Below are 115,343 nucleotides of genomic sequence, written 5' to 3'. Positions count from 1 at the left end.
CGGACGGATCATATTCGGAGCGATCGATCCGGCTTTAATGCCCTTCTCGCGGAGCTGGTCGACGACGTCCTTGATGATCTCGGAGGCCGAATTCATCAGGAACACCGCGACTTCCGCGTCCTCCATCCGATACAGCTCGAGAATCGGATAGTCGCGGCCCGTCAGCTCGGCGTACTCCTGCCGGATGCGGTCATACACGCCTTCGGCGTTGTACATGGCAACACTCTGCTGATAGCAGTTGTTAATGTAGTCCGGTTCATTCATATAAGGACCGACCGTAATCGGATTGTTGCGATCCAACGTATCCGGGAAGCCTGTCGGCTGCTCGCCGATAAAGGCGTGTACATCTTCGCGATTCGCGAAGGTTTGGACTCTGCGCTTCTGATGGGACGTGAAATAACCGTCCGAGGCGACCAGTACCGGCAAGCGCACAGCCGGATCTTCCGCCAGTTTAAGTGCGATAATATTCATATCATAGACGGATTGCGGGTCGCGGCACATCACGATGGGCCACCCCGTATTCAGAGCATAATAAAGATCCGAATGGTCTCCATGAATATTGAGGGGTCCGGAGACCGAGCGGCAAACGAGGTTCATGACCATCGGGAACCGGGAACCGGATTGTACCGGCATTTGCTCCAGCATGTACAAGTAACCGTTCGCGCTGGTAGCGTTAAACACACGGCCGCCAGCTGTTGATGCGCCATAACAGATCCCTGCGGAACCATGCTCCCCATCGGCAGGGATGAGCACGATATCATGCTGTCCGTTAGACTTCATTAAATCCAGGAACTGGGCGACTTCCGTAGACGGTGATATCGGGAAATACCCCATAATATGATAATTAATTTGATGTGCGGCATAAGCTGCCATTTCGTTGCCTGACTCATAGACGATGCGCTGCTCGACCTTGGCCTGCCCTAATTCCTTCTTGATATCAATAGACATAACGCGTAGTTCCACCCTTCTCCCATAAATACTCTCTAAGAGTTTACAGCCAGATTGAAGCGATGTGGCATACGGTGTGCATCGGCATATCCGTCTGCTTCCCGCTCGCTAGAGAGCGCTTCAGTCGGACAAGCCTGTACACATTTCAGACAGCCTTTACAGTATTGATAATCAATGCCCTGCAGGAACATTTGCGGACGCCCTTTCTTGTCGGGAAGCTCATCCCAGACGAAGCAGAAATCCGGACAAACGTTATCGCAGGAAGCGCAGTGAATACATTTATCTTCATGGAAATGGGGCATCATCCCCGCACGTGAAATACTCAGGTCTTTGAGAATACTGTTGCCGGGATTGGCAATGACGCCGCCGATCGTCTGGGTTTCATAGCCAAGTACAGGCGTATCGAATCGGACGAAGTCCGGCATCGTCTCCCCTTCGGGCAGCGAATAGGACTGGAACTTGACTTCATTGAACCCGCGATCGAACGTCCGAATGGCGGGTGCTACGGCTTGCGGATACTTCTTCTCCAACGATTTGCGAATAACGCCTCTCATCACTTCCGGGTCGAGGAAATCGCACAGCCGGAACAGTGCTCCGAGCATCGCCATATTGACGCGGTTCTTCTCCTCCAGAGCGATGCCAATCGCGTCGATTACCGCGATCGTGCCGCCCTTGAGCTTCATCTTTTCCTTGAGTTCATCTGGTGTTTTCGTCGAGTTTACTAATACAGTACTATCTTCATAGATGCCACTGATAACGTTTACAGTTTTGGAGAGCGATTCATGAAAAACACCAACAACGTGCGGTCTTTCTACGGGCGTCGTATCCCGTATCTTCGTATCCATATCGCAAAACCGGATGTGCGCTTTCACTGCCGACCCTTTCTTTTCTGAACCGTACGAAGAAAAACTGACTCCGTTCAGGCCCACCCCAACGACTCCCGCTTCCGCCAGCATTTTGCCGGCCAGATTCGCACCGAGCCCGCCGATGGACTCCAGTCGTATCTCGAAAAAACCGAGATCGTTCAATTTAGGCAAAGTTACCATGCAAGGTCTCCTTTCAAAAATGAACCGCATAAAGAATGAATAGTATGAATAGTAAATCTACTTTCATTGTAACAAGAAATCTCTGGTAAGCAACCTTTTTTTAGCCTAGGCGCACTCACAGTAAATAATCGATGATAAGGCCGCATTGTCCAAGATAATAGCTGGACGTCGTTTCAGACTCTTCTGCGCCTTCCTGTTCCTCCTTGCCGGCAAATTCACATTCCTCGCAAACGTTCAAATAATCATCATCAATCGGATTAAAGACAACACCGCAAACTTGTGAGCACGCCCGCATCCTCATCTCTCCTCGTTTTCAAATCCAATGAATTTGTAAACGCTTGCACGACTCGTATTTTCTATTATACAGCGCTGTATAGCGATAACACCATAAGTCTTTATCAAATCTTTAGCAAATCTTTAGCATACAAAACGTGTCATCTCTCTTGATAAGGTCAAATCCTGTGAGATAATGTAGAAACAAACAAGATACTGTCGGACAAGCGGAAAGGACGGCACTGATTTGCTCCATTCGATCATTTCCCACGAACTGCATGGACTTTTCTACTTCATGAGCGCTACCCTCATCCATATGGTTTTAACCCCTATATTCGTTTATAAAGAGAAGCAGCGGCATATTCTTTTCGGATGTTTACTTCTCATTTTTATTTCATTGTATTGGCAATATGCGGAGATCGATCCACTTATTTATTCGCTTCACTTGCTGCCCCTCTGTCTAGTTACCGTCATTTTGTATGCAGGGCTTGTGCCCGCCGTACTAACCGGGGCGATTCTAAATCTGGGATGCGGTCTGGTCCTTGATTATTATTGGCAGCCGGCCCTGCTTAGCAGTGCATTTCTAGTAATCGGCAGTTATTTCATAAGAAACCAATTGAAACGTATGAATTTGGTCCGCAAACTCGCATTCAGCATAAGCATGATGGTTGTATACCATCTCTTGTATGCACTGCTTTCGCCGGCCGGCTTTGCGTCCTTCTTCACTTTGTATGCTCTGTATACCATCATGTTTACTTTTATTTCACTCTGGGGCATCATATATTTACTTTACCGAGTGAAGCAGTATGAATTTCACCGGCAGCAGCTCGTCGCTCTGGAGAAAGACCGCATGATCGGCCAGCTAGCCGCCACCATCTCGCACGAAATTCGCAATCCGCTAACTTCGATCCGCGGTTTCCTGCAGCTGCTGGAACGCAAAGAGCTTTCGATGTACGATCATAAGCGTTATGTCGAATTGGCCATGTCCGGCGTAGATCAAGCGAACACCATCATCAACGATTATTTGAACTATGCCAAGCCTTCCTCCGGCTTACAGGAACAATTAGATGTCAGAGAGGAGCTTGAAGCGATGCTTCGCTTCATTACTCCTTTTGCAACGGACCATGGAGTCGTCATCGAGACGACGCACGAGTCCGAAGGTCCGCTCTATATTTTGGGCGAATCCAAGAAGCTGCGGCAGTGCTTAATGAATTTGGTGAAGAATGGCATCGAATCCATGCCGGACGGCGGTACGATCACGCTGCGCACCTGCCGGATGCCTGATGCTGTCCAAATAAGCATCACCGATACGGGGGTCGGCATGACGCCAGCGCAGCTGAACTCCCTCGGGGTTCCGTTCTACACAACCAAAGAGCAAGGCACAGGCTTGGGCCTGTTAGTCGTCATGAGTATCATCAAAATGATGAACGGCACGATCACTTTCAACAGTGCCATTAATCAAGGCACGCAATGCTCCATCCATTTCCATCAGAAATAGAACCCAAGTCCCTCCATTAACAGGAGTGATGATCTGTGTTATTCTGTTAAGACAAGCGCGAACAACATGACTCGTGAAGGAGGGCTTTTGCTATGAATTCGGATTTCATTCAGATCAAATCGCTGGAAGGCGACTTGAAAATGTCTCATAAGAAGAAGGACTATGGACTTACGGTTACGACCAAAGAGCTTATTCTTCATAAACCGCACGTTAACTACTATTTCAAGCTTGACGATATCATCAGTATTATCCCCTACGATAATTCGAGGTTCAAAGCCATCACATTTGTCAACTCCAGATCGAAGGGCCAAGAATCCACCCATTTATCACCGGGCTCCGAGCACTTTCGCATCTATGTGCAAAAGGCAACCGTGCACAACCGAAGCGGCTTGTTCGAGCTTGGACCGACCGATGTAATTATCCCCATTTATCCGAGTATGCTCAAAGCGATCTCCGATTGCCTGGCGCGATCCGGATTAACGATCCTATAGAAATAAAAAAGCAAAGATCGAGAAGTTATTTTCCTCGCCTTTGCTTTTTCTATTTTACCTTAAGTTATGTAAGCTGATGATGTTCCTTCACATAAGCAAGCAGCCGCGCACAGCTTTCTTCCACCATTTCATAAACTTCCTGAAAGTTTCCCGTATAGTACGGATCCGGCACGTTCTTGAGCTTGCGGTCTGGGGCGAAATCAAGCAGCTTGTGTATGGACGCCCGCGACTCGCCGGTCCGCTCAGCAGGAGCGAATCCGGCCAAATTGTTCACGTTGCTCTCATCCATTGCAATGATATATGTAAATTCAATGAAATCGTCAGCTCTTACCTGTCTGGCCTGCATTCCTTTGTAATCAATCCGGTATTGATCCAAAATTTTCCTCGTTCCTTCATGCGGAGGATGACCGATATGCCAATCGCCGGTCCCTGCGGAATCAATCATGATCTGCTCCGCTAATCCCGCTTGCTTGACCTGATGGCGAAATACCGCTTCTGCCATAGGGGATCGACAAATGTTACCTAAACAGACGAATAATACCTTAATCATACTTCACCAAATATGAGCTTTTTCTCACGCATTGTCAGCGATCTGGCCGGAATGTCAAGTACGATCTTGCCCTCCGATAAGCCCCAGATTCGCGTCGCGAACCGTTCTGCCAATTCAACCTTGTGCAGAGAGGCAATAACGCTCATGTTCCTGTCTTTGCATAATGATTTCAAATCTTGAAGAATATATTCCGTCGATTTCGGATCCAAGCCCGACACAGGCTCGTCGGCCACTAGCACTTTGGGACCGAGAATCAACGCTTTGGCGATCGCCACGCGCTGCTGCTCCCCGCCGCTGAGCTGGCCTACTTTCTTGTCGCCTTTATCGAGCAAGCCTACTTTCTCTAGATAATCCATGGAGTCTACGTGCTCATCTCTGGAGGTCATGCCTGTAAGTACCCGTATCGGCGTTTGGAATACACGGCCCATCATCACATTCTTGACAGCGCTTTTATTTCGATTCAGCGAAGGCTTCTCTTCCAGGTAAGCGAAATCTTTGCCTAACTTGAAACGCTCCCATGGCCCTGGCTTCGTAATATCGTTGGAGTTATAGATCAGCTGCCCGCTTGTCCACTTCTCCTGGTGAGAAATACAGCGCAGCAGCGTCGTTTTCCCGCTTCCGCTGCCTCCGATAACGGCGATGAACTCGCCTTCATCCACTTGAAAGCTGATTTGGGACAGCACCTGATTGTCTGGCGGATATACTTTGCTCAAATTACGTACAGTAAGCATGACAACCTCTCCTTCGTGTTTTTTGGAAAAATCGCCGCTCAAATCAAGCGGAGCCTGAGTCGAGGGCGATTCTCAAATTCCTGCAGGAAGTCATCTTAATCACATTTGGAAGGTGCTTCTGCCGTTCCCGCTTCCACGTTGATCTTATCGGAAATCGTGTCACGAATAACCGACATCACCAGCTGCAGCAAGTAGTTGATGTCATCTTGCGTTTGTTTGAACTCGTTCACGATCGGAATGCCATCAAGTTCGTCTTGCAGAACTTCGATTTCATTCTCAATCTTTTGCACCATTTTCTCGTTCTGGAACGTCTGGAAAGCGACGATTTCCTTCTGTTTTTTCTTAATGGCGTTAATTAATGTTTGAATTTCCGGGTTGTTCGAAATTTGCTTCTCTGCTTTTTGGTAAAATTGCACTTCATTCGAAGTTGTGAGCAGATTGGCTAATTCTTTGGCTTTCGCCAAAATATCCTCGCGAACGATCATTTCCGTGTTCGTATACTCCGGAACTTTGAAAGCATGAGGTTGGTTATCGTTATGTTGATGATCACAGTGAGACACTCGTACACACTCCTATCTATTATGGCAACGAATTAAATGGACATTTGCATAGGCTTCGATACGATTTCGCCTTTCAAGATCCAGGTTTGCGCATGCGTGACTTGCACGTCAACCATTTGGCCGATAAGCTCTTTGGGACCGGTGAAGTGAATTAATTTATTCGTCCGCGTGCGGCCAGCCAATACATCGGCATTGTTCTTGCTCTCGCCTTCGACCAGCACTTCCACCGTCTGGCCAAGCAGCTTGTCGTTGCTCGCTTTGCTGTGAGCGTTCACCAGCTCATTCAAGCGGTACAGACGCTGCTTCTTGACTTCCATCGGAACGTTGTCTTCCATTGCGGCTGCCGGCGTGCCCTCACGCGGTGAATAAATAAACGTGAACGCGAAATCGAACCCGACTTCCTCATAGAGCGACATCGTTTCCTCGAACTGCTCGTCCGTCTCGCCGGGGAAGCCAACGATAATATCCGTCGTCAGCACGACGTCCGGCATCGTCGCTTTAATTTTGTGCGCCAGCTGCAGATAATGATCACGGGAATATTTGCGGCTCATCCGTTTGAGCACTTCCGTGTTGCCCGACTGAACCGGCAGATGGATATGCTCAACCAAGTTACCCCCTTTGCCCAACACTTCGATCAAATCGTCATCGAAATCACGCGGGTGCGAAGTCGTAAAGCGAACGCGCGGCACATCGATCTTGCGGATATCATCCATCAGATTGGCGAAGGAGTAGGTGATATCTTCGAAGTCTTTGCCATAGGCATTGACATTCTGTCCGAGCAGCGTGATTTCCTGAAACCCTTGACGAGCCAGGTCACGTACTTCTGCCAGCACGTCCTGCGGTCTGCGGCTTCTCTCTTTACCGCGTGTATAAGGAACGATGCAATAGGTGCAGAACTTGTCACAACCGAACATTATATTCACCCAAGCGCGGATACCCTCCCGCTTCTTAGGCAAATTCTCTACGATATCGCCTTCTTTGGACCAAACCTCGACGACCATTTCCTTGTTATAGAAGGCATCCTTCAACAGAGCAGGCAGACGATGAATGTTGTGCGTACCGAAAATCAAATCTACGAAAGCATGCTTCTGCATGATTCGGTTCACAACAGCTTCCTCCTGCGACATACAACCGCAGACACCCAGCACCAGACCCGGCTTCTGCGCCTTCAGCGCCTTCAGATGGCCAAGCTCGCCGAACACTTTGTCCTCAGCATTCTCGCGGATCGCGCAGGTATTCAGCAGAATAACGTCTGCCAGATACTTGTCCTCCGTAGACTGATAGCCCATTTGTTCCAGTAAGCCTCTCATCACTTCTGTATCATGCTCGTTCATCTGGCATCCGTAAGTGCGAATCAAATAATATTTATCCTTGCCGAACCCCTGCATCTCCTCAGGGATAGTAAAGTCGTAATGGACGGCTATTTCTTCTTTTCCGCGCTTCTTAGCATCTGTCAGTGAAGGAGGCTGAAAATATTGGGAATAATCCTTGTCGGATTTCACTTGGTTAGCCACTTTCGTTCCTCCTAAGCGTTATGCGTTGGTAAAACTTACGTCATTCATCAATAATTACGCAACTTTTATTATAACATCACAAGCCTATTTAGTACAAAAGGAAATTGGCATAAGTGTGAAAAAGCCCTGTCGGATCAATCGATAATCTCAGCGAGATCTCCTGTTTTCACTCCTGCAGCATTCCCCTCATCGGTGTCAATGTGCATATCCAGCGCGAACTGATCGGACACTCGGGCAATGACGTTTTCGAATATCAATGGCCGCTCCCCGTTCACTTTGACACGAAGCAGCTGCTTGTCTTGAATGCCCCACTTCTCCGCATCGCTCGTATGGAAATGAATATGTCTCGCTGCGACAATGACGCCTTGGCTCAGCTCCACTTCACCGGCTGGGCCTACAACGCGAAGTCCGGGTGTTCCTTCGATCTTGCCTGATTCGCGAACTGGAGGATGCACACCGAGCGAGAATGCATCGGTTCGAGATATTTCAATCTGAGATGCCGGGCGCACTGGACCCAGAATTCTTACTTTTTCCATTCTGCCTTTTGGTCCTACGATGGCAACCGTTTCTTGGGCTGCGTATTGACCTGGCTGTGACAGGTCTTTAAAATGCGTCAGCTCATGGCCTGCTCCGAATAAAGCTTCCACATGCTCTTGAGTCAAATGTATATGTCGGGCTGAAACGCCTACGGGTACGGTTTTCATTGATCATCATCCTTTTATGTATAGTTATCGTTGTATAGATGTCAGTATTGCCGCTCGGCAAAAAGGGCATACGGAGTATCTCCATATGCCCTTAAGGTGGAACGTTTATTTAAATTCAGTGAGCATTTTGTTGAAATCCGCTTCTGAAAGTTGAAGATTTTGTTTCGAAAGTCCTTCTTTCGCGAAGTTCGGAATAGAATCTTCATAGCTCTTCTTATCTTTGTTTTGGTAAATGATACCAGTCAGCATGGAATTGGTTTCCATGATTTTGGTCATTGCCATTACGCGGTTCGTGTAATCATAGTCAGGAATTTCATCCAAGTCTACGATGTTTTCTTTGAACCAGTCATACGTGTTCACTTTGTTGAACGTTACGCAAGGGCTGAATACGTTGATCAAGGAGAACCCTTTGTGGTTCAGACCCGCTTCGATCACTGCTGTCAGCTGTTTCAAGTTGCTGGAGAAGGATTGAGCTACGAACGTTGCACCCGCAGCCATCGCTACTTCTAGCGGAGAAATCGCGGACTCGATAGTACCTTGAGGCGTTGATTTCGTTTTGAAGCCTTCCGCACTTCGCGGGGAAGCTTGACCTTTCGTCAAACCGTAAATTTGGTTATCCATAACGATGTAAGTAACGTCGATGTTGCGGCGAATCGCATGCACCGTGTGACCCATACCGATCGCGAAGCCGTCACCGTCACCGCCGGAAGCGATAACTGTCAGATCGCGGTTAGCCATTTTCACGCCTTGAGCGATCGGCAGCGATCTGCCGTGAATACCATGGAAGCCGTACGCATTGATGTAACCGGAGATACGGCCGGAACAACCGATACCGGATACGATAGCCAAACCTTCAGGTTCCAAACCAACGTTAGCTGCTGCACGCTGAATAGCTGCTTGTACGGAGAAGTCTCCGCATCCTGGGCACCAGTTTGGCTTTACATTGTTACGAAAATCTTTTAATGTTGCCATGCTAAAGTCAACTCCTTACATTTTTGTTCGATCTCTGCTGGAAGGAACGGATTACCGTTATATTTCAGAACGTTCTTAATTTTATCTGCATGACCGACATGCAGTTTAATTTGATCGGCTAGTTGACCTGTCGCATTGTTCTCAACAACGATTACTGTCTTAGCTTTCTCAATATACGGTCTCAGCTGCTCGGCCGGGAACGGATGAATCAAACGTACAGTCGCGTGATTCGTTTTGATGCCTTCTTTCTCAACGCGGCGTCTAGCTTCATCGATAGTACCGCCGGTGGATCCCATACCGATAATCAAGAGGTCTGGGTTCTCATGCGGAGCGTCTACTTTGATCGCGTCTGTCACTTGAATGTGTTTCAGCTTCTCAAGACGTTTATCCATCATTTTTTGACGGTTTTCTGTGCTCTCGGAAGGACGGCCTGTTTGGTCGTGCTCAACCCCTGTTACGTGGTGAAGCCCATGCTTCACGCCTGGGACTACGCGAGGAGAAATACCGTTCGCTGTGAACTCATAACGTTTGAACAATTGGTTGTCTGTCAGCTCAGGAGCTTCTGTCACCAGGTTGCCGCGGTCGATAACGATGCGGTTGTAATCCAGCATTTCTGCGGACTGTTTACCCAGGGAAAGCTGAAGATCTGTCATAAGAATAACCGGGCATTGGTATTTCTCAGCCAAGTTGAAAGCTTCGATTGTATCGTAGAAGCATTCCTCGATTGTGCTTGGAGACAATACGATTTTCGGGATTTCACCGTGCGTACCGTACACCATCGCGTTCAAGTCGGATTGCTCTTGTTTCGTTGGAAGACCTGTACTTGGACCGCCACGCTGCGTATCGACGATAACAACCGGAGTTTCCGTCATACCTGCAAGACCGATCGCTTCCATCATCAAGGAAAGACCAGGACCTGCTGAAGCCGTCAGTGCACGCGCACCTGCGTAGTTAGCGCCGATTGCCATTGTGCATGCTGCGATTTCGTCCTCGGTCTGAATGACCGTGCCGCCGAATTTAGGAAGCGCTTTGATCAGATATTCCATCACCTCGGAAGCCGGTGTGATCGGATATGCTGGCATGAAACGGCAGCCTGCCGCTACTGCGCCAAGAGCGATCGCATCGTTACCGATCATGAACAATTTCTGTTTGCCGTCAGCCGGCTCAAGTTGGAAGTCAGCGATCGGGCCGCCTGCCAATTCAAGAACGGATTCAGCACCTTTACGCACTGCTTCGACGTTCTTCTCAACAACAGCTGCACCTTTACGTCCGAACTCTTCTTCTACAGCTTTATTAAACACATCAAGAGGCAAACCGAGCAGCGCCCAAGATGCACCTGATGCGGCCATGTTCTTAAATAGGGATGTACCAAGTTCTTCTGCGATCGCTGTGATCGGTACAGGGAACAAGCGAGCTTTAATTCCTTCAGGTAATACCGGATTGAATTTGGCATCTGCGACGATTACGCCGTTCTCACGAAGCTCATGAGCGTTGAAATCGATACTTTCTTGGTCAAATGCGACCAGGATGTCCAAATCGTCTGAAATTGCGCGAATCGGTTTGGTGCTGATGCGAATCTTGTTATTTGTATGTCCCCCCTTAATCCGTGAAGAGAAATGACGGTACCCATACAAATAGTAACCGAGACGGTTCAATGCAGTAGAGAAGATACGGTCTGTACTTTCGACCCCTTCCCCCTGTTGACCTCCGATTTTCCAAGATAACTGACTAATCACCGTACGTCCACTCCTTTTGATTGTAGCTGCTCGAAGACATTGAATTAGCTAAATTCCTAGTAAATAAAGATGATGCAATAAAAAATTTCTTTCACTTGTCAACCAAATTCTATGCCTTTATGAAGCAAATTGCAAGGGGTTCAAACAAATCTAAAAGATAGAGTTTTTAGATCGAACCCATATCAATTTTAGATCGATCTTCAGTTTTCATTTCGGAAGATTCGCCAGCATGAAATTCCGCCAATTTCCATACAAAAAAGCTTCGACTTGCGCCTCTCTATAGTTTTTGCATAAAGCCTCGACTAAGTTTCCGTATTGTCCCGTGTGCCTTAATCCCTTGATCCATTGTTCAATGCCGTCAAAGTCCGATCCGAAGCCAATATGCCCTTCTCCTCCTAATGAACAGACGTGATCGATGTGTTTGAGCATGGCTGTTACGGGAACCGTCATGTTCACACTATCCACAAAATAGGGTACAAACGTCAGCCCGATTCGTCCCTGACATTGTATGATAGCTTTAATTTGTTCGTCTGATAAATTTCTTGGATGAGGACATATTTTCTGGGCGTTCGAGTGTGAAGCGATAAACGGCTTGTTGTAAGCCTCGATCATTTCCCAAAACGCCGCGGGCGACAAATGTGATACATCTGCTATTATACCCATAGTTTCTAATTCTCTTAACATGAGCTTCCCTTTTCTTGTGAACCCGCCTTTACGCGGCTCCATAACACCGTCCGCAGCCCAATTGGCATAGTTCCACGTCAATCCGATGCTCCTTACCCCTAGATGATAGAGGATACGCAGATGCGTCATATTGCCGGCGATTGCATCCAACCCCTCAAGAGTAAGGATTGCCCCCGTCAGCCCGCTTGCTTCGACTTCGTGCCAGTCCTTCACATTCTGAATAAACCGCATCCCGGGATGACGGACGACCTGCCGATGGAAAATATCAACCATTTGCAAAATATGATCGAACGTAGGATGCTGAATGGTATCCGATAAATAGATGGCAAAGCATTGGACCTTCACACCGCCCTGCCGCAGCCTGGGGTAGCTGACGTCCAGCTCTTGTTCTTCCTTGGCAAAATCAAGTTTGGGATTCGCATACAGCTTCGTCAACGCATCGCAATGAGTATCCACAATTCTCATGTCTTCAGCCTCCTCGTCAATTGAGTTGCAAGACAAAATAAAAAACCTGTCTACAAGGTAAACAGGCTGTGTGCATTATGTATGGGAATGTCGTTACCTAGGCTCTACGATAAGTTTGATGGCCGTCCGATCTTCCCCGTCAATCACGATATCTGTGAAGGCTGGTACACAAATTAAGTCAACTCCGCTAGGCGCCACAAATCCTCTTGCGATAGCTACTGCTTTAATGGCTTGGTTGAGGGCGCCTGCACCGATCGCTTGGAGCTCTGCAGCTCCGCGCTCTCGCAAAACGCCTGCCAATGCACCGGCAACGGAGTTTGGATTGGATTTTGCTGAAACTTTTAATACATCCATGAATAGTACCTCCTCGGGAATGATGGATAGTTCCATTACCCATCATATTCCGGAGCATGCCCAAACATGACATTCCAATCAAAATGAATTGTTGCAATATTCTGAAAGTTGATCAATCCATGAATACTTGATCTTCATCGTAACGGATAAGCTGAATATCTTTGGCTAGTCCCGTTTGGTCGTTAAGATCAATGACCACTGCATGGAAATGCCACTTGCCTTCATCCGTCACGAAACGCACAGGAAGCTGCGTCTTGAACTTCTGCAGTACCGCACTGCGCTCGACGCCGAGAATGCCGTCCCGCGGGCCTACCATGCCGACATCCGTCACGTAAGCGGTCCCTTGCGGTAGAACACGATTGTCATTCGTCTGCACATGCGTATGCGTTCCTACGACAGCCGATACCCGCCCGTCCAAATGCCAGCCCATCGCAATTTTCTCCGACGTTGCCTCGGCATGAAAGTCGACGAATACGAACTTGTGCTTCTTCTTCTGAGCATCCAGAATTTCATCCGCTTTGCGGAAAGGACAATCAATCGGCGGCAGGAACGTCCGGCCCTGCAGATTGATAATAAGCAGTTCCTGGTCTTTGACCTTAATGACCGTATGTCCCCTGCCTGGCGTTCCCGGCGGAAAGTTAGCCGGACGCACCATCTTCTCGTCCTTGTCGATGAAATCGAATATCTCCTTCTGATCCCATGTATGATTGCCCATTGTCAAGGCCTGAATGCCCATCTCATAGATTTCCTTAGCGATAGCCGAGGTAATCCCTTTCCCTGCCGCCGCGTTCTCTCCATTGGCAATAAAAACAGCGTGCGGATAGGCTTGTTTCAATCGCGGCATGACGTTTTTCAATGCTTTACGCCCTACAGATCCGACAATATCACCGATAAATACAATTTTCATAACAGTTGTAACTCCTTTATGTCATTTCAGCAGCACTCATATGGACCGCCTGAAAATAAGGAAAAGTGGCTGTATCAGCCACTTTTCGCATAGTCTACTCTATTTCGCGTATTCAACAGCTCGTGTTTCACGAATGACCGTAACCTTAATATGTCCCGGATAATCGAGTTCACCCTCGATTTTTTTGGTAATATCACGGGCTAAGCGGAACGCTTCGGTGTCATCCACTTTCTCCGGTTGAACCATGACGCGTACTTCGCGGCCTGCTTGAATGGCGTAAGATTTCTCAACACCTTCAAAGGATTCCGATATTTCTTCGAGCTTCTCCAAACGCTTAATATAAGTCTCGAGTGTTTCTCTGCGTGCTCCAGGTCTGGCAGCCGATAAGGCGTCCGCCGCTCCGACCAACATCGCAATCACCGAAGTTGCTTCAACATCGCCATGGTGCGAAGCAATACTGTTAATTACGATTGGATGCTCCTTGTATTTCTTACCAATCTCTACGCCGATTTCTACGTGAGATCCTTCTACCTCGTGGTCAAGCGCCTTACCGATATCATGAAGAAGCCCGGCACGTTTCGCCAAAGTTACGTCTACCCCGAGCTCTCCAGCCATCAGACCAGCCAGATAAGCTACTTCCATGGAATGTTTCAGCACGTTCTGACCATAGCTTGTTCTAAATTTCAGTCGACCCAAAATCTTGATCAAGTCAGGATGCAGCCCGTGAACACCAACCTCGAACGTCGCTTGCTCGCCGTATTCGCGGATCCGTTCGTCCACTTCCTTACGGGACTTCTCCACCATCTCTTCGATGCGTGCAGGATGAATCCGTCCATCCGCAACAAGCTTCTCCAAAGATGTGCGTGCAATTTCACGTCGGATTGGATCAAATCCAGATAAAATAACTGCCTCTGGCGTATCGTCAATAATAAGGTCGATCCCCGTCAAAGTTTCCAATGCGCGGATATTCCGTCCCTCACGACCGATGATGCGGCCTTTCATTTCTTCATTTGGCAATGAAACAACGGAAACGGTCGTCTCCGCAACATGATCTGCGGCACAACGTTGAATGGCGAGCGTGATGATTTCACGAGCTTTCTTATCGCCATCTTCTTTGGCCTGCGTTTCGATTTCCTTAATAAGCTGTGCAGTTTCGTGACGCACTTCCTGCTCCACATTGGTAAGAATGATGCTCTTCGCTTCTTCCATGGTAAGTCCGGAAATTCGCTCTAGCTCCGAAACCTGGCTCTTATAAAGCTGATCAATTTGATTTTGCGTATCCTCGATCCGCTTCTCTTTGTTGGCAACTTGCTCTTCTTTACGCTCGAGAGATTCTAATTTTTTATCCAGCGATTCCTCTTTTTGCAACAATCGTCTTTCTTGTCGTTGAATTTCATTCCGACGTTCACGAATGTCTTTTTCAGCTTCGGACCTAAGCTTGTGCACTTCGTCCTTCGCTTCCAGAACCGTTTCTTTTTTCAGTGCATCTGCTTCTTTCTTAGCAGCTTCTCTAATCTGCTCAGCGGCTTCTTCAGCACTGGAAATTTTCGCTTCTGCAAGAGATTTACGGATAAAATAACCAATCCCTAAGCATGCAGCTCCAACAATGAGAATGATCGCGATCCAGATGAAAGTCATCATCTTGTTCACCTCCTCGTTGGTTTCTCCAAGGTGTTAGCCTGGGATTCCGTTCGGTTTTTTGATCCGATTTTTAATTGTTAAACTTTCATTACATACCCAAATGGCTCTTAAAGGAATGCGCACCGCGCCTTAGAGGCACTATAGTGCTAATAATCCATAATCAACAGCGTAAAAATTGGCGGTTTTTACAGCTGTCCCCTCAAAATCAATGAAATTAGTATGATTTTGAATACATTATGAAAATATACACTGTTATTTTATCTTTTGTCGAAGAAGCTTGTCAAGCGATTGTCCTCGGATGAACTTGGCAGTCGCTCCATACCGCCTCAAATAGTTAATGCCATTAACTAATTCTGCCACATGTTTAATGGCATTAACTATTAAAAGTAGTCGTCGGAAATTTCAAATTCCTCCTCGCCTGCATCGCTGCTAATTTGGCTAAGCACCTTGTTGACAACGGAACCCGTATAACCTCTTCGCATGAGGAACGCCGCTGTTTTCCTGCGTTTATCGAATGGCTCTCCTGACGTCGTCTTCCACTTCGTCTGGGCCAGCTTCAACGCTCCCGCCAACTCATCCTCGGGGTTAATATGCTCCAATGCATGCTTCACCAAGTCCTTGTGAATGCCCTTCTGTTCCAACTCCTGCCGAACCAGATTGCGGCCTTTCTTCTGAGAGATGACCCGGCTCTCCGTCCACATCTTCGCGAATTCTTCATCGTTGAGATATTTTTGCTGATCTAACTTGTGGAGCACCCATTCCACAATCGGCAGTTCGTATCCGCTCTCTTTGAGTTTGCGCTTCAACTCGCTGGACGAATGCGGTCTCCGGCCGATCACCCGAATTGCTTTCATATAAGCATTATTGCGCTCCTCGTCCTCAATAATCTTTTCAATCTCTTGGAGATTGACATTCTCCCCTTTCGCCAAGCGATGTTTGATCAAAATATCTTCATGCACCGAAAACGCATACTCTTCATTCAGAAATATATTATAACGATGCTTGCCCCGCTTTTGCTTCTCAACCTTGGTAATGATAGTCGGCTGCTGCTCTTCCCGCTCCACGTTCTTTCAGCTCCTTAATGAACGAAAGCACCCTAACCCAAGGTTAAAGGTGCTTCCCCTAATATGATATATGCGAGCTTTATTCGAAAGCCGCTTCTAACTCATCGTCTTCCTCGTCAACGTTCGGCCCGACCGCAATAATTAAATTGCTGTTCTCACGAATTTTCTGTTCAATAGTTCCAGCGATGGCCTGATTCTCTTTCAAGAATTGCTTCGCGTTCTCACGGCCTTGTCCGAGACGCTCCCCTTCATAGGAGTACCACGCACCGCTCTTATTTACGATATCCATCTCAGTCGCAATATCGATAATACTGCCTTCACGCGAAATCCCTTCGCCGTACATAATGTCGACTTCCGCTTGTTTAAACGGAGGTGCCACTTTATTCTTAACGACTTTAATTCTTGTCCGGTTACCAACCATGTCATTGCCTTGTTTGATGGTTTCTACGCGACGCACATCCAGTCGGACCGAGGAGTAGAACTTCAATGCGCGGCCACCTGGCGTTGTCTCTGGATTCCCGAACATCACGCCGACTTTCTCACGCAATTGGTTAATGAAAATCGCAATAACTTTGGATTTGTTAATAGCACCGGAAAGCTTACGAAGAGCTTGGGACATCAAACGAGCTTGTAAACCTACGTGAGAATCCCCCATCTCGCCTTCGATCTCGGCTTTCGGCACAAGTGCCGCAACGGAGTCGATAACGATGATATCTACTGCACCGCTTCGTACTAGCGCTTCTGCGATTTCTAAAGCTTGCTCCCCCGTATCCGGCTGGGAAAGCAAAAGCTCATCTATGTTAATGCCGAGCTTACTTGCATAAGAAGGATCCAAGGCGTGCTCCGCGTCGATGAATGCTGCTTGTCCGCCAACCTTTTGTACTTCTGCAATGGCATGTAAGGCTACTGTTGTCTTACCTGAAGATTCAGGGCCGTATACTTCAATAATTCTGCCTCTCGGGAATCCACCTATTCCAAGCGCAATATCAAGTGCTAGCGCACCACTTGAGATCGTTTCAACTTGCATATGTGTTGACTCTCCAAGCTTCATGATGGAGCCTTTTCCGAACTGTTTCTCAATTTGTCGTAATGCATTATCAAGTGCGGCGCGACGATCTGTCAAAACACTCACTTCCTTCTATCATTATAGGTATATGATAACTTGTTTTTGGGTGTTTGCCAAGTACTTTTTCGAACATACATTCGACTTTTTCGCGAACAAACAAAAAACCGTAACAAAGTTATCGCTTTGCTACGGTTCTTCCGTCAACACTCTTTCAATTATAGGCTAGTTCTTGCTTTCTTTCAAGCGTTTCCAGAGTTGATAGAGTGCGCTTTTGGCGGCTCTGTGCTTGATAGACTCGCGGTTTCCGGAAAGCTGCAGCGTGAATACTTGCGTTTCCCTATTCTTCTGAGCGAATCCCACGTAAACAAGCCCTACCGGCTTGCCTTCCGAAGGATCGGGTCCAGCCACTCCCGTTACAGAAAGGCCATAATCGCTTCCCGTCACCGTCAGCAGATGTTCGGCGAGCAGCTCCGCCGTCTCTTGGCTGACCGCGCCGGGCGCCCCTTCGCCTTCCAACACTTCCATCGGAACGCCGAGCAGCTTATGCTTCAGCGCGTTGGAGTATACGATGATTCCGCCAAGGAACGATCGGGAGCTCCCGGGTATCGAAGTAAGCATATCGCTTAGCAAGCCGCCTGTGCAGCTTTCGGCGACGGCCAGCGTCATCTGCTGCTCGCCAAGGAGTTGTAGCACGATCGCTTCGATCGGGACGTCTTCATCGGCATAAATATGCTGGCCTAGACGGCTGCGAATTTCCTGCTCGGTCGCGAACAGCTTCCGCTCCCCTTCATCCGCGGTATGAGCCCGCGTCGTTAAGCGGATCGTGACCTCTCCTTCCTTGGCATACGGTGCGATGGTAGGATCCGTCTGGGCATGAATTAAGTCTATTAATTCATGCTCCAAATTCGATTCGCCGATCCCGGCGAATTTCAGCATTTTGGAATACAGCGGAACTTCCTCACTCATTACCCCGCGAAGCCAAGGTACCGCATATTTCGTGAACATCGGTTTCATTTCTTTGGGCGGTCCGGGAAGAAGAATGAAATGCGTCCCTTCGAACGTGAAGGCATTCCCGACGGCCAGCCCCGTCTCGTTATACAGCGGGTCGCTGCCTTCGATCATCAGTGCCTGGCGTCTGTTGCTTTCGACCATATGGATGCCGCGGCTCTGGAACATTTCCGCGATGGCCTTCATCGACGGCTCGTGGATAAGCAGCTGGCGGCCTGCGTACGCCGCTAGGACATCCTTCGTCAGGTCGTCCTGCGTCGGCCCAAGCCCTCCCGTACAGATGACCACATCCGCCCTTGAGGCGGCTAATTTGAAGCTTTCCAGCAGTCTTTGCTCGTTGTCTCCGACAACGGTCTGGAAATACATGTCTACACCGATCGCTGCGCATTCCCTGGACAGGAATTGGGCGTTCGTATTCACGATTTGCCCCAACAAGAGCTCTGTTCCAATTGCGATGATTTCTGCTTTCATCCAAGCCGCCTCCTGAATAGAAAAAAACCAATAGGTCGCCCTATTGTGTCTTTTCTGAAAAGTCTATGACATGTTTGTTTTTGACAAAATACTCAATGCCTGAGTAAACCGTTATGATGGCCGCTGCCCAACTGGCTATGACATCAAAGGGAATATGCAAAAACGTAAACGGAAAATTATTGATAAGTAGCGCAATGATGGCAGTAATCTGAGCCGCCGTCTTCGCTTTCCCCCACTTGCTGGCCGCCATCACTGTCCCTTCCAGAAGCGCGATTTGGCGTAGTCCTGTTACTGCCCATTCCCTGCTGATGATGACAATGACGATCCAAGCATCCACTTTATCCATTTCCACGAGCGATACGAGCACAGCCGTAACAAGCAGCTTATCCGCCAAAGGGTCAAGCAGCTTGCCCAAGTTGGTGACAAGATTGCGTTTGCGGGCGATGTAACCGTCCAAGCTGTCCGTGCTCGCTGCAATAATGAAAATTAAAGCAGCAATAATTTGATTATACGTAATGCTAAACTCCTCTATCCGTATATGAGGAAATTTGACCTTAATCAAGAGAAAAAACATGATGATCGGTACTAGTAATATCCTCGCCACGGTGATGCGGTTGGCCAGGTTCATGCAATAACCTCCCCGGATAAGTCAAACTCATAAGAGTGGGTAATGCGAACTTTGGCGAGTTCACCGATTTTCAGCTGATGGCCGTTGGATACGAATACTTCTCCGTCGATCTCCGGAGCATCGAATTGCGAGCGGCCAACATACACGTCGCTTCTGCCGTCATACTTCTCGATCAACACGTCGATCTCTTGACCGATGCGGCGACCTCCGCGGAGATTCGAAATTTGGCGTTGAATTTCCATAATCGTGTTCGCACGATATTCCTTCACATCGTCCGGAACTTGATCAGGCAAGCGCGCCGCTGGCGTATCATCCTCTTTGGAATAGGTGAACACACCGAGACGGTCAAATTGCACTTCACGCACAAACTCTTTCAAATTCTCAAAGTCTTGCTCCGTTTCTCCCGGGAAACCGACGATGAGCGACGTACGCAGAGCAACATCCGGAATCGCTTCGCGAATCTTACGCACCAATTCACGCGTATCCTTCTGGCGGCCAGGACGGCGCATCCGCTTCAGAATCGAATCCTCGCTGTGCTGCAGCGGCATATCGATATATTTGCAAACCTTAGGGTTAGTAGCCATGACTTCGATTAATTCATCGCTGAAGAAGCCAGGATAGGCATAATGCAGACGTACCCATTCGATGCCTTCCACTTCGCTCACTTTATTCAACAAAGTAGGCAGCATGAAACGATCATACAGATCCGTACCGTAATTCGTAGAATCTTGTGCGATCAAGCTAACTTCTTTGACGCCTTGGGAGGCCAGGTTAGCGACCTCGGCAACGATCGACTCCATGCTTCTGCTTTTGAAGCTTCCGCGCATAATCGGGATGGAGCAGAAGGTGCAGGCGTTGTCACAGCCTTCGGCGATCTTCACATAGGCTGTATAGCGCGGCGTAGTAACGAGTCTAGGCAGGTCCGCATCATAATTAAAGACCGGATTCCCAACGAGGAAAGGTCTTTTGCCCCGAAGCGCCTCGTCTACGATCTCGTTGATTTTATCAAAATCCCCCGTTCCCACAATACCGTCAATCTCCGGCATTTCGTCTAGCAGCTGCTTCTTATAGCGCTGTGTCAAACACCCCGATACGATAAGCGCTTTAAGATTCGCTGTTTCTTTCAATTCGGCCATATCCAAAATTGTATTCACGGATTCTTCTTTCGCTGCATCGATGAACCCGCAAGTGTTCACGATAATAACCGTAGCTTCTTCCTTGTTCTCAACAAGCTGGAAGCCTCGTCCATGTATAAGCCCTGCCATAATCTCGGAGTCGACCATATTCTTTTCGCATCCGAGGGTTACCACCTTAACCTTTTCTGTCATGTGAAAAACAACCTCCAATAGTCCTAAAAACACTCTTTACAAGTATAATACAAGCCATATAGGGTGTCAAAATTAAAAGCCCCCTAAATCTAGGGGGTTTCTCATCAATGAACCTCTTATGTATGACTATTTCAGGTTAACGAATTGCAGATCGAGAGGGATATCGGCTTTGCGCAGCAGTGCGATAACGGCTTGCAAATCGTCCCGGCTCTTTCCTGTGACACGGATTTGATCGCCTTGTACCTGTGTTTTCACTTTCAGCTTGGAATCCCGGATGAGGGTATTGATCTTCTTCGAATTTTCCTGATCAACGCCTTGTTTCATGCTGATTTTCTGTCTGACGGTCGATCCGGCAGCTGGTTCAACCTTGCTGTAGTCGAGATTTTTGATTGAAATTCCGCGTTTGGTCATTTTGGCATGCAAAATATCGAGCACATTCTGAAGCTTAAATTCGTCATCGGACGTTACGACCAACTGATCTTTCTCCAGCTTGATGGAACTCTTACTGCCTTTAAAATCAAAGCGGGTCTGAATTTCTTTCTCCGCCTGCTGAATGGCATTGTTCAATTCTTGCATATCCACCTTGGATACGATATCAAACGAGCTTTCTGAACTCATCGAGTCAAACACCCTTTCCATGAAATTACACTAGCATTATAGCAAGAAGTGTAGTAAAAAGAAACATCCCGAACCGTCGGCTCAGGATGCTCATGAGGAAATATTTCAATTACCCGGGAAAGCGCAGGAATTGCCAAAAAGCTAGCTTTTCTGCAGGTTCAGCTGTACCCGCTTCGGGTTAGGCGTATCGCCGACAGGCACGACGGTGCCGTTCACTGTCAGCTCCAGCGCGCTGGCCGCCCCAACATTCAAGTATGCGGAAGTTGTCAGATCGAACGAATCCGTGTCACCGGCTTTGTACAGCTTTTGTCTAAGCATTTCCTTGCCGCCGCCTTCATTTAGCGAATCGACTCGAATCCAGCATGAGCCGTTGATTTTCAATTGAATATTCAAGTTTGCCGATCCGGTAATCGTATAGTTGTCTACACCCTTCTCGTTACTGCTGAACTTCACTTGAACAGCCGGAGGGGTTGGTGTAGGCGTTGGTGTCGGTGTTGGCGCCGTGGACGAAAGAGGCACCACTTTACCGTCACTGGACGCATTCGTAGTCGTATTCGGAGCCGTGCCTGCTCCTGGATTCGTCGAATCCGTGATTCTCGGAGATTGCGTTTGTGAAGGCTTCTCCTCTGCCGGCGTTCCCTTATAATTCTTATATGTATAGTAATACACGATACCGAAAATGAGCAAAATGAAGCATATAAACATCACGCTGGACGCCCAGCGGCTCATCTTCTCCGTATTCCGAACACTCGTTCGATTCTTGCGAATCGTCTCTACAACCGGCTTCTCCACCACTGGCGAAGGATTCGTCGATTGGTACATATTCAGCACTTCCGTTGGATCCAGTCCTACCGCTTCCGCATAGCTTTTGATAAAAGCTCGTACATAAAAGCTGCCGGGAAGCACCTTGTAGTTCCCTTCCTCGATCGCTTCCAAATACCGCTTGCGAATCTTCGTCACTTCCTGCAGATCGTCAAGCGAAATCTTTCTTTCCAGTCGTGCCTTTCGTAAAATGTATCCAAGATCAGACATCATGGTCACCTCCCCGCGGGAATCTTATTTATTTAATGACGTTACAAATCTTAAAAAGGTTCGGATGTATACGTAAAAGAATCGTAATTAATTTCTTCATCCGGACTGTTGCGAAGCTCGATAATATAATCAAAGTGATTATATGTGTATTCGGATTCGCGAATAAATATATCGGGATGCTCAATCACCTTCGTGGACGGCATCGCCATAATTTCCTGCAGCAGACCATGATGCTTCTCATTCGAGCGAATCGTCGATACGATACCGTCGATAATATACACGTTGTTCGTGGTCATCTCGTCCTCGGATAGCTGGCTACGAACCGTTTGTCTCAATAACGTGGACGAGACGAACGTCCAGCGTTTGTTCGCGCATACGGAGCCTGCGATGATCGATTCGGTTTTACCGACACGCGGCATGCCGCGAAGACCTACCACTTGATTGCCTTCTCTTTTGAAAATCTCGCCGAGGAAGTCAACCAGCAGCCCCAGTTCATCGCGCGTGAAGCGGAACGTTTTACGGTCATCGGAATCGCGCTCGATATACCGTCCATGGCGAACCGCCAAAATATCAACAAGTTTAGGCGGTCTGAGAGCAGTAATAGTAATATTATCTACTTTTTTTAACATTTTACCCATTAAGTCAATTTTTTCTTCATCGTTGGTCTGAAGCAGCATCCCGCGGGTGCGGTCTTCAACCCCGTTAATGGTCACAATATTAATGTCGAGCATCCCCATCAAGGATGCGATGTCCCCTAACAAACCCGGACGGTTCTTGTGAATTTTGTACTCCATGTACCACTCTTTAACGTCCAATTCTTCCACCTCATCGCAATCTGTAACAAACGAATCGTTACTTAATTCATACATATTAAATTTCTACAAATTTCGTCATTTTCCTGCTCTTGCACATGAAAATTAATTCATTTTCAAGGTCGTCAATTCTTGAGCATTATAACTTAAAGAACCTTTTTGCCAGGAATGGTTGACCATTACCGCCAAACGGTTCTCCAGAATCTGGTCCCAATTCAAATCTGCCGACAGCGCGTTGGAAACATCGATTACCGAGACGCCCAATGTTTTCGCTCTTTGCAGCTGCGCTTCCGTTGCAGGCGAATAGAAAATGATCCAGCTGGCGGAATGCTGTCTAGTCTGGAACGATAACTGCTGGAACCATTGCTCATTGTTATCGAGGAGAACGATATGGTCGGACTCCTCGGATGGCGCCCATTCCGACGGGATCGGACGGTCGCTGCGCGTCACCCATTCGACGGTCACATTTTGCGCTAACAAATCTTGAATCCATTTGGTTTTCAAGCCCTCAATCTGCCCTGCGTCAATTTGCAGGAATGCCGCTTGATCGATGGCACCATTAGCGGTTCCAGCCGGGTCAAGCTTGCTTTGTACTAGTGTCCATTTACCCGTAGTGAGCCCTTGCTGAATCACGGCATTGGCGGAAGGAAATAAATCGTTGCCAATGACATAAATGTAATCGTAAGAACTCGCTTTCAATTTGGCAAGCACAGCGTCATCAATCGCATTCAAATCTTTGAACCAATCATAGGCGATGAAATTGACGTTTCTCCATCTCTGAAGGGCATTCCCGACGGATTGCTTCGCCGTATCCGACAAGCTGGCGCTTGAAAGCATCAAGACAGACAATTTCTTATCCATTAACTCCTGCTTAATGACAGGAATTCCCCGACTACCACAACCTGTTATAAAAATCGATAAGAGCAAAACAAGAAGCAAAGAACGTTTGATTACCATGACTTCGATTCCTTTCTACCTTAGAAAGCGTGCAAAAGCCTCCGAAAGAAGGAGGCTTTCACATAGTACCCTATTGAATTGTAAAACGGTTATTACCCTTTGTCTACTAATTTTACCATGAGGCGGGCGATTGTGCGTTTTTCTTGCTCATCCCCTGCGTCCCATAGCTCTTTGAGCAAACGTTCTTGCTCATTCTCCGGATCCACTTTAGTTGCTAGAAATTCACCGATTTGAAAAGCGAGCTTCGAGATGATTTCATCGCTCATCCCAGCTTGTCCAGCTTGGCTGACACGCTCTGCCAGGAATTCTTTCCACTTATCAAATACCTTAAGTACTGTAGCCATTGTAAGAAGCCTCCTTTGAGTTATGAGAGATGGTCATTACATAAGTAATATTCGCTTCTCAGCTCAAAAATATGCGCGGAGTTCTTACAATCGTCCTAAGTCAGCCAACCGCCGTTGGGACTAATAATCTGACCCGTTATGTATCCTGATTCCGGAAGAGCCAAGAAATAGACGAGCGAAGCAACTTCATGCGGCATGGCGAAGCGGCCGACCGGAATTTCGCTGGCAATCGCATCACGCTCTTCCGTCTCGAAGCCGGACATCATTTCAGTTTCGACCGCTCCCGGTGCAACGGCGTTCACCGTCACTCCCGAGGGGGCCAACTCCTTAGCCAGCGCTTTGGTGAAAGCATTCAGGCCGCCCTTGGCTGTGGAGTAAACGACTTCGCAGGAAGCGCCCGAGATGCCCCATATGGAAGAAACATTAATGATACGTCCGTACTTTTGGGAGATCATAGCCTTCATGAACGTTTGCGAACAGAGGAAAGCTCCCTTAAGATTCACGTTCATCACCGCATCCCACTCTTCCTCGCTAACATCGGAGAGCAAACCATAATGGGCAATACCGGCGTTATTCACAACGATATCGGGGATCATATCCTTCTGCTCTAGCTTCTCTTTCATCGCCATAATCTGTTCACGCGACTTCACATCAGCTGATACCGTCAATACTTTGGCGCCATGCTTCATACAAGCTCTCGCCACTTCATTCGCCGCCTCGTGGGAGTCGCGGTAGTGGATGACGACTTGCATGCCTACCGCGGCAAACCGCTCGGCAATGGCTGCTCCAATGCCGCGGCTTGCTCCCGTGATGAGGACGGTTTGTTCGTTAAACGGCTTCGTGAAGGTCACGACTTCTCACGGCTTTGGACAATAGATACCGCAAGCTTACTCCAATCGAAATGCTCCCGGAACCGGCGATTCACATCATCTAGGGTAATTTGCTCATAGACCGGTAATATATCGAACAGATCGATTCCTTTGAACCGGTATTTCGTAAACTCGTTCGCAATGGATTCCGGTGAATTCATCATTCGCAGGAAATTGCCGATTTTCTTCTTCCGGCTGCGCTCAAACGTCACTTCGTCCAGCCCCGTACTCTTCCGCTTCTCCACTTCCTCCCGGATGCGGGCGACCAGCTGATCGGGATGCTTCGTATCGCCGCCGAGAATGGAGAAGGCGTACCCATCGCTGCAGTTATACTCATGTCCGAAGTTATCCGTAATTAGTTGTTCATCATATAACGATTGATAAATATCCGAGCTTGAGCTGAATAGAACGTCCAGCATCACTTTCGTCGTCAATTCGCGGACCAGCAGCTCCTTGCCTTGTACGGAAGGCGCCGCCTCCTTTAAACCGATTAAACATTTGGGCATCGAAACCGGCAGCATCGTCACTCTGCGAGCCTCGTTCACTTCTGCCGGCTCTTCCGGGAAGAAGCGCTTGATTTCGCCCTGCGGCGGGAATGTTTTGGCCGCTTGGTTATCCCTGACAAGCTTAATGACTTCTTCCGGATCTACGCCTCCCACGACGAACAGGCTCATATTGCTCGGATGGTAAAACGTGTTATAGCACTCATACAAAGTTTCTTTGGTTATCTCGGAAATCGAGGCTACCGTTCCGGCGATATCGATATGAATAGGATGCTTGGCGTATAAGGATTCGATCAATCCGTAATAGCTGCGCCAGTCGGCATTGTCCTCATACATCTTGATCTCCTGACCGATAATGCCCTTCTCTTTCTCGACGTTCTCGTCGGTAAAGTATGGGTTTTGCACGAAATTAATTAGCGTCGTTAAATTCGTTAAATAATTGTCAGTAGAGGAGAACAAATACGCGGTCCGGTCAAAGCTTGTGAATGCGTTAGCCGAAGCTCCGTTTGATGCGAATGTAGCGAATATATCGCCTTCCGGCTCCTCAAACATTTTATGCTCCAGGAAATGTGCGATGCCGTCCGGCACCTGCACGGCTTCCTTGCCCTCAACTTGGAAATCATTGTCGATCGAGCCATATTTCGTCGTGAACGTTGCGTACGTTTTCTGAAACCCTTCTTTGGGGAGAACAAACACATGAAGCCCATTCTCAAGCACTTCGTGATAAATCGTTTCACCCAGGTGTGGATATGGAACAACTTTCATGGCCTACTCTCCTTTCTGATCCCGCAAAAAGTAAATCGTATCCAGCTGAACTTTCTTGGCTGCGTCGGCAATCGCCGCAACATCGATTTGTTCCACGGACTCGATCAAGCCGGTTACCGTACGTTCTTTCCCCGATAAGATCGCATTGAAATCAAAAGAAATCAGTTCGAACGCGGAATCCTGTATTTCTCTCAATTGATTGGCAATCATCGCCCGGGTTTGGCTCAGTTCGATGTCGTTGATGTCTCCCTGCTCCATCGCCGTTAGCTGCTTGCGGATAATATCAACCGCTTTCTCATAATTCGCCATCTCAATCCCGGATTGAATCGTCAGAATCCCTTTGTGTCCGTCGAAACGGGATGAAGCATAGTAAGCCAAGCTAGCTTTCTCACGGACATTGATGAATAGTTTGGAATGCGGGTAACCGCCAAGAACACCATTGTACATCAAAGCAACCGGATAAAGCTCATCACGATACGATATGTTCGTGCGCAGACCCATATTCAGCTTGCCCTGGTTGACATCCAGACGCTCGACAACCGTCTTCACTTCGCCGGAAGTCCCCCGCGGTGCGGAAGTTACATAACTGACGTCCTGCTTTCTATCGATATTGAATGCAGTCCGGACAATGCCCTCAACCTCAGCAAGCGTCGTATTCCCTACGACATAAATATCCAACGGAGACGTTTGCAGCCATTCCTTATATTGTTCGTACAGCTGTTCGGGATTAATACGGTCCAAATCCGCAATTTTGCCTAACGGATGGAGCCGGTACGGATCACCGCTGCACATTTCTTCGATACAGCGCTCAGCCGCGTAACGGATTTTATCATTGATCACCGATTCAATCCGCTTCTGAAGCGTCTGTTTCTCGGAGTCCACATATTTGCTGCGGAAACGATTCTCCTCCAGCGCCGGGCGCGTCAGCGTCTCCCCTACAAACTCAAGCCCTTGTTTCAGCAGGGATTCCGCCGATTTCACGAACCGGTCGTTAATAATATCCATCCGCATCTGTACGATCTGGTAGTCGCCTCTTTTATAAATATCGAACCCGAATCCAGCGCCGTATAAATCGTCCAAATATTCGCGAAATTGCTTGGTTTCCGGCCGCGATTCGGTTCCTCTTCTTAATACGAACGGGGTCAACGCCGTATTCGTGACCGTTTCTTCGTCTAAGGGCCGGCCTATGTACACGGAAATAGCAAACGTTTTGAACCGGTCTGTCGGCAGCACATGCAAACGAATGTGGTTCAACGTAGTGCGCTCAAATTGTATATGCTTCAAAGGTCAGTCTCCCTTCTGAGATCGGAATCTACATCCATTATATTCCTATACGAAGAGGAGAAGCAACCAAAGGCGGTTCCTTCTCCTTGTCCTTTTAATCATTTATTTACAAAAGATGTGTTTACCGATTGTTTTCACTTGAGGCCGGCTCCAAATCCATTTGGACGTTGCGGTTGCCGGATTGAAATAGTAAATGCATCCGCCTGTCGGATCCCATCCGCTCAAAGCATCTCGAACCGCTTTCTTCGTCGACTCGTTCGGCGTGAGCCAAATTTGACCGTCGGCTACGGCTGTGAAAGCGCCCGGTTGAAAAATAACGCCAGACACGGTATTCGGAAAGCTCGCCGATTTCACTCGGTTCAAAATGACGGCGGCCACGGCCACTTGTCCCACATACGGTTCACCCCGAGCCTCGCCATGTACGGCATTAGCCATCAAATTAATATCTTGCTCCGACAGCCCCAGATTGTTGGAAGGAATTAAATTTGCCGGCTTATCGGTTGAAGTCGTATTCTCGGTGCCAGTGCCGGTGCCGGTGCCGCTTCCCCCTCCGCCTGTCGCAGGTGCAGTCGGCTTCCAATTTTTCGTCGCTTCCCACAGCTTCAACTTCGTCTTAGGGCCCACGATGCCATCCACAATCATTCCGAACTCACCTTGAAAACGTTTCACGGCTGTTAATGTCTTATAGCCAAAGTCGCCATCAATATTACCGCCGTAGAAGCCTATGAACTTCAATCGGCCCTGCAGCTCATTCACGTCCGAGCCCGTTGCACCATAACGGATTTCATTCTTGCTGAACGTCTCTTGTGCCGGAGGATTAAATTTCCCTTTTAACTGGAAAGCGACAACAAGAACGAAAACAATACAAAAAGTTAACACGATTAACCGTTTATTCATTCCCCTTCTCAACCTCACTTTTCAAATAAGAGCCTTTTCTTGCTTTTCTTTGCTTATTATGAGAAAGGGAGACATCGTTTATGCAAACAAAAAACACTCTCCTTCCGGAGAGTGTGCTCGACATCGAGAATTATGAGGAGATTCGGTTATGATGGTACTGCTCAATCGACATTAACACCTCACGAGGCTTACTCCCCTCATAAGGGCCGACGACGCCTTTGGCTTCCATTGCATCCACAAGTCTGGCCGCACGTGTGTAGCCGACTCGCATGCGCCTTTGGAGCAGGGAGACGGACGCTTGTTTCGCTTCCAGCACGATCTGGACCGCCTGGTCGTAGAGCTCGTCCTCAACCTCGTTGTTTTGCTCCGGCATATCCTCTACTTGCGGTACCAATTCCTCTTGGTAATTAGCTTGCTCTTGAGTCCGAACGAATGTAACGACATGCTCGACCTCTTGATCGGAAAGAAAGGCTCCCTGTACGCGTACAGGTTTGGATGCGCCTACAGGCAAATATAGCATATCGCCCCGGCCCAGCAATTTCTCCGCCCCGACCATATCCAGGATCGTCCGAGAGTCCACCTGCGAAGATACACCGAAGGCGATACGCGAAGGGATGTTCGCTTTGATGACCCCTGTAATGACGTCAACGGATGGACGCTGTGTCGCAATAATCAAGTGAATGCCCGCAGCACGGGCCATTTGCGCCAATCGGCAGATCGAGTCCTCCACATCGTTCGCGGCGACCATCATCAAGTCGGCCAACTCGTCCACGATGACCACATAGTACGGCAGCGGAGCGGCTGTTCCGCTCTCAGTCAGCATCGCATTATAACCCTCGATGTTGCGTGTTCCGCTTTTGGAGAATAGCTCATATCGCTTCTCCATCTCGACAACGACTTTCTTGAGCGCAAGCGATGCTCTGCGCGGGTCAGTAACGACCGGAGCCAGCAGGTGCGGAATTCCGTTATACACATTGAGCTCGACCATTTTGGGGTCGATCATCAGAAATTTCACTTCGTTCGGCTTCGCTTTGTATAGAATGCTTGTAATAATCCCGTTGATACAGACGGATTTCCCTGAACCCGTTGCTCCTGCTACGAGCAAATGGGGCATTCTCGCCAGGTTGCCGACAATCGGCTGTCCGGAAATATCGCGCCCTAACACCACGGAGAGCCGCGAGGCGGATTCTTGGAAGGCGGACGTTTCCATCACTTCCCGCATCGTAACGACCGAAACCTCCAGGTTCGGGACTTCAATCCCGATGGCCGATTTCCCCGGTATCGGGGCTTCCATCCGGATATCCTTGGCAGCCAGCGCCAAGGCAATATCGTCCGTCAAGGAGACGATCCGGCTCACCTTCACGCCGACATCCGGCTGTATCTCATAGCGAGTAACTGCCGGTCCGCGGACGACTTCAAGCACCTTCGCCCGGACGCCGAAGCTCTCCAGCGTTGCTTCCAGCTTCCTGGCATTGGCTTTGTAGTCGGACATTTCGCTGCCTTTGCCGACTGCCGGCTTAGCCAGCAGTTCAAGCGACGGCATTTCGTAGGGCCGTGTCTGGACAACGGGCACATTCTCTTGGAATTCGAGCGTAACCGGTTCATCGTCCCCTTCCGCGCTTGCGGATCCTCCGGACTGCGGTTTGGGAACCGCGCTGAGCGGTGGGGCGGCAGCAGGCTTGACCGTTTGCTGCGCTTCCTGGAACACCTGCTCTTGGAAATCGCGAATGATCGGCGTTACGGGAAGCTCACCTTCGTCGCCCGCAAGATCGTCTGCAGCTTGTACGGTGCCAGACTTATAAACGACTTGTTCCGCAGCTTCGTCATCCGTTGCATGTTGAAAGTCATCGTCCTGCTCATCGACTGGAGCAGTCTCACGTTTCTTGCGCCCCTCTTTGATCGGACGCAGCAGTTCCATGAACAAGGGCGACTTCTTCGCCTTCTTGACCGGCTGGAACACTTCCTCGTCGAATTCATCGTCGACAGGCACGTAGGCCGGCTTCCTCACCTTCTTCTCGCTGGCCCCCGCTGTGGCAGGTTGAGGCTGGCGGGCATCCCGGTCCTGCAGCCATTCCTGCATCCTGTCCTTGAAATTTTGTCCGACGTTGCTGAATCGGCCGCGGATCACATTGCCGATGTCGACGTAGGAAATTCCTGTGGCCAGGATGAAACCGATAACAAACAGCGCATATTGAATGAGTCTAGCGCCCAGATAGTCGAACAGAAAGTATAAGATGCTGTAGAGTACGGCACCGATCATGCCTCCGCCGATCCCGTATTCCAAAGCGGCTTTGCCGGCATCCGTAGGCTTCAATCCGTCCAGCATGGCATTCCATGTAGAGGAAATGATTTTGCCGGAGCTGAAGCCGCCATCCGGATAAAGCTGAGCGAACAAATCAATCTGATTCTTGATCAATAGTCCAAGAATGAACAGCAGAATACCGACTTTCTTGGGGGTCACCATCTGCGGCCAAGCCCGTTTGATCATGGCATATAAGGCCACATATATGAATATGAGCGGTATTAGCGAGTACCACGTTCCTACAAAAAACCGAAAGAGGTAAATGAGCGAATTCCCGACATGCCCCTGATGGGCAAGCGCAATGACCGAGAAAATCAAAATCAGTATGCCGTATAACTCAAATAGTAAGCTTGTTTTTAGAGCTTTGCCTTTTTTCTTGCGTTTCGCCACGCCTGTCACCCCCGAGTCCACATTATACCATATTTGGCTAGAGGGATGATACAGCAGCGGCGCTTTATGTGAGTGAAGTCCCTTCCGGAGCAGGACTATACGAAATAATAGTGCCTGGGGCATATTGCTCTTTCAAAAAATCTTGAGGATTACAGCTGTACAGTCTGACAATTCGTCCTTGAAAGCCGCTGAGCGGTTCGATTTGCAGCTTGACGCCGCCTTGATCGACATCGATAAACTGAGGCCGGAACGCCTCTGCCCCTTCAAATATCACATCCATCGGGACGACCGAATAATGGATCATTGGACAATGCCACCGCCCGCCGTCGCTTTCTTGGCTTCAATCCGCTTGTTCAGCTCCCTGATGGCGTCGCCTATGCCGCCGACCTGATCAATCAAACCGTATTTAACGGCATCCTCGCCAATAACCGTTGTGCCGATATCCCGGGTCAACTCTCCCGTTTTGAACATCAATTCCTTAAACTTCTCTTCGGTAACATTGGAATGCTTCGTCACAAACCGAACGACGCGTTCCTGCATTTTATCCAAATATTCGAATGTTTGCGGCACGCCGATAATTAACCCGTTCAACCGGATCGGATGAATCGTCATTGTGGCCGTTTCCGCAATAATGGAATAGTCGGCCGACACGGCGATCGGCACGCCGATGCTGTGACCGCCGCCCAGAACAAGTGCAATGGAAGGCTTCGAAAGCGTTGACACCATTTCTGCAATCGCCAGCCCGGCTTCCACATCACCGCCTACGGTATTGAGAATGATCATGACCCCTTCGATCTTCGGATTTTGTTCAGCCGCAACCAATTGCGGAATCAGATGCTCGTATTTGGTTGTTTTATTCTGCGGGGGGAGGACGATGTGCCCTTCCACTTGCCCGATTATGGTGAGACAAAAAATGTTGGATTCGCCCGAAATCGTATTCGTCTGACCCAGCTGCTGAATGTTCTCCAGTACTGGATTTTTCTTGATTTCCTCGGATCCCGGTTCCTGCTGCTTCGGATCATTAGATGATGCCATTAAGAGTCCCCCTTCGAATTTGGCGAAATGACCTTGCCATCATGGTGCATTATCTCCCATAGTATGAATAAGCTTGCTCTCTTTCATGCATCCTCCCGTGCACAGAACCAACTGAAAAAAGCTCCCTCCGGTTAAGGAGAGAGCTTTGCTATTTGCATAGGTTCAAGTGACTGTTCGAGCCTAGACTTCCATGATAATTGGAAGGATCATTGGTCTTCTTCTGGTTTGTTCATATAAAAAGCGTCCGAGAACATCTTTCACGTTAGTTTTTAAAGATGCCCATTCATTAACATTTTCATTCATAAGCTTCGTTAACGTATTGGTTACGATTCGATTGGCTTCTTCCAAGAGGCCCTCCGATTCACGTACATAGACGAATCCGCGAGAAATGATATCCGGTCCGGATAAAATTTTGCCATCTTGTTTGCTGAGAGTAACAACGACCACCAGAATACCGTCTTGAGACAGCAACTTACGGTCACGCAACACAATGTTGCCTACATCTCCGACGCCCAGTCCATCAATCAGAATGTTACCGCTTTGAACTTTAGAGCCTTTGCGGGCAACACCGTTCTGAATTTCTACCGTATCCCCGATATCGCAAATGAAAATATCTTCTTTTTCCATTCCGACAGACTCCGCGAGATGACCGTGTTGACGCAGCATGCGATATTCACCGTGAATCGGAATAAAGTATTTAGGCTTCATCAAATTGAGCATCAGCTTCAATTCTTCCTGGCTGCCGTGACCTGAAACGTGTACGCCGGTAACGGAACCTGGGCCATAAATAACGTTAGCGCCAATACGGAACAGTTCGTCCACAGTACGTCCTACGTCTCGTTCATTACCTGGAATCGGCGTAGCTGCAATGATGACGGTATCTCCAGGCAAAATATCTACCTTGCGGTGGGTGGAACGCGCCATTCTAGTCAGTGCTGACATTGGCTCGCCTTGACTACCTGTAGACAAAATGACAACCCGGTCAGCAGCCAGCTTGTTTACTTCCTCAGGCTCAATCAACATGCCATCCGGAATGTTCAAGTAACCTAATTCGCTGGCAATCGATACGACATTCACCATGCTTCGACCGATGACGGTAACTTTACGATTCGTCGCTGCCGCTGCATCGAACACCTGCTGTACGCGGTGAATGTTAGATGCAAAAGTAGCAATGACGACTCTCTGCTTAGCCTTACGGAACACTTCTTCAATCTCGACGCCTACACTGCGCTCGGATCCCGTGTAACCGGGACGCTCAGCGTTGGTGCTGTCGGAAAGCAAGGCCAAAACGCCTTTTTTCCCGATCTCGGCCATTCGGTGCAAATCTGCGTATTGATCATTCACAGGAGTCTGGTCAAATTTGAAGTCCCCTGTATGGACCACGACGCCTTCCGGCGTATCGAGCGCAACACCAACAGAATCAGGGATACTGTGATTGGTTTTGAAGAAAGTTGCTGTAATAGTGCCTAGAGAGAGCACGGAATCCGCATTGATGAGGATTCGGTTCGTCGTACCGAGCAAATTCGCTTCCTTCAGCTTCGCTTCGATCAGCCCCATTGTAAGCTTAGTCGCATACAAAGGAACATTCAAATGCTTCAGCACGTAAGGTAAGCCGCCGATGTGATCTTCATGGCCGTGAGTAATAATAATGCCGCGTACTTTATCCCGATTCTCCGTTAAGTATCCGATATCTGGAATGACAATATCGATTCCGAGCATGTCCTGCTCAGGAAACTTCAAACCACTATCAATAACGATGATATCGTTCGCATACTGAACGCAATACATATTTTTCCCGATTTCGCCCACGCCGCCAAGAGCGAAGATCAAAAGTTTATCAATATTTTTTTTGGACAAGAATATACCTCCTTCATAGATTGGACGACGAATTTTAAATGAAAAACCGAACTAGTCACTTGCCACCATTATACATGAAAAAAAACTACAAATACAAGTTTACTGCTATTTGCACTAGCTTCCCCAAAAAAAGAAAACCGATGCCGGAAGCACCGATTCATTAGGCGTTATCATACAAAAAGTGATTGGATGAATTGTCCTTCTTGCTCGGATACGCGAACCAACGGAAGTCTGACTCCCCCTGTCTGGATCCCTTTCAGTGCTAGAGCATGCTTGATTGGCGCAGGGCTCGGTACACGGAAAATGCCAGTAAAGATAGGATGGAGCTTACGATGAAGTTCTGCCGCTTGCTGAATGTTGCCTTCTAGATAATACTTTACCATAGATTGCATTTCTTTTCCAATCACATGACTGGCCACGCTGATAATGCCATACGCACCAACGGATAACGCCGGCAGCGCATTGCTGTCATCCCCGCTATATACAAGGAATCCCGGTGCCGCTTCACTGATAATGCGTGTCAATTGGTCCGTATTCGCACAGTCCTTGGTTGCCACGATATTCGCAATCTGCGATAGACGAATCGTCGTCTCCGCATCCACGTTAACGCCAGTACGTCCCGGTACATTGTACAGCATAACCGGCACTTGAACGGATTCAGCAACCGCTTTGAAGTGCTGGTACAGCCCTTCCTGCGACGGACGGTTATAGTAAGGAGCGACGATGAGCAAGCAATCGACTCCCAGCTTCTCGACCTGTTGGGAGAAATGGATGGTGTGGCCCGTGTCATTGCTTCCAGTGCCAGCAATGATCTTGCAGCGGCCTTTGGCATAACGAATGGATAGCTCGATCAGCTTCAGCTTCTCCTCGTCGGTTAATGTAGGCGCCTCACCGGTGGTCCCACAGATCACGAGGCTATCGGACTGCTGCTCCTCGATCAGATAATTGATTAGCGGTTCTACTTGGTCCCAGTTGACTTGCAATTGCTCGTCAAACGGAGTGACCATGGCTGTAATGACTCTTCCAAAATCCACCGTTTGCACCTCCTGAATCTCATTTGTATAAGTTAAATTTATGATGTAAAGCTTTAACGGATTTAACCATATCTTCCCCTTGCACAAGCACCCAGATCGTCGTATTCGAGTCGGCTGATTGCAAGATGCGTATGTCTTCCACCGTCAATGCTTCTACGATTTGCGCCATAATTCCGGGCACGCCGTTCATGCCTCCGCCGATGACGGAAACCTTCGCGCAGCCGCTGAGTGCATGTGGCTCATAGCCCTGGCTTGCGAGCAGCTTGACGGCGCGTTCCGCTTCATGATCGAATACGGTATATACGACCGCCGACGGATTAACGCTTATGAAATCTACGCTGATTTGGTTCTGCGCCATCGTTTTGAAGACGCGAAGCTGCAGATCAAACTGCCCTTCAACGGCAGCGACATGAATCTGCGTAATGTTCGTAAAATGCGCAATGCCCGTTACGAAACGGTCCCTGACTTGATTCATATCATGCGGGATCGTATCTGTAGCGGTCACCAAAGTTCCTGGATCTTTGGAGAAAGTCGATCTCACCCTGATCGGAATATTGGCATGCATGGCGACCTCGACGGCACGCGGATGGATCACTTTGGCGCCGTTGTGCGCCATGTTGCAAATTTCGGCAAAGCTGACGCGGATCAACGGCTTGGCATCCTCGACGATTCTTGGATCCGCTGTCATAATCCCATTCACATCTGTGAAAATGTCCACGATCTCGGCCTTTAGCGCTGCTCCAAGCGCGGTAGCGGACGTATCGCTGCCCCCGCGTCCGAGTGTCGTCAGCTCATTCTGGCTTGTTACGCCTTGAAATCCGGTCACAATGACGACCATATCTTGTTCCAATAATTCTATTATACGATTGGGCTGCATGGCAACTATCTTCGCATTGCCGTGGTCGTCATTCGTCAGAATGCCGGCTTGCCCACCTGTCAAAACCGTAGATTTGATGCCTCTTGATTGCAAAAGACTGCACAAATGCACCGCAGAGATTAATTCTCCGCAGCCCATGAGCATGTCGAGTTCCCGCGCCGGCAGCCCCTCCCCGTTCTTCCGAACGAGGTCCAAGAGCGTGTCGGTCGCATACGGTTCGCCTTTTCTTCCCATCGCAGATACTACGACTACTAATTTATAATCATCGATTAGTGCATCTTGGATATGTCCGATAACATGTTCTCTCGCCTGAGCGGTGGAAAGCGAAGTACCTCCAAACTTTTGTACAAGGATTCGCATGAGTTTCCCCCATATTCACTGCATGTTGGTCGCAGACATGCCGATTACTGTTCTATAGCAATATATTCAGCAATTTGCACAGCATTCCAAGCAGCGCCTTTGAGCAGGTTGTCAGAAACAATCCACATATTCAGTGCTCTCGGATTGCTTAAATCGCGGCGTACACGTCCAACGAACGTATCCAGCTTGCCAGCCGCATCGGCTGCCAGCGGATACTGCTGCTCAGCCGGATTGTCAACGAGGACGATACCGGGAGCATCGGCAAGCAACGACTTCACATCTTCGATGTCGAAATCTTCTTTCAATTCCACATAGACGGACTCGGAGTGGCCGTACACGACCGGGATGCGCACACAGGTTGCCGTCACATCAATCGACTCATCGCCCATAATTTTCTTCGTTTCAAGAATCATTTTCATTTCTTCATTCGTAAATCCATTATCCAAAAATTTATCAATTTGCGGAATCGCATTAAAGGCGATTTGATGTTTCACAGGAAGCGACCCCACCGGTAAAATATCCGGCTTCACATCGTGACCTGCCAAAACCTCCTTCGATTGCCTCAGCATCTCCTGGATTGCCTTCGCGCCCGCTCCAGATACCGCTTGGTACGTCGAAACGATAATGCGAGAAATGCCATACCGATCGTATAGCGGTTTCAGCGCGGCTACCATCTGGATCGTGGAACAGTTCGGGTTGGCAATGATTCCTTTGTGCTCATTGATTTTGTCCATGTTCACTTCCGGGACGACAAGCGGCGTATCGGCATCCATACGAAATGCACTGGTGTTATCGATACAGATCGCTCCCGCTTCAACCGCATGCGGCGCCAATGCTTTGGAAACGTCTCCGCCAGCGCTGAACAAGGCGATATCCACACCTTCAAAGCTGCCGGGGTTAGCTTCTTGAACGATGACATCCTGGCCTTTGAAAGGGATCCTAACGCCTGCCGAACGAGCGGACGAAAGCAATTTCAGTTCCTTGATGGGGAAATTCCGTTCTTCTAGTAGACGGATGATTTGTTCGCCGACGGCGCCAGTCGCGCCGACTACTGCGACGTTAAAAAGCTTCTGGTTGGACATTAGCTGGACTCTCCCCTTCAAGAATGATCTATGAATTAGTACTGAAATCTCTCAATAATCATCGGCTGAAGCTGCTTGCCTTCCAGTGCGGATTCGCAAGTCTCCATGATCAAGTCCATCCGGGCTACCAACGAATTTGGCTTAGCGCCGGGTGCATCTTGACCGAAAGGCACAAAAAAGATGTTCTTCGTAATAAGAAGCTTCGCAATATTCATTGCGTTGAGTCCGAGTCCGTCATTCGTCGAAATCGCTAAAACAAGCGGTCGCAAGTTTCGCATTTGCGCTTTGGCCGCCATAAGTACGGGACTTTCTGTCATCGCATTAGCCAGCTTGCTTGTCGTATTACCCGTACAAGGCGCGATAACCATCACATCAAGCAGTTTGGATGGGCCGAGCGGCTCAGCATCTACAATCGTAGAAATAATATCGTTCCCCGTAATGTCCTTCAACTGCTGCTGCCAATCCGCCGACTTGCCGAAACGCGTATCGGTTGTCATGATCGTATTGGATACGATCGGGATGACCCTCGCACCAGCGTCTACGAATCTCTTAATCTGAGGCATAACCTCTTCCAGCGTACAGTGAGAACCGGTTAACGCGTAACCGACCGTTTTCCCTTGCCAATTCATTCCACATCGCTCCTGTCTTTGAAGTCTTCCTCGATCAGCTGACTTAATGTGTTCGCCATGATGCGGCCTGCTGATTTGGGGGCGACGATGCCAGGTAACCCGGGCGCCAGCATCGCTTTGATGCCTCTCTTCTCGGCAAATCGGAAGTCCGTTCCGCCGGGTTTGGAAGCCAAATCGATGATGAGCGCGCGATGTGGGATATTGGTAATTACTTGCGCTGTGACTATCATAGTCGGAATTGTGTTAAAAAGCAAGTCAATATTCCCCACTTCCGGGTACAGGTCTTTCGTATAAAACGGCTGAAAACCCATCTCCCACGCCCTTGCAAAATGCTCGGGTTTCCTTACCCCTACCTTAACGGTAGCCCCTAATCCCTGCAGTGTTCTGGCCATCGTGAACCCCGTCCGTCCGAACCCTAAAACCATACATACAGAACCATGGATCGTAATATCCGTATTCTGGATCGCCATCATCAGCGCGCCTTCAGCGGTCGGAATCGAATTGTAAATCGCAACGTCGTCCCGATTGAACAACTCAATAACTTCAATGCCGTGTCCTGCACACAACGTCTTCAAATACGCTTTGGCCATTCCTGTATATACTTTGGCATGCTTCGGCAGCGAAGAAATGTGAACGTCCGTCAGCTTCAATTCTTCGCTAGAAAATATAGATTCCACTTGTCCCGAATCATCCGTACCTACCGCCGGCAATATAAGGACATCCACGCTTTGAAGCAGCACGGGATCCAGCTTGGCGCTCGTCACGCCGCTAAATTGCCTCCCGAGATTGTCAAAGCCGATTAATGTCACCGTCGCATCCAACTCGGTAAACTTTTGAATTACTTCAAGCTGCCGGGCGTCTCCGCCCATGAAAGCAACCGAAATCCCAGTAAGCATTCTTTGCTTACACCCCTTTCTCGGTCCGTTTCGATAAGTTATAGTATGCGTTCGCCTAAAGATGGGTGCTTCCCGCCAGCGAAACAAAAAAAAGAACCCCTGTTAAGAGGTTCTCCTTCTATTCTATCTATGCCTTATCGGCCTGTGTGGCCAAAGCCGCCTGCTCCCCGTACCGTTGCATCCAGTTCGGACACTTCCTTCAGTTCCACCGCCGGTACGAGCTGGAACACCATCTGCGCAATCCGTTCATTGCGCTCGATCGTGAACGCCTGCTGCCCGTGATTGATCAGCAGTACCTTGACTTCGCCGCGGTAATCGGCATCGATCGTGCCGGGCGAGTTCAACGTCGTGATGCCGTACTTGAACGCAAGGCCGCTGCGCGGTCTGATCTGTGCTTCAAGCTCCGGCGGCATGCTGAGCGCGAAACCGGTCGGAATGAGCCGCCGTTCACCCGGCTGGAGGATGAGCGGCTCGTCAACGGCTGCATGAAGATCGAATCCGCTCGCCGCTTCCGACATCCGCTGCGGCATCTGGATGTCCTCCTGCCCCGGCAGACGTTGGATTTGGACTTCGAACTTAGAGTGAGACAAGCTGATCCCTCCTGAAGGAGGAAACGACGTCGTCGGAGTTCCCTACCATGGATAAAGCGAACGGTGTGGAGAACAGCGATTTGGTTAAGGCTGAAATATGCTCCATTTGGACGCTGTCGATGCGCGCGAGCATTTCATCCAAGCTGTAGTGCTTGCCGGTCATCAGCTCGTTCTTCCCGAAGCGGTTCATTCGGCTGCTTGTGCTTTCAAGGCTCAGAATCAAGCTGCCTTTCAGTTGTTCCTTACCTTTCTTCAATTCCGACTCCAGCATGCCTTTGACGGCGATATCATGCAGAAGCTCCATCGTCACTTTAAGTACTTCTTCCGTTTGTTTAGGAGCAGTCCCCGTATAAATCGTAAACATCCCGCTATCGATATGAGAAGAATGGTACGAGTATACGGAATAAGCCAAGCCGCGTTTCTCGCGAATTTCCTGGAACAGCCTCGAGCTCATGCCGCCTCCGATCGCATTGTTCAATAGAACCATCGGATACAAATTATCCTCTTGCAGCGACAAGCCCGGCAGCGACAGGCAGAGGTGATTCTGCTCCGTCTTCTTCGCATGGAAAATAAGCTCACCCAAGAAATCAGGTGCCTCGTAGCTCGTTTCTTCACCGGATAAAGCGAAGCCGCCGAAATGCTTCTCGATGAGCTCGCGAACGTTATCATCAATATTACCGGCGATGCTAAGCACCGTATTCTCGATATTATAATGCTGCTTCATATAATTTCGAAGATCGTCGGACGACATTTGCGACAAGTTCTCTTGTGTGCCGAGAATCGTATACCCCAGCGGATGCGATCCGTACGAAGCTTTGGCTAATAAATCGTGCACGAGATCGTCAGGCGTATCTTCGTACATGGAGATTTCTTCATAGATAACGCCCTTTTCCTTCTCCAGCTCCCCTTCATCAAAGGAAGAGTTGAAAAACATATCCGATAGCACATCCATCGCAAGCGGCAGGTGCTCATCAAGCACCTTGGCATAGTAGCAGGTGTACTCTTTGGATGTAAAGGCATTCACATTACCGCCGATGCCATCGAAGATCTCCGCGATATCTTTGGCCGAGTGGCGCTCCGTTCCCTTGAACAGCATATGCTCGATAAAATGCGAAATGCCGTTCTTGTCTTGTGACTCGTTGCGCGAGCCGGTTTTGACCCAAATCCCGAAAGTGACGGACCGGAACGTCGGTATTTGTTCCATGACCACTCTCAGGCCGTTATGTAAGCGATATTTGATCACTCTGTTTCCTCCTCGAAATGAAGCCCGTAAAGTCCCATTTCCAAATTATACTTTCTCAGTCTAACAAAAATGTACGAGCGACTCAACTTTCCTGCGAGCGGACAGGCTAATTGGCCAACGGCTCAGCTTCCGCTACTCGTTTTGAGGATAACAACTCCGTGACGGTGCCCAGCGTTAACCCTTTATTTTTGATGATCCGGATCATCCCAGGCAGTGCGTCCTTGGAAGATTGCGTAGGATGCATCAGGATGAGCGAGCCCGGTTCCACATTGGCGGACAGGCGCTGCAGAATTCGGCTTGCACCCGGATTTTTCCAATCGATCGTATCGAATGTCCATAGGACTGTTTGCAACTTAAACTCAGATGCCACTTGAATCGTTTCCTGTTTGAAATAGCCGGATGGCGGTGCGAACAACGTATTATTGACGCCTAGCTGCGACTTCAGCAGCTCTTCTGTTTTGGAGATCTCCTCCACCGCCTTGCTGCGGCTTATATTTCTCATATCCCTATGCGAATAGGCATGATTGGACATTTCGTGCCCTTCGCTTTGAATTTGCTTCGCCACATCCACATTCTTCTTCAACCAGGAGCCGTCCAGGAAGAAGGTCGCATGAACATTCTCCTTGCGAAGCGTCTCCAGCATGCTCGGCAGAAATTCATTGCCCCAAGCAACATTAATCATCAAGGAAACCATCGGCTTCTTCGGGTTGCCTTTGTAAACCGGATTTGGCCCCAGATCCTCCAATTGAATGGCTGGGGGCACTTCTTTCATGACATAATTGATTTTGCCAGTGTCTAGTCTGTGCTCCGTAAGCTTCATCGTCTCCGCAATATCGACTTCAAGCCCGTTATAGCCGGGGATCGCTTTCCAAACAGAATCAATTCGCGCATTAATCGGAGCGACTTTGCGCTTCTCCGCCTCCTGCGTGATTGTTTCCAATAAGGTATTGGAATTGTCAGTGCCTTGTACCCGCGCGCGGCCAGCCGTATTCGCGAAGACGGGCAGTGTCTCTTGATTCTGCCAATCGGTCCCGAATACAGATGGACTCTTGCCGTCTTTCACCGCGGCAATATAAATTCCCACATCAGGGATCGTATGTAACCCAAGCATCACCATAGCAAAGAAACTCCCGAGAAGAAGCCATTTCTTGTAGCGCATAGACAGGTCCCCCTTATCCTTATGTCCTGATTGTATGCACGAGGGGACAAGGTTAGAACGGAGCATGTCCGGCCTAGATGAAAAGCAAAAAAGAGACAGATTGATCTGACTCTTTATCCGAAAATTATGCGAATGTGACCTCGCAAGTCACGCGGCCTTAAGTTTGCGCCGGGACTTGCGAAGTTAGTGTAGCTTTGCGGGACAAATTGATTCTTCCTTGCTGATCGATCTCCGTCACTTTGACCGTGATTTGGTCACCGACATTTACGACATCCTCCACTTTCGCTACGCGCTCTGTGGATATTTGCGAGATATGCACGAGACCTTCTTTGCCTGGCAAAATTTCGACGAAAGCGCCGAATTTCTCCACGCGTTTGACCGTACCGAGGTAAGTCTCTCCAACAACGACTTCACGCACGATGCCCTCAATGATGGAGCGCGCTTTCTCGTTCATCGCTTGGTTGGAAGAAGCGATAAATACGCGGCCGTCCTGCTCGATATCAATTTTCACGCCGGTTTCTTCAATAATTTTATTGATGATTTTACCGCCTGCCCCGATCACGTCACGGATTTTGTCCGGATTGATGTTCATGGTCAAAATCTTAGGCGCATATTCGGACAGCTGTTTCTTCGGCTCTGCAATGCGGTCCACCATTTTGCCCAGGATGTGCATCCGGCCTTCTTTGGCTTGCTGCAGCGATTGCTGCAAGATGCTGCGGTCGATACCGTCAATTTTGATATCCATTTGAAGGGCAGTGATACCTGCGGAAGTACCTGCAACTTTAAAGTCCATATCGCCGAGGTGATCTTCCATCCCCTGAATATCGGACAGAATGGAGAAATGGTCACCGTCTTTGATCAGACCCATCGCAATACCCGCTACCGGTGCTTTGATCGGAACGCCTGCATCCATAAGCGCTAGTGTGCTTGCGCAAATACTTGCTTGGGAAGTAGACCCGTTGGATTCCAGAACTTCAGAAACAAGTCGGATCGTATATGGGAAATCCGTTTCGTTAGGAATAATAGGCTCAAGCGCTCGCTCTCCCAACGCACCATGTCCGATTTCACGGCGGCCCGGCGGACGAAGCGGTCTTGCTTCCCCGACGGAGAACGGCGGGAAATTATAGTGATGCATGAAACGTTTGGTTTCTGTAAGATCGAGGCCGTCCAGAATTTGAACATCCCCTAGTGCGCCTAGCGTACATACGCTTAATGCTTGCGTTTGACCGCGTGTGAACAAACCGGAGCCGTGTGTGCGCGGCAGCAAGTCGATGTCGCAATCGATCGGACGGATTTCATCCAATTTACGGCCATCTGGTCTTACTTTATCGTGCGTGATCAAGCGGCGAACTTCTTCCTTGACGATGTCATAAAGCGTTTCTTTCACGTCTGCGAGCAGCTCCGGAGTTTCCGCATAAAGCGCCGTAAAGTGTTCAACGGCTTCTGCGTTCACAACATCGATCGCTTCTTGACGAGCATGCTTCTCCGAAATTTTGATCGCATCGACAAGTCTGGCCTGTGCGAAATCACGCGTAGCCTTGCTCACCTCAGCATCAACGGTATGAAGCTTCACTTCCATTTTCGGTTTGCCGGCAATTTCGACCAATTGCTCGATAACCGCTACGATTTTGCGGATTTCGTCATGACCGTACATGATGGCTTCCAGTACAACGTCTTCCGATACTTCATTGGCGCCGGCTTCAACCATCATGATGGCATCCTTCGTACCGGCAACCGTTAAGTGCAGGTCGCTCTTCTCGGCAGTCTCGCCTGTCGGATTGATCACGAATTGTCCGTCAACGCGGCCAACGATCACGCCGCCAACCGGTCCGTTGAATGGAACGTCCGAGATCGCAAGTGCAGCGGAAGTTCCAATCATCGCCGCGATTTCCGGCGGGCATTCCTGATCCACGCTCATCACCATGGAAACGATCTGTACGTCATTACGGAAGCCTTCCGGGAATAACGGACGAATCGGACGGTCCGTTAGACGGCTGGCCAGAATCGCTTTCTCGCTCGGACGACCCTCACGTTTAATGAAACCGCCCGGGATCTTACCCACAGAGTACAGTCTCTCTTCATAATTCACGGTTAACGGGAAGAAATCCAGGTCTTTCGGACCGCTGGATGCCGTTACTGTGCTTAGTACAACCGTATCGCCATAACGAACGGTTACAGCCGCATTGGCTTGTTTGGCCAGTCTGCCCGTTTCAAGAATGAACGGTTTACCGCCAAGTTCCATTTGTACCCTTTTCTCCATAACATCCTCCTAAGGAATTGACTTGCTTCACTATGTGTTTGTGTTTGGGTTAATTACGCAGAATCAAACACCTTGACTTCAGACTCCTCTATGTATTCCCTGTATGCCCTATGCTTGGAGTCATCCTCTATTTCTGCGCACTGTCTAGTATTTCCTTCTTTTTCCCTTTTAAAAATACAAGAAAAAGCAACCTCGTTGCTGCACGCTGCGCAAGCTTTATCAAGCCCAGCGAAGGAGCAACAGGTTGCTTCTCATTGTCGATTTTATCGACGCAAACCAAGCTTTTCGATCAAAGCGCTGTAACGGTTCACATCTTTGTTCTTCACATAGGCTAGCAACTTACGACGTTGACCAACCATTTTGAGCAAACCACGACGGGAGTGGTGATCTTTCTTGTGCGTACGAAGGTGGTTCGTAAGGTTTACGATGTTCTCCGTAAGGATAGCAACTTGTACCTCTGGTGAACCTGTGTCGGTATCATGTACCTTGTGTGTTTGGATCAGTTGTGTTTTGCGCTCTTGCGTCAATGCCATGATTGTTCATCTCCTAAATTCTATTGTATCCCCACTAGCCTAGAAATCGCCGATGAGAGCGTCTATCCAAGCTAAGGTTCATGCCGAAGGGAGTCCCTTGGGCAACGTTATTCAGTATATCATAGTCGCCATGCAGAAGTAAATGTTTGTTTCTGCTCGTACGACGCTACTCATAATTGCGGGCTGCTTCTGCATCCAGCTTTATCTGCGTGACCAGCTCATCAATCGAGGAGAACTTCCGCTCCGGACGCAGGAAAGCGATCAGTTCCACTTTCAGGCGCTCGCCGTAAATTTGCTGGGAGAAGTCAAACAAATGAGCTTCGAAAGAAGGCTTGAGCTCACCTGTAGCAAAGGTCGGCTTCACGCCGATATTCATTACACCTTTATAGGTTTCCCCATTCAGGATTGCTTTAATCGCATACACGCCATTTCTGGGAATAACATACGATTCATCTAAAGCCAGATTGGCCGTTGGAAATCCCAGCTGTCTTCCCCGCTTCTCGCCGTCAACCACCTTCCCGCTGATGCTGTAAGGACGCCCAAGCAGTCTTGTTACGGTGTCAATGTCCCCTTGCTGCAGCGATTCACGAATCAGAGTTGAGCTAACTTTTTCGCCGTCCATTTGAAAAGGTCTCACCACTTCTACTGAAAATTTCCCATGACTCAGCTCACATAGCGAATCCGGATTGCCCTTGCCTTGGTAGCCGAATGTAAAATCAAACCCGCAGATCACACTGTTCACACCAAGCTGATCCAACACTTGATCCACGAATTGCTCAGGGGATAGCCGCATTAGCGAAGCATCGAATGTGACGACATACGTGTGACTGACACCCAGCGAGGCGAACTTCTCCATCTTCGCTTGCATTGGCGTCAAGAGATCTAAGTATTTATCCTGCCCCATGACCGCTCGGGGATGAGGATGAAAGGTCATGATGGCCGATGGCAGGCCAAGCTTCTTAGCCGTGCTAAGCGCTCGTCCGATCACTTCCTGGTGCCCCAGATGGACACCGTCAAAGTCGCCGATCGCTACAACCTGCTCGCCTGCAAATACAGACGCAGCATCAAAATCGATGGGATATGATATCGGTATTATTTGCATATAAGTTCATTTCACCTATCCATTTCAGCCTGTCCCGGACATTTCGTCTAATGAAACACTTTCGAAGGGATCAGGATTTGGCCAGCGCTTCTCCATTCGAACAAGCCAAGAAAACGTTGATCGGGCGAATAAGCGCGCACTAGCACTTGAGAATCCTTCGCACCTTCTACGCGCTGCGCAGGCAAGGCAATTCGCTTCCCTTGCTGAACATGTACGGCTTCCTGAGCGGACAGCTCCACGGCAGGAATGTGCGAAATCGCCTGATCCATCGGGATCAGATGATTCTGCAAATCGCCTTGCTTCTTCAGCTCGGCAATTTGCTCGAAGGTTAAGCATTGCTCCTTGCGGATACTGCCGGTTGAAGTACGGATCAAACTTTTCATAACGGCTGGGTACCCCAGCGCTTTGCCGATATCCACACATAACGTTCGGATATAGGTCCCTTTGGAGCACAGCACGCGGAAATGAATTTCCGGTCGCTCGGCTGTGAGGTCAATTCGAACAATATCCAAACGATGGATCGTCACGCGGCGGGATTTGCGCTCGACTTCCTTGCCCTCGCGAGCAAGCTCATAAAGCCGCTTCCCATCGACTTTCACGGCGGAAAACATAGGAGGCGTCTGGTCGATGTCACCGACGAAACGATGCAAAATGTCTCGGACTTGCGATTCTTCCAAATGAACGTGAGGCACTTCCGCTGTAACGGTACCGGTCATATCCTCCGTATCGGTGGAGAGTCCGACCAGCAGCTTCGCCTCATACTCTTTGGGCAGCTCTTGCATGTATTCGACCATACGGGTGGCCCGGCCAATGCAAAGCGGTAAAACCCCGGTAACCTGGGGATCCAACGTGCCGGTATGACCGATCCGTTTGATGCCGAGTATGCCTCTGGCTTTGGCCACTACATCGTGAGATGTGAAGCCCTCGGGCTTCCATACAGGCAGAATACCTTCCAATGATTGTTGCGTCATTTCAGCTTGCTCCCTACTTCCTGCACCATTCTCTCTACCGCTTGTTCCAGAGTCCCGTGGATCGTGCACCCGGATGCCCGCACATGGCCGCCGCCGCCCAGCGATTGAGCGACCGCCGCAACATCGACAAGACCGGATGAGCGGAGACTGACCTTGATCACGCCGGCTGCCTTCTCTTTAAACAGCATCCCCACTTCAACCCCCTCCACATTCCGGGGATAGTTGACGAGCCCGTCCAAGTCCTCGCTGGAAGCACCCGTGGCCTCCAGATCGGCAAGCGATACGGCAAGCCATGCTAACTTCCGGTCATGTGCGAACGATAGCGTGGATAGTGCTTTCTGCAGCAGGACGATTTGTGAATATGTGACTCTTTCCAACACTTGCTCCGCGATAACAGATCCCTCTACACCCAGATCGAGCAAAGATGCTCCCATCTGCATCACTTCCGGCGATGTATTGGAATATCTGAAGCCGCCTGTATCTGTCAAAAGCCCTGTATAGATGCAATCTCCAAACACCAGGTCGGGCTTCAAGTTCATATGTATAGCCAAATCGTACAAAATCTGAACGGTTGCGGCAGCATCATGCTTAATGAGATGGCACGTTCCGAAATTATCGTTCGTCGGGTGATGATCTATATTGAGCAAATCGGCTCCTTCATCAAAAAGAGTGCTGACCCTACCTATTCTGGAGAAATCAGCACAATCAACACTTATGATGGTCCGGTATTGCCTTTCCGGCACGTTCCGGCTGTAGTCGAGAACACGATCGCTTCCCGATAAATAGGAAAATTTCGAAGGCATGGCACCTTCATTGATCATCGTATAGGATTTCCCAAGCTTATCCAGAAGCCAGCCCGTCGCGTATGTAGAACTGGCGGCATCTCCATCCGGCTGGATGTGAGATACCACCAAGAAATCATCATGCTGCTCGATAAACTTAGCCGCTGCTTCCAGCTGCTGGCTGTATTCGTTGGCATGGATCATTCTATCGTTCATACGCTTGGATTTCCTTCCTGATTGAGCTTATGCAGCAAATTCTCGATGTGACTGCCGTAATCGATCGACGCATCGAATCTGAATTGCAGCTCCGGAATTTTACGCAACCGAATTCGTTTCCCAAGTTCGGAACGAATGTATCCGGATCCGGCAGAAAGAGCCTTCAAAGTAGCCTCTTTCTGTTCATCCGTACCCATGACGCTTAGAAACACGCGAGCCATGGACAAATCATTCGTTACGTCGACACCCGTTACGGTCAGGAACCCGATACGCGGATCTTTTAGCTCCGATTGCACGATTTGGCTTAATTCTTTCTTAATTTGCTCGCCTACGCGGCCTACGCGAACCCTAGCCATTTGTTATCACCTCTCAACGGACTCCATGATGAAGGCTTCAATAATGTCGCCCTCTTTAATATCATGATAACGCTCCAGAGATATACCACATTCGTAACCTTGGGCCACTTCTTTTTGGTCATCTTTGAATCGTTTCAAGGAATCGATTTTGCCTTCATGGACAACAATACCGCTGCGGATCAAGCGTGTTTGCGCATTACGAGCAATTTTGCCCGATGTGACCATACAACCGGCAATCGTTCCTGAACCCGTAATTTTGAATACGTTCCGGACTTCGGCTTGGCCAAGCAGCACTTCTTTGAAGATTGGATCCAGCATACCTTTCATGGCCTGCTCGATTTCTTCAATGACGTTGTAGATGATGTTGTGCAGACGAATGTCGACTTTCTCTTGATCTGCCGTAGATTTCGCAGCCGGTTCTGGACGTACGTTGAATCCGATAATAATCGCGTTGGATGCGGAAGCCAGAATGATATCGGACTCCGTAATCGCACCTACACCGTTATGCAGGATTTTGACGCGAACGCCTTCCACTTCGATCTTCTCGAGGGAGCTCTTCAATGCTTCTACAGAGCCTTGAACGTCCCCTTTGATGATGACGTTCAGATCTTTGATTTCGCCGTCTTTGATGTGCTTGAAGAGGTCATCCAATGTAACGCGCGAATTCGCCGTCATCTCGGATTGACGCAATGCAATTGCGCGGCGCTCAGCGATGTCTCTAGCTTTACGCTCATCTTCGTACACCAAGAATGGATCTCCAGCTTGAGGAACGTCGGTCAGACCCGTAATCTCAACCGGTGTTGAAGGACCCGCTTCTTTCAAGCGTTTGCCTTTGTCGTTGACCATCGCTCTGATCCGACCGAAGTGAACACCCGCTACGAAGCTGTCTCCAACCTTCAAAGTACCGTGCTGAATCAGAACGCGAGCCACCGGACCTCTGCCTTTGTCCAGCTCGGCTTCGATGACAGTACCTCTTGCACGCTTGTTCGGGTTAGCTTTGTATTCTTGAACTTCCGCTACGAGCAAGATCATCTCTAAGAGATTCTCAAGTCCGATGCGCTGCTTCGCAGAAATTTCGCAGAAAATCGTATCGCCGCCCCACTCCTCCGGAACCAATTCATAAGCGGTAAGAGCTTGTTTGATTTGGTCTGGATTTGCGCCTTCTTTATCGATTTTGTTCACTGCGACGATGATCGGAACACCTGCCGCTTTGGCATGGGAGATCGCCTCTACCGTTTGTGGCATAACGCCGTCATCGGCTGCAACGACAATAATTGTAATATCCGTTACTTGTGCACCGCGGGCACGCATGGTTGTGAACGCTTCGTGACCCGGTGTATCCAGGAACGTGATTTTCTTCTGGTTAACTTCAACTTGGTACGCCCCGATGTGCTGCGTAATACCGCCCGCTTCACCTTCGGTTACGCTAGTTTTACGAATGGCATCGAGCAGCGTCGTTTTACCGTGATCGACGTGACCCATGATCGTAACAACAGGCGGACGCTCAAGCAGATCTGCCGCATCGTCGATCTCTTCGAAAGTCTCGAAGTTATCTTCTTCGACTTTGATTTTAATTTCAACCTCAACGCCGAACTCGGTTGCGATCAATTGGATCGTATCCAGATCAAGCTCTTGGTTAATGGTTGCCATTGTTCCCAGGAACAGCAGCTTTTTGATAACCTCGGAAGCATCTTTGTGGAGCAATTTCGCCGTTTCACCGACGGTCATGCTGCCGCGGACGATGATTTTCTTAGGTGTGTTATCGATTTTCTCTTTCTTGACCGTTTCCTGTTGGTATCTGCCTCTGTTGTTGCCGCGTTGATTGCCTCTGTTACCTGGTCCGCGATTTCCCCCGGAGCGGTTATCGTCGAAGCGCTTTGGCGTCGGCTTCGATTTCTTCGTTGTGATTACGCCAGCCTTCGCTGCCGCATCATCCAACTCGGCCGCTGAAGCTCCAACGTGGAACTGCGGCTTCGCTTCTTGAATGACCGGTCTTCCACTTTGGTTATTGCGGTTGTCATACGGTTTGTTAGGACGGCCTGGACCTGTATTGCGGTTGCCGCTCGGCCCTTGCGAACGGTTGCCGCTCAGGTTAGATCCGCCGGCAGCCGGTGCGCCTGCGCCCGGATTCGGACGGGATGCAGCGAAATTGTTGTTGCTGCGAGGAGCGCCGCCTTGGCCTTGACCGCCTGGACGTTGATTGTTGTAACCGCCGGAAGATCCGCCTGGACGGCTGTCATTCGAGCGGAAAGGAGGTCTGTCGCCGGAACGCTGGCCGCCTTGACCTTGACCTTGACCTTGACCGCCTGGACGTCCGCCGCCAGAATTGGAGCCTTGATAGCCGGAGCGCTGGCCGCCCTGGCCTTGGCCGCTTGGACGTCCGCTGCCGGAGTTGGAGCCTTGATAGCCGGAACGTTGTCCGCCTTGGCCTTGACCGCCGGAACGTCCGCCGCCTTGATAAGAGCCTTGACCCTGACCGCCGGAACGACCGTCACGTTGTGGCTGGGAAGAACGATTCGTATTCGGCGATGTTGAATTCGATTGAGCCGGTGCAGCTGCACCATTATTCGTTTGGTTGGCTAATTGTTCTGAGGAAGCAACAGGCTTGGAAGCCCCCGTTGCTGCACCTTTATTCTCTTGTGCTGGAGCCTGCGTTGCAGGATTCTGATTCGTCGTCGATGAATTCACATTTCCTCCGTCCGTAGCTGCTCGTTTGGCAGCCGCATTTGCTTTTATATCACGGAAAAATTTTTCAACGGAACTAACCGCGTCATTTTCCATTACACTCATATGATTGTTAACTGGGATATTCAAACGTTTAAGAATAGTTATAATCTCTTTACTGCTCATATTAAGCTGTTTGGCGTATTCGTATACGCGCGTTTTGTCTTTATTATCTTGTTGTTTATTGGTCAATATGTTCCACCTCCGCAGGATTTTCTTGACTTTTCTGCAGCATCTGTGCGAAGCCTCCGTCCAATACACCTATGGTGACACGCATCTCTTTTCCAATGCTGCGGCCCAATTCATATTTCGATCCAATTTCCATGAGTGAAACCCCATAGAACTGGCATTTGTCCTGAAATTTCTTACGTGTATTAGCCGAAGCGTCCTTCGCCATAATGACAAGTTTGGCTTCTCCCGAACGAATGGCTTTGAAAACTCCTTCATCGCCGGTAACAAGCTTCCCCGCCCGCATCGCCAGACCTAATTGGGATGAAAATTTAGGATTCATCATCGGATTCCTCCTCTTTGGAAGAGAGGAACTCATCTTCGACGCGAATGAAATCTTGCTCCAATTGGTCATAAATATCGGCGCTAACGGCATGCTTAAGTGCTCGATCCAAGGCTTTGCTTTTCTTTGCCAATTTAAAACAAGAAACTTTCCCGCATAAGTAGGCACCGCGCCCGGATTTCTTCCCCTTAAGATCAATGAGAATGTCATCCTCAGGCGTTTTGACGACGCGGATCAACTCCCTCTTCGGCATCATTTCCTGGCAGGCCACGCATTTTCTCAGAGGGACTTTTCTCTGCTTCATTCCGATCACCCCTTGCTTTCAAACAAAAACTTAATCGATGGAGACTGAATCTTGATGCATTTCTTCTGTATAAGTTTTCACTCGGCCAAATTCTTGCTCCGCTTGTGTTTCACTCTTAATGTCAATTTTCCAGCCGGTCAACTTGGCTGCCAGGCGGGCATTCTGCCCTTTGATCCCGATCGCCAGAGAAAGCTGGTAGTCCGGCACGATGACGCGCGCCATTTTCTCATTTTCATGAATTTGGACTTCAAGCACTTTGGAAGGACTAAGCGCATTCGCCACATATTCCTCAACGCTTTCCATCCAACGAACGATGTCGATTTTCTCGCCGCGAAGCTCGGTTACGATCGTTTGGACGCGAAGCCCTTTAGGTCCTACGCAGGAGCCTACAGGATCGACTTCCGGATTGCGGGAATGAACCGCGATCTTGGAGCGGAATCCCGCTTCACGGGCAACCGAACGAATCTCCACCACACCGTCGAAAATTTCCGGAACTTCCAGCTCGAACAGACGTTTAAGAAGACCAGGGTGCGTTCTGGACAAAATGATTTGCGGCCCTTTGGTCGTGTTCTCCACCTTCGTAATATACGCTTTGATGCGGTCGCCCTGCTTGAACTTATCGGTCGGCATCAGCTCTGTCAAAGGCAGCACTGCCTCAACCTTGCCCAAGTCCACATAAATATTACGCTGATCTTGACGCTGAAGAATCCCCGTAACGATATCTTCTTCTTTGTCGATAAAAGCGTTGTAAATCAAACCGCGCTCCGCTTCGCGAATGCGCTGCGTCACGACTTGTTTCGCCGTTTGAGCGGCAATTCGTCCGAAATCGCGAGGCGTAACTTCAATTTCAACGATATCATCCAATTGGTAATTCGGATTGATCTCACGCGATGCATGTAGCGAGATTTCCAATCTTGGGTCAAGCACTTCCTCAGTTACGGTTTTGCGGGCAAATACCTTGATGAGGCCAGTATGACGATTGATATCTACGCGCACATTCTGTGCGGTGTTGAAATTGCGTTTATAGCTTGAGATCATCGCTGCCTCAATTGCATCAATCAGTAACTCCTTTGAGATACCCTTTTCGCGTTCAATCTCGGACAGCGCTTCGATAAAATCCGTGTTCATTTGAACTGAGTCCCCCCTTTCAATAAATACCGGTCACTAAAAGACGATAGCGAGACGAGCGCTTGCTACCTTAGTGAACGGAATCGTTACTTTCTTCTTGCCAATTTCAATTACCAGATCTTGTTCGTCAAATGAGAGCAATAATCCTTCAAATTCCTTGGCACCTTCGATTTGCTCATAGGTCGTTACAAAGACGTGGGAATTTACAGCCTTATAGTAATCTTGAACTTTCTTAAGCGGACGCTCTGCGCCAGGTGAAGATACTTCCAAGAAATAAGCATCAGGGATCGGATCTTTCTGATCCAATTGAGTACTCAGAAACTCACTGATGCGGCCGCAATCATCTATATCAATTCCGCCTTCTTTGTCCGCATACACGCGAAGGAACCAATTGCTGCCCTCTTTGACATACTCGACATCCACGAGTTCAAATCCATTTTGTTCCATGTAGTCTTTCAGCATGTCCTCTATGACGGATTTGATATGCGCTTGTGTAACCACAGATACATGTACCTCCTAAAATTTGACTTTCCCCTTATTTCATACCGAAAAGTCCTATATCAAAATGTAAAGAGTGGGTTTCCCCACTCTTTGATCACAAGCTGATATCCTCATTATTGCCAAGAAAAATTATACCATAACCAATCTTTGCATTACAATAGCAAGTTGTAAATGTTTTTCACTTGACAGCTAAGATTATACCAATGGAAAAGCTGGTCATTTTAGAAGAGAGACAGTTGATTGGATTCCGGTAATCCGCGGAAGCACCCCATCGATGTCAAAAGCTCGATGACCGTTTTGGATGCTTTGGACCGGTTCTGGAAGTCCTCGATCGAAAGGAAATCGCCATCATCCTTGGCGGCAGCGATATTCTTCGCTGCGTTCTCGCCGATCCCCGACATCGCCGCAAATGGCGGTATCAAGGAATTGCCGTCGATCGTGAATCGCGTCGCATCCGAACGATAAATATCGATCGGCTTAAAGCTGAACCCTCGCGAAGTCATCTCCAGCGACATCTCCAGAATGGAGACCATCGCCTTCTCTTTCGGAGTAGCTTGGAAGCCTTTCTCTTCGATCTCGATCAGACGCTTGAGTATGGCGTCGTAACCTTGGCACAACAGGTCCAAATCGAAGTCCGCCGCACGAACGCTGAAATAAGTCGCATAATAGGCAATCGGGTGATACACCTTGAAATAAGCGGTACGTACTGCTGAAATAACATATGCGGCAGCATGCGCTTTGGGGAACATGTACTCGATTCGCTCACAGGACTCGATATACCACGCAGGCACGTTGCAGCGTTTCATCTCTTCCTTCCACTCGTCGGTCAAGCCTTTCCCTTTCCGTACGCTTTCCGTAATTTTGAACGCGAGACCCGCATCCATGCCGGCTTTATAAATTAAGTACAACATAATATCGTCACGGCATCCGATAACGGTTTTAATATTACAGATGCCCTTCTTGATCAGCTCTTGGGCATTGCCGAGCCAAACGCCTGTTCCGTGTGACAATCCGGAGATCTGCAATAAATCCGCAAAGGAGCTCGGCTGCGTTTCTTGCAGCATCTGCCGAACGAACTTCGTTCCCATCTCCGGCACGCCGTAGGTGGCAACCGGGGAACGAATCTGGTCCGGCGTGACGCCAAGGGCGTCCGTTGAATTAAAAATGCTCATCGCTTTGGGATCGTTCATCGGAATGGTCGTCGGATCGATACCCGTCAAGTCCTGAAGCATCCGCATCATCGTCGGATCGTCGTGCCCGAGAATATCCAGCTTGAGCAGGTTGGCGTCGAAGGCGTGATAATCGAAATGCGTCGTTTTCCATTCCGAATTCTTATCGTCCGCCGGGTATTGAACAGGGGTAATATCATCTACTTCCATGTAATCAGGGACGACTACGATTCCCCCAGGATGCTGACCCGTGCTCCGCTTAACGCCTGTGCAGCCTGCCGCTAACCTGTTCAGCTCGGCACCACGCCACTTATGGCCATACTCTTCTTCGTATTTCTTAACGAAGCCGAAAGCCGTTTTCTCGGCGACGGTTCCGATCGTTCCCGCACGGAATACGCATTTCTCACCGAAAATTTCTTTCGTATAATTATGGGCAACAGGCTGGTATTCACCGGAAAAGTTCAAGTCGATATCGGGAACTTTGTCCCCTTTGAAGCCAAGAAACGTTTCGAACGGAATGTCATGGCCGTCGCCTTTGAGACTTCCGCCGCAATTCGGGCAATCCTTGTTCGGCAAATCGAAGCCGCTGGGCACGCTGCCGTCCAAGAACCATTCGCTGTGCTGACAGGAATAGCAAATGTAGTGAGGCGGCAGCGGATTCACCTCGGAGATGCCGAGCATCATCGCAACGACCGATGAACCAACCGATCCCCTCGAGCCTACAAGATAGCCGTCGGCATTGGATTTCTTCACCAGTCGCTCGGAAATCAAATAGTTGGCGGAGAACCCGTATTTAATAATCGGCACAAGCTCCTTCTCCAACCGGGCAACGATGACCTCAGGCAGTTCATCCCCATAAATATTTTTGGCTGTCGTATAACAAGTATTCCGGATTTCTTCGTCAGCTCCATCGATGATCGGCGTGAACAGCTTGTCCGGGAACAGCTCGATCACTTCGAAGCGGTCTGCCAGCTCATTCGTATTGCGAACGACGACTTCGAGCGCTTTCTCTTCGCCCAGGAACTTAAACTCCTCCAGCATCTCTTTGGTCGTACGGAAATGAGCGTCCGGCTTCTTCATCGATTTGAGCGGGCTGAAGCCGGTAATCCCGTGAATCGTTATGTCCCGGCACATTTTCTCGCGCGGGTGCAGATAATGCACGTTCCCTGTGGCGATGACCGGCTTGCCCGTCTTGTAGCCGATCTCGCAGACGCGTCTAACGGCATTGCGCAAATCTTCTTCGCTGCCGACAAGCTCCTTATCGACCAGGTGCATATTGTAGCTGACCGGTTGAATTTCCAGAATGTCGTAGAACTCTGCGACTTGTTCGGCTTCCTCGATGGATTTGTTCAGAACCGCTTCGAAGAATTCACCTTTCTCACAGCCGGAAGTAATAAGCAGACCTTCCCTCAGTTCAACAAGCACGCTCTTCGGAATCGTCGCCGACTTTTGCAGATAAGTAGTATGGGATAAGGATATAAGTTTGAATAAGTTCTTTTTGCCTACGGCATTCAACGCATACACACAGCAGTGGAACGGCCGCTGATTCGACAAATCTTTGCCGACGTAGTCGTTCAGCTTGGCCAGACTCGTAATTTGTCGATCGTACGCCTCGTTAATTAAATGATATAGTACAAATCCTAAGGCAATGGAGTCGTCGATCGCGCGGTGATGGTTGTCCAAGCTTACTTTAAATTTGTCTGACAGCGTGTTAAGACGATGATTTTTCATAGCCGGGAATAAGAATCTCGCCAGTTCGAGCGTATCCAACACCGGATTCGTTACTTCGGGCAATCCCATTCGCTTCAAATTCGCTTGGAGGAAGCCCATATCGAAACGGGCGTTATGAGCAACGAGCACGGCATCGCCGACGAACTCCACGAACTTCGGAAGCTCCTCCTCGATGTCAGGTGCACCGACAACCATATCGTCCGTAATATTCGTCAATTGCTGAATGTTATAAGGAATCTTCTCATGCGGGTTAATGAACGTTGCGAACCGGTCGATTTCTTTGCCGTCCTGCATTTTCACGCCTGCAAGCTCGATGATGCGGTTGTTCGTAACGGACAACCCCGTCGTCTCCACGTCGAAGATGACATAGGTCGCCTCTTTCATCTCGATATTGACCGCATTCATGACGATCGGCACGGAGTCGTTCACCACATTCGCTTCAACGCCGTAAATCACTTTGATGCCATGCTTCTTCGCGGCCTTGCCGGCGTCCGGGAAGCATTGAATATTGCTGTGATCCGTGATCGCAATCGCTTTGTGACCCCATTTGGCCGCCATCTTCACGTATTGGTCAACAGGCGTTAACGCATCCATCGTACTCATCGTTGTGTGCAGATGAAACTCCACGCGTTTCTCTTCCGCATCGTCCATCCGGTCCTTAGGCGCCATGACTTCAGTCAAATCGTTCGGAATCATGACGAGCTCGGGAATTTGCATGAAGCGGTCATATTCCACCTTGCCTCTGGCTCTAATCCAGGTACCGTTCTGCAGCAGGCTCATGATCTTCACGTCGTCCTTCGTTTTGGCAAACACCTTCATCGCCATCGAATCCGTGAAATCCGTCAGATTGAAGGTAAAGAGCGTATTGCCGTTGCGGAGCTCCTTGACTTCCAAGCCGAAGACCGTACCTTGCACCGTGATTTTCTTCTCTTCCTCTTGAATATCTTTGAGCGGCGTCGGCACTTCCTTAATTTCATAGCCCATCACCAGCTTCAAATCGTCCGGCAGCGAGGATTCTTCCTCTTCCATGTCGATCGACATCATGATTTCTTGCGTGATCGTCTTCTCGCTCTGCTCCCGCTGTTTGGCGAACTTCTCATATTCCGTTTCGATATCGGCGGAATCGCTGATGGCATATTTCACATTTAATTCCGTTTGGAAATAGTTGTTAAAAAAGTCTTTGATATAAGTGTCGACATTTTTCTTCTTCGCCAGTTCCAGGCCGATCGCATCCAGCATAATCAAGGAAAGCGTCGGACCCGATACCTCAAATCTTGCTTTGGCCATCCAGCCGTTAATGGAAGGAACCTCGCGCTGCAGCCATTCCATGAATAAGGTCCAATACTCCTCCACGAGTGCGGCAGGTTCCGCCCCTTCGAACTTCCAAATAAACCGAATTTTCGCAATTTGCGCGAACTTCTCTTGAATCATTTTGCAGAAAGAGCGGTAAATGTTCTGAGGCACCAATTCATTTTTCACCAAATAAAACGTCCAGTCGCGGTTCTTCCGACTGATTTCTACTTGATCGATATAACCTTCCGCAAAAAATGAGCGCATCATATCGGCTGGAATCTCGGCTTGCTGCATCAAAAGCTCAAACCGATTCCGTTTATCAGCCAAATTACTCATGAACAGCCTCCCCAAAAAAATACGAAGGGCAATGGAAAACTTGCCTCCATGTGCCCTTAGGATTGTAATTAATAGCTCCGGCCAAAAACAACCGTATGCTTGGCAGCGTCGCCGCAAACCAGACATGTCGACTTCGTTTCTGTTGGTTCGAACGGAATATTACGGCTTGTTGCCCCCGTCTCTTGCTTCACTTGCTCCTCGCAAGCGTTCGATCCGCACCATCCGGCAAGTGCAAAGCCGCGTTTGGTTTCCAGGAATGTTTTGAACTCATCAATGGAATCAACGGCGATGTAATGCTCGTCGCGGAACTGCTTCGCTTTATCATACATCTGCTGATGAATCTCAGCAAGTAAATTTTGAACTTCTTCGACAAAGTTCGCTTGTTGCACGATTCTCTTGTCTCCGGTAACACGGGAAACAAGCACAACCTGGCCGTTCTCCATGTCACGAGGCCCCAGCTCAACACGAATCGGTACGCCGCGCATCTCGTATTCGTTGAATTTCCAACCCGGGCTTTGATCGGCACGATCGTCCACTTTGACGCGAACACCGGCTTTCTTCAATTCGGCATAAAGCTCGTCCACGCGAGCGATCACTTGCTCTCTCGTTTTCGGCGGCCCGATCGGAATCATAATGACCTGCGTAGGAGCAACCTTCGGCGGCAGTGCCAGACCGCGGTCATCGCCGTGAACCATGATCAGCGCGCCGATCAGGCGTGTACTTACGCCCCAAGAAGTCGTATGGGCGAATTGATGCTGGTTCTCGCGGTCCAGAAATTTGATGTCGAACGCAACTGCGAAGTTGGTCCCCAAATAGTGGGAAGTTCCTGCTTGTACGGCTTTGCCGTCCTTCATCATCGCTTCGATGGAGAACGTGTCGATAGCCCCTGCAAATTTCTCGGAAGGCGTCTTCTGGCCGACGATTACCGGAATGGCCAAGAAATCTTCGGCGAATTCGCGGTACACTTCGAGCATCTGCATCGTTTCACGGCGGGCATCCTGCTCATCTTCGTGAGCCGTATGTCCTTCCTGCCACAGGAATTCCGTCGTGCGAAGGAACGGCAGCGTCCGCTTCTCCCAGCGCACAACGTTCGCCCATTGATTGATCAAGAGCGGCAGATCCCGGTAGGAATTAATCCATTCGGCGTACATGTGACCGATCATCGTCTCGGATGTCGGACGGATCGCCAAGCGCTCCTCCAGCTTCTCGCCGCCAGCCTCGGTAACCCATGGCAGCTCCGGATTGAAGCCCTCTACGTGCTCTTTCTCCTTCTGGAAGAAGCTCTCGGGGATGAACAGCGGGAAGTAAGCGTTGCGGTGGCCGGTATCTTTGAACTTACGATCCAGCTCGCGTTGAATATTCTCCCAGATTTCATAGCCGTCAGGCTTGAACACGATACAGCCGCGGACCGGCGAATAGCTCATGAGATCCGCTTTCTTAATTACATCTATGTACCAGCGGGAGAAATCCTCTCCCTGCGGTGTAATCTCTTTCACAAACTGCTTATCGTTTGACATAAACCCTCCCAGATCTTAGCCCTTAATCAAGCGTAAAATGTCGTTGTACGTGACGGCCACCATAAGCAGCATGAGCAGCGCAAACCCAACGAAATGAACCATGCTTTCGCGGTTCGGATCGATCGGCTTGCCCCGGAGCGCTTCCAATCCCATAAAGAGAAGACGGCTGCCGTCCAATGCCGGTATCGGCAACAAATTGAAAATGCCTAAGTATAAGCTTAACGTCGCGGTCCAAGAGAGAAATACGGTAATTCCCATTTGCGCGAATTGGGCAGATACTTGAGCGGTTCGAATAGGTCCGCCTAAATCATCAAGCTTAAATTGCAGCATGATGAGCTTCTGGAAACTCGTAACGATACCGATCGTCGTTCCTACAACGCTCTCATAGGTACCGCTAATCACTTCGCGGAAGGTAGCGCTTCTGCGGTCGCCGGAAATCACGATCCCCAGCTTGCCGGAGCCATCTTCCATTTCGGGGGTAACCTGTAAAGTTAACGGATTCCCCGAACGGTCAACGACCCACGTCATCGGCTGGCCGGCCGAAGCTTGAATCGTCGTGACCAGCTTCTCGCGATCGGCGCCGATCGGCTGATTGTCGATGGACATCACGATATCGCCTTTTTGAAGGCCTGCCTTCTCGCCTGCTTTGCCGGCAAGGACAGAGTCCAGCTTCACATTCGTGAAGACGCCGGACATGATGACGACGATCAAGAACAGCACAATCGCCAGAACGAAGTTCATCACCGGTCCCATGACGATGGCAAGCGCGCGTTGTCCCACGGTTTTGGATCCGAATTGGCGGTCATAAGGCGCGATTTGCGTCTCGGTCCCCTTCGTGACCATCATCGCTTGAGGGTCAATCGGATAGCTCACTCTTTCGCCATCGACATCGAGTGTGACCTGAAGCGTTCTCTCCATATCGATATGTTCTACCACGCCTTGAATGACGTTGGAGCGTCGATCCAATTGATCGAGAAATAACGAAGACACTTTATTATCCTTGTTCAGTTTGATGGCTACGGTTTGTCCAGGATTCACCTGTACGATTTCGGGGTCTTCTCCGGCCATGCGAACGAACCCGCCGATGGGCAGAATGCGCAGCGTATACCGTGTCTCCCCTTTTTTATATGAGAAAATCTTGGGTCCGAAGCCGATGGCAAATTCTCTAACTAAAATACCTGCCCTTTTGGCAAAGTAAAAATGACCCCATTCATGAATCGTAACAAGAACGAAAAACAACAGAATAACCTTCAATCCCACTTCTATGGCTGACAAGTCGTATTTCCTCCTTCATGGACAGCATGTTCTTAGATTACCATTTTTGAACCGCTGAATACAAGCTAGCCCTTTTATGCACAGTATACGAGCCGGGAGATTGAATTAGACTTACCTGCCGTCAGAGTAAAAAAGAGCCGAGCCAACCTGCTGACTTAAGCTCTTCTCCTTAAAACCGGATGGACTGAGCGAAAGCTCTAGCCCACTGATCCTGCTCATGAATTAATTCGAGTTCAGGATTGGCGAAACTTTCATGCTGCTGCAGCGCGGCTTCGATAACCTGCTCAATTTGCAGAAACGTGATCTCGCCTTTGAGAAAACGGGCGACGGCGACTTCATTAGCGGCGTTATACACCGTCGGTGTCGTTCCGCCCTGTCGGCCGCTCTCGAACGCCATCCGCATGCACGGGTATCGCTCATAATCCATCTCGCGGAAATTCAGCCTGCCGGCTTCAGCCAGATTGAGACGTTTCGTCGGCGTTGGATACCGGTCCGGGAACGTTAATGCGTATTGGATGGGCACACGCATATCGGGGTTGCCCAACTGCGCAATAATACTGTTGTCTATGAATTCTACATAAGAATGAATGACACTTTCCGGATGAATGATGACGTCGATTTGATCGTAGGAAAGATCGAACAACCAATGGGCTTCGATCACTTCCAGTCCTTTGTTCACCATCGTTGCGGAATCGATCGTAATCTTCGCGCCCATCGACCAGTTCGGATGCTGCAGCGCTTGTTCGACCGTAACGCCCTCGAGCTCCTGACGCGTGCGGTCCCGGAACGAACCTCCGGACGCCGTCAGCGTGATTTTCGCGATTTGCGAGCGGTTCTCACCGTTCAAGCATTGGTAAATCGCCGAATGCTCGCTGTCGATCGGAAGCAGATCAACGCCTTTGCTGCGAACGGCGCTTGTCACGATGTGCCCGGCGCTAACAAGTGTTTCTTTATTGGCAAGACCGATATGCTTACCGGCGCCGATTGCTGCCATCGTAGGCTTAAGACCTTGACTGCCAACCAAAGCGGTTACAAGCAAATCAGCGTCTGTGGAAGCCGCGACTTCCAATAAGCCTTGTTCGCCATGCAGCACCGTGGTTTGAGCCGGAACGCAGCTTGCAACCTCGTCCGCCAATTCTTTCGTCGCCACCGAAACTAGCTTCGGCCGAAACTGCTTCACTTGCTCGATCAGCAGCTTCGTATTGTATCCGCCTGAAATGGCTTCAACCTGGAATTTCTCCGGGTTGTGCTGCACGATGTCCAACGTCTGCGTACCGATCGAGCCCGTTGAACCCAGAATGGCAATTTTTTTCATCTCCAAATCACCTCACCTTTCGTGTTATATAGGAAGAATCCCGATCCAATATATAAAAGGAAAGACGATTAGCCAGCTGTCCATGCGGTCGAGAACGCCGCCGTGGCCCGGAAGCAATGTTCCCGTATCTTTAATGCCTTTCACACGTTTATAGGCCGATTGAATCAAATCTCCGACTTGACCGACGACTGCAATGATGAAGCCGAGTGCCAATGCTTTGCCCAAACCGAGCAAGTCCGGTGCATATAGAGCGAAACAGATAGCTGCGATCATGGAAATGATCACGCCGCCTATGGCCCCCTCGATGGACTTCTTCGGGGAGATGGTCGGCCACAGCGGATGCTTGCCCAGCTTCGAACCGACGAAATACGCCCCTGAATCGGACGCCCATATGCATACGAATATAAGGATGGACCAGAACAACCCATGCTCCGCCAGACGCGCCGTAATCATATAATAGAAGCCGAAAGCAATGTAGATGACTCCTAATAAGATGACGGACACCTGATCGATCGTGATTTTATTTTTCGAAGCGACCGTAATGAACAGAAGGACGAACATCGCCAACCAGATCATCGCGGTAGAAGAAACCGGCAGGGAGATGCCAACAAACTCCCACGGTATGGTAAGGTACAATAACGCAATGAGTCCGACAGCGCTTGTTCCTTTGTGCTTCATAAAGTCATTCATCTGCAGATATTCACGGTAACCCAGTATGGACACTAACACGATCAACCCCGCATACCAGTAGCCGCCTAATACCAATAAAGTAATGAAAACAGCTGCAGCAATGACCCCTGTGATAATTCTTTGTTTCAAGTTGAATCCTCCTAAATGACCGACTTCGGTCAGGCGGCGATAGCCCGCCATCTAGCATCGGGAGACAAGCTAATGAACTTAAAGGCCTCCGTATCGTCTCCCGCGGCGTTGGTACTCGGCGATAGCCTGCAAAAATAATGATTCCGTAAACTCCGGCCAGTAAGCCTCCGTAAACCACAGTTCCGAATAAGCTAATTGCCATAGCAGGAAATTGCTGAGCCTCAATTCACCGCTAGTGCGTATCAATAAGTCAGGGTCCGGCAAATCGGATGTAAGCATATACGTGGAGAATCGCGATTCATCCAGTTCCTCCGGCTGCAGCTTGCCGCTTTGGACATCCCGTATCATCTCTTGAACGCCGGCAATCATCTCTTTACGGCCGCCATAATTAAGAGCAAAGTTCAGAATGAGTCCCGTATTGTTTCTAGTCCGTTCGATCGCGCCTTCAATCGCACTAAGCGTGTGTTCCGGCAGCCCTTCTCTCCATCCGGTCATACGAATCCGGACATTGTTCTGGATGAGCTCCTCGATCTCCAACGGAAAAAACTCTTGCGGAAGTTTCATGAGGAAATCGACTTCTTCCTTCGGTCTCTTCCAATTTTCCGTAGAAAAGGCATACATCGTCAACACTTTAACACCGATCTCATTCGCGGCCATCGTAATTTTCTTGACGTTCTTCATGCCGGAATGGTGACCGGCTACGCGAGGCAAGCCTCTTTGCTTGGCCCAGCGTCCGTTCCCGTCCATAATAATGGCGACGTGCGCCGGTACCTTGTCTAATTCTATTTCGGGCCTAGCTGCAGAAACCGGCTGATTGTTCTTTCCAAACCATTGCCTTAATAGCTTGAGCACTGTTGTTCCTCCCAACTAGGGAAAGATGAAAAACCCCCAGCGACTACCCGGGGGCATATCTATCTTATACATCCATGATTTCTTTTTCTTTTGCAGCCAAAACTTTCTCAACTTCAGCTACGAACTTGTCCGTAAACTTCTGGATATCTTCTTGATGTTTGCGGGACTCGTCTTCGGAGATTCCTGCTTTCTCCAGCTTTTTAATGTCATCATTGGCATCGCGGCGAATGTTACGGATGGCAACCTTCGCTTCTTCGCCGAATTTTTTTGTCATTTTCACGAGCTCCATACGGCGTTCTTCCGTCAAAGCCGGGATCACAATACGGATGACGGAACCATCGTTGGACGGCGTCAATCCCAAGTCGGACTTCATAATCGCTTTCTCGATAGCGGACATGGAGCTTTTATCCCACGGTTGAATAAGCAAAGTTCTGGAATCCGGCGTCGTTAAATTAGCCAATTGATTCACAGGCGTCATTGCTCCATAATACTCCACTTGAATACGATCTAGCAAAGACGGTGTAGCACGCCCTGCACGAAGAGATGTCAAATCTCTTTTCAGTGCGCCAATCGCTTTATCCATACGGTCTTCTGCATTCTTTTTCACGGTTTGCGGCATCGTTTAGACACTCCCTTTAACTGTAGTCCCGATTTTCTCGCCAAGGACCACGCGTTTAATATTCCCTTTTTCCGTAATGTTGAACACCACTAACGGGATGTTGTTATCCATACAGAGGGAAGAAGCGGTGGAATCCATGACACCAAGATTGTTGCTGATGACTTCCATATAGGTCAACGTTTCGAATTTCTTTGCTGTTGGATCTTTGTACGGGTCAGCGGAGTACACGCCATCCACTTTGTTTTTGGCCATAAGAATAACTTCCGCTTCAATTTCAGCCGCTCTTAGAGCAGCCGTCGTATCCGTAGAGAAGTACGGGTTGCCTGTGCCTGCCGCGAAAATAACGACACGCCCCTTCTCCAGGTGACGAATTGCTTTACGACGAATGTAAGGCTCGGCCACTTGCTGCATCGTGATGGAGGACTGTACTCTTGTAGGCACATCGATGTTTTCCAATGCATCCTGAAGAGCCAGCGAATTCATTACGGTTGCAAGCATGCCCATGTAATCGGCTGTCGCACGATCCATGCCCTTCTCACTGCCGGCAATCCCCCGCCAAATGTTACCGCCGCCGACGACAATCGCAACTTCGACATTCAGTTCAACAACATCTTTCACTTGTTGGGCGATGGAGGTAATCACCTCGGAATCAATGCCGTAACCTTGCTGTCCCGCCAAAGCTTCGCCGCTCAATTTTAGCACTATACGTTTATAATAAGGTTGACCCAACTTGTAAGACCTCCGTTTCCATGCATGAACAAAACTTATGGGCTAAAAAAGAAGGAACACCAAGTGTTCCATCTTTTTGATATAGCTATTATAGTTTAACTTGGGACATAACTTCTTCTGCGAAGTTTTCTTGTTTCTTCTCAAGGCCTTCACCTAGAGCAAAACGTACGAAGCGGCGGATAGAGATGTTCTCGCCGATTGTGGCGATTTTCTCGTTCAACAATTGCTCGATTGTTTTGTCTGGATCTTTCACGAATGGCTGCTCCATCAAGCAGTACTCTTCGTAGTATTTACCAATACGGCCTTCAACCATTTTGTCAACGATTTTCTCAGGCTTGCCTTCGTTCAGAGCTTGGTTGCGAAGAATTTCTTTCTCTTTCTCCAACGCTTCTGTAGGTACTTCTTCACGACGTACATAGCTTGGGCTTGCAGCCGCGATGTGCATGGCGATGTCTCTGCAGAAAGCTTTGAATTGATCCGTTTTACCTACGAAGTCAGTCTCACAGTTGATCTCAACCAGTACGCCAACTTTACCGCCAGCGTGGATGTAGGATTCAACTGCTCCTTCTGTAGCAATACGGCCAGCTTTGTTAGCTGCTGCGGAAAGACCTTTCTCACGCAGAATTTCTCCTGCTTTCGTCAAATCACCGTTTGCTTCTTCAAGCGCTTTTTTGCAATCCAACATACCTGCGCCTGTTTTTTCACGCAATTCTTTTACTTGTGCTGCTGTTACTGCCATGGAAAGAAACCTCCCGTTAATGGTTTAATATGTAATGCCATTGATTTCTTAAAAAAAGGGTGGTGACAGGCTGTTACACCTTCCAACCACCCTTTTCACATTCTTATTGATTAAGCTGTTGTTTGCTCGCCTTGGTGTGCTTCGATAACTGCGTCAGCGATTTTGGCTGTCAGCAATTTCACGGCACGGATCGCATCATCGTTACCTGGGATCACGTAGTCGATTTCGTCCGGATCACAGTTCGTATCAACGATACCAACGATTGGGATACCCAATTTACGAGCTTCTGCAACAGCAATACGCTCTTTGCGTGGATCGATAATGAATAGTGCGCTAGGCAGAGTTTTCATGTTTTTGATACCGCCCAAGAACTTCTCAAGACGCTCTTTCTCTTTGCGGAGAATGATAACTTCTTTCTTAGGAAGAACTTCGAAAGTACCGTCCTCTTCCCATCTTTCAAGAGTTTTCAAGCGATCGATACGTTTTTGGATTGTTTGGAAGTTAGTCAACGTACCTCCCAACCAACGTTGGTTGATGAAGTACATTCCGCAACGTTCTGCTTCTTCAGCTACGGAATCTTGAGCTTGCTTCTTCGTTCCTACGAAAAGGATTGTACCATTATCTTCAGAAACGGATTTAACGAAGTTGTAAGCTTCCTCAACTTTTTTAACCGTTTTTTGCAAGTCGATAATGTAAATTCCGTTTCTTTCTGTGAAAATGTACTTGTCCATTTTCGGGTTCCAACGACGTGTTTGGTGACCGAAATGTACGCCAGCTTCTAAAAGCTGTTTCATGGAGATAACTGCCATCCCCAATCCCTCCTCTAAAATGGTTTATTTGGTATCCGCCGCCTGTCGCATCTTTGCATAAAACCTACCGATGTAAGCACCATTATGCAAATTGACTGGCGTGAGTTTTTAACACCGTGAATAAATATACCACAACTCAAATGGCGATGCAACCTTTTGTCGTTAAGCTCAATTTCCCTCGAAAAGGGAACGTTCATGTCGGATTTCAATAAAAAAAGACCTCGAATTGAGATCCGTTAGAACTGCGGTTTATTGCTGCTGAGTGAGTAAATTCGTCACGACCTGCTTCATATCCATCTGCCCTTCGAAAACATGAAAGCCAACCTGCAGCTTCGTATTGCCGCCTTGCTTGGCAAGCTCATCGGCGAAGGCTTTGCGGTCGGTGATCAGGCCTGATTTCACCAGCAGCTCGGCAACGGCCGTCGCGTCAAGATTAGGCTGAACGTAAATCACCGTTCGATGGACCGTTTCGACCTTTGGCTGCTCGGTGGGCTTAGCCGCAGCCAACCCTTCTGTCGCTTCCTTGACTTTCTGCCCGACACTAGCATCGAGTTCAGCCTGCGTATACATTTTGGTGTTCTTATCATAGACCTGATAATATTTGGAGGCTTCTTCTTTCAACTTTTGGGGATCCATCTCTTCCAGCGTCAACCCGGATCCGCCCGGAACACCGGAACGGACAGACATCACTTGCAGCAGCAGTGCCCCTACAATAACGCCAGTCCCTATGCCTACCAAGAAGGTTCGGTTTCTAAACACGAGCTCGTTCCTCCTGTCTGGAGAGCTGAAGAATCAACGAAACTTCGCCCTTGTTCATCCCTAATTTCTTGGCGATGGCTTCAACGCCTTTCCCTTGCTCATGCAAATCAAAAAGCTCAGCATACCTGCTCTTCATGCTCAAGCCCGTATAACTTGGTTCTTCGGGTACGCTTGCCTCCATAACGGGCAGCGTATCTGCTGAATGAACCGCGGCCGCGGCAGCTTGCGTCATGGATGCAGCTTCTATGTGAGCATTCGACGATGTATGCATCTGTTGGGTCACATGGACTTTCGTCAGTTCTTGCGAAAGCTCATGCTTCTGTTTCTCCAGCGTTTCGAGCCTTCCGGCCAGCTTGGCCAGTTCGACTTCATAATCCTGCTTCGTCTTCGCGAATAAATTCAGCAGCGATTGATTCTGCTCATCCATTTCTGCCGCGAAGTGCTCGATCGTTTCTTCGATCTCGGCAACTACGTTCTTCTTAGCTGAGGACCCTGCCTGATCTTTGGGCAGGAAGCGTGCGTACACGATGATGACCAAGCCTAAAAGCACGACATACATCCACGGCTGCATAGCCATAGGGTTCACCTTTTTCTATTAAATGAAATAACGCATTTATAATGATAAATCGATATGATGCCCTTTGTAGGGGTGATCGGGTTGGTGCGACAGTTCCGTTGTCCCCGTATCCGCGCTCGCCTTGCGCAACCGTTTCCCATTCGTATTCGGCTGCTGCTGCTTGCCATGATCCTTAATGTCGGCACGCACGCTCTCTTCGAGCATAGCACTGCGGTGGCGGTCTTGTTCCGTCAATTGTGAGGATTGATTCTCCAGAATCGTCTCGTCCTGACGAGGCTTCTGCATCATCTGGTTTTGCCGGATGCCCGCCTCATCATTCTTGTGTACAGCGAACTGTAAATCGATGGCCTTCAAACTCATCGCGTACCCTCTCCTTCGCTCAAACGTTGGCCATCATCGAAATATCCCCGTCGTTCAAGCGAAACGTCATGCGGTTCGTAGGATCCTTGATGAACTTGGTATAACGTCCAATGACAATCTTGGTCCCGCCATATACGGTAGACAATACTTCCACTTTTGCTTTTTCGGAGTCTTCAAGCGATTTCTCAATTTCCAGAATGCGCTCTTTAATTGTGTTTTGCTCTTCAATGGCCTGCTTTTTGGTATGGTTGAGCTTCACGCGCATGGCTACTTTATCCGGAGTCAGCTGCCCTGCGGCGGCTAATGAATCCAATAACGTCAGCGCTTTGTCCGTCTTGTCCATATTCTCCATAAAGATGCGAAGCTGGTTCCGCAAATGAATCATTTCATTGCGAAGCTCAGGCAGCACGCCCACTTCAACGACCGTTGTCGTCGACATCGAATTCCCGATCGTGCGCGCCGTTACGCGTTCTCCCGCCTGAATCGTGCCACCGACAATCAACCCTTTGGCACCGTTGCAATTGACCGCTTTGCCGGCACGAATCGTGGAATGCATGATGCTCTGAGATACGATCAGCTCGCCGGCCACTTCAACGGTAGCATCCTGAATGAAGGAACTTTTCACATTTTTACCAGCTTTCACCAGCGCTTTGTTCTGCCCGACGATGCCGGCATTAATCTCGATGGAACCGTCGGCTTCAAGCTCAGCCGCCTCCACGCCGCCCGTTACCCGAATATCGCCGGCTGCGCGAATTTTAAATCCTGGCAATACGCTGCCGCGAACGACAACCGTGCCGATAAAATCAATATTTCCAATATTATAATCCACATTCCCATTCACTTCATACACCGGGAAGACGTTGATCTTGTCACGGTCCGTCCGGACAACCATACCGTCAATGAGCGCATAGAGCGCCATTTGCTCTCCATCGGCCACGACGTTCTTGCCGATTTTGAAGCGCGTCTCTTTGCCGGCTTTCGTGAAGATCGTTTCGCCGGTGACCGCACGTCCAGACGTCCCCTCGGTTGCCAGGAAACGCTGACCGATCAGCTGCCCCTTTTTTACATTATGAAGGGAGATGACTTCTTTATAATTGACCCTGCCGTCGTCGAGTTCCAGTGGTTTCTTATCTTCAACGTCAAAATCGAAAATATATTTAATGTAGCCGTTCACACCGGGGACAGGCTTCGTTCCGTCGGCTATCACCACCTTCTGATGGTAGAAAGGCTTCGGATTAGCTGCGATTTGGGCAAGTAAAGCTTGGTTTAGACCATGAATGATATGATGCTTCTGTGCCAATTCTTCCAGTTGAGCTGCGGTTACATGGAAGTTATCATCGGGGTTGCCGATAAGCAAATAAGCTGATAATTTGTCATCCGAAATCGAGATCGTGACGTAATAATCTAAAGGCATGTTCCTCTCAAGCATGGAATTCCACCCTTCAACTTTAGCAAATTAGTTAAGTATCCTGAAATAACTGATTTTTAAATCGCCCGAGTACACCTTTAAGGCGAAGAATCGCTTTGGAATGAAGCTGCGAAATACGCGATGGCGATAAATTCATGACCTCGGCTATCTCGCTTAACGAAAGCTCTTCGAAATAAAATAACGATACAACGGTTCGTTCTTTCTCAGTAAGACGTTCAATCGCCTTCGCGAGTGAATCTTTCAAGAAAAACTCATTCACCTGAAATTCGGGATTTTTGGCTTTCTCATCCACGAGCAGGGAGAGCCGGGTTTCCGAATCTTCCTCCCGGATCGGATCATCAATCGAGCATATCGTCGTGATGGAGATGTCCTGCAGCATTTGCTGGAAGTCTTGCTCGCTTACTTGCAAATACGCGCTGATCTCGGCATCCGTCACAGAGCGCAAATATTGCTGTTCCAGCTTCTGGTACGCATCCTCGACTTTCTTCGCCTTTTCTCTTACGGAGCGAGGCACCCAATCGCCCTGCCTAAGCCCATCAATGATCGATCCGCGGATCCGCCAGGAGGCATAGGTTTCGAATTGCAAGCCGCGGGCATAATCAAATTTCTCCACAGCATCAATAAGACCCATCACACCGAAGCTGGACAGGTCATCTTTGGAAACACTTTTGGGAAGTCCAATGGCAAGCCGTCCGGATACATAATCGACTAAAGGCAAGTAACTCTCAATCAATGCTTGCTTAGCGGGAATCAAGCCTTGCTCCTTCCACTGCTTCCATAACTCGATATTCGCTAATTGCGATTGCTTCTGTTCGATCATGATTTACGTTTCACCATCCTTAGTCTTCAGACATTCGTCTTAAGGCACCCGCCAGTTGTTCAGGGTCCAGGTTATTCTTGGTGGCTAGCTTAGGTGGATTCAGGGGTGAAAATTGCATGTCGGCGGACGATGACGTTGTACTGCTTGTCCCCCTATTTGCTTTCAAAAGCTCACGCGTCTCCTCATCGTCGTCCGGTGTCGTCAAATCCATGGTCTGGCCGACGGATGACGCATCCGGTGCCGGCGCTCCCTGATCTGCACGCCCCGCCGCTTGCTCCGCTCCAATCATGAGACCTAATACCCAGCGAAAGCCGAAGGTCACCACGAATAGAATAACGAAGCTGTATAAGCTTCTGAGGCATGTCGTCAGGAATAAATTATTGCCAATCGATAAGCCAAAGGTTAACAATCCCGCCAACGCTGCTACGATGACATTAATGCGCATGGTTCCAATCATCATTAAATTTCCTTCACTCCTAATTGGACGCTTCGGATAACTAGAATACCGGTTTCGGTATGGAATTCGATCGTTCGACCGTAATTTGCTCCCGTATCCTCCGCTCGAATCGGAATTTTGTATTTATTCAACATTTCTTTACAAGATTCTACATTCCTTGGCCCAATTCTCATCGTATCATTATTTCCAGCAAATGCAAACATTTGGGCGCCGCCGGCCAGCTTGGCCTCTAACTTGTTAACGGACGCTCCCAGCTTCTCCATTCTGGCAATAAGCTCTGGAATCGCCGTGTCGGCGTACTTCGCAATATTCATCGTTCCCTCGCGGGCTATCTCGGAGGATGGCAGCATGACATGCGCCATTCCGGCTATTTTAGCGCGGCTATCATACAGGGTGACCCCAACACATGAACCGAGCCCTGTTGTCTTGAGTACACCCGTATGATGAGCAACATTCAAGTCAGCCATTCCAACTTTAATCAAATTATCCTGCGTCATGGAGACTCGACCCCTAATGCGGAAAATATTTTGCCAAACGATTCCGGATCAGGAATTAGGAAGAAATGCCCTTGTACTTCATTATCCCCTTCCAAAAATTTGGTATCAATGAGGAGCGCTTGATCCCCCATTTGCCCAAACTGCAGCAAGCCGTAGCTTAAAATGGCCCCCGCCATATCGATCGCCAATGCCGGTACTGTCGGCTGCATATTCAAATTCGTAAAATCAGCCAAAGAGGATAAATACGAGCCGGCCAGAATGTTGCCAATCTCATTAAGTGCGGACAATTCAAGCTCGGAGTATTCATCTTGCCCTTCTTCAATTTGCAATCCGATCAGGTCCCTCAGCATATTCTTCGCGGCATCCAAATTCAGAATGAAGAACATATTGCCGGGTGCGTCCCCTTCGACCCGCAGGAAGATGGCGAGGACGACCGTCTCCGCTCCGCCTACGCTGTCACAAATCTCTTCGAAAGGAAGCATTCTTACTTTGGGTACCAGCATATCGATCGGTTTATCAAGCAGTGTAGATAGGGCGGTAGCAGCATGCCCCGCACCTATATTTCCTACTTCTTTGAGCACATCCATTTGAAAGTCTGCCAACTGATTGAAAACGTCCACAAGTTAGTCCTCTAGTCTTTCCAACTGTTGTAGCTCGTTACGATCGAGAACCTGCTCCAAGTTCAGCAGAACGAGCAGACGCTGCTCGCCGACACGCGCAATGCCGTCCAAATATTTGGCCTTGATGCCGCCGACGATCTCTGGCGGATTGTCGATGTTGTCCGTATCCAAATCGATGACATCGTTCGCGGAATCTACGATGAGCCCGACTTCAAACTCTCCGGCGGAAACGATGATAATCCGAGTGGCGTCAGTCGTTGCTTGCACTTCCAACCCGAAACGGGAACGAAGGTCGATGATCGGAATCACAACTCCGCGCAGGTTAATAACCCCTTTAATGAATTCCGGCGCTTTCGGCACGCGCGTCATCGGCTGCATTCTCTCAATTGTTCTTACTTTCTCAACTTCTACGCCATACTCTTCCGTTCCAAGTGCGAAGACAATTACCTTTTTTTCTTCTCCCATTGTAATACCCTCCTTGGATGTTCTATCGTTATTTGATCAATGCGTTCGGATCGATAATGAGTGCTACTTGACCATCGCCGAGAATCGTTGCGCCAGAGATGGCGAACAAGCCCGTTAAGTATTTGCCTAACGTTTTGAGGACGATTTCCTGTTGGCCGATAAATTCATCAACCATTAGGGCTACTTGCTTATCGCCCTTGCGAACGACAACAATTTCGGTTTCCTCTTCGAGATCCTCGTTATAATCCGGCACCTCGAACAAAGTGCTCAAAGAAACCAACGGGATCACCGACTTCCGGTAGTCCACCATTTTATTGCCATGAATGTTGCGGATTTGCTTCTTCTGGATCGCCGATGTCTCAACAATGGAGGAAAGCGGTATCGCATATTTCTCACTGCCCAGACGGACCAGCATCGCGGAAATAATGGATAGCGTGAGCGGCAATTGAACCGAGAACTTGCTGCCGTGTCCAGGCTTGGAATCGACTTGGACATGACCGCCAAGCGATTGAATCTTCGTTTTCACGACATCCAGACCAACGCCGCGTCCGGAAATGTCCGAGATTTTCTCGGCCGTACTAAAGCCGGAAGCAAATAGCAAGTTGTAAACTTCCTTATCCGTCAGTTTCGCCGCTTGCTCAGCCGTAACCAATCCATTTTTGAGAGCTGTCTTCAATACTTTCTCTCTGTAGATTCCTCTGCCGTCTTCTTCGATTTCGATAAATACATGATTGCCGCTGTGGAAAGCGCGAAGCTGAATCGTGCCATGCTCGCTCTTGCCGGCAGCCAAACGGTCGCTGATCGGCTCAATTCCATGATCCACCGCATTTCGCAGCAAATGAACGAGCGGATCGCCGATTTCGTCGATGACCGTGCGGTCGAGCTCCGTTTCCGCCCCGGTGATGATCAAATCAACCTTTTTGTCCAATGATTTCGCCAAATCGCGAATCATCCGCGGGAACCGGTTGAAGACTGAATCTACCGGCACCATGCGGAGCTTGAGCACGATATTTTGCAGATCGCTGCTCACTCTGGACATATGCTCTACGGTCTCTGTCAGATCGTTGCGTTTCACTTCACTTGCAAGCTGCTCCAGTCGTACCCGGTCAATCAATAGCTCGCTGAACAAATTCATAAGCGCATCCAAACGCTCAATATCTACACGGATCGTACGGTTCGCAACCGGAGCTCCGCCTGCCGCTGGTTTGGCCGGGGCTGCCGGTTCAGCTGCCTTCGCTGCAGGAGCTTCAGGTGCCGCAGGCGCAACGGCGGCAACCGCTGCTGCGATTTCTTTCCGGGCGGCTTCCACTTCACTTTGCGGACGTGACAGCTCTGCTAATGATTCCGAGTCCACTGTAATAATGACAGCGGATTCGATCTCCGAAACATTGAGAATCTCTTTCTCTAATGTAGCTTGGTCGACTTTGGAGATATAATATAAAGAGAACGAACGATCGAACTTCTCCTGTTCGATTTCTTGCACGGATGGAGTTGCTTTGACGATTTCGCCATTACGCTCTAGTGCATCGAATACCATGTAGGCACGTGCGGCTTTCAGAACGCAGTTCTCATTGACGTTCACTTCAATGTAGAAAACGAGGAAGCCCGCCTCGATGGATTGCTGCAAAATGGAGAATTGAAATTCATCCACTTCGATGCCTTTCACCGGCTCTTTGACAGCTTTGGCTGCAGCTCCACCAGAAGGAGCTTGAGCCGTTTTGTATTCACCTGTCACGATGGAACGAAGGGATACGACGATGGTACTAACGTCCGCTTTCCCCGTACCGCCTTGTATGATATCTTCTACCATCGATTCTAGCGAATCGAGACTTTTGAAGATGCAGTCGAAAATAAACGAATCCATCTCAATTTTGCTGTTGCGGACCATATCCAGAACATTTTCCATCTCGTGCGTCAGGGAGGCGATATCCTCAAACCCCATGGTTGCGGACATTCCCTTCAACGTATGTGCAGAACGGAAAATATTATGTACAATGCTAATGTCTTGAGGGTTACTCTCTAAACTTAGTAAGTTTTCATTCAAAGATTGCAGATGCTCTTTCGACTCATCGATAAACATAGATAAATATTGACTAAGTTCCAAACCCACACACCTCCAATAGGATCAATCAGTTACTTGCTTGTTCATTCAAGAAAGTACACATTGCGCCAGTCGAGCAGCGATTTCCTGCTGCGGCAGCACATGCATGGCCGCTTGCATCTCTACAGCCGCTCGGGGCATGCCGTACACGACGCAAGTTTCTTCAGACTCGGCAATGGTTGTCTGCACACCGGATTGCCGTAAGGAAAACATTCCTCTTGCGCCATCGCTTCCCATACCTGTCATCAGGACGATGTGCCGCTTCAACTCACTTAAGTCAAGCAAGGACTCAAACATGACATCCACCGAGGGGCGGTGGCCAGAACGAGGCTCTTCTTTGGTCAATCGAATTTTGTACGTTCTATTCACATCTTTATGCACCACCATATGCCAGCCGCCTGGAGCTACATAGGCCGTAGCCGGCTTGAGCACATCTCCGTCCGCTGCCTCGAAGACTTGGATCTGGGAGATGTCGTTCAGACGCTGCGCCAATGATTTCGTGAAGTTGGGCGGCATATGCTGGACAATTAATATCGGAGCAGGAAAGCCTGCAGGGATATTGGAAATGACTTGATGCAAAGCCCGCGGCCCACCGGTCGAAGTCCCGATCGCTACGAGATGATCGAAGTGCGTGGAGCCTGTAGTGCTCACTAATTTCGTCTCCGGCTGCTTTAACGCCCGATTCGGAATTTGTGGCAATTGATTCAGCTTCGGTAAAGGCGCAGCCTGCTGAATGGGCTGAAATGTTCTCAACTTGGTTCGAACAGCCATGTGCAGCTTCTCGTGAAGCAGCTGCTTCACTTTATACAAGTCCAAGGAGATCGATCCCGACGGCTTTCGAATAAAGTCGACAGCACCCCATTCAAGCGCTTTAATCGTTTCAGCTGCCCCCTCTTCCGTCAAGGAGCTTAACATAATGATGGGGGTTGGATGCTCAGCCATAATGCGCTGCAAAGCATCCAGTCCATTCATGATCGGCATCTCAATATCCATGGTTACCGCATCCGGCTTCAGAAGCTTGACTTGCTCAATCGCTTCCTGTCCATTCTTGGCCGTACCAATAATGTTATATTGAGGATTTTCAGAAATCAGATCGCTTATAATTTTTCGCATAAAGACGGAGTCATCTACGACTAGTATGTTATATGGTGCCATGCTGCTCCCCTCCCTTTATGTGCTAATTCGACACGACTCGCGAAAATCCTATTTTAAAAGTTTCATCATTTTATTTAAAAAGCCCTTGACACCCGTAGAAGGTGCTTCGATAACCGAATAGCCTTTCAAATAATTCTCGACGAGCGTTTGGAGACTTCTCGCCGCGCCTGAATTCGGGAAGGCTACCGTGAAAGGGACTTGCTTTCTGACCGCTTTGGAAACCGATATGTCTTCGTCCAGATAACCAAGGGTAGGAATATGAAGATCCAGGAACTGCTTGGCAACCAAGGCAATCTTGTCCGCCGTCTGCTTCCCTTCCTTCATATCCGTGACGCGATTGATAATGAGTTTGAAAGAAACGTTGTGCCCCATGGAGCTAACCATCTTAATAATTGCGTAAGCATCGGTGATTGACGTCGGTTCAGGTGTTGTTACGACGAACGTCTCTTCGGCGGCTAGAATAAACTTTAGCGTTTCTTTCGATAAACCGGCCCCTGTGTCAAAAATGATGAAATCCACGTAGCCGTTAAGCTGCATCACTTGTTCTGCGAAATAATCCAGCTCCTCTTGGGATAAGCGGAGCAAGTCGTTAAAGCCGGATCCACCGGCGATGAAATCCAAATTACCTGTACCCTTCTGGATAATCTCCCAGATCGTTTTCTCTCTCTTCAATAGATGATACAGATTGTATTTGGATGAAATTCCCATTAATACGTCAATATTCGCTAAGCCGATGTCAGCATCAAAAACTAGAACCTTATAACCTTGGGACTGAAGCGTTAATGCAAAGTTCAGCGTGAAATTGGATTTCCCGACGCCACCCTTTCCGCTAGTCACGGTAATAATCCTGGTTGATCTAGTGGCTTTATCATTCTGAAGTTGGACCAGGTTCCGCAACCCTTCTGCTTGATCCTTCATGCTTGAGGTTCCTCCAATAACATATCGATAATTTGCCACTCGTCCAGCTCCGTAATGTCGTCCGGAACGTTTTGACCGTTCGTCACATACGAGAGGTGCAAGGAGAACTCGTGAACAACATTAACAATGGCACCGTAAGAATCCGTTTCGTCCATTTTGGTGAAAATGACTTTATCCAATTTGAACTTATTGAAATTGTTCGTAATGGCCTTCATGTCCCGGTACTTCGTCGTTAGACTCAGCACTAGAATCGTCTCGCTGCTGCCCTGCGTGGAGAGAAGCGAATTCAACTCGGAGACGTACATTTCGTTACGGAAATTGCGACCGGCCGTATCCATGAAGATCACGTCGCAATCCGCCAAATGATGAAACGCTTTGACCAAATCCTGCGGCGAGAACACAACCTCCAAAGGAACGTTCAAAATGGTCGCATACGTTTTGAGCTGTTCGATTGCCGCAATCCGGTACGTGTCCGACGTAATGAAGCCGACTTTGCGCTGATATTTCAGCACTTGCTCGGCGGCCAGCTTGGCAATTGTCGTCGTTTTACCAACACCTGTTGGTCCTACGAAATGAACAACGCGCGTTGATGGCGATATGCGTTTGCTGTGATTCGTCTGAAAGAGTTGGCCTAGCTTCACTCTAACGAGCTGCCGGGCACTTTCGTCCGTGACCGGTTCGTCCGCGAGCCTGAAATCCGCTAACGTTTCCTCCATGATTTGCCGCACTAAGGCAGGGTCGACCTCTTGATCGCAGAGGCGCTGTTCAAGCTTTTGCAGCGGCTCCGGAAGAAGATCTACGTCGGAAGCTTGCGTCAGCTTCTTCATCATTTCCTTCATCTGTTTAAGCTCATCGATCAGGTGGTCATCTTTCTGATAAACAGACCGATTGGCTGTGTGAACTGAAGCAGGCGTATATGCCGTTGACGCTTGCCCGGTTAGTGGAACAGCGGTTTGCAGTTGGGCAGCTTGCGACTGCGCCGGCGGCTCAGAAGCGGCGCTAACAGCTACAGGCGCTTTCGGAACGGAGACAGGCGCCAGCACATCGGGAACCTCGGGAAAATCGGATTGATACGGAACCGATCTCGCTGCTTGCCCTTGCATCGCGGCTGCGGGCACCTTAACCGGTTGAGGCTGCTGAGCTACTCTAGGCGCAGCTGGCGCGGTGTTAGCATTATCGATCGCTGCGATAACCTCGATTTTTTTCTTGCCGAACATGCCAAGAAATCCGCCTGTGCGAATTTCTTTGGTGTTCAGGATGACGGCGTCCTTGCCTAGATCCGTGCGAATTTTCTGCAGCGCATCAGGCATGGAATCGACAACATATCGTTTTACTCTCATAAATTGACTACCCCCATGCTCTGAATTTCTACGCTAGGCTCCAGCTCGCTGTACGATAAAACAGGGATGTCTTGCAGCGTGCGCTCCAGCAATTGCCGTAAATACATCCGAATCGTAGGTGAAGTCAGAATGACCGGCTGTTGACCGGATTGAATCAACTTGGTCACCTGCTCGCTGACGCGGTGATAAATAATTTGTGACGATGATGGATCAAGCGCCAAGTAGCTGCCTTGATCGGATTGCTGCACGGAATCGGCAATTTTCTTCTCCACGGACGGACCGACCGTGATGACTTTCAAGGAATCTCCCAAAGAAGTAAATTGTTGTGTGATTTGACGCGACAGCGACTGTCTCACATATTCCGTCAAAATCTCGGGATCCTTCGTATAGGTACCGTAATCGGCGAGCGTCTCCAAGATAGTGACCAAATCGCGGACCGAAATTTTCTCCCGGAGCAGCTTGGCCAACACTTTCTGGACATCGCCAATGGAAAGAACGGATGGAATGAGATCATCCACAAGCGCCGGGTAAGACTCGCGCACATTGTCGATAAGCGCTTTGGTTTCTTGACGGCCGAGCAGCTCGTGCGTATGCTTCTTAATAATTTCCGTCAGATGCGTAGCGACGACGGATGGCGGATCGACAACGGTATAACCGGACAGCTCCGCTCTCTCCTTCGTCACTTCGTCAATCCAGATCGCCGGCAATCCGAAGGCAGGCTCCGTCGTTTCGATCCCTGCAATCGAATCATCGTCAATCCCTGGACTCATAGCCAGGTAGTGGTTAAGGAGTAGTTCGCCGCGTGCAACCGTATTGCCTTTAATTTTGATGATATACTCATTAGGACGTAACTGGATATTATCGCGAATCCGGATAACCGGCACGACGACACCAAGCTCAAGTGCGCATTGGCGGCGGATGAGGATGATGCGATCGAGCAAATCCCCTCCCTGCTGCGTGTCCGCAAGCGGAATGAGGCCATAGCCGAACTCAAACTCAATGGGATCAACCTGAAGCAGCGAAATAACGCTCTCTGGACTGCGCACTTCCTCGATCTGCTGTTCTTCCACAAGCTGTTCTTCTTTGATCGCTTCGCGCTCCAAATTTTTCTGCATCTTGTAACCCGCGAAAACCAACAAACCCGCGATCGGGAATGTTGTGAACCAATGAATAGGTGTGAAAATGCCAAGCATCACGAGCGTCCCCGCTACGATATAGAGCAGCTTGGGTTGCGATGTCAATTGCTTCGTGACGTCATGACCCAAATTACCTTCCGAAGAAGCTCGTGTCACAATAATACCGGCAGCCGTCGAAATCAAGAGGGCTGGAATCTGCGACACCAATCCGTCGCCGATCGTTAAGATCGAGAACGTTTGTAGCGCTTCCGAGAAGTCCATGCCTTTCATGGTCATCCCGATAATAAAGCCGCCGATCAAATTGATGACGAGGATCACGATACCTGCGATTGCATCTCCCTTGACGAATTTACTGGCACCATCCATCGCTCCGTAGAAATCGGCTTCCCGCTCAATCTTCTGTCTGCGCTCGCGGGCTTGTACCTCGTTAATTAAGCCGGCGTTCAGATCGGCATCAATACTCATTTGCTTACCGGGCATCGCGTCGAGTGTAAATCTCGCTGCAACTTCGGCAACGCGCTCAGAACCTTTGGTAATTACGATGAACTGAACCAAGACAAGGATAAGAAAGACAACGAATCCCACGACAATATTGCCTTGTGCTACGAAAGAACCAAAAGTTCTGACCACGTCGCCGGCTTCGGCATGAGATAAAATGTTCCGCGTTGTCGATACGTTCAGAGCTAGCCGGAACAAGGTTGTGATCAAGAGCAAAGATGGAAAAATGGAAAACTGCAGCGCCTCTTGGGTATTCATCGCCACCAAGATGATCATCAATGCGACGGAAATGTTAATAATCAGGAGAAAATCCAGCAAAGGGATTGGAATTGGTACAATCATCATTAATACGATACCGATAATACCTATAAGGACGACTAAATCTTTCACTTTCATTAGATTGTACCTCCCTTCTCGTTTAATTCGTCTTACCTTTCATTTTATAAACGTAAGCCAATACTTCTGCGACTGCCTGAAATAGTTCGGCGGGAATCGCCTCCCCGATTTCGACTTGTGCGAAAATCGCTCTGGCAAGCGGCTTGTTCTCCATCGTCATAACGCCGTTCTTCTTGGCCACTTCTTTGATTTTCAAGGCTACATAATCGGCGCCTTTGGCGATGACGGTCGGAGCTTGCATATTCGATGCATCATATTTCAATGCGACCGCGAAGTGCGTCGGGTTCGTAATGATCACGTCCGCTTTGGGCACTTCCTGCATCATCCGCTGCATGGCCATCTGGCGCTGTTTGGCCCGGATCTTCCCTTTAATAAGCGGATCGCCTTCGCTTTTCTTATATTCATCTTTGATGTCTTGCTTGGACATTCGCAAGCTTTTCTCATATTCATATTTCTGATAGATATAATCAAGAATTGCAAGAACGATCAATACAGCACCGATCTTAATACCCAGCTTGAGCGTTACCGATGCAATGAAGGAGAAGGTGCTTTCCAGCGGTGCATGGCCCAAACCTAACAGTTTAGCCTTTTCACCCATTAACGTGGTGTACACGACATAACCGATGATCGTCATCTTCAATGTTGATTTCAAGAAGTCCATCACGGTCCGCAAGGAGAAAATGCGCTTGAATCCTTCAATCGGATTGATTTTGTTGAACTTCATCATAAGCGGTTCGCCAATAAACATGAAGCCGATCTGCGCATAGTTTCCGACGATGGCAATGATCATGACAAGCAGAAAGATCGGCGCTAAGATAAACAAACCCTGCTGCACCAAATCCACGAAGAGTACCTGCACATTGCTCATGGTAATGTCCATGTTGAGCTGATTCTCGTATACGTTAAGGAAAATATGGAGTATTTTCTCTTTCATGAAACTGCCGAACATGAGAAACGATACGAATGAAAAAAGCAGAATCATTGCCGCGGGCAAATCCATGCTTTTGGCAACTTGACCTTTCTTACGGGCTTCCTGCCTTTTCTTCGGCGTTGCAGGTTCCGTCTTTTCCCCAGCAAACCATTGTAAATCAAGCTGTAAGCGAAGTTGTTGGGACACGGCTTCCTCCTGCCTACGGAGATGGTTGCTGTGTGCCGTTCATAAGCCCGAGCAGCTTCTCCATATAATCGAAAATCGTTGCGAACAAACCTTGAAACTGCGAGATCAATTCCGGGAACAAAACGATCAGCAAGAAAAAGCCCAGAATCATTTTGAGTGGTGCGCCTATGACGAAAATATTAAATTGCGGCGCAACGCGCGTTAAAAGCCCCAAACCTAAATCCGTCAAAAAAAGGGCTGCTATGATGGGAGCAGCGAGTTGAAACGAAAGATAAAACATTTTGGCTAACGAATGAAATAAGAAATCGGAAACTTGGCCATTGTAGATTTGAGCGAACAATTTGTTGTCGAGCGGGACCCATTGATAGCTGTCCATTATGGCTCGAAGTAGATAATGATGGCCATCGAAAGATAGAAACAATAAGACGGCAATCATATACTTCAGATTCCCCAGCATGGGGGTCGAGGCTCCTGTCAACGGATCAATGACGCTCGCCATACTGAAACCGATTTGCATATCCATGAAAGAGCCGGCCGTCTGAATGACCGAGAAAAAGATATAGGCCACGAAACCAAGCAAAATGCCAATCAGCATTTCGCGAATAATCAAAAGTACATATTCACCATCTAGCGGAATCGGCTTATCCAACCCCATACTTGCGAAGATGATGAACGAAATGAATACAGAAAGTCCGACTTTGAACATCATCGGGACATTTCTGGAGGAAAGAATCGGAACCACGACAAAGAACGATGTAATTCGACAAAAGATAAGCAAAAAAATAGGAATTGCTTGAAAGACTAATGTCATCGCGCTCACAACCTATCCAACGAATTTGTAAAGGTTGTTGAGTAAATTAAACGTAAAATCAACCAATGTGTTCATGATCCACGGTCCAAATATTAAGATGGAGAGCAATACGGCAACAATTTTGGGAACAAAAGCAAGTGTTTGCTCTTGAATCTGCGTCGTCGCTTGAAAAATACTAATGATCAGACCCACAACAAGTCCAATCACCAGCATAGGTGCGCTTGCTTTAAGAACGGTATACACAGCTTCACCGGCAATGCGAATAACAAATTCCGAACCCATCTAGGAAACCTCCGATATTTCGATCCTCAACCGTAGCTTAAGAGTAACGATCTCACCACAAGATACCAACCGTCGACAAGAATAAATAGCAGAATCTTAAAAGGTAATGAAATCATGACTGGCGGTAACATCATCATCCCCATGGCCATTAACGTACTGGACACGACCATATCGATGACGAGGAATGGAATGAATATCATGAATCCCATCTGGAAAGCTGATTTCAATTCGCTGATGGCATAGGCTGGAACCAATGAAGTAAGTGGGATATCTTCTACGCCTGTCGGCGCCTTAGCCTTGGTGTAATCTAAGAATAGCTTTAAGTCCTTCTGCCTCGTATGTTTGAACATGAATTTCTTCATCGGCAGGGCGGCTTTCTCGAACGCTTGGGTTTGATTAATTTCACCTTTCAAATAAGGTTGAAGGGCGACTTGGTTAACTTCTCCCAGAGTTGGAGACATGATAAAAAAGGTTAAAAACAGAGCGAGTCCGATTAGAACCTGATTGGGTGGCATCTGCTGGGTACCGAGCGAAGTGCGCACGAATCCAAGCACGATGACAATGCGTGTGAAACTGGTCATAAGAATGAGAAACGACGGCGCTAGGCTTAATACAGTCAATAGAAGCAACAAAGTTACTGTGTTGGAGGATCCGGCAGCCGTACCTCCGGTCCCGATATTGACATTCAAGCCAGGAATCGGATTATTCGGATCCGGCTCCGCGGCAGATGCAGTTAACGATAATAGAAACACGGAAACCAACGCAACCAGAAGCATGAACACTAATTTATTTCTTTTCATTCATCATTCAACCGATCTTTATGTTTTTGATCCGAAATCCAATCTTCCACGTGTTTGTTACGGTTCGTTACTCGTTGCAGCTTATCATGAAACACTTGCTGGAAGGTCGAAGTGAGTTCAACCTCTTCTTCTATGTCTTTCTTCTTCACCGGCAGCTTGCTGATCCACTTGCTTACGGTCGTGAAGCCCATTCGATCATCTTGGGAGGACGTAAGCAACTCTGTAATGTATGCTACTTCATCGGCGTCATTGATCTTGTCCAGCAGTTGGATGTTGTCTCCGACGCCTACCACGAAGAGCGAGCGGCCAATCTCAACGATCTGAATCGATTTGTTTTGGCCTAGGGGAACTCCACCTAATGAGCGAATCGAGTTCCCGAACATGGTTCCCTTATTTTTCTTCGCCATGTACCTAATAAGGACATAGAAAAGGAGAATAATTAAGATTAAGTAGAAAATAACCTTCACAATCATGCCAAACGAATCGAAGGCATCCGTTGTAGGGAATTCTGAAGAAGGAATCCCTTGTCCCGGCTCTGTTTCCGCAAAGCTCAGGGACTGGGTATACAACAAGGCAGATAAACTAAGTACACCTGTTAAAAGTCGTTTAATCGAGTTGAGTCTTCTCATAGTCACATCCCTTTCGGCTTATGTAAGACTCGACCGAATGAAGACGGCTTAACCTAGAGTCTTTTTAATCGCTTCGATAACGCGGTCTGCTTGGAACGGCTTCACGATGAAATCTTTGGCTCCGGCTTGAATCGCATCGATAACCATCGCTTGCTGACCCATCGCTGAACACATGATAACTTTCGCATTTGGCTCAATCTTCTTGATTTCTTTCAAAGCTTGAATACCGTCCATCTCAGGCATAGTGATATCCATTGTAATCAGGTCAGGCTTCAATTCCTTGTATTTCTCGATAGCTTGAGCGCCATCGTTCGCTTCACCACAAACCTCATAACCATTTTTGGTTAAAATATCACGAATCATCATTCTCATAAATGCAGCATCATCAACAATAAGAATACGGTTAGCCATGAATAAAGTCCCCCTAAAATTAAATTATTGCAACTTTTGAATTCGTTCCCATTGGTTGACAATGTCCGTAACACGAACCCCAAAGTTCTCATCGATGACGACGACTTCGCCTTTGGCAATCAACTTATTATTCACTAAGATGTCTACAGGCTCACCTGCTAGCTTATCCAATTCAATAATCGATCCTTGGGACAATTCCAAGATGTCTTTAATCACCTTATGTGTCCTGCCTAATTCTACAGTTACCTTAAGAGGTATATCCAGTAGTAAATTAAGGTTCGTATCGTCCGCATGCCCTAAGGAACCGTTCTGCAAATTGCCGAATTGCACCGGCTGCACATTCACATTCCGATTAGGCATCCCGCCGTTATAAGCTGCTGGCGGCTGTTGTTGATACATCGGCTGCGGTGGGTACATCGGTTGTCCCATCGACGGATGGCCCATCGGCGGCTGCATCGGCTGTTGGTACATCGGTTGTTCATACATAGGCTGCTGCTGATACATCGGTTGCTCATACATCGGTTGAGCAGCGGCAGAGGGCGGTGTATGAACTTCCTGCGCAGGTGCCGGGGCAGGAATAGAATTTGGTGCCGGCGCTTGAACGGCAGGAGCAGCTTCCATGGCAGAATCGGATCCGCCCCCCATAAGGATCGATACCATTTCTTTGGCGAAAGGAACAGGTAATAATTGCATGATATTGGAATCAATAAGGTCGCCAATGATGAGTCGGAACGATATCTTAATAAATACGTCTTCGTCAGGTAGTTTTCCTTCTCCTTTCGACAAATTTAATATGTCGATTCCTGGGGGAGAAATGTTGACAAATCGATTAAAGATGGTAGACATCGAAGTCGCCGACGAGCCCATCATTTGATTCATCGCTTCTTGTACGGCGCTGATATGAATTTCGCTCAGATTTTCATCTCCGCCAGTTCCGTCCCCGCCCATCATTAAGTCGGCGATGACTTGTGCGTCGCGCGTTTTGATAACCAGCAAGTTAATGCCGTCGAAGCCGTCAACATAGTTCACATGCACCGCCACATGAGGTTTCGGGAACTCTTGCTCCAGTTCTTCCTTGCCGATGACGGATACTTTCGGAGTCGTAATATCGACTTTTTTGCCCAGCAATGTGGATAATGCCGTCGCCGCGCTGCCGAATGTAATATTGCCGATTTCACCTAAAGCATCTTGTTCCAAGGAAGATAAATAATCTTCAACTTGCGGAGACCCGTGGAAAGAAGAGGCTGAACTATCGTCCGAAGACTGTCTCAATAAGGCATCGATCTCTTCCTGGGACAAATAATCTCTATTATTCGTCATTATCTTCTTCTCCTTCATTTACGATATCTGTTATCTGCACAGCCATCTTCCCTTTTCTGGTACCGGGGCTTCCGAGATATTTCAGCTTCTCGCCCACTTTGACTTGAAGCGAATCTTCGACGGATTTTTGCAGCGGGATGACATCGCCGACAGTTAAGCCAAGGAAATCCCGGACTGAAATTTCGGACGAACCCAATTCTGCAATGAGAGGCAGCTTGGTTTTCTCCAAGCGCGATTGAAGTGCTTCCACTTCTTCAGGGGCTCTCGTCTTCTTCTGCGATACGAACCAGTGATGTACCGAGAGACGAGGCATGATCGGTTCGATGACGACATGCGGAATACACAGGTTGATCATTCCGGATGTGTCGCCAATTTTGGTGCTTAAGGAAATCAATGCGATCGTTTCGTTCGGTGAAACAATCTGCATAAATTGCGGATTGGTCTCAAGTGCCTCTAATCGAGGCTGTATATCAATCACGGTTTTCCAAGCCTCTTGCAGGCTGTCAAACGCTCTGCTAAAAATACGTTCCATAACAATCGTTTCAATCTCAGTCAAAGCATTAATCTTGGTCGGGGAAGTCCCCGCACCGCCTAGCAATCGGTCCAGCATGGCGAAAGCAACGTTAGGATGAACCTCAAGCACCATTCGACCCTCTAAAGGCTCCGCTTCAAAGATGTTCAAAATGGTCATTTTCGGGATCGACCGGATAAACTCGTCGTAAGGCAGCTGCTCCACCTGAACTACATTAATTTGTACGAATGTACGAAGCTGTGCAGAGAAGTAAGTCGTCAAAAACCTTGCAAAGTTTTCATGAATCCGAGTTAAGCTGCGAATATGATCTTTGGAGAAGCGAACGGCTCTTTTGAAATCGTAAGCCCTGACTTTCTTCTGCGTCTCTTCCTTTTTAAGTTCGTCCGCATCCATTTCGCCAGAGGACAACGCCGCTAACAAAGCATCGATCTCATTTTGCGACAAAACATCAACCATTAGAGTCACCTCCTTTAAGCAAAATCAAAAGCGAGTTTATTGAAGTACTTTATCGGTTATCCAAATTTGTTTGATTTTACCATCGTGCAGCAATGGGTTTAGTTTGTTCATTAATGTTGATGTTAAACTGTCGGAACCTTTGCTTCCTTCGATCTGATCTTTCGTCATATCACCAAGCGTTTGCACAATCGTGCCCTTCACTGCGGAGTCCAGCAAGCTGTCGAACTCGGTTTTGCCTTTGGCGTTTTCCATTTCGAAAGCGAAACTGATTTTAATGAAATTTTGGCTGCCTGACAGATTCGTCAAAATATCTTTGATAATCGCTGTATTAGCTTTCACCGTTTCTGCTGAAGGAGCCTTTGTCGGCTTCACGCTGGCAACGGCTTTCTGCGCTTGCTCGGCGGGGTCGCTCGATTGACTGTTCTTCTCCATAAAGTTCCACAACACGAATGCTGCTGTCAGAATTAGCGTGATAGCGATTAAAATTGAGACAACTAAAACAAAAATTTTGTTCTTAAACAATTACGAACCCTCCGCATCCTTTGACATAATTGTCGCTCGTATTGAGCCAATCTCCTGCATGTAGGTCCGCACTAAGCTTACCACAACCTCTGCTTTCTCGAGTACTGTGATTTTCTTGCCTGTCGTTAATGTAATCATGGTGTCCGGCGTCTCCTCGATCATCTCAATCAAGATAGCATTTAGGATGATGGCTTTACCATTTAAACGAGTGAGAGAAATCATCTTTCTCCTCCTGCATCAGGATAAGGGGAGACTAGCTCCCCTCTGTCATTTTAATCAAAATTAACGTTTCAGATTGACAACTTCTTGAAGAACTTCGTCAGACGTTGTAATAATCCGGGAATTCGCTTGAAAACCGCGCTGTGCGATAATCATTTCAGTGAATTCACCCGTTAAATCTACGTTTGACATTTCCAGTTGACCGGAAATAAGTGTTCCCGTGCCAGTCTCGGTATCGCCAGGTGCCACGACTTCGATAGCCCCTTCAGGATTGGCATTGGCTGTCATCCGGTACAAATTACCGCCGATCTTCTCAAGACCCGACGGATTGACGACTTTCACGACGCCGACCTTCTGGCCTGTGGCAACCGTAGCTCCCGTGTTATCCACACCGATGATATCGCCATTCTGAGAAATCGAGAACGAGACGATTTCTTCCGGGATGATGATGGGTCCGGCACCGTCTGCTCCCATTACGTGCAAGCCTTCGGCGTTAACGAGATTTCTGCTTGGATCCAACGTAAAGTTCCCTGATCTAGTTAAGTAAGGTGCATCTGTTTGCTCAGCAGTCCCGACTGCGAAGAATCCATCTCCATTAATACGCAGGTCAGTAGGTACATTCGTTGTCATGGCACTGCCTTGGGTATGTACAGTGTCAATAGAAGCTATGCTCACGCCTAATCCGACTTGTTGAGCATTCACACCGCCGCGGTTCTCGTCTGGCGCACTAATTCCCGACACCGTCTGGCTGAGAATGTCTTTAAACATAACACGGCTGCCTTTAAATCCAATGGTGTTTACGTTAGCGATATTATTACCGATAACATCCAATTTTGTTTGAAAACCACGCATACCTGAAACACCAGAGTACAAAGATCTTAACATCTAGCAATCCTCCTAATCGGATTAAAATCATACATGACGAGCTGCTTCCTTCGTTCCACAGCTCCAGGCTTCCTGCGCGGTCGAGCCTGATTATGAAATAATAATGGCACTGTCTATCTGAGTGAAAACATGATCATTCATTGCGTTTCCATCAAGCGCCGTCACAACAGTCCGGTTAGGGACATTGACGATCAAGGCGTTCCCGCCAAGAACCATCAGGGCATCCTTAGCTCCTTTGGCTGCAACTTTATCTATAGCTTTGCTAAGGTTATCCAGCTGCTCCGGTTTGAATTGAATGCCTCGCTCTTTCAGCCTAACCTCCGCATGATGACTGAAACGAACAAATTGCTCCTGAAGAAGTTTATGAAATGTGGGATTACCGGGGTTGGATACCGGCCGCTGTACAGGTGTTCGTCTCGCAGACGCTGGAGAAACCGCATTAGGATATAATTGACCTATGGATATTCTCTCTGTCATGGGGTTTCTTCGACATTCTCAATCTTCTTGAGCTTGTCTAGCGAAATTTCCACTCCCTTCACATTGGCGTATTGATTCCCGTCCTTGAACGTAATCGAATCAACGACGCCAGACTTTTCTGTCGTTGTGCCGGAAGCATCTGTTTCATCCCAAGTAATCGATTTGCCAATCAAGTTTGATACGTAACCGAGCGATTGACGCATCAGTTTCATTTCGCTAGCCATATTCGTCAACTGTTCGACGGATGTGAACTGCGCCATTTGGGCGATGAACTCTTTATCCTGCAGAGGCTGCGTCGGATCTTGATTCTGGAGCTGGGTAATCAAGATTTTCAGGAAATCGTCTTTCCCCAACGCATTGTTGTCTTTCTCCTTCGTCTTGGTATTCTTCCCCGCATTAATCAAGTCGGTCACATTGCCTACAATCGGGTTTGTTGCCACGATATCACCTCCAACTGCTTCAATGATGCATACATCTAGGCAGTCACATCAAATGAATTTCCGTTCACGGAAGTTCGGACTGTGGCGGTCTGCTCGGCCTCTTGATCGAAATCAAGCGACTCCACCTTATAGCTGCCGGATCCATTTTTGTTTTGACGCTGCGATTGACTGAAAGCTTGTTGTTGACGCTGCTCTTGGAACATGCTGGACTGCATATTCGGACTTTGAGTAACCTCTAGCTTCTCAACTTGCAAGCCTTGCGTTAGAAGCGCTTGTCTCAACTGAGGCAGCTGGTTTTCTAACATTTGCTTGGCAGCTAAGGAATCTGCTGCAAATTGAGCGATAAGTTGACCATCATGCATCGAGATTTTGACGTCGATATGTCCCAGGTTCTTAGGGAACAAGGACAGCTTCGCTTCAGAGAAGCCTTCAGCAACCGTGACTTTCATATTCTTGAGCACATGCTCCGTCATTTCTTCGGCAAAATTGGAAGCATTGATTGTAGCGGAAGCCGCTTTGTCGACTGTCATTGGTGTAAGCTGCGCTTTCTGCAAATCTCCGGCTGTGACAACCGTATTTGCTGTTGTTGCAACCTCGGTAGGGAAATCCACCAGAGCTGGTTGCGATTCCTCTTGGGTTGAAGCCGTCTCAACGAACGATGCTTGCAGCACGTTTCTTAGTGCCAGAACTTCAAGCTTCGATTTGGTTGGTTGAATCATTGTGTAAGAATCGATTCCATCCGAACTCAACTCCTCGGACTTCTTAGCTGCCTGTTTGTGATGACTTACTTTGTCCGTGGAGGCTGACTCCTTTTTGTTGCTTTTCAGCATGCCTTCTATTGCTTCACTAGCGGCAGCCTCCAGAGGTTGCGCTTTACCGCTCGTCATGAGCTCTGTTAACAACGGCTGAATCGTCTCCTGCAAGTCCTGCATGAGGAAATTCAGAATCGGATTCTCGGGTTGTTGTTTCGACAACGACGCTAAAGTAAGCAGCGTATTCTGAGCCTGCAAACTGGTCAGCTCTGACCCTTGCAAATTTAATTTGTTTGTAAGCGCCAAACCGGCTGTTGCCGACGTTACCCCGAACGATTGCAATAACTGTTGTGCATCTGCGAACCATTGCTTAACACCTGGATCCTGCAGCAGTTGCTCGGCTAATGCCGGGTTGCTGTTCATCGCATCAATGACTGCTTCAGGTAAGCTTTGCTCTTCTGTCGCAGTATCTTGAACGACAGCTCCGCTAACCGGCATCACCAGACTTTGCAGCATCTGGAGCAGCATGTCCAGAGAAAGTGCCGGATCGGCTGCATTCAAGTCACCAGCGGTCTGATCTTGTGCAAGCTGATCACCTAATGCTTGACTGAAACCATCCGCAGTTGCCGCATTCGCTGAATTGGTCTTACTTGCTGAAGCTGATGTGCTTGTTGCTGTTGGTACTGCTTGCATTTGTACGTCCATCTTATTCACCTCCTTCCGTCTTGTACAAAGTTCGTTACTGAACCATTTTAGCCGTTATGGAAGCCGCGATTTCCTTGTTTGCATCCGATAGCGCTGACATCACTTTGGAACGGGACGCATTGTCCATGCCGCTAAGAATAGCCAATACTTTATCCGGATTCGCTTTGTTCATTTCTAAAATCACGTTGGCGGCGCTCTTCGGTGTCATGTTCGCGAACGTTTGTCCGAGATCCGACTTGCTGACGGATGTCGATGCCTTCGCCGTGCTCACACCGTTCGTTGCCAATCGCTCTTGTAAGGCGGCAATTTCTCTGTCGCGAACAGGGACTGTGTCTTTAAGTCCCATAGACGCTTCAGCCGCTTTGGCGGCGCTCATCTTTTCCAGGATTGCACCTCTGCTGTCCGACTTCATCATGGAGAAGATCAGTACCATTTCTTTCGGCGTCATCGCTTCCATGATCGGAGCCGCCTTACTAGGCGTCATCTTGGCATACATGCTGGCCAGCTGCGTAATTTGATTCGTGTACTCTTCTTCCGATTGCGTTTTGTCTTTGAGCTGCTCTTCGAGCAGGGCAATCTTTGCATCGGAATCCTTGATGGATTGATCCTTCTGTTCGGATGCCGTTTCAGCCTTTTGCAGAGCGGACTGCAATTCTGCCACTCGTGCATTCAGCTTCGTAATCTCTTCATCCTTCGTCTTCATGTTTTCTTCTGGCGTTGCTGCCTTGCCGGAGCCGGCTTCCACACTTTTCTCTTTCGGAGCAGGGACGACAGCGCCGATTACCGGCGTGTTATGCAGCGCTTTCTGAATACTCGACTTAATATCGTAATCAAAGATTGACAGCAACACGAAGAGCAGGACTGCCGTAAACACAAAGGGGATGACAAACCATATCAGAAACCGCTCCAGTGCACTATAGGATGCACCTTCCATGCTAGTATCGGCCATCTCCTCTTTCCTCCTTTACCTTCCTCAATAAGAGAGTCGTCTGAATCGGTTGGTTGCCATCTCGTCCAGAGCTTCCTGCTCTTTTTTGGCGACAAAAGATTGAAATTGGTTGAATGCCTTCTCTCTTGCCTTCGTCCATACCTTCTCATCGATCATTCTTTCCGAAAGATACTCTTGCTTCTTAAGCACGACGTGCTTAGCTTGTTGAACATCTTTATGCTTGCTGGCGATTTGTTTATCCACGTGGTCCATATAGGTTTGCAGCATGAGCATCTTGGAGATGGACACGGAATCGCTCGACACAGCTGCCATCTCGTTCTGAAGATTTTCTTTCTGCTGAAACAATCCGTGTAAGCTCGTCTCTTCATTCCGCAGCTGCCCCATGGCCTCAGACAAAATCCATTCCGCTTGCGTTCTTTCATTGTTTTTCAAATTGAGAATTTGTTGGAAAGAATAACGAAAATGCATTCAGGACCCTCATCCCTTATAAAATTCATGAATCAGTCGTTGCTGCGCTTCTTCATAAGTTAACTTTTCGCTAGTTCTCTGCTTCGTGAAGTCCCAGATCGCTTCAATATGATCGATAGCGACATCAATATTTGGATTAGAACCTTTTTGGTACGCCCCTATATTAATCAGATCTTCCGAATCTTTATATATAGAGAGTAACCGCTTCAGGTGATCGGCTGCTTCCATATGTTCGGTTGGAACAATTTCTTTCATTACACGGCTGACGCTGGATAACACATCGATCGCTGGGTAATGGCCTCTGTTCGCGATGCTCCGATTCAGCACGATGTGTCCGTCCAGAATCCCTCGAACGGCATCGGCGATCGGTTCGTTCATGTCGTCGCCATCGACCAGTACGGTGTAGAATGCTGTAATGGATCCTTTGGGACCTGTACCCGATCGTTCCAAAAGCCTCGGCAGCATAGCGAAAACAGACGGCGTATAACCGCGCGTTGCAGGCGGCTCGCCAACGGCAAGTCCGACCTCCCGCTGCGCCATGGCGAACCGGGTGACAGAGTCCATCATCATCATGACATTGAGGCCGCGGTCTCTGAAATACTCAGCGATGCTTGTCGCAATCATGGCGCCTTTGATTCGAATCAATGCCGGCTGATCGGATGTGGCTACGATCACAACGGATCTCGCAAGACCCTCGGGACCCAGATCACGTTCAATAAAATCCAGGACTTCACGTCCCCGCTCTCCGATGAGTGCGATTACATTGACATCCGCGGAAGTATTCCGGGCAATCATGCCCATGAGCGTACTTTTACCGACACCGGACCCGGCGAAAATACCGACACGCTGTCCCTTACCGATCGTCAATAAGCCATCGATACAGCGGACTCCTACGGAAATGGGATGAAGCACCCTTGGACGAGCCAGTGGATTGCTTGGCGCATTGTTGGTCGAATATTGTGCCATTCTAGAAGGCAGGAACGATCCGTCCAGAGGTTGGCCCAAACCATCCAGCACTTTGCCCAACAGCTCGTGTCCGACCTGGACCGTGAGTGGTTTGCCCGTTCCGACGACATCGCAGCCGGGACCGATCGCATCCAAATCGCCTAGCGGCATTAGTACCACTTTGTTGCTGCGAAACCCGACGACTTCCGCTTTGAGCGGCTTGGTCGATTTATGCGGGTAGATGTAGCAAAGATCTCCGATGCTTACATCCGGACCTTCGGATTCGACCGTTAAGCCGATGACCTGCGTCACTTTGCCGTTCACGCGAATGGGATCGATGTTGTTCAAGTGATCTTTGTACTTGTCCACTTTCGGTAGCGTGGTACTCATGATGCGGTTCCCTCACTTTGAGTGGCTAACTGCTGCAAGGCTGATTTGATCTCTTTCAACTGCGTGTCGATTCTGGCATCGATGCTTCCGAACGAAGAGCGAATGACACATCCCCGGTCCTGGACGGTCGAATCCGGAATAATCTGGAGCTCGGCTTGGGAATCGATCGAAGTGAGCAATTCTTCGCGGGCATCTTGAATGTAGGCGAATTGAGATGGAGATACGCATAATGCGATAATCCCTGTCTCCCTTCTGCGAGACAGCACGGTTTGAATCAACTCGATGACCCACTCCGGGTTCAACGTTAGTTGTCGACCGATTACTTTCTCGGCAATCGATGTGCTGAGTTCAATGAGAAACGGTTCCGACTCTTGTATAATTTGCTGTTTCAGTTTGTAAGCCTGATCCAAAATTCCTTGGGCTTCCATTAACATTTCACTGTATTCTTGCCGAAGCGTCTCTTCGGCTTGCGTTACGCCTTGGTTGTAGCCTTCTTCGAAGCCGGCCTGCATGGACTGAGCGATATGTTCTTCATCCTCAGCGCGGCGCGACTCCCACCATGCCGCAATCTCAGCTTGCGCTTGATCACGCAGGTCCGAGCATTCCTGCATGGCTTGGTGAATTTGCTCATTCGCGAATGCTTCAGCGTCTTGCAGAATTTGATCTTTCAGATTCGTCGCTTCCATAAGCTCTTGTTGTTGTTCTGGAGTTAGTTGATTCTCATCCTCCAGACCATCCCGAGCGAATTGAAACGGCATTATGCTTTCAACGATTTTCTTATCATCCAATGCATAATAAGCAAATGATTTAATGACATTAGACAATAATATCATCTCCTCCACCGCGTGCGATGATGATTTCTCCTGATTCTTCTAAACGGCGGATCGTCGCAACGATGCGGGTTTGGGCTTCCTCAACGTCACGCAGACGAACAGGTCCCATGAATTCCATTTCTTCCTTGAACGTCTCGGCCATCCGTTTGGACATGTTTTTGAACAGAACGTCACGTACTTCTTCACTTGCCACTTTGAGCGCAAGCTGCAGATCGGCATTCTCGATATCGCGGATAATACGCTGAATGGAACGATTGTCTATATTGACGATATCCTCAAAGACGAACATCCGTTTCTTGATCTCTTCAGCCAATTCAGGATCTTGAATTTCGAGCGAGTCGAGAATCGTACGTTCCGTTCCTCTGTCAACCCCATTCAAGATTTGTACGATAGACGCGATACCGCCGGCATTCGTATAATCCTGCGTAACCGTAGAAGACAGTTTTTGTTCCAGAACCCGTTCCACCTGAGAGATGACTTCCGGAGAAGTGCTGTCCATCAGTGCAATCCGTTTCGCAACATCCGCCTGCTTCTCCTGCGGAAGCGACGACAAGATGATCGATGCTTGATCAGCCTGTAGATAAGACAGCACCAGCGCTATCGTCTGTGAATTTTCATTCTGAATAAAGTTTAAAATTTGTGCAGGATCGGCTTTTCTGGCAAAGTCGAACGGTCGAACTTGCAGCGTTGCCGTCAAACGATTAATAATATCAAGTGCTTTCTGCGAACCGAGCGCTTTCTCCAAGATGTCTTTGGCATAAGCAATCCCGCCCTGCGAGATGAACTCCTGGGCCAGACAAATTTGATGAAATTCTGCCAGAATGGATTCCTTCTCATAGGAATCGACTTTTCGAACATTCGCAATCTCTAGTGTCAGCTGCTCAATTTCTTCTTCTCTCAAGTGTTTGAAAATTTGAGCGGACACCTCCGGGCCTAAACTGATCAAAAGAATGGCTGCCTTTTGTCGCCCGGTTAACCCGTTTAGAGCAGCTTTGGCCATACAAGTGCACCTCTATTCGTCTACTAACCAGGTACGAAGCAGATTGACAAAATCCTCCGGACGTTTCTTCGCAAGAGTTTCCAGCTGCTTACGCACTTGATTGTCATTGGTTACATTTTCCATATCGATCGTAGGAAGCTCCGCTTTCGCCGCGGAAACATTCAAATCCTGATCCATCATTTGCTGCTGAGCGGCTTTTCTGCGTCTTCTGATGGCAAAGCCTGCAATCGCACCGATTGCCAGCGCAGCCAACGCCAAACCTGCATAAGTCAAGTATGTTGTCGTTTTCGAAGCCAGCGTATCCGCAGGTCTTGCGAACGAGTGGGCAAGAACTGTAACTTTTTTCTGCAGTTCCTCGTCTGTATAGGTAGCTTTATTATCAGCCAACGCGGTTCGTACGATATTCACCAAAGCGTTCTGGACGGCTGTTTTCATTTCAACGGTCAAAGAGGTAGGATCATCTTTCACCGGCGGCTCGATTCCTACATTAATACTAAGGTCTTTCACTACATATGGCGTGGAAACGATATCGTTGGTAATACGGTTTACCTCGTAATTAACGGTCTTGCTGTTTTTCTCGGAATTGGAATTACCGGAGTTCGATGATCCGGGGTAACCGGGAACGTCTGTCGTACCAGTCCCAGGCACACCGCCTGTTTCGGAACCGTTATTCTGATAGGACTCGCTTGCTTCCTGCAAAGAAATCTCTAGTCCTTTTTGATCCACTTGATTCGGCGCGGAGACCAGCTGCTCTTTGCTCTTCTTCTGGTCGAAGTTCATGGTCGAGAAGACGCTCACGTTCACCTTATCGCGGCCAAACATCGTGCCAAGCATATTCGTGATGTTTCTCTGCAAATCTTTCTGGAACTTATCATTAATATCCGATTGGCTCGATACCAAACTGGAAGAAGATTGTCCACCCGCTTTGGAAGAGACCAGGCTTTGTCCATACTGATCGGATATCGTGATATTCTCGATCGGAAGATTTTTGATACTGTGTGAGACCAAATTGTAGATCGTATCGATTTTCCCTTGATCCAGTGTGTAGCCTTGCTTCAATTGAAGAACTACGGATGCGGTCGCTTTCTCCTGCTGCTGTTGCAGGAATGGGCCTTCTTCCGGGAGGGAAATCAACACTTTTGAACCTGCGATCGCTTGATTGGAATTAATCAACTGCTGCAGTTCACCTTGAATCGCACTCAAGTATTTCACTTTGAACTCATTATCCGTGATACCAAATGAACTGCTGTTGCTAAAAGCACCGAATCCCAGAGAGCCGTTCTTGTTGAGCCCTTGCGATTCAACTCCAAGCTTTACATTTGCAACTTCACTAGTCGGCACTTCGATACTCTTACCATCAGCACTAAGTTTATAAGGGATCTTAGCAGTATCCAGATAACCTTTAATCGCAGCGGCATCGCTAGGCTGCAGTTCAGTGAAAGCCAACGAATACTCAGTCTTAGACAAATTAATACTAATAATTGCAGCAGTAAGTATCAAAAGGACAACCGTAGCGATAAACGTTATCTTCGTTGTTTTACTATATCGATTCCAATACTGCTTCACTTTATCCCAGTATTGGACCAGGTTCTCGTTCACTCTGTCACCTCATCGAACCAAAGTATTAGCAGCATCTCCTGAATTACAGCTGCATTCTCATCATTTCTTGGTATGCTTCAAGAACTTTATTTCTAACTTGTACCGTCAATTCAAGCCCTAACGATGCTTTCTCGCTAGCGATGGTCAATTGATGCACGTCCGATAGCTCACCTTTGATGAAGCTCTGATTCAGCTGATCAACCTGCTGCTGACTGGTATTCAAATTATTCATGGCATCATTCAAGAAAGAACCGAAACGTTTGCCGAGATCAGCAGCCCCTTCTCCCGAGTGATCCTTGGGCTGTACGGAACTCATGATGTTCAATGGACTGTAACTGATTTTGTCAATCATGCTGCAACCTCCCGTAATAATTATCTACCGATTTCCAATGCCTTGGTTATCATCGATTTACTTGCATTCAATGCGGTTACGTTCGCTTCATACGATCTAGTCGCCGATATCATATCGACCATCTCTTTCAACACGTCAACATTTGGCATATACACAAATCCGTTCGCATCCGCATCGGGATGACTTGGGTTATAAATTTGCTTCAGCGGCGATTGATCTTCAAAAATTTTGTTCACTCGCACGCCTTCCCCCGTTCCATCAGCCATAGCCGTCTGCAGCGATTGTGCAAAGCTCGGCTGGGATTTGGTCTCGAACGAAACAACCTTCCTTGTGTACGGTACCCATTTCCCGTCAACAAACTTCGCCCGCGTCGTATCCGCATTGGCAATATTAGAAGAAACGACGTCCATTCTTAATCGTTGCGCCGTAAGCGCTGAGGCACTGATGTCAAATCCGTTTGTAAGTCTCATAGATTATTATTTACCTCCTAGCACTGTGCGCATTTTCTTGAACTCGCTGTTCATTTGCTGAATCATCGTATTATATTTAAGCTGATTTTTGGCCATCAACGACATCTCGTAATCCATATCGACGTTGTTCATGTTGTTGTTGATCGCTGTTGACTCATCCTTCTTTATTTCAGAAGTTGGCAAATTATTTGATTTGCCTATAAAGAAATGCCTAGGGTTTGTCCGATAACCTTCTATAGAGGGTGTTGATGAATTCATCTCACCTTGTAATAGCTCCTCAAACATAACATCTGAACGCTTAAAGTAGGGTGTATCCACGTTGGCGACGTTGTTCGCAATAACCTTTTGTCTTAGCGTCGATGCATCCAGCGAACGCTCCATCAAATTCCAACTTGGTTTGTCCAACAAAGACATGCGCGCTACCCCCTTTCAATATAGTATTCGACAATATAATTCCACAACCCGAAGAAGTATTCCTTCTTATTTCGACATTATTTTCGGAAAAGAATTTAATATAGATCTTATTGTAGAAATATGTAAAATCTTCGCTTCCCTAATCATCTAAGATATTAGCTAAAGTTACAATAAGAAAAAAGCCCTATCTTTTTATCAGACAGGGCTTTTGCTTCTAAGCTACTATAGCTTCGTTTTGATTTGTTCAATGCTCTGCATCAATTGTTCATTTAGGATACGGATATAAGTGCCTTTCATACCTAGCGAGCGCGTTTCAATCACACCGGCACTTTCCAATTTGCGAAGTGCATTCACGATCACGGAACGGGTAATGCCGACCCTATCCGCAATTTTACTTGCAACGAGCAGCCCTTCCTTCCCGTCCAACTCCTCAAAAATATGCTCCACCGCTTCGAGCTCACTGAAAGAAAGCGAACCGATGGCTACCTGGACGACAGCTTTGCTGCGCGCTTCTTCCTCAATCTCTTCGGCGCGTTCCCTCAATATTTCCATAGCGATTACTGTCGAACCGTATTCCGCCAATACTAAATCGTCATCAATAAAGACACCTTCGTTGCGGCTTAAAATCAATGTCCCCAAACGATCCCCGCCGCCGATGATCGGAACCAATGTCGTGTGCGTATATGGAAACATATCCTTCATTTGTTCCGTGTAATAGAAATACGGACTATTCGGTTCCGAAGTTAACGTGGTCTCTTCAATTTTCAAAAGAAGATTGTTGGATTCCGCCGGGAATCGGCGTTCAAGTAGTATGGCTTGATTCATTTCGGGTGAAATAGGATCATTCGTTGTTGCATACCCCAAAATTTTCCCTTTGCGGCTTACTACGTAAATATTCGCGATAACGATATCCCGCAGCACTTCCGCCATATCCATAAAGCTAACCGCATTTCCCGCTTCCTTTTGCAGCAATCGGTTAAGCCTTCTTGTTTTGTTTAGTAAACTCATGTAACTGCCTCCTACTTACTTCACCATGCAATCTTTCATTATAAGATGTACTGGCTTAAATCTCTATTCTGAACAATTCCGCTTAATTTCTCACGGACGTATTCCGGATTGATGACAAATGATTCTAATGTAAGCTCAGGAGCTTCGAAAGACAAATCTTCCAGAAGTTTCTCCAAAATCGTATGCAAACGGCGCGCTCCGATATTCTCCGTGTTCTGATTCACTTCAACAGCGATTCGGGCAAGTTCATAGATAGCTTCCTCTGCAAACTCAACGGTTATACCTTCGGTTTGCAACAAAGCCGTGTACTGCTTCGTCAGCGCATTTTTGGGTTCTTTCAAAATCGATACAAAATCCTCCAGCGTCAGATCGCTAAGCTCCACGCGAATCGGGAACCTTCCCTGCAGTTCGGGAATCAAATCCGAGGGCTTTGAAATGTGGAAGGCGCCGGCACCGATGAATAACACGTAGTCCGTCTTAACCGGACCGTATTTCGTCACGACAGTCGAACCCTCGACGATCGGCAGAATATCCCGCTGTACACCTTCACGGGAGACATCCGGTCCGCCGCCACCGCCGCGCGTACTGCTTGCAACCTTATCGATTTCATCGATGAAAATAATGCCGGATTGCTCGGCGCGGTAAATCGATTCCTGGATCACATCATCCATATCGATCAATTTCTGCGCTTCTTCCTGCGTCAGCACTTTTCGCGCTTCTTTCACTGGAAGCTTGCGCTTCTTCATTTTCTTCGGAAGCAGGTTGCCAAACATCTCTTGCATGTTCATGCCGGATTGCTCATTGCCTTGGCCGGCAAGCATATCCAACATGGAAGGCGAGGAATCCTCGACTTCGATTTCAACGATTTCGTTTTCTAATTTACCATCAGTCAATTGTTCGGCAATTTGCGCCCTTTTGGATGACAAGTTCGGGTCAGGCACACTTTCCTCCTGATCCGGCTGATTCTGGCCTCCGAACAACATTTCGAACGGATTGCGCTGTGATTTGGATTTCGCCGGACTCGGCGCAAGCAGGGAAACGAGACGCTCGTTCGCCATTTTCTCAGCACGGTCCTTCACCTTCTCCATCCGCTCGCCTTTCACCATACGCACGGAAGTTTCGATCAAGTCCCTTACCATCGACTCGACGTCCCGGCCAACGTAACCAACCTCTGTAAACTTCGTTGCCTCTACTTTAATGAACGGCGCTCCTACCAGCTTCGCCAATCTGCGCGCAATTTCCGTTTTGCCGACACCGGTCGGTCCGATCATCAAAATATTTTTCGGCACGATTTCATCCCGCATGGCCTCATCCACAAGACTTCTCCGATAACGATTCCTTAATGCAATAGCGACCGATTTCTTGGCTTTCTTCTGACCGACAATATAACGATCCAATTCTTGGACAATTTGTTTAGGTGTAAGGGAGCTGTTTGCCATTCGGGTACCCTCCTAGTAATCCAATATAAGCATCTATTCAATCTCTTCAACGATAATATTGTGATTCGTGAACACGCAAATTTCAGCGGCCGTCGTCAGCGCGGCATGAGCGATTTCTTTGGCGCTCAGGTTCGGTGCATGGCGATGCAAAGCTCTCCCGGCTGCCAGCGCAAAGCTTCCTCCGGAACCGATGGCCAGAATACCGTCATCCGGCTCGATAATCTCGCCGTTGCCCGACAGCAGGAGCAGACCGGACGCATCCATCACGATCATCATAGCTTCCAGGCGCCGCAGCACGCGGTCCTGCCGCCAGTCTTTCGTGAGCTCTACCGCCGCACGCTGCAGATTCCCGTGATGCTCCTCCAACTTCCCTTCGAACTTCTCGAAAAGCGTAATCGCATCGGCTACAGATCCGGCGAAACCGGCGATAACCTTCCCTCTATGTAAACGCCTCACTTTTTTGGCACTGCTTTTCATAATCATGCTATTGCCGAATGTAACTTGACCGTCACCTGCTATTGCGCCTTTACCTTGATGACGAATGGCAAAAATCGTTGTCGCGTGAAATTGAGCTTGACTGGAATCCATCTCTTTCACCCCTCCAATGGAATGATACACCTTGAAAGCAAGTCTTTGTTGCAGGTTTCGGTCTAATAAAAGAGATAAACCTCTAGCGAGGTCAATTCTTTCGTAAAGACCGCATCTAGAGGTACATGGTATGAGAAATCGAATGAATAATGATTCAAAACATAATTATAGTAACACAGTAAAGTGTCAAATTACAACTATTCGGCGATCACTTTCGAAAAATTCTGAATACTTTCCAACGCCCGGTTCGCGAGCTTCTCGTACTTCTCTTTTTTGTTCCGGATGCGTTCCGGCAACTGCGGCAATAATCCGAAATTGGCATTCATGGGTTGGAAATGCTTAAAATCGGCGGTTGTGATGTAATGCGCCATACTGCCTAACGTCGTTTCCTCCGGCAGCACTACACAGGACTGACCTTTGGCAAGGCGTCCCGCATTAAGCCCAGCGATTAACCCGGATGCTGCGGATTCGACATACCCTTCGACACCTGTCATTTGACCTGCGAAGAACAAATTCTCACGCCGCTTGTATTGGTATGTCGGCTCTAATAGCTTCGGCGAATTAATGAATGTGTTGCGGTGCATAACACCGTAGCGGACGAACTCGGCTTGTTCCAATCCGGGAATCAGCGACAAGACGCGCTTCTGCTCACCCCATTTGAGATGGGTCTGGAACCCGACCAAATTATAAAGCGTTCCGGCCGCGTTGTCCTGACGAAGCTGTACAACGGCGTGCGGCAGTTTGCCCGTATGCGGATTCACCAAGCCTACCGGTTTCATCGGACCGAACAGCACCGTTTGCTTGCCGCGCTTAGCCATGACTTCAAGCGGCATGCAGCCTTCGAAGTAAATTTCTTTCTCGAATTCTTTCAACTCGGCAACCTCAGCCGTGATCAAGGCTTCGTAGAAAACATTGAACTCCTCTTCGGTCATCGGGCAGTTGAGATACGCCGCTTCGCCCTTATCATACCGGGAAGCGAGGTACACCTTGTTCATATCGATGGAATCCTTCTCTACAATCGGTGCCGCAGCATCATAGAAGTAGAGATATTCTTCTCCGAACAGCTCCTTGAGCTGAGCGGACAAATCCGGCGAAGTCAGCGGCCCTGAAGCAACCACTGTAATCCCTTCCGGCAACACTTGTGCTTCTTCATTGACGACGTCAATCAGCGGGTGGTTGCGCAATGTTTGTGTAACGGCTTGGGAGAAGCCGTCCCGGTCCACGGCTAACGCACCGCCAGCCGGCACGGCGTGACGGTCTGCGCAGGAGAGAATCAGGGAATCCATCCGCCTCATCTCTTCCTTGAGAACGCCCACGGCATTCGTCAGGCCATTCGCTCGCAAGGAGTTGCTGCATACCAGCTCAGCGAATTGATCGGTAATATGCGCAGGCGTCTTCCGGACGTTACGCATTTCGTATAAAGTAACAGGCACGCCTTGACGCGCAATCTGCCAGGCTGCTTCGCTGCCCGCTAGTCCTGCTCCGATGACTGTTACTCTTGGATAATCTGGCAAATCGGACACCTCTAATCTTTCATATCATCAGATTGATCTTCATTTACTTCTTCTTTATGGTCGCATTTCGTACACTGCAGGGTTGCGCCGTTCTTCGTGCGCTTCTCGATCATCATCGAGCTGCATACCGGACAAGGCTTGCTGACCGGCTTATCCCAGGAAACGAAATCACACGTAGGGTAACGGTCGCAACCGTAGAATACGCGTCCCTTTTTGCTTCTGCGCTCGACGATCTTACCTTCATGGCAGCTCGGGCACGTGACGCCGATGTCCTTGATGATCGGCTTCGTATTCCGGCAATCCGGGAACCCGGAGCACGCCAGGAACTTGCCGAACCTGCCCATTTTGTATACGAGTGGCTTGCCGCATTTCTCACAAAGCTCATCGGAGACTTCGTCTTGAATCTCGATCTCCTTCATCTCTTCTTCGGCGAATTCAAGCCGCTTCTTGAAGGAAGCGTAGAACGTGTCCAGAACGCGGACCCAGTCTTCCTTGCCTTCTTCGACAAAGTCGAGCTCTTCCTCCATGTGGGCTGTAAATTCGATATCCAGGATTTCCGGGAAAAACTCCTGCATCAATTGAATGACAAGCTCGCCAAGTTCGGTAGGCACAAACTTCTTCTCTTCGATCGCCACGTATCCGCGTTTCTGAATCGTTTCCAAAGTCGGGGCATACGTACTTGGACGCCCGATTCCCATTTCTTCCAGGGCTCTGACCAAACGCGCTTCCGTATATCTTGGAGGCGGTTGCGTAAAGTGCTGTTTCGGGTCGATGCCTTGCTTCTCCAACGAATCGCCGACGGCAAGGGGAGGGAGCAATTTATCTTCTTCCGTCGTACCGTCATCGTTGCTTTCAACATATACCTTCATGAAGCCCGGGAACTTCATTTTGGATCCGTTGGCGCGGAATAGGGTATCCCCGGCGGTCAAATCGATCGTCATCGTGTCCAGGATGGCCGACGCCATCTGACTGGCAACGAAGCGCTCCCACACGAGTTTGTACAGGCGGTATTGATCTCTGCTGAGGTATTCCTTCACTTGCTCCGGCTCCCGCAATACGGAGGTCGGCCGAATGCCCTCATGCGCGTCTTGCGCATTGGCATTCTTCTTGGTATAGGTGCGCGGCGTTTCCGGATAGTAGGTTTCGCCGAACTTCGCTAAAATGTACTCTTTGGCTTCTTCTTGGGCGACAGGCGAGATCCGGGTTGAATCCGTACGCATGTACGTAATTAAGCCGACGGTACCCTCTTTGCCTAAGTCGATACCTTCATACAGCTGCTGAGCGACGGACATCGTCTTTGATGCCCTGAAGTTCAGCTTGCGCGCCGCTTCCTGCTGCATGGAGCTCGTAATGAAAGGCGGGGACGGGTTGCGCCCGCGCTCCTTCTCTTTCACTTCTTTCACCTTGAACAAACCGGTGCCCATGGCAGCTAGAACTTGATCGACATCCTCGCGTGAAGAAAGTTCCTTCTTCTCGCCGTTGATACTGTGGTATTTGGCTTCGAATACAGCCTTGCCCGCGTTCAATTGAACCGTGATGGACCAGTATTCTTCGGGTTCAAAAGCTTTGATCTCATTCTCACGGTCTTGAATCAGCTTCACCGCTACGGATTGAACGCGCCCGGCCGATAGGCCTTTCTTCACTTTTTTCCAGAGCAGCGGGCTAATCTTGTATCCCACGAGCCGATCCAAAATGCGCCGTGCCTGCTGTGCGTTCACGAGATCCTGATTGATGCGCCGAGGCGTCTTGAAAGCGTCTTTCACCGCATCTTTCGTAATTTCATTAAACACAACCCGGCACAGCTCATCCGAACCGACGTCCAGATAGTGAGCCAGATGCCATGCAATCGCTTCACCCTCACGATCCGGGTCAGCCGCCAGATATATTTTTTTCACTTTTTTGCTTGCATCTTTTAATTCTTTTAATATAGACCCTTTACCACGGATTGTAATGTATTTAGGTTCAAAATTACGCTCAGCTTCTACGCCAATTTGGCTTTTCGGAAGGTCGCGAATATGACCCATTGAGGCTTTTACGATAAATTTGCTTCCTAAATATTTGCCGATGGTTTTGGCTTTTGCTGGTGACTCAACAATGACTAAAGAATCCGCCATGGATCGTCCTTCCTCCCCTCTTAATTTCAAAGGTCAAGTCTATTGGCGAGAAGAAAAACTTCTTGAATTGCTTATGCTAGGATGTAGGTAGAACCTGGAAGCTGTTTAATCGCCTTTTTCAATAGTAAAGATAACAGAACTGCATGCAAATGTCCAAACGTAAATTGACTGCCCTCCAACAAGGTATCGATGGTGACCGGCACATTCGACAGCATTCGTATGATTTCTTCCTCGTCAACTGTCAACGTAAATGCGGAAACCTGCGGCTTGGCAGCCGTCATTTCATTTGAATTTATCATATAATTGTAGTCTTCTACAATTTCTTCAACGCTCGTCACCAGCTTGGCGCCTTCTTTCAACAAATTATGCACGCCGCCGCTCAAACGGGAGTTAATCGAACCCGGTACGGCAAAAACATCCCGCGACTCATCCAGGGCGAAATCAACCGTAATCAAGGATCCGCTGTCCTCAGCCGCTTCAACAACCATCACACCTAAGGATAATCCGGCAATAATACGATTTCTTTGCGGAAACATACCCGGTTTCATCCCGGTGCCGATCGGATATTCCGAGATGATCGCGCCTTCCTGCTCGATCTTCCGAAATAATAACGCATTCTCACGCGGATATATTTGATCAATCGCACATCCGAGTACGGCTACGGTCTTCGCTCTCCCCTGAAGGGCGCCGATATGCGCCTTGCTGTCGATCCCTCGGGCGAGACCGCTTACGATCCGGAAACCGGCTCTGGATAGTGCTGCTGCCCATTCCTCCGCGATCTTCTGGCCATACTGCGTCGGCGTTCGCGTGCCTACGATGCTAATCAGCCGGCCGCTTAGCATGGACAGGCTCCCTTTGACATACAGCACCCAGGGCGGCTGCGCGATCTCTCTCAAGTATTGCGGGTACTCTTTGTCCAGAATCGTCAGGATTTGAATGGATCGCTTCATATATATGTGTAGCCGCTGCTCGATGAAAGCCGGGGTAAACCGCGATGCGATTTGTTCGGCGACTGAGGATCGAATGCCGCTGGCTGCTATTTCGGATGCTGATAGCTCCAACAACACTTGCGGCTCAGGGAAGCGGTTAACAAGCTGGAGCATCGTCTTCCATCCAACGCCTTCAAGTTCATGAAGACCAAATAAAATCAATCGATTATCCATTAGTATATACACTCCTTACTCGAATGACAAATCCTTGCAAAGCTTGAAAAAAGAAAAAACCTTCCAAGTCCCTAAAATGAGGGATTTGGAAGGTTGCTTACCTTCGTATAGAAGTATTTATTTTTTGGTAATAACTTTGTCCAGCATGCCTTTTTCTTCCAGGACGCTAACAAGCGTGGAGCCCATTTCGGAAGGTGTAGCGGCAACGCGGATTCCGCATCTTTCCATAGTCGCTACTTTCTCAGCAGCTGTTCCTTTACCACCGGAAATGATCGCACCGGCATGGCCCATACGTTTTCCTGGAGGCGCAGTTTTACCGCCGATGAAGCCGACAACCGGCTTCGTCATGTTCGCAGCGACCCACTCAGCCGCTTCTTCTTCTGCGGTTCCGCCGATTTCACCGATCATGATGACAGCGTATGTGTCTGGGTCTTCGTTAAAACGTTTGAGGATATCGATAAACTCGGAGCCTTTAACAGGGTCCCCACCGATACCTACTGCGGAGGATTGTCCGATTCCGCGAGTTGTCAATTGGTGAACCGCTTCGTACGTCAATGTTCCGGAACGGGAAACAACACCGACGTGACCTGGCGTATGGATGTAGCCTGGCATAATACCGATTTTGCACTCGCCTGGTGTAATAACGCCCGGGCAGTTTGGTCCGATTAGGACCGTTCTTTTGCCTTCCATGTAACGTTTCACGTTAACCATGTCAAGCACTGGAATACCTTCCGTGATACAGATAACAAGATCCAGATCCGCGTCAACCGCTTCGATGATGGATTCTGCAGCGAATGCCGGTGGTACGTAGATAACGGATGCCGTTGCACCCGTAGCTTTTTTAGCTTCGATAACCGTGTTGAAAACCGGAAGTTGAACAAGTTCACCGTTTTCCAGTGTGATGTCGACTTTTGTTCCGCCTTTGCCTGGGGTTACGCCACCAACCATTTGTGTGCCGTATTCAAGACCGCCTTTGGTATGAAACAAACCCGTAGCGCCGGTAATACCTTGAGTAATGACTTTTGTATGTTTATTGACCAAAATACTCATGATCTTTTGTTCACATCCCCTATATTATTTAAAAACCGCTCGGGTTTAGAGTTATTTCACAAGTGCAACGATTTTTTGCGCGCCGTCTGCCATCGAGTCTGCAGCAACGATATTCAAGCCGGATTCGTTAAGAATTTTCTTGCCGAGCTCCACATTGGTGCCTTCAAGACGAACAACAAGCGGACGGGATAAGCCAAGCTCTCTAGCTGCAGCAACAACACCGTCAGCGATGACGTCACAACGCATGATACCGCCGAAAATGTTAACGAAAATACCTTTCACTTGCTCATCGGAAAGGATGATTTTGAAAGCTTCTGTTACTTTCTCTTTCGTAGCGCCGCCGCCTACGTCTAGGAAGTTAGCAGGGTCTCCGCCGTAGTGCTTGATGATGTCCATCGTAGCCATTGCAAGTCCTGCACCGTTAACCATACAGCCGATGTTACCATCAAGTGCGATGTAGCTAAGGTCATATTTCGAAGCTTGGATTTCTTTGGCATCTTCTTCTTCCAGATCGCGAAGCGCAACGATATCTTTGTGACGGAAAAGAGCGTTGGAATCAAAGTTCAATTTGGCATCCAAAGCCATTACGTCGCCGTCGCCTGTAACAACCAACGGGTTGATTTCGGCGATGGAGCAATCTTTCTCTACGAATGCTTTATAAAGAGCGAGCATGAATTTAGCAGCTTTGCCAACCAGCTCGTTAGGAATGTTAATGTTGTACGCCAGTCTGCGAGCTTGGAAAGCTTGAAGACCGATAGCAGGATCTACAACTTCTTTGAAGATTTTCTCAGGGGAGTGTTCGGCAACCTCTTCGATTTCCGTACCGCCCTCTTCCGAAGCCATCATAACAACGGAGCCTGTAGCGCGGTCAACAACCACACCTACATAATATTCTTTCTTAATGTCACAGCCTTGTTCGATCAGAAGGCGCTTGACTTCCTTGCCTTCCGGACCTGTTTGGTGAGTGACCAGAACTTTACCAAGAATTTCGCTAGCATATGTACGAACTTCATCGAGGTTTTTGGCTACCTTAACGCCGCCGGCTTTACCGCGACCTCCGGCATGAATTTGCGCCTTTACTACGACGACGGATGTTCCGAGTTCTTTCGCTGCTTCAACAGCTTCGTCAACGGTGAAAGCAACTTTCCCGTTAGGAACGCTGACTCCGTACTGTCTCAGGACTTCTTTGCCTTGGTACTCATGGATATTCATTTCCTAAAATCCTCCTATCAGTATGGACTTTCTATACGTGCTATACAGGGAAAAAGTGTAATTTTCCAATTTGCGTTATGCACGAAATAATTCTTGCTGCCGGAATTAGTATCACACTTCTTCACAAGCCCTAACCATTGTATCACTAATTTTCGACAGTTTCCTTATTTTTTTCGTGAATCCATTCAAACTTTCCTTTCACACTGAAAAACTTTAGCTATCACTGATCAACTAATCCTACACAGGGTTAACTTCTACCCTCTATTTATAACTAAAAAAGACGTATTTTCCATGAACTGAAAAATCCGTCTTTCGCACGATATCAATAATGTGGCGTTGTCGGTGTATTCATCCGCGGCTCGCGCTCCGCTTGCTTGATAAAGCGCAATTCATTTCCTGTAAAGGAGCAGACCAGGCACTGAATCATAGGCTCTTCCTCGGGTATCGCATCAGGATCATTGAACTGCGTGATGCTTCCGGACAGAGCATCCTTCACAAAGGATTGCGCATAGCTCGTGATTATACTGAATTTAATCCGGTTCGAGCGGCAATTGGGACAAAAATACGGTTTTTCCTGCATGTCATCACCTCATCTTCCAGTATGTGCACGTAAAGCCTATTTAAAACGTTTTTCTGCCGCCGCAAGGATTGCGTAATTTTACCATTTTCTATACAATATAGGAAAAGAAGCGGATGGATAAGGAAGCACCTTTTATCCCATGAACAGCTTATAGGCTGGTCAAACCATGGAGAGGGAAGGTGTTTTTCGTATGTATGGAAAAGTTTGGAGCGCCTGCTTGCAAGGCATTGAAGGACGGACCATCGAGGTGGAAGTGGATATCTCCAGCGGACTGCCCCAAATGAATCTGGTCGGTCTGCCGGATCCGGCCATCCGGGAGTCGGTGGAACGTGTCCGGTCCGCCATCAAGAATGGCGGCTATGCTTTCCCCATGGACCGGATCACCGTGAATCTGGCGCCTGCTGACTTGCGCAAGGAAGGCTCCTCCTTCGATTTGGCCATTGCCGTCGCGATTCTGATGACGACCGGCCAAGTGTCGCCGGAATGCCTGCAGATGACGTTATTTCTTGGCGAGCTGGCGCTTGACGGATCGCTGAGACCGGTACCGGGCGTTCTCTCGATGGTGCATGCGGCGAAGCAAATCGGAATGAAGCGGATATGCGTACCTCATGCGAATGCCGCTGAAGCCGCATTGATCCGAGGCATCGAGGTATGCGGGCTATCGGCGCTCTCCGATTTCAAGCGGTGGACCAAGGAAACCGACAACGAGTTCTTATTTCATGCGATCAACAACAATCAATTCTTTGAAGCCTCGACAAATCTCGCCTCCCCCACGCCATTTGTCGAAGATTACACCGACGTCAACGGTCAACACCAAGTCAAAAGAGCACTGACCATAGCGGCAGCCGGCATGCACAACATCCTGTTGATCGGTCCGCCAGGGACTGGCAAATCGATGCTGATCAAACGCATGCCATCCATTTTGCCGCCGATGTCGGATGCCGAGGCGCTGGAGGTGACGAAAATTTACAGCGCCGCCGGAAAGCTGCCTGACCGCACAATGCTGATGCGGACACGTTCTTTTCGCGCGCCTCATCATACGATTTCCTCGGCCGGTTTAGTCGGAGGAGGCACATTGCCGAAACCGGGAGAAGTCAGTTTGGCGCATCGAGGTATTCTGTTTCTAGATGAGCTGCCCGAATTCACGAGAAATGCGCTCGAAGTGCTGAGACAACCGCTCGAAGACCGCACGGTTACGATAGCCAGGGCTAGAGCCGTCTACACATTTCCCGCACAGTTTATTTTGGCGGCGGCCATGAATCCGTGTCCCTGCGGCTTCTATGGGGCAGAAACTGAATCCAACGCCTGCATCTGCTCACCAGCCAAGACCGTTCAATACCGCTCCAAAATATCCGGACCTCTGCTGGACCGGATCGATCTGCATGTCGAAGTGCCGAAGCCCGACTACGATCAATTGAAAGAGCGAAAGGACGCTCTGTCGTCGCAAGAAATGCTCAACTCTGTGCTAATCGCCCACAGGCGGCAGCAGCAGCGCTATGCCGGAACTCCCCTTCACCATAACAATGAATTGAGCGGAAGCTTTCTACGCCAAATCTGCCGGTTAACCGCTGAAGGAGATCAGCTGCTCCGCACTTCATTCGAAGCCTTGGGATTAAGCGCCAGAGCACACGACCGCATTCTCCGGCTTGCGCTCACGATTGCGGATCTCGAGCAGAGCGATGCGATCCTCCCCGCCCATCTGGCCGAGGCCATCCAATACCGCAGCTTGGATAAACAGCAGCATGCAGACGGTTCGTTCCCCTGACATACAGAAGAGCCTTATGTCTCGGAGTTCGACCAAATAGGCTGAACGACGGAATCAGAAGGCTCCTTCGATATGTTCAATATGAGGCTGCGAACCGTCGCTCGTCAGCTCGACGGTAATGACGTCGAAACGAACGGACTGTTCGTACTTTCGATGGCGGTGCAAATAGTGTTGGACAACTTCTCTGACCTTGCTTTGTTTGCGGAGATCGACCGATTCTTTGGCCAGGCCAAAGCGACCGGAAGGCCGCCTCGTACGTACCTCAACCACAACGAGCATCCCTGCATGTTCTGCTACGATATCCAGCTCGCCTGCACGGCAGCGCCAATTCCGCTCGAGAATCCGGTAATCCAGACGGCATAGATAAGCCTCCGCTAGGTCTTCGCCAAGCTTGCCCAACTGTTTCCTGTCATCCTTGCGTCTGTCCGTCATAAGTCATTCCTCTGTGCACGCATTCGGTTATCGGAACGATAAATAAAGCTCAATACTTCCGCAACAAGCTGATACAGTTCAGGAGGAATTTCCTGGTCCAGATCAAGCTTCGACAACACTTCCACCAAGGAGGAATCTTCCTGAATCGGGATGCCGTTATCGATCGCCTTCTGCAAGATGGCTTCCGCCACTTGCCCTTTGCCCTTGGCGATCAGCGTCGGCGCTTTCTGCGTCTCCGGCGAGTAGCGAAGGGCGACTGCTTTCTTAATGGGGGTAGGTTCAGGCGTTCCACGTGCATTTTTGTCTTTGTTCATGCTCTGACATCTACCCCTTTGTACGTTTTGGGGAGATAGAGCGAACGGAGATCGGCTCTCCCGTCCGAAACCGCATTGGACGCAGCGCCCTCCTCTTTGGGCAGCGGCTGCGGGTACGGCGAGCATTTTAGGGATATAAATTGGTAACCCGCCTTCTGCATGGCGGAGGTGATATCTTCTTTGGACGCTTCCATCAGCGGTCCGAGAGCCGGATGATCGTTATGGATCGTCAGGGAGACGATTTTGTTCACGACATGCACGTCCACAAGCGTATTGCCCATTACCTTCATCTGCAAATCAAAAAGCAGACGGCAGTTGCTTGCATCGAGTTCTCCGCGTTTGCCTTTGCGGGATTGAATATGAACGGCAGCCGATTGCTGGCCCGTTCCGTCAAGGAAAGGAACAAACAGTGTCATATGAGCGAACATGGCGTTCTTATCGCCTGTCAGCATGAGCTGCTGGCCTGTCACTTGGCTTAAAGCTTGCTGCGCCGCCTCTTTAAGCGGTACCGGCGTATCGTCCGAGGCTGTCAGCTGCAGCAACAGACTCTTCAGCGTTTCCGATGAGGCCGGCTTGACCGTTTCCTCCTGACTAGAGGCTGCGGCGAGCGGCACCGGCTGAAGATCGTCCGCTTGAGCCTTATGGCGTACGAAAGCCTCGCCCCGCTCATCCAGCTTCGCTGCTACCTGAGCCTCGTGCTCGACGCCTACGGCCTTCAACATCCGGCTGATCCAGTTCGTCTCCGGAACAGCCTCCGGCACCTCAGACGCACCGCTGTGCGTCTGCAGCGCGCCCTCAGCCGCCTTCTGCGCAGGCGGCTCCTTCGCAGGCTCAGCGCTTCGCGCCTGAGCCTCCGGCACAGCCGCCCGCCCGGCGGGGGCGGCCTTCGCTTCCGCCGCTGGCTCCGCCGGGGCGGCGGCACGCTCCGCGCTTGGCGCAGCCGCGCGGACGTCCGTGCCCGCCGGCTGCGCAGGCGCGGCGGGCGGGGCAGCTGCGGCAGCGGGCGCAGGCGCGCTGCCTTGTCCGCCCGGCGGCCCCGCAGGAGCCGCCGCTGCAGCAGGGCCAGCCTGCGGCGAGGCTGGCGGGGCCGGCACCGCGGCCGGCGCTTCCGGCGGCCGCGCGGGCCATGTCGCTGCGGCGGAAGCCCGCAGCTCCTTCAGCAGCGCGACGACCTGCTTCGCGATGTCCGCCGCCGGATGCTGCGGCTCGTTCTCGAGGAGCGCCGCCGCCTGCCGTTCCAGCCCTTCCAGCACTTGCCCGACGGGCGGGCCTGAGGTCACCTGTCTCAGCGCCCCAACGGTTTCTTGCGTCAGGGGCAGCCCCTTTTTATGCGCAAGGACGGCCGCTTGCATCCATTCTTCCTTGTTCACGCCCTCAGGCACGCTGCTCATTAAAGCTTCGAACGCTTTCACGTTCTCCTTGGAGACGGGAACGCCTTCCTGCTGCATCGTCTGTACCATCTGACGGGCGCCTGCGGTATCCTTCACTGCAAAAGCCTTGAGCAGCTCGCCCATGGAATCCTCAGTAATTTGAACATCCGAAGCCGTTAGCGGCTTGAGCACAATTTGCCCGCCGCTGGATTCCGGCTGAACCTGCAAATAAGTCACGTCACCCTGCTTAAGCGGCGTTTCCAGCTTCGCTCTTACTTGAACACCGCCGATATTCAGCATAGCCTCCTGATCGCTTAGAAGCTGGAGCACGACACCTTTCACCACCTGACCGACTTTCAATTCAAGCACTTTGCTGTCGGCCGCCGTCAGATCGCCAACCAAGCTGCGAATTAATCCGCTGATGTTCATCCGTTCACCTCGATTTATCGATCGTTTATGTATAGTATCGGTTGACACTCGCCAATTGTTTAGATGGGAAGATCAAGCTCCAACTGCTCGGACATCCCCTCTGCCGGCTTCTCTTCCAGCTCCGCCATCACTTTACGAATAAAAAGCTTCCTATGCAGCGGCGTAGGCCCGTAACGCAGCAGCATCTCTCTATGATGCTTGGTAGCATAACCTTTATGTACAGCCAAACCGTATTCCGGGAAGAGCTCGTCCCATTCGGCGCACATCCGGTCTCTTGTCACTTTGGCAATAACCGATGCAGCGGCAATGGACTGGCTTCGTGCATCCCCATGAATAATCGCCGTTTGCGGCATATCCATATCAACGGTCTCGGCATCGACCAGCAAATAATCCGGCCTCGTCTTTAATTGCTCGACCGCCTGTTTCATCGCCAATCTGGCAGCTTGTTTAATATTGATAGCTTCGATCGTATCCACATCGACGATACCAAGACCTACAGCCACAGCCTCATTCATAATTTGCTCGTACAGCGCATCTCGCTTCTTCTCCGACAGCTTCTTCGAATCGTTGACGCCTTCCAGTACATAGCCTTTGGGCAGGATGACCGCGGCCGCAACGACATCGCCGAATAGACAGCCTCTTCCGACCTCATCGATGCCGGCAATCAGGCCGAATCCTTGCTCCCATACGTCTTTCTCATGCTCCAGCAAGCTCTTCGCCCCTTTCCATCTCACCATTATAAGGGATTACCGCAGCGGCAAGCCATACCATTTTTTACATCCGGTTCGGTATTCCGCGTAAAAAAGCCACTTGCGAAACAGGCCTCATCGCCGTTTGCAAGTGACTTCTTCACTTGAGTTTCCTTATGGCTTTTCTAAAGAAATCCGTCCCATCTTCCCGGCACGAAGCTCTCGGATAATGATCAGGGACGCTTTATCCAAATCGACCTTCCCGCCGCTGACAATGGCGCCGCGCTTTCGGCCGATAGCCTCCATGACTTGAATAACTTCATGGACGTTCTCCATATCTTCAGGCAGCTCGGTAATTCCGAATCTCTCTTGAAGACCCGTCCCGTAATTCTCTACCATGTACCGCACGACGAACAGCGCAATCTCGTCCAGATGGAGCAGCTCTTCCTTGATCGCCCCCGTCGCGGCTAGCCGCATACCAACGGTCTGATCCTCGAATTTCGGCCACAGAATACCCGGCGTATCCAGCAAATCCATCTCAGTCCCGACTTTAATCCATTGCTGCCCTTTGGTCACGCCAGGCTTATCGCCGGTCGCGGCAATTTTCTTGCCGGCCAAATGATTCGTCAGCGTCGATTTCCCGACGTTCGGAATCCCCACGATAAGAGCGCGTATCGCTCTAGGATTCATCCCTTTGCTGATCTGCTGCTCAATCTTGTGTGCCCAAAGCTGCTTCACCCGCGGCAAAATTTCTTTGACGTTCGTACCGTTCGCCGCATCAATCGGCAAAGCCGGCAAGCCAAGCTCTCCGAAATATTTGACCCATTGCGCCGTCACCTGCGGATCGGCCAAATCGCTTTTGTTCAAGAGCACCAATCGGGGCTTGCCCTTCAGAATCTCATCTACCATCGGGTTCCGGCTCGAGAGCGGTATGCGGGCATCCAGAAGCTCAATGACGACGTCAATCAGCTTCAGCTTTTCTTCAATCTGTCTCCGAGCTTTGGTCATGTGACCGGGAAACCATTGAATGGTCATTCTAGTTCACCTCAGAAATGTATAAAACTTATTTTGTTGACCGGCCAGAAAATGACTTCCGAGCGCCCTACGATTTTATTATAAGGCACGAAGCCAACGCTCTTGGCCCGGCTGTCCTTGGAATTCGGCCGGTTATCCCCCATCGCGAAGATTTCGCCGTCAGGCACTTTCGTTTCTGGGAAATCGGACAGAGTGTTATAGGCATGTCCCTCTTTATTCGCTTGCTCGATCGCTTCCTTGATATACGGTTGATCGATCTCCTGGCCGTTGATGAACACTTTATCGCCGGTTACTTTCACGGTTTCCCCTGGAAGCGCGATGACCCGTTTAATATAATCCTTGCCTTCCGGCGCATGGAAGACGATGACTTCTCCCCGCTTCGGCGCGCGGATATCATAAATAATTTTGTTAACAATGAGACGTTCGCCAGTAGAGAAGTTCGGCCTCATGGAATCCCCGTCGACGATGAACGGCGAGAACAGGAACCAACGGATGACAATGACCAGCACGCCGGCGATCACTAGCGCTTTGATCCATTCCCATGTTTCACTTTTGGCTGTTTTTGCAGGT

At 49.0% G+C, this 115,343-nt stretch carries 116 protein-coding genes (2 of these 116 running past the window's edge); 3 read left to right on the top strand and 113 right to left on the bottom strand.

Annotated elements, in window-relative coordinates; genetic code table 11:
- The 3 genes from J2X61_RS28285 to J2X61_RS28275 form a co-directional block, all read right to left on the bottom strand.
- A protein-coding gene (locus tag J2X61_RS28285) for a thiamine pyrophosphate-dependent enzyme (RefSeq protein ID WP_274471436.1) crosses the window boundary here: on the bottom strand, window positions 1-948 show its start. Its footprint begins 1,356 nt before the window's first position; 948 of the gene's 2,304 nt are visible here — the first part of the coding sequence; its start codon is at window positions 946-948; its stop codon lies off the left edge, out of view.
- 35 nt (window positions 949-983) lie between these two features.
- Complete coding sequence (locus tag J2X61_RS28280) at window positions 984-1,994, bottom strand: 2-oxoacid:acceptor oxidoreductase family protein (protein ID WP_310192729.1); 1,011 nt, start codon at window positions 1,992-1,994, stop codon at window positions 984-986.
- A gap of 115 nt (window positions 1,995-2,109) precedes the next feature.
- Entirely contained in the window at window positions 2,110-2,289 is a 180-nt protein-coding gene (locus tag J2X61_RS28275) for a hypothetical protein (RefSeq protein WP_274471433.1), read from the bottom strand.
- Between the two features lie 225 nt (window positions 2,290-2,514).
- On the opposite strand from J2X61_RS28275, the gene J2X61_RS28270 reads away from it, so the two are divergent.
- A complete protein-coding gene (locus J2X61_RS28270) occupies window positions 2,515-3,765 on the top strand; it encodes a sensor histidine kinase (RefSeq protein WP_274471432.1) in 1,251 nt (416 codons plus the stop codon).
- Between the two features lie 92 nt (window positions 3,766-3,857).
- On the top strand, window positions 3,858-4,256 hold the full coding sequence (locus J2X61_RS28265) for a hypothetical protein (RefSeq protein WP_274471430.1): 399 nt from the start codon (window positions 3,858-3,860) through the stop codon (window positions 4,254-4,256).
- A gap of 64 nt (window positions 4,257-4,320) precedes the next feature.
- Here the strand turns inward: J2X61_RS28265 and J2X61_RS28260 are convergent, their stop codons facing one another.
- From J2X61_RS28260 to J2X61_RS27745, 104 genes are all read right to left on the bottom strand, one after another.
- On the bottom strand, window positions 4,321-4,806 hold the full coding sequence (locus J2X61_RS28260) for a low molecular weight protein-tyrosine-phosphatase (RefSeq protein ID WP_274471428.1): 486 nt from the start codon (window positions 4,804-4,806) through the stop codon (window positions 4,321-4,323).
- Window positions 4,803-5,537: a phosphonate ABC transporter ATP-binding protein gene (locus J2X61_RS28255; protein ID WP_274471426.1), complete on the bottom strand. Its 735-nt coding sequence runs from the start codon at window positions 5,535-5,537 to the stop codon at window positions 4,803-4,805. Before J2X61_RS28255 ends, J2X61_RS28260 begins: the two co-directional genes overlap by 4 nt.
- 95 nt (window positions 5,538-5,632) lie before the next feature.
- Window positions 5,633-6,022 (bottom strand): YlbF/YmcA family competence regulator, encoded by a 390-nt coding sequence (locus tag J2X61_RS28250; protein WP_274471669.1) that lies wholly within the window; start codon window positions 6,020-6,022, stop codon window positions 5,633-5,635.
- A 107-nt stretch (window positions 6,023-6,129) separates the two neighbouring features.
- On the bottom strand, window positions 6,130-7,611 hold the full coding sequence (gene miaB / locus J2X61_RS28245) for a tRNA (N6-isopentenyl adenosine(37)-C2)-methylthiotransferase MiaB (protein ID WP_310192724.1): 1,482 nt from the start codon (window positions 7,609-7,611) through the stop codon (window positions 6,130-6,132).
- Between the two features lie 134 nt (window positions 7,612-7,745).
- Window positions 7,746-8,315, bottom strand: coding sequence for a phosphate propanoyltransferase (gene pduL / locus J2X61_RS28240; protein WP_310192722.1), 570 nt, complete (start codon window positions 8,313-8,315; stop codon window positions 7,746-7,748).
- Between the two features lie 105 nt (window positions 8,316-8,420).
- The gene (locus J2X61_RS28235; protein ID WP_274471421.1) at window positions 8,421-9,287 is read right to left on the bottom strand and encodes a 2-oxoacid:ferredoxin oxidoreductase subunit beta; all 867 of its coding nucleotides are present in this window, start codon (window positions 9,285-9,287) and stop codon (window positions 8,421-8,423) included.
- On the bottom strand, window positions 9,275-11,023 hold the full coding sequence (locus J2X61_RS28230) for a 2-oxoacid:acceptor oxidoreductase subunit alpha (RefSeq protein ID WP_274471419.1): 1,749 nt from the start codon (window positions 11,021-11,023) through the stop codon (window positions 9,275-9,277). The genes J2X61_RS28235 and J2X61_RS28230 overlap by 13 nt, the downstream gene beginning before the upstream one ends.
- Before the next feature lie 207 nt (window positions 11,024-11,230).
- Entirely contained in the window at window positions 11,231-12,172 is a 942-nt protein-coding gene (locus J2X61_RS28225; RefSeq protein ID WP_274471418.1) for a dipeptidase, read from the bottom strand.
- Window positions 12,173-12,265: 93 nt separating this feature from the next.
- A complete protein-coding gene (locus J2X61_RS28220; protein WP_028558349.1) occupies window positions 12,266-12,526 on the bottom strand; it encodes a stage V sporulation protein S in 261 nt (86 codons plus the stop codon).
- 112 nt (window positions 12,527-12,638) lie between these two features.
- Window positions 12,639-13,433, bottom strand: a complete 795-nt coding sequence (locus J2X61_RS28215) for a TIGR00282 family metallophosphoesterase (protein WP_274471415.1) — start codon at window positions 13,431-13,433, stop codon at window positions 12,639-12,641.
- 99 nt (window positions 13,434-13,532) lie between these two features.
- Window positions 13,533-15,074, bottom strand: coding sequence for a ribonuclease Y (rny, locus tag J2X61_RS28210; RefSeq protein ID WP_274471414.1), 1,542 nt, complete (start codon window positions 15,072-15,074; stop codon window positions 13,533-13,535).
- A gap of 380 nt (window positions 15,075-15,454) precedes the next feature.
- On the bottom strand, window positions 15,455-16,138 hold the full coding sequence (locus J2X61_RS28205) for a regulatory protein RecX (protein WP_274471413.1): 684 nt from the start codon (window positions 16,136-16,138) through the stop codon (window positions 15,455-15,457).
- 79 nt (window positions 16,139-16,217) lie between these two features.
- Window positions 16,218-17,261 (bottom strand): recombinase RecA, encoded by a 1,044-nt coding sequence (recA, locus tag J2X61_RS28200; RefSeq protein ID WP_274471412.1) that lies wholly within the window; start codon window positions 17,259-17,261, stop codon window positions 16,218-16,220.
- Window positions 17,262-17,426: 165 nt separating this feature from the next.
- A complete protein-coding gene (locus J2X61_RS28195) occupies window positions 17,427-18,683 on the bottom strand; it encodes a competence/damage-inducible protein A (RefSeq protein ID WP_274471411.1) in 1,257 nt (418 codons plus the stop codon).
- A gap of 40 nt (window positions 18,684-18,723) precedes the next feature.
- The gene (gene pgsA, locus J2X61_RS28190) at window positions 18,724-19,311 is read right to left on the bottom strand and encodes a CDP-diacylglycerol--glycerol-3-phosphate 3-phosphatidyltransferase (protein ID WP_171685931.1); all 588 of its coding nucleotides are present in this window, start codon (window positions 19,309-19,311) and stop codon (window positions 18,724-18,726) included.
- Window positions 19,308-20,639: a 30S ribosomal protein S12 methylthiotransferase RimO gene (rimO, locus tag J2X61_RS28185; RefSeq protein WP_274471407.1), complete on the bottom strand. Its 1,332-nt coding sequence runs from the start codon at window positions 20,637-20,639 to the stop codon at window positions 19,308-19,310. Before rimO ends, pgsA begins: the two co-directional genes overlap by 4 nt.
- A gap of 126 nt (window positions 20,640-20,765) precedes the next feature.
- On the bottom strand, window positions 20,766-21,257 hold the full coding sequence (locus J2X61_RS28180; RefSeq protein WP_274471406.1) for a YajQ family cyclic di-GMP-binding protein: 492 nt from the start codon (window positions 21,255-21,257) through the stop codon (window positions 20,766-20,768).
- Window positions 21,258-21,398: 141 nt separating this feature from the next.
- Entirely contained in the window at window positions 21,399-22,289 is an 891-nt protein-coding gene (locus J2X61_RS28175) for a helix-turn-helix domain-containing protein (RefSeq protein WP_310192708.1), read from the bottom strand.
- A 50-nt stretch (window positions 22,290-22,339) separates the two neighbouring features.
- Window positions 22,340-23,083 (bottom strand): DUF3388 domain-containing protein, encoded by a 744-nt coding sequence (locus tag J2X61_RS28170; protein WP_379240634.1) that lies wholly within the window; start codon window positions 23,081-23,083, stop codon window positions 22,340-22,342.
- 123 nt (window positions 23,084-23,206) lie between these two features.
- Window positions 23,207-23,962, bottom strand: coding sequence for a type 1 periplasmic-binding domain-containing protein (locus tag J2X61_RS28165; RefSeq protein WP_274471403.1), 756 nt, complete (start codon window positions 23,960-23,962; stop codon window positions 23,207-23,209).
- A 188-nt stretch (window positions 23,963-24,150) separates the two neighbouring features.
- Window positions 24,151-24,402, bottom strand: a complete 252-nt coding sequence (locus J2X61_RS28160) for a DUF3243 domain-containing protein (protein ID WP_274471401.1) — start codon at window positions 24,400-24,402, stop codon at window positions 24,151-24,153.
- 95 nt (window positions 24,403-24,497) lie between these two features.
- Entirely contained in the window at window positions 24,498-25,253 is a 756-nt protein-coding gene (ymfI, locus tag J2X61_RS28155; protein WP_274471400.1) for an elongation factor P 5-aminopentanone reductase, read from the bottom strand.
- On the bottom strand, window positions 25,250-26,539 hold the full coding sequence (gene yfmH / locus J2X61_RS28150) for an EF-P 5-aminopentanol modification-associated protein YfmH (RefSeq protein WP_274471398.1): 1,290 nt from the start codon (window positions 26,537-26,539) through the stop codon (window positions 25,250-25,252). The genes ymfI and yfmH overlap by 4 nt, the downstream gene beginning before the upstream one ends.
- Window positions 26,540-26,542: 3 nt before the next feature.
- Complete coding sequence (yfmF, locus tag J2X61_RS28145; RefSeq protein WP_310192704.1) at window positions 26,543-27,823, bottom strand: EF-P 5-aminopentanol modification-associated protein YfmF; 1,281 nt, start codon at window positions 27,821-27,823, stop codon at window positions 26,543-26,545.
- 102 nt (window positions 27,824-27,925) lie between these two features.
- Window positions 27,926-28,720, bottom strand: coding sequence for a spore cortex-lytic enzyme (gene sleB / locus J2X61_RS28140; protein WP_274471396.1), 795 nt, complete (start codon window positions 28,718-28,720; stop codon window positions 27,926-27,928).
- Window positions 28,721-28,850: 130 nt separating this feature from the next.
- A complete protein-coding gene (locus tag J2X61_RS28135) occupies window positions 28,851-31,412 on the bottom strand; it encodes an FtsK/SpoIIIE family DNA translocase (RefSeq protein ID WP_274471395.1) in 2,562 nt (853 codons plus the stop codon).
- Window positions 31,413-31,476: 64 nt separating this feature from the next.
- Window positions 31,477-31,716 carry a YlzJ-like family protein gene (locus tag J2X61_RS28130; protein ID WP_310192698.1) on the bottom strand — a complete coding sequence of 80 codons (240 nt, stop codon included), beginning with the start codon at window positions 31,714-31,716 and terminating at the stop codon, window positions 31,477-31,479.
- Complete coding sequence (locus J2X61_RS28125; protein ID WP_274471391.1) at window positions 31,713-32,447, bottom strand: ClpP family protease; 735 nt, start codon at window positions 32,445-32,447, stop codon at window positions 31,713-31,715. The genes J2X61_RS28130 and J2X61_RS28125 overlap by 4 nt, the downstream gene beginning before the upstream one ends.
- Window positions 32,448-32,627: 180 nt before the next feature.
- Window positions 32,628-34,304 (bottom strand): ribonuclease J, encoded by a 1,677-nt coding sequence (locus J2X61_RS28120; protein WP_274471389.1) that lies wholly within the window; start codon window positions 34,302-34,304, stop codon window positions 32,628-32,630.
- Between the two features lie 170 nt (window positions 34,305-34,474).
- Window positions 34,475-35,338, bottom strand: a complete 864-nt coding sequence (gene dapA / locus J2X61_RS28115; protein WP_274471388.1) for a 4-hydroxy-tetrahydrodipicolinate synthase — start codon at window positions 35,336-35,338, stop codon at window positions 34,475-34,477.
- Window positions 35,339-35,357: 19 nt separating this feature from the next.
- Window positions 35,358-36,575: an aspartate kinase gene (gene dapG, locus J2X61_RS28110; RefSeq protein ID WP_274471386.1), complete on the bottom strand. Its 1,218-nt coding sequence runs from the start codon at window positions 36,573-36,575 to the stop codon at window positions 35,358-35,360.
- 44 nt (window positions 36,576-36,619) lie between these two features.
- On the bottom strand, window positions 36,620-37,657 hold the full coding sequence (locus tag J2X61_RS28105; RefSeq protein WP_274471384.1) for an aspartate-semialdehyde dehydrogenase: 1,038 nt from the start codon (window positions 37,655-37,657) through the stop codon (window positions 36,620-36,622).
- Window positions 37,658-37,692: 35 nt separating this feature from the next.
- Window positions 37,693-38,286: a dipicolinate synthase subunit B gene (locus tag J2X61_RS28100; RefSeq protein ID WP_274471382.1), complete on the bottom strand. Its 594-nt coding sequence runs from the start codon at window positions 38,284-38,286 to the stop codon at window positions 37,693-37,695.
- Complete coding sequence (gene dpsA / locus J2X61_RS28095) at window positions 38,283-39,182, bottom strand: dipicolinate synthase subunit DpsA (protein WP_274471379.1); 900 nt, start codon at window positions 39,180-39,182, stop codon at window positions 38,283-38,285. The genes J2X61_RS28100 and dpsA overlap by 4 nt, the downstream gene beginning before the upstream one ends.
- A gap of 134 nt (window positions 39,183-39,316) precedes the next feature.
- On the bottom strand, window positions 39,317-39,772 hold the full coding sequence (gene dut / locus J2X61_RS28090) for a dUTP diphosphatase (protein WP_310192685.1): 456 nt from the start codon (window positions 39,770-39,772) through the stop codon (window positions 39,317-39,319).
- Entirely contained in the window at window positions 39,759-41,015 is a 1,257-nt protein-coding gene (locus tag J2X61_RS28085; protein WP_274471376.1) for a M16 family metallopeptidase, read from the bottom strand. Before J2X61_RS28085 ends, dut begins: the two co-directional genes overlap by 14 nt.
- A gap of 106 nt (window positions 41,016-41,121) precedes the next feature.
- On the bottom strand, window positions 41,122-42,174 hold the full coding sequence (locus tag J2X61_RS28080) for a polysaccharide deacetylase family protein (protein WP_274471374.1): 1,053 nt from the start codon (window positions 42,172-42,174) through the stop codon (window positions 41,122-41,124).
- A gap of 157 nt (window positions 42,175-42,331) precedes the next feature.
- Window positions 42,332-44,434 (bottom strand): polyribonucleotide nucleotidyltransferase, encoded by a 2,103-nt coding sequence (gene pnp, locus J2X61_RS28075; protein ID WP_274471372.1) that lies wholly within the window; start codon window positions 44,432-44,434, stop codon window positions 42,332-42,334.
- A 263-nt stretch (window positions 44,435-44,697) separates the two neighbouring features.
- Window positions 44,698-44,967 (bottom strand): 30S ribosomal protein S15, encoded by a 270-nt coding sequence (gene rpsO, locus J2X61_RS28070; protein WP_126143204.1) that lies wholly within the window; start codon window positions 44,965-44,967, stop codon window positions 44,698-44,700.
- A gap of 166 nt (window positions 44,968-45,133) precedes the next feature.
- Complete coding sequence (locus tag J2X61_RS28065; RefSeq protein WP_310192681.1) at window positions 45,134-46,069, bottom strand: bifunctional riboflavin kinase/FAD synthetase; 936 nt, start codon at window positions 46,067-46,069, stop codon at window positions 45,134-45,136.
- Window positions 46,070-46,116: 47 nt separating this feature from the next.
- Complete coding sequence (gene truB / locus J2X61_RS28060) at window positions 46,117-47,040, bottom strand: tRNA pseudouridine(55) synthase TruB (RefSeq protein WP_310192679.1); 924 nt, start codon at window positions 47,038-47,040, stop codon at window positions 46,117-46,119.
- Window positions 47,037-48,038, bottom strand: a complete 1,002-nt coding sequence (locus J2X61_RS28055) for a DHH family phosphoesterase (RefSeq protein ID WP_310192676.1) — start codon at window positions 48,036-48,038, stop codon at window positions 47,037-47,039. The genes truB and J2X61_RS28055 overlap by 4 nt, the downstream gene beginning before the upstream one ends.
- Window positions 48,035-48,394, bottom strand: a complete 360-nt coding sequence (gene rbfA, locus J2X61_RS28050) for a 30S ribosome-binding factor RbfA (protein ID WP_274471366.1) — start codon at window positions 48,392-48,394, stop codon at window positions 48,035-48,037. Before rbfA ends, J2X61_RS28055 begins: the two co-directional genes overlap by 4 nt.
- A gap of 6 nt (window positions 48,395-48,400) precedes the next feature.
- Window positions 48,401-51,244, bottom strand: coding sequence for a translation initiation factor IF-2 (gene infB / locus J2X61_RS28045; RefSeq protein ID WP_396135519.1), 2,844 nt, complete (start codon window positions 51,242-51,244; stop codon window positions 48,401-48,403).
- Between the two features lie 55 nt (window positions 51,245-51,299).
- Window positions 51,300-51,632 carry a L7Ae/L30e/S12e/Gadd45 family ribosomal protein gene (locus J2X61_RS28040; RefSeq protein WP_379240544.1) on the bottom strand — a complete coding sequence of 111 codons (333 nt, stop codon included), beginning with the start codon at window positions 51,630-51,632 and terminating at the stop codon, window positions 51,300-51,302.
- Entirely contained in the window at window positions 51,619-51,933 is a 315-nt protein-coding gene (gene rnpM / locus J2X61_RS28035; RefSeq protein WP_274471363.1) for an RNase P modulator RnpM, read from the bottom strand. The genes J2X61_RS28040 and rnpM overlap by 14 nt, the downstream gene beginning before the upstream one ends.
- Before the next feature lie 30 nt (window positions 51,934-51,963).
- A complete protein-coding gene (nusA, locus tag J2X61_RS28030; RefSeq protein ID WP_274471362.1) occupies window positions 51,964-53,061 on the bottom strand; it encodes a transcription termination factor NusA in 1,098 nt (365 codons plus the stop codon).
- A gap of 36 nt (window positions 53,062-53,097) precedes the next feature.
- Window positions 53,098-53,562, bottom strand: a complete 465-nt coding sequence (gene rimP, locus J2X61_RS28025; protein WP_274471360.1) for a ribosome maturation factor RimP — start codon at window positions 53,560-53,562, stop codon at window positions 53,098-53,100.
- 221 nt (window positions 53,563-53,783) lie between these two features.
- Entirely contained in the window at window positions 53,784-58,091 is a 4,308-nt protein-coding gene (locus J2X61_RS28020) for a PolC-type DNA polymerase III (protein WP_274471359.1), read from the bottom strand.
- Window positions 58,092-58,159: 68 nt separating this feature from the next.
- Complete coding sequence (gene proS, locus J2X61_RS28015; RefSeq protein WP_310192667.1) at window positions 58,160-59,608, bottom strand: proline--tRNA ligase; 1,449 nt, start codon at window positions 59,606-59,608, stop codon at window positions 58,160-58,162.
- A gap of 15 nt (window positions 59,609-59,623) precedes the next feature.
- On the bottom strand, window positions 59,624-60,883 hold the full coding sequence (gene rseP, locus J2X61_RS28010) for an RIP metalloprotease RseP (protein ID WP_274471357.1): 1,260 nt from the start codon (window positions 60,881-60,883) through the stop codon (window positions 59,624-59,626).
- A gap of 169 nt (window positions 60,884-61,052) precedes the next feature.
- Complete coding sequence (locus J2X61_RS28005) at window positions 61,053-62,198, bottom strand: 1-deoxy-D-xylulose-5-phosphate reductoisomerase (RefSeq protein ID WP_310192742.1); 1,146 nt, start codon at window positions 62,196-62,198, stop codon at window positions 61,053-61,055.
- Window positions 62,199-62,222: 24 nt separating this feature from the next.
- Window positions 62,223-63,017 (bottom strand): phosphatidate cytidylyltransferase, encoded by a 795-nt coding sequence (locus J2X61_RS28000; RefSeq protein ID WP_274471355.1) that lies wholly within the window; start codon window positions 63,015-63,017, stop codon window positions 62,223-62,225.
- A gap of 78 nt (window positions 63,018-63,095) precedes the next feature.
- Window positions 63,096-63,869 carry an undecaprenyl pyrophosphate synthase gene (locus J2X61_RS27995; protein WP_274471354.1) on the bottom strand — a complete coding sequence of 258 codons (774 nt, stop codon included), beginning with the start codon at window positions 63,867-63,869 and terminating at the stop codon, window positions 63,096-63,098.
- A gap of 64 nt (window positions 63,870-63,933) precedes the next feature.
- Window positions 63,934-64,488, bottom strand: a complete 555-nt coding sequence (gene frr / locus J2X61_RS27990; RefSeq protein ID WP_274471353.1) for a ribosome recycling factor — start codon at window positions 64,486-64,488, stop codon at window positions 63,934-63,936.
- A 3-nt stretch (window positions 64,489-64,491) separates the two neighbouring features.
- Window positions 64,492-65,217, bottom strand: coding sequence for a UMP kinase (pyrH, locus tag J2X61_RS27985; protein ID WP_274471352.1), 726 nt, complete (start codon window positions 65,215-65,217; stop codon window positions 64,492-64,494).
- An 88-nt stretch (window positions 65,218-65,305) separates the two neighbouring features.
- Entirely contained in the window at window positions 65,306-65,956 is a 651-nt protein-coding gene (gene tsf, locus J2X61_RS27980) for a translation elongation factor Ts (protein WP_274471350.1), read from the bottom strand.
- Window positions 65,957-66,066: 110 nt separating this feature from the next.
- Window positions 66,067-66,765, bottom strand: coding sequence for a 30S ribosomal protein S2 (gene rpsB, locus J2X61_RS27975; protein ID WP_274471349.1), 699 nt, complete (start codon window positions 66,763-66,765; stop codon window positions 66,067-66,069).
- A gap of 249 nt (window positions 66,766-67,014) precedes the next feature.
- Complete coding sequence (locus J2X61_RS27970) at window positions 67,015-67,524, bottom strand: hypothetical protein (RefSeq protein WP_310192662.1); 510 nt, start codon at window positions 67,522-67,524, stop codon at window positions 67,015-67,017.
- On the bottom strand, window positions 67,517-68,101 hold the full coding sequence (locus J2X61_RS27965) for a DUF6115 domain-containing protein (RefSeq protein WP_310192659.1): 585 nt from the start codon (window positions 68,099-68,101) through the stop codon (window positions 67,517-67,519). Before J2X61_RS27965 ends, J2X61_RS27970 begins: the two co-directional genes overlap by 8 nt.
- 36 nt (window positions 68,102-68,137) lie before the next feature.
- Window positions 68,138-68,461, bottom strand: a complete 324-nt coding sequence (locus J2X61_RS27960; RefSeq protein ID WP_310192656.1) for a hypothetical protein — start codon at window positions 68,459-68,461, stop codon at window positions 68,138-68,140.
- 19 nt (window positions 68,462-68,480) lie between these two features.
- The gene (locus J2X61_RS27955) at window positions 68,481-69,890 is read right to left on the bottom strand and encodes a flagellar assembly protein A (RefSeq protein WP_310192652.1); all 1,410 of its coding nucleotides are present in this window, start codon (window positions 69,888-69,890) and stop codon (window positions 68,481-68,483) included.
- Between the two features lie 31 nt (window positions 69,891-69,921).
- The gene (locus tag J2X61_RS27950) at window positions 69,922-70,710 is read right to left on the bottom strand and encodes a FliA/WhiG family RNA polymerase sigma factor (protein ID WP_274471343.1); all 789 of its coding nucleotides are present in this window, start codon (window positions 70,708-70,710) and stop codon (window positions 69,922-69,924) included.
- 19 nt (window positions 70,711-70,729) lie between these two features.
- Window positions 70,730-71,170 carry a hypothetical protein gene (locus tag J2X61_RS27945; RefSeq protein ID WP_310192649.1) on the bottom strand — a complete coding sequence of 147 codons (441 nt, stop codon included), beginning with the start codon at window positions 71,168-71,170 and terminating at the stop codon, window positions 70,730-70,732.
- A complete protein-coding gene (locus J2X61_RS27940; protein ID WP_310192647.1) occupies window positions 71,170-71,664 on the bottom strand; it encodes a chemotaxis protein CheD in 495 nt (164 codons plus the stop codon). The genes J2X61_RS27945 and J2X61_RS27940 overlap by 1 nt, the downstream gene beginning before the upstream one ends.
- Window positions 71,661-72,251 carry a chemotaxis protein CheC gene (locus tag J2X61_RS27935; RefSeq protein ID WP_379240630.1) on the bottom strand — a complete coding sequence of 197 codons (591 nt, stop codon included), beginning with the start codon at window positions 72,249-72,251 and terminating at the stop codon, window positions 71,661-71,663. Before J2X61_RS27935 ends, J2X61_RS27940 begins: the two co-directional genes overlap by 4 nt.
- Before the next feature lie 36 nt (window positions 72,252-72,287).
- Window positions 72,288-72,749, bottom strand: coding sequence for a chemotaxis protein CheW (locus J2X61_RS27930; protein WP_274471337.1), 462 nt, complete (start codon window positions 72,747-72,749; stop codon window positions 72,288-72,290).
- Between the two features lie 28 nt (window positions 72,750-72,777).
- Window positions 72,778-74,853, bottom strand: coding sequence for a chemotaxis protein CheA (locus tag J2X61_RS27925; RefSeq protein WP_274471336.1), 2,076 nt, complete (start codon window positions 74,851-74,853; stop codon window positions 72,778-72,780).
- A 45-nt stretch (window positions 74,854-74,898) separates the two neighbouring features.
- Complete coding sequence (locus J2X61_RS27920; protein ID WP_310192644.1) at window positions 74,899-76,005, bottom strand: protein-glutamate methylesterase/protein-glutamine glutaminase; 1,107 nt, start codon at window positions 76,003-76,005, stop codon at window positions 74,899-74,901.
- Between the two features lie 48 nt (window positions 76,006-76,053).
- Entirely contained in the window at window positions 76,054-76,923 is an 870-nt protein-coding gene (locus J2X61_RS27915) for a MinD/ParA family protein (RefSeq protein WP_310192640.1), read from the bottom strand.
- A complete protein-coding gene (flhF, locus tag J2X61_RS27910) occupies window positions 76,920-78,263 on the bottom strand; it encodes a flagellar biosynthesis GTPase FlhF (protein WP_310192637.1) in 1,344 nt (447 codons plus the stop codon). The genes J2X61_RS27915 and flhF overlap by 4 nt, the downstream gene beginning before the upstream one ends.
- Complete coding sequence (gene flhA, locus J2X61_RS27905) at window positions 78,260-80,293, bottom strand: flagellar biosynthesis protein FlhA (RefSeq protein WP_310192634.1); 2,034 nt, start codon at window positions 80,291-80,293, stop codon at window positions 78,260-78,262. The genes flhF and flhA overlap by 4 nt, the downstream gene beginning before the upstream one ends.
- 22 nt (window positions 80,294-80,315) lie before the next feature.
- The gene (flhB, locus tag J2X61_RS27900; protein WP_274471331.1) at window positions 80,316-81,410 is read right to left on the bottom strand and encodes a flagellar biosynthesis protein FlhB; all 1,095 of its coding nucleotides are present in this window, start codon (window positions 81,408-81,410) and stop codon (window positions 80,316-80,318) included.
- Window positions 81,411-81,423: 13 nt separating this feature from the next.
- On the bottom strand, window positions 81,424-82,221 hold the full coding sequence (gene fliR, locus J2X61_RS27895; protein ID WP_274471330.1) for a flagellar biosynthetic protein FliR: 798 nt from the start codon (window positions 82,219-82,221) through the stop codon (window positions 81,424-81,426).
- A 12-nt stretch (window positions 82,222-82,233) separates the two neighbouring features.
- Window positions 82,234-82,503, bottom strand: a complete 270-nt coding sequence (fliQ, locus tag J2X61_RS27890) for a flagellar biosynthesis protein FliQ (protein WP_127451055.1) — start codon at window positions 82,501-82,503, stop codon at window positions 82,234-82,236.
- Window positions 82,504-82,529: 26 nt separating this feature from the next.
- Window positions 82,530-83,303 carry a flagellar type III secretion system pore protein FliP gene (fliP, locus tag J2X61_RS27885; protein ID WP_310192626.1) on the bottom strand — a complete coding sequence of 258 codons (774 nt, stop codon included), beginning with the start codon at window positions 83,301-83,303 and terminating at the stop codon, window positions 82,530-82,532.
- Window positions 83,300-83,932 carry a flagellar biosynthetic protein FliO gene (locus tag J2X61_RS27880; protein ID WP_274471327.1) on the bottom strand — a complete coding sequence of 211 codons (633 nt, stop codon included), beginning with the start codon at window positions 83,930-83,932 and terminating at the stop codon, window positions 83,300-83,302. Before J2X61_RS27880 ends, fliP begins: the two co-directional genes overlap by 4 nt.
- A gap of 48 nt (window positions 83,933-83,980) precedes the next feature.
- A complete protein-coding gene (locus J2X61_RS27875) occupies window positions 83,981-84,343 on the bottom strand; it encodes a response regulator (RefSeq protein WP_126144987.1) in 363 nt (120 codons plus the stop codon).
- A gap of 24 nt (window positions 84,344-84,367) precedes the next feature.
- Window positions 84,368-85,663 carry a flagellar motor switch phosphatase FliY gene (gene fliY, locus J2X61_RS27870; protein WP_310192621.1) on the bottom strand — a complete coding sequence of 432 codons (1,296 nt, stop codon included), beginning with the start codon at window positions 85,661-85,663 and terminating at the stop codon, window positions 84,368-84,370.
- A complete protein-coding gene (gene fliM, locus J2X61_RS27865) occupies window positions 85,653-86,651 on the bottom strand; it encodes a flagellar motor switch protein FliM (RefSeq protein WP_310192619.1) in 999 nt (332 codons plus the stop codon). The genes fliY and fliM overlap by 11 nt, the downstream gene beginning before the upstream one ends.
- Window positions 86,652-86,687: 36 nt before the next feature.
- Window positions 86,688-87,173: a flagellar basal body-associated FliL family protein gene (locus J2X61_RS27860; protein ID WP_310192617.1), complete on the bottom strand. Its 486-nt coding sequence runs from the start codon at window positions 87,171-87,173 to the stop codon at window positions 86,688-86,690.
- The gene (locus J2X61_RS27855; protein WP_274471320.1) at window positions 87,174-87,395 is read right to left on the bottom strand and encodes a flagellar FlbD family protein; all 222 of its coding nucleotides are present in this window, start codon (window positions 87,393-87,395) and stop codon (window positions 87,174-87,176) included.
- 60 nt (window positions 87,396-87,455) lie between these two features.
- Window positions 87,456-88,277, bottom strand: coding sequence for a flagellar basal body rod protein FlgG (gene flgG / locus J2X61_RS27850; protein ID WP_310192612.1), 822 nt, complete (start codon window positions 88,275-88,277; stop codon window positions 87,456-87,458).
- Between the two features lie 90 nt (window positions 88,278-88,367).
- Window positions 88,368-88,754, bottom strand: a complete 387-nt coding sequence (locus tag J2X61_RS27845; protein WP_310192608.1) for a TIGR02530 family flagellar biosynthesis protein — start codon at window positions 88,752-88,754, stop codon at window positions 88,368-88,370.
- Window positions 88,751-89,194, bottom strand: a complete 444-nt coding sequence (gene flgD / locus J2X61_RS27840) for a flagellar hook assembly protein FlgD (protein ID WP_396135517.1) — start codon at window positions 89,192-89,194, stop codon at window positions 88,751-88,753. The genes J2X61_RS27845 and flgD overlap by 4 nt, the downstream gene beginning before the upstream one ends.
- Window positions 89,195-89,229: 35 nt before the next feature.
- Window positions 89,230-90,651, bottom strand: coding sequence for a flagellar hook-length control protein FliK (locus tag J2X61_RS27835; protein ID WP_310192606.1), 1,422 nt, complete (start codon window positions 90,649-90,651; stop codon window positions 89,230-89,232).
- Between the two features lie 34 nt (window positions 90,652-90,685).
- Window positions 90,686-91,600 (bottom strand): MotE family protein, encoded by a 915-nt coding sequence (locus J2X61_RS27830; protein ID WP_310192604.1) that lies wholly within the window; start codon window positions 91,598-91,600, stop codon window positions 90,686-90,688.
- Window positions 91,601-91,624: 24 nt separating this feature from the next.
- On the bottom strand, window positions 91,625-92,068 hold the full coding sequence (fliJ, locus tag J2X61_RS27825) for a flagellar export protein FliJ (protein ID WP_310192603.1): 444 nt from the start codon (window positions 92,066-92,068) through the stop codon (window positions 91,625-91,627).
- 9 nt (window positions 92,069-92,077) lie between these two features.
- On the bottom strand, window positions 92,078-93,403 hold the full coding sequence (gene fliI, locus J2X61_RS27820) for a flagellar protein export ATPase FliI (RefSeq protein ID WP_274471313.1): 1,326 nt from the start codon (window positions 93,401-93,403) through the stop codon (window positions 92,078-92,080).
- Entirely contained in the window at window positions 93,400-94,227 is an 828-nt protein-coding gene (locus tag J2X61_RS27815; protein ID WP_310192600.1) for a FliH/SctL family protein, read from the bottom strand. The genes fliI and J2X61_RS27815 overlap by 4 nt, the downstream gene beginning before the upstream one ends.
- Window positions 94,220-95,236: a flagellar motor switch protein FliG gene (gene fliG, locus J2X61_RS27810; RefSeq protein WP_274471310.1), complete on the bottom strand. Its 1,017-nt coding sequence runs from the start codon at window positions 95,234-95,236 to the stop codon at window positions 94,220-94,222. The genes J2X61_RS27815 and fliG overlap by 8 nt, the downstream gene beginning before the upstream one ends.
- Before the next feature lie 12 nt (window positions 95,237-95,248).
- Window positions 95,249-96,835, bottom strand: coding sequence for a flagellar basal-body MS-ring/collar protein FliF (gene fliF, locus J2X61_RS27805; protein ID WP_310192595.1), 1,587 nt, complete (start codon window positions 96,833-96,835; stop codon window positions 95,249-95,251).
- Window positions 96,836-96,878: 43 nt separating this feature from the next.
- Window positions 96,879-97,187 (bottom strand): flagellar hook-basal body complex protein FliE, encoded by a 309-nt coding sequence (fliE, locus tag J2X61_RS27800; protein WP_310192592.1) that lies wholly within the window; start codon window positions 97,185-97,187, stop codon window positions 96,879-96,881.
- Between the two features lie 20 nt (window positions 97,188-97,207).
- Window positions 97,208-97,657, bottom strand: coding sequence for a flagellar basal body rod protein FlgC (gene flgC, locus J2X61_RS27795; protein ID WP_310192590.1), 450 nt, complete (start codon window positions 97,655-97,657; stop codon window positions 97,208-97,210).
- Between the two features lie 6 nt (window positions 97,658-97,663).
- The gene (gene flgB / locus J2X61_RS27790) at window positions 97,664-98,071 is read right to left on the bottom strand and encodes a flagellar basal body rod protein FlgB (RefSeq protein WP_274471306.1); all 408 of its coding nucleotides are present in this window, start codon (window positions 98,069-98,071) and stop codon (window positions 97,664-97,666) included.
- A 222-nt stretch (window positions 98,072-98,293) separates the two neighbouring features.
- Window positions 98,294-99,079, bottom strand: coding sequence for a GTP-sensing pleiotropic transcriptional regulator CodY (gene codY / locus J2X61_RS27785; RefSeq protein WP_274471305.1), 786 nt, complete (start codon window positions 99,077-99,079; stop codon window positions 98,294-98,296).
- Between the two features lie 38 nt (window positions 99,080-99,117).
- Complete coding sequence (gene hslU, locus J2X61_RS27780; RefSeq protein WP_274471304.1) at window positions 99,118-100,518, bottom strand: ATP-dependent protease ATPase subunit HslU; 1,401 nt, start codon at window positions 100,516-100,518, stop codon at window positions 99,118-99,120.
- 33 nt (window positions 100,519-100,551) lie between these two features.
- The gene (hslV, locus tag J2X61_RS27775; RefSeq protein WP_274471302.1) at window positions 100,552-101,106 is read right to left on the bottom strand and encodes an ATP-dependent protease subunit HslV; all 555 of its coding nucleotides are present in this window, start codon (window positions 101,104-101,106) and stop codon (window positions 100,552-100,554) included.
- Between the two features lie 197 nt (window positions 101,107-101,303).
- Window positions 101,304-102,620 carry an FADH(2)-oxidizing methylenetetrahydrofolate--tRNA-(uracil(54)-C(5))-methyltransferase TrmFO gene (trmFO, locus tag J2X61_RS27770; protein ID WP_274471301.1) on the bottom strand — a complete coding sequence of 439 codons (1,317 nt, stop codon included), beginning with the start codon at window positions 102,618-102,620 and terminating at the stop codon, window positions 101,304-101,306.
- A gap of 11 nt (window positions 102,621-102,631) precedes the next feature.
- Window positions 102,632-104,734 (bottom strand): type I DNA topoisomerase, encoded by a 2,103-nt coding sequence (gene topA, locus J2X61_RS27765; RefSeq protein ID WP_310192582.1) that lies wholly within the window; start codon window positions 104,732-104,734, stop codon window positions 102,632-102,634.
- A 71-nt stretch (window positions 104,735-104,805) separates the two neighbouring features.
- The gene (dprA, locus tag J2X61_RS27760; RefSeq protein WP_310192579.1) at window positions 104,806-105,897 is read right to left on the bottom strand and encodes a DNA-processing protein DprA; all 1,092 of its coding nucleotides are present in this window, start codon (window positions 105,895-105,897) and stop codon (window positions 104,806-104,808) included.
- Between the two features lie 117 nt (window positions 105,898-106,014).
- Window positions 106,015-106,947: a succinate--CoA ligase subunit alpha gene (gene sucD, locus J2X61_RS27755; protein WP_274471298.1), complete on the bottom strand. Its 933-nt coding sequence runs from the start codon at window positions 106,945-106,947 to the stop codon at window positions 106,015-106,017.
- A gap of 51 nt (window positions 106,948-106,998) precedes the next feature.
- Complete coding sequence (sucC, locus tag J2X61_RS27750; protein WP_310192575.1) at window positions 106,999-108,159, bottom strand: ADP-forming succinate--CoA ligase subunit beta; 1,161 nt, start codon at window positions 108,157-108,159, stop codon at window positions 106,999-107,001.
- A 322-nt stretch (window positions 108,160-108,481) separates the two neighbouring features.
- Window positions 108,482-108,739: a hypothetical protein gene (locus J2X61_RS27745; RefSeq protein WP_274471295.1), complete on the bottom strand. Its 258-nt coding sequence runs from the start codon at window positions 108,737-108,739 to the stop codon at window positions 108,482-108,484.
- 190 nt (window positions 108,740-108,929) lie between these two features.
- On the opposite strand from J2X61_RS27745, the gene J2X61_RS27740 reads away from it, so the two are divergent.
- A complete protein-coding gene (locus tag J2X61_RS27740; protein WP_310192572.1) occupies window positions 108,930-110,504 on the top strand; it encodes a YifB family Mg chelatase-like AAA ATPase in 1,575 nt (524 codons plus the stop codon).
- A 54-nt stretch (window positions 110,505-110,558) separates the two neighbouring features.
- Here J2X61_RS27740 and J2X61_RS27735 read toward each other — a convergent pair whose 3' ends face one another.
- The 6 genes from J2X61_RS27735 to lepB form a co-directional block, all read right to left on the bottom strand.
- A complete protein-coding gene (locus J2X61_RS27735; RefSeq protein ID WP_274471292.1) occupies window positions 110,559-110,936 on the bottom strand; it encodes a YraN family protein in 378 nt (125 codons plus the stop codon).
- Window positions 110,933-111,250 carry an EscU/YscU/HrcU family type III secretion system export apparatus switch protein gene (locus tag J2X61_RS27730; RefSeq protein ID WP_274471290.1) on the bottom strand — a complete coding sequence of 106 codons (318 nt, stop codon included), beginning with the start codon at window positions 111,248-111,250 and terminating at the stop codon, window positions 110,933-110,935. The genes J2X61_RS27735 and J2X61_RS27730 overlap by 4 nt, the downstream gene beginning before the upstream one ends.
- Window positions 111,247-113,049, bottom strand: a complete 1,803-nt coding sequence (locus J2X61_RS27725) for a hypothetical protein (protein WP_310192567.1) — start codon at window positions 113,047-113,049, stop codon at window positions 111,247-111,249. The genes J2X61_RS27730 and J2X61_RS27725 overlap by 4 nt, the downstream gene beginning before the upstream one ends.
- Window positions 113,050-113,108: 59 nt before the next feature.
- On the bottom strand, window positions 113,109-113,759 hold the full coding sequence (locus J2X61_RS27720) for a ribonuclease HII (RefSeq protein WP_274471666.1): 651 nt from the start codon (window positions 113,757-113,759) through the stop codon (window positions 113,109-113,111).
- 153 nt (window positions 113,760-113,912) lie between these two features.
- A complete protein-coding gene (ylqF, locus tag J2X61_RS27715) occupies window positions 113,913-114,773 on the bottom strand; it encodes a ribosome biogenesis GTPase YlqF (protein ID WP_310192564.1) in 861 nt (286 codons plus the stop codon).
- A gap of 11 nt (window positions 114,774-114,784) precedes the next feature.
- On the bottom strand, window positions 114,785-115,343 hold the 3' portion of the coding sequence (lepB, locus tag J2X61_RS27710; protein ID WP_379240518.1) for a signal peptidase I. 65 nt of this gene lie beyond the right edge of the window; only the last 559 of its 624 coding nucleotides appear in the window; its start codon lies off the right edge, out of view — the gene reads right to left on this strand; it ends in the stop codon at window positions 114,785-114,787.

The organism is Bacillus sp. 3255 (assembly GCF_031456485.1).
GTDB lineage: Bacteria > Bacillota > Bacilli > Paenibacillales > NBRC-103111 > Paenibacillus_E.
Note: the sequence above shows the minus strand (reverse complement) of the source record. Positions and strands in the feature narration are given on the sequence as shown.

Coding starts and splice junctions, on each gene's coding strand:
- J2X61_RS28280 (WP_310192729.1), bottom strand. CDS start 1,994: ATGGTAACTTTGCCTAAATTGAACGATCTCGGTTTTTTCGAGATACGA.
- J2X61_RS28275 (WP_274471433.1), bottom strand. CDS start 2,289: ATGCGGGCGTGCTCACAAGTTTGCGGTGTTGTCTTTAATCCGATTGAT.
- J2X61_RS28265 (WP_274471430.1), top strand. CDS start 3,858: ATGAATTCGGATTTCATTCAGATCAAATCGCTGGAAGGCGACTTGAAA.
- J2X61_RS28260 (WP_274471428.1), bottom strand. CDS start 4,806: ATGATTAAGGTATTATTCGTCTGTTTAGGTAACATTTGTCGATCCCCT.
- J2X61_RS28255 (WP_274471426.1), bottom strand. CDS start 5,537: ATGCTTACTGTACGTAATTTGAGCAAAGTATATCCGCCAGACAATCAG.
- J2X61_RS28250 (WP_274471669.1), bottom strand. CDS start 6,022: ATGATCGTTCGCGAGGATATTTTGGCGAAAGCCAAAGAATTAGCCAAT.
- pduL (WP_310192722.1), bottom strand. CDS start 8,315: ATGAAAACCGTACCCGTAGGCGTTTCAGCCCGACATATACATTTGACT.
- J2X61_RS28235 (WP_274471421.1), bottom strand. CDS start 9,287: ATGGCAACATTAAAAGATTTTCGTAACAATGTAAAGCCAAACTGGTGC.
- J2X61_RS28225 (WP_274471418.1), bottom strand. CDS start 12,172: ATGAGAATTGTGGATACTCATTGCGATGCGTTGACGAAGCTGTATGCG.
- J2X61_RS28220 (WP_028558349.1), bottom strand. CDS start 12,526: ATGGATGTATTAAAAGTTTCAGCAAAATCCAATCCAAACTCCGTTGCC.
- J2X61_RS28215 (WP_274471415.1), bottom strand. CDS start 13,433: ATGAAAATTGTATTTATCGGTGATATTGTCGGATCTGTAGGGCGTAAA.
- rny (WP_274471414.1), bottom strand. CDS start 15,074: ATGATGACTTTCATCTGGATCGCGATCATTCTCATTGTTGGAGCTGCA.
- J2X61_RS28195 (WP_274471411.1), bottom strand. CDS start 18,683: ATGAAAGCAGAAATCATCGCAATTGGAACAGAGCTCTTGTTGGGGCAA.
- pgsA (WP_171685931.1), bottom strand. CDS start 19,311: ATGAACCTGGCCAACCGCATCACCGTGGCGAGGATATTACTAGTACCG.
- rimO (WP_274471407.1), bottom strand. CDS start 20,639: ATGACAGAAAAGGTTAAGGTGGTAACCCTCGGATGCGAAAAGAATATG.
- J2X61_RS28180 (WP_274471406.1), bottom strand. CDS start 21,257: ATGAGTTCAGAAAGCTCGTTTGATATCGTATCCAAGGTGGATATGCAA.
- J2X61_RS28175 (WP_310192708.1), bottom strand. CDS start 22,289: ATGTCTGATCTTGGATACATTTTACGAAAGGCACGACTGGAAAGAAAG.
- J2X61_RS28170 (WP_379240634.1), bottom strand. CDS start 23,083: ATGGAGTACAAAATTCACAAGAACCGTCCGGGTTTGTTAGGGGACATC.
- J2X61_RS28165 (WP_274471403.1), bottom strand. CDS start 23,962: ATGGATAAGAAATTGTCTGTCTTGATGCTTTCAAGCGCCAGCTTGTCG.
- J2X61_RS28160 (WP_274471401.1), bottom strand. CDS start 24,402: ATGGCTACAGTACTTAAGGTATTTGATAAGTGGAAAGAATTCCTGGCA.
- yfmH (WP_274471398.1), bottom strand. CDS start 26,539: ATGAAAGTTGTTCCATATCCACACCTGGGTGAAACGATTTATCACGAA.
- sleB (WP_274471396.1), bottom strand. CDS start 28,720: ATGAATAAACGGTTAATCGTGTTAACTTTTTGTATTGTTTTCGTTCTT.
- J2X61_RS28130 (WP_310192698.1), bottom strand. CDS start 31,716: ATGATCCATTATTCGGTCGTCCCGATGGATGTGATATTTGAAGGGGCA.
- J2X61_RS28125 (WP_274471391.1), bottom strand. CDS start 32,447: ATGGCATCATCTAATGATCCGAAGCAGCAGGAACCGGGATCCGAGGAA.
- dapG (WP_274471386.1), bottom strand. CDS start 36,575: ATGCGAATCCTTGTACAAAAGTTTGGAGGTACTTCGCTTTCCACCGCT.
- J2X61_RS28105 (WP_274471384.1), bottom strand. CDS start 37,657: ATGTCCAACCAGAAGCTTTTTAACGTCGCAGTAGTCGGCGCGACTGGC.
- J2X61_RS28100 (WP_274471382.1), bottom strand. CDS start 38,286: ATGAATTGGCAAGGGAAAACGGTCGGTTACGCGTTAACCGGTTCTCAC.
- dpsA (WP_274471379.1), bottom strand. CDS start 39,182: ATGCTTACTGGGATTTCGGTTGCTTTCATGGGCGGAGACGCCCGGCAG.
- J2X61_RS28080 (WP_274471374.1), bottom strand. CDS start 42,174: ATGCGCTACAAGAAATGGCTTCTTCTCGGGAGTTTCTTTGCTATGGTG.
- pnp (WP_274471372.1), bottom strand. CDS start 44,434: ATGGAGAAAAGGGTACAAATGGAACTTGGCGGTAAACCGTTCATTCTT.
- rpsO (WP_126143204.1), bottom strand. CDS start 44,967: ATGGCATTGACGCAAGAGCGCAAAACACAACTGATCCAAACACACAAG.
- J2X61_RS28065 (WP_310192681.1), bottom strand. CDS start 46,069: ATGCAAATAATACCGATATCATATCCCATCGATTTTGATGCTGCGTCT.
- truB (WP_310192679.1), bottom strand. CDS start 47,040: ATGACGCAACAATCATTGGAAGGTATTCTGCCTGTATGGAAGCCCGAG.
- J2X61_RS28055 (WP_310192676.1), bottom strand. CDS start 48,038: ATGAACGATAGAATGATCCATGCCAACGAATACAGCCAGCAGCTGGAA.
- rbfA (WP_274471366.1), bottom strand. CDS start 48,394: ATGGCTAGGGTTCGCGTAGGCCGCGTAGGCGAGCAAATTAAGAAAGAA.
- infB (WP_396135519.1), bottom strand. CDS start 51,244: ATGAGCAGTAAAGAGATTATAACTATTCTTAAACGTTTGAATATCCCA.
- J2X61_RS28040 (WP_379240544.1), bottom strand. CDS start 51,632: ATGATGAATCCTAAATTTTCATCCCAATTAGGTCTGGCGATGCGGGCG.
- rnpM (WP_274471363.1), bottom strand. CDS start 51,933: ATGAAGCAGAGAAAAGTCCCTCTGAGAAAATGCGTGGCCTGCCAGGAA.
- nusA (WP_274471362.1), bottom strand. CDS start 53,061: ATGAACACGGATTTTATCGAAGCGCTGTCCGAGATTGAACGCGAAAAG.
- J2X61_RS28020 (WP_274471359.1), bottom strand. CDS start 58,091: ATGAGTAATTTGGCTGATAAACGGAATCGGTTTGAGCTTTTGATGCAG.
- proS (WP_310192667.1), bottom strand. CDS start 59,608: ATGTCAAACGATAAGCAGTTTGTGAAAGAGATTACACCGCAGGGAGAG.
- J2X61_RS28005 (WP_310192742.1), bottom strand. CDS start 62,198: ATGAAAAAAATTGCCATTCTGGGTTCAACGGGCTCGATCGGTACGCAG.
- frr (WP_274471353.1), bottom strand. CDS start 64,488: ATGCCGCAAACCGTGAAAAAGAATGCAGAAGACCGTATGGATAAAGCG.
- tsf (WP_274471350.1), bottom strand. CDS start 65,956: ATGGCAGTAACAGCAGCACAAGTAAAAGAATTGCGTGAAAAAACAGGC.
- rpsB (WP_274471349.1), bottom strand. CDS start 66,765: ATGGCAGTTATCTCCATGAAACAGCTTTTAGAAGCTGGCGTACATTTC.
- J2X61_RS27965 (WP_310192659.1), bottom strand. CDS start 68,101: ATGGCTATGCAGCCGTGGATGTATGTCGTGCTTTTAGGCTTGGTCATC.
- J2X61_RS27960 (WP_310192656.1), bottom strand. CDS start 68,461: ATGAGTTTGAAGGCCATCGATTTACAGTTCGCTGTACACAAGAATGAT.
- J2X61_RS27955 (WP_310192652.1), bottom strand. CDS start 69,890: ATGCTTGAGAGGAACATGCCTTTAGATTATTACGTCACGATCTCGATT.
- J2X61_RS27950 (WP_274471343.1), bottom strand. CDS start 70,710: ATGATCGAACAGAAGCAATCGCAATTAGCGAATATCGAGTTATGGAAG.
- J2X61_RS27945 (WP_310192649.1), bottom strand. CDS start 71,170: ATGATGATTGGAACCATGCGCATTAATGTCATCGTAGCAGCGTTGGCG.
- J2X61_RS27940 (WP_310192647.1), bottom strand. CDS start 71,664: ATGACGCAGGATAATTTGATTAAAGTTGGAATGGCTGACTTGAATGTT.
- J2X61_RS27935 (WP_379240630.1), bottom strand. CDS start 72,251: ATGGATGTGCTCAAAGAAGTAGGAAATATAGGTGCGGGGCATGCTGCT.
- J2X61_RS27930 (WP_274471337.1), bottom strand. CDS start 72,749: ATGGGAGAAGAAAAAAAGGTAATTGTCTTCGCACTTGGAACGGAAGAG.
- J2X61_RS27920 (WP_310192644.1), bottom strand. CDS start 76,005: ATGGCACCATATAACATACTAGTCGTAGATGACTCCGTCTTTATGCGA.
- J2X61_RS27915 (WP_310192640.1), bottom strand. CDS start 76,923: ATGAAGGATCAAGCAGAAGGGTTGCGGAACCTGGTCCAACTTCAGAAT.
- flhF (WP_310192637.1), bottom strand. CDS start 78,263: ATGAGAGTAAAACGATATGTTGTCGATTCCATGCCTGATGCGCTGCAG.
- flhA (WP_310192634.1), bottom strand. CDS start 80,293: ATGAAAGTGAAAGATTTAGTCGTCCTTATAGGTATTATCGGTATCGTA.
- fliR (WP_274471330.1), bottom strand. CDS start 82,221: ATGACATTAGTCTTTCAAGCAATTCCTATTTTTTTGCTTATCTTTTGT.
- fliQ (WP_127451055.1), bottom strand. CDS start 82,503: ATGGGTTCGGAATTTGTTATTCGCATTGCCGGTGAAGCTGTGTATACC.
- fliP (WP_310192626.1), bottom strand. CDS start 83,303: ATGAAAAGAAATAAATTAGTGTTCATGCTTCTGGTTGCGTTGGTTTCC.
- J2X61_RS27880 (WP_274471327.1), bottom strand. CDS start 83,932: ATGAGAAGACTCAACTCGATTAAACGACTTTTAACAGGTGTACTTAGT.
- J2X61_RS27875 (WP_126144987.1), bottom strand. CDS start 84,343: ATGGCTAACCGTATTCTTATTGTTGATGATGCTGCATTTATGAGAATG.
- fliY (WP_310192621.1), bottom strand. CDS start 85,663: ATGACGAATAATAGAGATTATTTGTCCCAGGAAGAGATCGATGCCTTA.
- fliM (WP_310192619.1), bottom strand. CDS start 86,651: ATGGTTGATGTTTTGTCGCAAAATGAGATCGATGCTTTGTTAGCGGCG.
- J2X61_RS27855 (WP_274471320.1), bottom strand. CDS start 87,395: ATGATTTCTCTCACTCGTTTAAATGGTAAAGCCATCATCCTAAATGCT.
- flgG (WP_310192612.1), bottom strand. CDS start 88,277: ATGTTAAGATCTTTGTACTCTGGTGTTTCAGGTATGCGTGGTTTTCAA.
- J2X61_RS27845 (WP_310192608.1), bottom strand. CDS start 88,754: ATGACAGAGAGAATATCCATAGGTCAATTATATCCTAATGCGGTTTCT.
- J2X61_RS27835 (WP_310192606.1), bottom strand. CDS start 90,651: ATGGACGTACAAATGCAAGCAGTACCAACAGCAACAAGCACATCAGCT.
- J2X61_RS27830 (WP_310192604.1), bottom strand. CDS start 91,600: ATGGCCGATACTAGCATGGAAGGTGCATCCTATAGTGCACTGGAGCGG.
- fliJ (WP_310192603.1), bottom strand. CDS start 92,068: ATGCATTTTCGTTATTCTTTCCAACAAATTCTCAATTTGAAAAACAAT.
- fliI (WP_274471313.1), bottom strand. CDS start 93,403: ATGAGTACCACGCTACCGAAAGTGGACAAGTACAAAGATCACTTGAAC.
- fliG (WP_274471310.1), bottom strand. CDS start 95,236: ATGGCCAAAGCTGCTCTAAACGGGTTAACCGGGCGACAAAAGGCAGCC.
- fliE (WP_310192592.1), bottom strand. CDS start 97,187: ATGATTGACAAAATCAGTTACAGTCCATTGAACATCATGAGTTCCGTA.
- flgC (WP_310192590.1), bottom strand. CDS start 97,657: ATGAGACTTACAAACGGATTTGACATCAGTGCCTCAGCGCTTACGGCG.
- flgB (WP_274471306.1), bottom strand. CDS start 98,071: ATGTCTTTGTTGGACAAACCAAGTTGGAATTTGATGGAGCGTTCGCTG.
- codY (WP_274471305.1), bottom strand. CDS start 99,079: ATGAGTTTACTAAACAAAACAAGAAGGCTTAACCGATTGCTGCAAAAG.
- hslU (WP_274471304.1), bottom strand. CDS start 100,518: ATGGCAAACAGCTCCCTTACACCTAAACAAATTGTCCAAGAATTGGAT.
- hslV (WP_274471302.1), bottom strand. CDS start 101,106: ATGGATTCCAGTCAAGCTCAATTTCACGCGACAACGATTTTTGCCATT.
- topA (WP_310192582.1), bottom strand. CDS start 104,734: ATGGCGGATTCTTTAGTCATTGTTGAGTCACCAGCAAAAGCCAAAACC.
- dprA (WP_310192579.1), bottom strand. CDS start 105,897: ATGGATAATCGATTGATTTTATTTGGTCTTCATGAACTTGAAGGCGTT.
- sucD (WP_274471298.1), bottom strand. CDS start 106,947: ATGAGTATTTTGGTCAATAAACATACAAAAGTCATTACTCAAGGTATT.
- sucC (WP_310192575.1), bottom strand. CDS start 108,159: ATGAATATCCATGAGTACCAAGGCAAAGAAGTCCTGAGACAGTACGGA.
- J2X61_RS27745 (WP_274471295.1), bottom strand. CDS start 108,739: ATGCAGGAAAAACCGTATTTTTGTCCCAATTGCCGCTCGAACCGGATT.
- J2X61_RS27740 (WP_310192572.1), top strand. CDS start 108,930: ATGTATGGAAAAGTTTGGAGCGCCTGCTTGCAAGGCATTGAAGGACGG.
- J2X61_RS27735 (WP_274471292.1), bottom strand. CDS start 110,936: ATGACGGACAGACGCAAGGATGACAGGAAACAGTTGGGCAAGCTTGGC.
- J2X61_RS27730 (WP_274471290.1), bottom strand. CDS start 111,250: ATGAACAAAGACAAAAATGCACGTGGAACGCCTGAACCTACCCCCATT.
- J2X61_RS27725 (WP_310192567.1), bottom strand. CDS start 113,049: ATGAACATCAGCGGATTAATTCGCAGCTTGGTTGGCGATCTGACGGCG.
- ylqF (WP_310192564.1), bottom strand. CDS start 114,773: ATGACCATTCAATGGTTTCCCGGTCACATGACCAAAGCTCGGAGACAG.